This is a genomic window from Rahnella contaminans (genome assembly GCF_011065485.1).
Classification (GTDB): Bacteria; Pseudomonadota; Gammaproteobacteria; order Enterobacterales; family Enterobacteriaceae; genus Rahnella; species Rahnella contaminans.
In genome coordinates this window covers 1,038,088-1,153,430 of record NZ_JAADJS010000001.1, presented here as the reverse complement: position 1 = coordinate 1,153,430, position 115,343 = coordinate 1,038,088, and the positions used below count along the sequence as shown (strand labels likewise).

108 protein-coding genes (1 of these 108 running past the window's edge) are annotated in these 115,343 nt (G+C 53.5%); 69 read left to right on the top strand and 39 right to left on the bottom strand.

The window, feature by feature from the left end; genetic code table 11:
• The 11 genes from nfsA to GW579_RS05080 form a co-directional block, all read left to right on the top strand.
• Nucleotides 1-333, top strand: partial view of an oxygen-insensitive NADPH nitroreductase gene (gene nfsA / locus GW579_RS05130; protein ID WP_165057895.1) — the 3' portion only. It extends 390 nt beyond the left edge of the window; the window shows 333 of its 723 coding nt (coding positions 391-723); its start codon lies beyond the left edge, outside the window; the stop codon is at nt 331-333.
• Nucleotides 334-351: 18 nt separating this feature from the next.
• Nucleotides 352-1,254 (top strand): 30S ribosomal protein S6--L-glutamate ligase, encoded by a 903-nt coding sequence (gene rimK, locus GW579_RS05125; protein WP_165057894.1) that lies wholly within the window; start codon nt 352-354, stop codon nt 1,252-1,254.
• Nucleotides 1,255-1,402: 148 nt separating this feature from the next.
• Nucleotides 1,403-1,885 (top strand): type III secretion system chaperone family protein, encoded by a 483-nt coding sequence (locus tag GW579_RS05120; protein WP_152326957.1) that lies wholly within the window; start codon nt 1,403-1,405, stop codon nt 1,883-1,885.
• Between the two features lie 424 nt (nt 1,886-2,309).
• Complete coding sequence (gene potF, locus GW579_RS05115) at nt 2,310-3,419, top strand: spermidine/putrescine ABC transporter substrate-binding protein PotF (protein ID WP_152326958.1); 1,110 nt, start codon at nt 2,310-2,312, stop codon at nt 3,417-3,419.
• A 167-nt stretch (nt 3,420-3,586) separates the two neighbouring features.
• Nucleotides 3,587-4,720, top strand: a complete 1,134-nt coding sequence (potG, locus tag GW579_RS05110; RefSeq protein ID WP_165057893.1) for a putrescine ABC transporter ATP-binding subunit PotG — start codon at nt 3,587-3,589, stop codon at nt 4,718-4,720.
• 10 nt (nt 4,721-4,730) lie between these two features.
• Nucleotides 4,731-5,684: a putrescine ABC transporter permease PotH gene (gene potH, locus GW579_RS05105; protein WP_152327191.1), complete on the top strand. Its 954-nt coding sequence runs from the start codon at nt 4,731-4,733 to the stop codon at nt 5,682-5,684.
• Nucleotides 5,681-6,526, top strand: coding sequence for a putrescine ABC transporter permease PotI (gene potI, locus GW579_RS05100; RefSeq protein WP_152326960.1), 846 nt, complete (start codon nt 5,681-5,683; stop codon nt 6,524-6,526). Before potH ends, potI begins: the two co-directional genes overlap by 4 nt.
• A 64-nt stretch (nt 6,527-6,590) precedes the next feature.
• The gene (locus tag GW579_RS05095) at nt 6,591-7,037 is read left to right on the top strand and encodes a YbjO family protein (RefSeq protein WP_152326961.1); all 447 of its coding nucleotides are present in this window, start codon (nt 6,591-6,593) and stop codon (nt 7,035-7,037) included.
• 86 nt (nt 7,038-7,123) lie between these two features.
• Nucleotides 7,124-8,257 carry a 23S rRNA (uracil(747)-C(5))-methyltransferase RlmC gene (gene rlmC, locus GW579_RS05090; protein WP_165057892.1) on the top strand — a complete coding sequence of 378 codons (1,134 nt, stop codon included), beginning with the start codon at nt 7,124-7,126 and terminating at the stop codon, nt 8,255-8,257.
• 340 nt (nt 8,258-8,597) lie between these two features.
• Complete coding sequence (locus GW579_RS05085) at nt 8,598-9,893, top strand: OprD family outer membrane porin (protein WP_165057891.1); 1,296 nt, start codon at nt 8,598-8,600, stop codon at nt 9,891-9,893.
• A 21-nt stretch (nt 9,894-9,914) separates the two neighbouring features.
• On the top strand, nt 9,915-10,718 hold the full coding sequence (locus GW579_RS05080) for a histidine phosphatase family protein (RefSeq protein WP_206738757.1): 804 nt from the start codon (nt 9,915-9,917) through the stop codon (nt 10,716-10,718).
• Here the strand turns inward: GW579_RS05080 and fliR are convergent.
• The 13 genes from fliR to fliF form a co-directional block, all read right to left on the bottom strand.
• Nucleotides 10,715-11,500, bottom strand: a complete 786-nt coding sequence (fliR, locus tag GW579_RS05075; RefSeq protein WP_165057890.1) for a flagellar biosynthetic protein FliR — start codon at nt 11,498-11,500, stop codon at nt 10,715-10,717. The two genes, GW579_RS05080 and fliR, sit on opposite strands and share 4 nt — an antisense overlap.
• Before the next feature lie 3 nt (nt 11,501-11,503).
• Nucleotides 11,504-11,773 carry a flagellar biosynthesis protein FliQ gene (gene fliQ / locus GW579_RS05070; protein WP_165057889.1) on the bottom strand — a complete coding sequence of 90 codons (270 nt, stop codon included), beginning with the start codon at nt 11,771-11,773 and terminating at the stop codon, nt 11,504-11,506.
• A gap of 163 nt (nt 11,774-11,936) precedes the next feature.
• Nucleotides 11,937-12,713: a flagellar type III secretion system pore protein FliP gene (gene fliP, locus GW579_RS05065; RefSeq protein WP_165058723.1), complete on the bottom strand. Its 777-nt coding sequence runs from the start codon at nt 12,711-12,713 to the stop codon at nt 11,937-11,939.
• A 23-nt stretch (nt 12,714-12,736) separates the two neighbouring features.
• The gene (fliO, locus tag GW579_RS05060; protein ID WP_165057888.1) at nt 12,737-13,174 is read right to left on the bottom strand and encodes a flagellar biosynthetic protein FliO; all 438 of its coding nucleotides are present in this window, start codon (nt 13,172-13,174) and stop codon (nt 12,737-12,739) included.
• Nucleotides 13,174-13,590: a flagellar motor switch protein FliN gene (fliN, locus tag GW579_RS05055; protein ID WP_104922229.1), complete on the bottom strand. Its 417-nt coding sequence runs from the start codon at nt 13,588-13,590 to the stop codon at nt 13,174-13,176. The genes fliO and fliN overlap by 1 nt, the downstream gene beginning before the upstream one ends.
• Nucleotides 13,583-14,599: a flagellar motor switch protein FliM gene (fliM, locus tag GW579_RS05050; protein ID WP_152326967.1), complete on the bottom strand. Its 1,017-nt coding sequence runs from the start codon at nt 14,597-14,599 to the stop codon at nt 13,583-13,585. The genes fliN and fliM overlap by 8 nt, the downstream gene beginning before the upstream one ends.
• Nucleotides 14,600-14,606: 7 nt before the next feature.
• Nucleotides 14,607-15,107 (bottom strand): flagellar basal body-associated protein FliL, encoded by a 501-nt coding sequence (gene fliL / locus GW579_RS05045; RefSeq protein WP_165057887.1) that lies wholly within the window; start codon nt 15,105-15,107, stop codon nt 14,607-14,609.
• 214 nt (nt 15,108-15,321) lie between these two features.
• Nucleotides 15,322-16,713 (bottom strand): flagellar hook-length control protein FliK, encoded by a 1,392-nt coding sequence (locus GW579_RS05040; RefSeq protein ID WP_165057886.1) that lies wholly within the window; start codon nt 16,711-16,713, stop codon nt 15,322-15,324.
• Entirely contained in the window at nt 16,710-17,156 is a 447-nt protein-coding gene (fliJ, locus tag GW579_RS05035; RefSeq protein WP_152326970.1) for a flagellar export protein FliJ, read from the bottom strand. The genes GW579_RS05040 and fliJ overlap by 4 nt, the downstream gene beginning before the upstream one ends.
• An 18-nt stretch (nt 17,157-17,174) precedes the next feature.
• Nucleotides 17,175-18,539, bottom strand: a complete 1,365-nt coding sequence (fliI, locus tag GW579_RS05030) for a flagellar protein export ATPase FliI (RefSeq protein WP_152326971.1) — start codon at nt 18,537-18,539, stop codon at nt 17,175-17,177.
• Nucleotides 18,539-19,294: a flagellar assembly protein FliH gene (fliH, locus tag GW579_RS05025; protein WP_193333184.1), complete on the bottom strand. Its 756-nt coding sequence runs from the start codon at nt 19,292-19,294 to the stop codon at nt 18,539-18,541. Before fliH ends, fliI begins: the two co-directional genes overlap by 1 nt.
• 7 nt (nt 19,295-19,301) lie before the next feature.
• Entirely contained in the window at nt 19,302-20,297 is a 996-nt protein-coding gene (fliG, locus tag GW579_RS05020) for a flagellar motor switch protein FliG (RefSeq protein WP_193333183.1), read from the bottom strand.
• The gene (gene fliF / locus GW579_RS05015; RefSeq protein WP_165057884.1) at nt 20,291-22,009 is read right to left on the bottom strand and encodes a flagellar basal-body MS-ring/collar protein FliF; all 1,719 of its coding nucleotides are present in this window, start codon (nt 22,007-22,009) and stop codon (nt 20,291-20,293) included. The genes fliG and fliF overlap by 7 nt, the downstream gene beginning before the upstream one ends.
• Nucleotides 22,010-22,291: 282 nt before the next feature.
• Here fliF and fliE point away from each other — a divergent pair, with 282 nt between their 5' ends.
• Nucleotides 22,292-22,606 (top strand): flagellar hook-basal body complex protein FliE, encoded by a 315-nt coding sequence (gene fliE / locus GW579_RS05010; protein WP_152326975.1) that lies wholly within the window; start codon nt 22,292-22,294, stop codon nt 22,604-22,606.
• Nucleotides 22,607-22,732: 126 nt separating this feature from the next.
• A complete protein-coding gene (locus GW579_RS23950) occupies nt 22,733-22,813 on the top strand; it encodes a tail fiber assembly protein (RefSeq protein ID WP_420821537.1) in 81 nt (26 codons plus the stop codon).
• A 25-nt stretch (nt 22,814-22,838) separates the two neighbouring features.
• On the opposite strand, the gene GW579_RS05000 is transcribed toward GW579_RS23950, so the two are convergent.
• On the bottom strand, nt 22,839-24,095 hold the full coding sequence (locus GW579_RS05000) for a glucosyl transferase (RefSeq protein ID WP_165057882.1): 1,257 nt from the start codon (nt 24,093-24,095) through the stop codon (nt 22,839-22,841).
• Nucleotides 24,096-24,325: 230 nt separating this feature from the next.
• On the opposite strand from GW579_RS05000, the gene GW579_RS04995 reads away from it, so the two are divergent.
• Nucleotides 24,326-24,565, top strand: coding sequence for a hypothetical protein (locus GW579_RS04995; protein WP_165057880.1), 240 nt, complete (start codon nt 24,326-24,328; stop codon nt 24,563-24,565).
• Between the two features lie 9 nt (nt 24,566-24,574).
• Entirely contained in the window at nt 24,575-24,955 is a 381-nt protein-coding gene (locus GW579_RS04990; RefSeq protein ID WP_165057878.1) for a S24/S26 family peptidase, read from the top strand.
• A gap of 311 nt (nt 24,956-25,266) precedes the next feature.
• Here the strand turns inward: GW579_RS04990 and GW579_RS04985 are convergent, their stop codons facing one another.
• From GW579_RS04985 to GW579_RS04970, 4 genes are all read right to left on the bottom strand, one after another.
• Complete coding sequence (locus GW579_RS04985; RefSeq protein ID WP_165057876.1) at nt 25,267-25,488, bottom strand: hypothetical protein; 222 nt, start codon at nt 25,486-25,488, stop codon at nt 25,267-25,269.
• Between the two features lie 163 nt (nt 25,489-25,651).
• A complete protein-coding gene (locus GW579_RS04980) occupies nt 25,652-26,908 on the bottom strand; it encodes a glucosyl transferase (RefSeq protein WP_165057875.1) in 1,257 nt (418 codons plus the stop codon).
• A 105-nt stretch (nt 26,909-27,013) separates the two neighbouring features.
• Complete coding sequence (locus GW579_RS04975) at nt 27,014-27,934, bottom strand: glycosyltransferase family 2 protein (RefSeq protein ID WP_165057873.1); 921 nt, start codon at nt 27,932-27,934, stop codon at nt 27,014-27,016.
• A complete protein-coding gene (locus tag GW579_RS04970; protein WP_165057871.1) occupies nt 27,934-28,296 on the bottom strand; it encodes a GtrA family protein in 363 nt (120 codons plus the stop codon). Before GW579_RS04970 ends, GW579_RS04975 begins: the two co-directional genes overlap by 1 nt.
• 660 nt (nt 28,297-28,956) lie before the next feature.
• On the opposite strand from GW579_RS04970, the gene GW579_RS04965 reads away from it, so the two are divergent.
• Nucleotides 28,957-29,862, top strand: a complete 906-nt coding sequence (locus GW579_RS04965) for a bestrophin family protein (protein WP_165057869.1) — start codon at nt 28,957-28,959, stop codon at nt 29,860-29,862.
• A gap of 145 nt (nt 29,863-30,007) precedes the next feature.
• On the top strand, nt 30,008-30,247 hold the full coding sequence (locus GW579_RS04960; protein ID WP_152326977.1) for a hypothetical protein: 240 nt from the start codon (nt 30,008-30,010) through the stop codon (nt 30,245-30,247).
• Between the two features lie 86 nt (nt 30,248-30,333).
• Here the strand turns inward: GW579_RS04960 and GW579_RS04955 are convergent, their stop codons facing one another.
• Entirely contained in the window at nt 30,334-30,813 is a 480-nt protein-coding gene (locus GW579_RS04955) for a GNAT family N-acetyltransferase (RefSeq protein ID WP_165057867.1), read from the bottom strand.
• Between the two features lie 331 nt (nt 30,814-31,144).
• On the opposite strand from GW579_RS04955, the gene GW579_RS04950 reads away from it, so the two are divergent.
• A complete protein-coding gene (locus GW579_RS04950; protein ID WP_165057865.1) occupies nt 31,145-31,318 on the top strand; it encodes a hypothetical protein in 174 nt (57 codons plus the stop codon).
• A gap of 63 nt (nt 31,319-31,381) precedes the next feature.
• Here GW579_RS04950 and GW579_RS04945 read toward each other — a convergent pair whose 3' ends face one another.
• Nucleotides 31,382-31,582, bottom strand: coding sequence for a DUF7736 domain-containing protein (locus GW579_RS04945; RefSeq protein WP_152326979.1), 201 nt, complete (start codon nt 31,580-31,582; stop codon nt 31,382-31,384).
• Nucleotides 31,583-31,766: 184 nt separating this feature from the next.
• Between GW579_RS04945 and GW579_RS04940 the strand changes: the two genes are divergently transcribed.
• A complete protein-coding gene (locus GW579_RS04940; protein ID WP_165057863.1) occupies nt 31,767-32,036 on the top strand; it encodes a hypothetical protein in 270 nt (89 codons plus the stop codon).
• A gap of 106 nt (nt 32,037-32,142) precedes the next feature.
• On the opposite strand, the gene GW579_RS04935 is transcribed toward GW579_RS04940, so the two are convergent.
• Nucleotides 32,143-32,418, bottom strand: a complete 276-nt coding sequence (locus tag GW579_RS04935; protein ID WP_152326981.1) for a hypothetical protein — start codon at nt 32,416-32,418, stop codon at nt 32,143-32,145.
• A 237-nt stretch (nt 32,419-32,655) separates the two neighbouring features.
• The gene (locus tag GW579_RS04930) at nt 32,656-33,081 is read right to left on the bottom strand and encodes a DUF4186 domain-containing protein (RefSeq protein ID WP_165058721.1); all 426 of its coding nucleotides are present in this window, start codon (nt 33,079-33,081) and stop codon (nt 32,656-32,658) included.
• A 140-nt stretch (nt 33,082-33,221) separates the two neighbouring features.
• Here GW579_RS04930 and GW579_RS04925 point away from each other — a divergent pair, with 140 nt between their 5' ends.
• Both GW579_RS04925 and GW579_RS04920 read left to right on the top strand, forming a co-directional pair.
• Nucleotides 33,222-33,476, top strand: coding sequence for a hypothetical protein (locus GW579_RS04925; RefSeq protein WP_152326982.1), 255 nt, complete (start codon nt 33,222-33,224; stop codon nt 33,474-33,476).
• 70 nt (nt 33,477-33,546) lie between these two features.
• Nucleotides 33,547-33,705, top strand: coding sequence for a YqaE/Pmp3 family membrane protein (locus tag GW579_RS04920; protein ID WP_152326983.1), 159 nt, complete (start codon nt 33,547-33,549; stop codon nt 33,703-33,705).
• Nucleotides 33,706-33,787: 82 nt separating this feature from the next.
• Here the strand turns inward: GW579_RS04920 and GW579_RS04915 are convergent, their stop codons facing one another.
• The 5 genes from GW579_RS04915 to fliD all read right to left on the bottom strand — a co-directional run bounded on the left by GW579_RS04915 (nt 33,788) and on the right by fliD (nt 37,358).
• A complete protein-coding gene (locus GW579_RS04915; protein ID WP_095922224.1) occupies nt 33,788-33,964 on the bottom strand; it encodes a GhoT/OrtT family toxin in 177 nt (58 codons plus the stop codon).
• A 111-nt stretch (nt 33,965-34,075) separates the two neighbouring features.
• Complete coding sequence (locus GW579_RS04910) at nt 34,076-34,813, bottom strand: helix-turn-helix transcriptional regulator (RefSeq protein ID WP_307803483.1); 738 nt, start codon at nt 34,811-34,813, stop codon at nt 34,076-34,078.
• 328 nt (nt 34,814-35,141) lie between these two features.
• On the bottom strand, nt 35,142-35,504 hold the full coding sequence (fliT, locus tag GW579_RS04905; RefSeq protein WP_152326985.1) for a flagella biosynthesis regulatory protein FliT: 363 nt from the start codon (nt 35,502-35,504) through the stop codon (nt 35,142-35,144).
• Nucleotides 35,479-35,916, bottom strand: a complete 438-nt coding sequence (gene fliS / locus GW579_RS04900) for a flagellar export chaperone FliS (RefSeq protein WP_152326986.1) — start codon at nt 35,914-35,916, stop codon at nt 35,479-35,481. Before fliS ends, fliT begins: the two co-directional genes overlap by 26 nt.
• A 14-nt stretch (nt 35,917-35,930) precedes the next feature.
• Entirely contained in the window at nt 35,931-37,358 is a 1,428-nt protein-coding gene (gene fliD, locus GW579_RS04895; protein WP_152326987.1) for a flagellar filament capping protein FliD, read from the bottom strand.
• 254 nt (nt 37,359-37,612) lie between these two features.
• Here fliD and GW579_RS04890 point away from each other — a divergent pair, with 254 nt between their 5' ends.
• The 7 genes from GW579_RS04890 to tcyN all read left to right on the top strand — a co-directional run bounded on the left by GW579_RS04890 (nt 37,613) and on the right by tcyN (nt 44,107).
• Nucleotides 37,613-38,893 carry a FliC/FljB family flagellin gene (locus tag GW579_RS04890; RefSeq protein ID WP_152326988.1) on the top strand — a complete coding sequence of 427 codons (1,281 nt, stop codon included), beginning with the start codon at nt 37,613-37,615 and terminating at the stop codon, nt 38,891-38,893.
• Nucleotides 38,894-39,199: 306 nt separating this feature from the next.
• Nucleotides 39,200-39,922 carry an RNA polymerase sigma factor FliA gene (locus tag GW579_RS04885; RefSeq protein ID WP_101076714.1) on the top strand — a complete coding sequence of 241 codons (723 nt, stop codon included), beginning with the start codon at nt 39,200-39,202 and terminating at the stop codon, nt 39,920-39,922.
• A gap of 54 nt (nt 39,923-39,976) precedes the next feature.
• A complete protein-coding gene (fliZ, locus tag GW579_RS04880) occupies nt 39,977-40,483 on the top strand; it encodes a flagella biosynthesis regulatory protein FliZ (protein WP_095922218.1) in 507 nt (168 codons plus the stop codon).
• Nucleotides 40,484-40,672: 189 nt separating this feature from the next.
• Nucleotides 40,673-41,683 (top strand): D-cysteine desulfhydrase, encoded by a 1,011-nt coding sequence (locus GW579_RS04875; protein ID WP_165057862.1) that lies wholly within the window; start codon nt 40,673-40,675, stop codon nt 41,681-41,683.
• Nucleotides 41,684-41,817: 134 nt separating this feature from the next.
• Nucleotides 41,818-42,618, top strand: coding sequence for a cystine ABC transporter substrate-binding protein (gene tcyJ, locus GW579_RS04870; RefSeq protein ID WP_152326990.1), 801 nt, complete (start codon nt 41,818-41,820; stop codon nt 42,616-42,618).
• Nucleotides 42,619-42,689: 71 nt separating this feature from the next.
• Nucleotides 42,690-43,358, top strand: coding sequence for a cystine ABC transporter permease (gene tcyL, locus GW579_RS04865; protein ID WP_101076710.1), 669 nt, complete (start codon nt 42,690-42,692; stop codon nt 43,356-43,358).
• Nucleotides 43,355-44,107 carry an L-cystine ABC transporter ATP-binding protein TcyN gene (tcyN, locus tag GW579_RS04860; RefSeq protein ID WP_152326991.1) on the top strand — a complete coding sequence of 251 codons (753 nt, stop codon included), beginning with the start codon at nt 43,355-43,357 and terminating at the stop codon, nt 44,105-44,107. Before tcyL ends, tcyN begins: the two co-directional genes overlap by 4 nt.
• 243 nt (nt 44,108-44,350) lie before the next feature.
• Here tcyN and phoA read toward each other — a convergent pair whose 3' ends face one another.
• Complete coding sequence (phoA, locus tag GW579_RS04855) at nt 44,351-45,775, bottom strand: alkaline phosphatase (protein ID WP_165057860.1); 1,425 nt, start codon at nt 45,773-45,775, stop codon at nt 44,351-44,353.
• A 128-nt stretch (nt 45,776-45,903) separates the two neighbouring features.
• Here phoA and GW579_RS04850 point away from each other — a divergent pair, with 128 nt between their 5' ends.
• Nucleotides 45,904-46,263 (top strand): hypothetical protein, encoded by a 360-nt coding sequence (locus tag GW579_RS04850; protein ID WP_165057858.1) that lies wholly within the window; start codon nt 45,904-45,906, stop codon nt 46,261-46,263.
• A 368-nt stretch (nt 46,264-46,631) separates the two neighbouring features.
• On the opposite strand, the gene putA is transcribed toward GW579_RS04850, so the two are convergent.
• Nucleotides 46,632-50,606: a trifunctional transcriptional regulator/proline dehydrogenase/L-glutamate gamma-semialdehyde dehydrogenase gene (gene putA / locus GW579_RS04845; protein WP_165057856.1), complete on the bottom strand. Its 3,975-nt coding sequence runs from the start codon at nt 50,604-50,606 to the stop codon at nt 46,632-46,634.
• Between the two features lie 526 nt (nt 50,607-51,132).
• On the opposite strand from putA, the gene putP reads away from it, so the two are divergent.
• From putP to phoH, 8 genes are all read left to right on the top strand, one after another.
• The gene (putP, locus tag GW579_RS04840; protein ID WP_165057854.1) at nt 51,133-52,617 is read left to right on the top strand and encodes a sodium/proline symporter PutP; all 1,485 of its coding nucleotides are present in this window, start codon (nt 51,133-51,135) and stop codon (nt 52,615-52,617) included.
• A gap of 214 nt (nt 52,618-52,831) precedes the next feature.
• The gene (gene efeU / locus GW579_RS04835) at nt 52,832-53,677 is read left to right on the top strand and encodes an iron uptake transporter permease EfeU (protein ID WP_152326996.1); all 846 of its coding nucleotides are present in this window, start codon (nt 52,832-52,834) and stop codon (nt 53,675-53,677) included.
• A gap of 60 nt (nt 53,678-53,737) precedes the next feature.
• Nucleotides 53,738-54,877 carry an iron uptake system protein EfeO gene (gene efeO, locus GW579_RS04830; protein WP_152326997.1) on the top strand — a complete coding sequence of 380 codons (1,140 nt, stop codon included), beginning with the start codon at nt 53,738-53,740 and terminating at the stop codon, nt 54,875-54,877.
• 153 nt (nt 54,878-55,030) lie between these two features.
• Nucleotides 55,031-56,338 carry an iron uptake transporter deferrochelatase/peroxidase subunit gene (gene efeB / locus GW579_RS04825; RefSeq protein ID WP_165057852.1) on the top strand — a complete coding sequence of 436 codons (1,308 nt, stop codon included), beginning with the start codon at nt 55,031-55,033 and terminating at the stop codon, nt 56,336-56,338.
• A gap of 172 nt (nt 56,339-56,510) precedes the next feature.
• A complete protein-coding gene (locus GW579_RS04820) occupies nt 56,511-57,671 on the top strand; it encodes an N-acetylmuramoyl-L-alanine amidase (RefSeq protein WP_152326999.1) in 1,161 nt (386 codons plus the stop codon).
• Between the two features lie 73 nt (nt 57,672-57,744).
• Entirely contained in the window at nt 57,745-59,007 is a 1,263-nt protein-coding gene (locus GW579_RS04815; protein ID WP_235937315.1) for a chloride channel protein, read from the top strand.
• 192 nt (nt 59,008-59,199) lie between these two features.
• Nucleotides 59,200-59,646: a hypothetical protein gene (locus GW579_RS04810; RefSeq protein ID WP_152327000.1), complete on the top strand. Its 447-nt coding sequence runs from the start codon at nt 59,200-59,202 to the stop codon at nt 59,644-59,646.
• Nucleotides 59,647-59,709: 63 nt separating this feature from the next.
• Nucleotides 59,710-60,498: a phosphate starvation-inducible protein PhoH gene (phoH, locus tag GW579_RS04805; protein WP_152327001.1), complete on the top strand. Its 789-nt coding sequence runs from the start codon at nt 59,710-59,712 to the stop codon at nt 60,496-60,498.
• 101 nt (nt 60,499-60,599) lie between these two features.
• Here phoH and chaA read toward each other — a convergent pair whose 3' ends face one another.
• Nucleotides 60,600-61,700, bottom strand: coding sequence for a sodium-potassium/proton antiporter ChaA (gene chaA, locus GW579_RS04800; RefSeq protein WP_152327002.1), 1,101 nt, complete (start codon nt 61,698-61,700; stop codon nt 60,600-60,602).
• A gap of 479 nt (nt 61,701-62,179) precedes the next feature.
• On the opposite strand from chaA, the gene chaB reads away from it, so the two are divergent.
• The 11 genes from chaB to GW579_RS04745 all read left to right on the top strand — a co-directional run bounded on the left by chaB (nt 62,180) and on the right by GW579_RS04745 (nt 75,736).
• Nucleotides 62,180-62,413 (top strand): putative cation transport regulator ChaB, encoded by a 234-nt coding sequence (gene chaB, locus GW579_RS04795; protein WP_165057850.1) that lies wholly within the window; start codon nt 62,180-62,182, stop codon nt 62,411-62,413.
• A gap of 351 nt (nt 62,414-62,764) precedes the next feature.
• Complete coding sequence (locus GW579_RS04790) at nt 62,765-63,454, top strand: gamma-glutamylcyclotransferase (protein WP_152327004.1); 690 nt, start codon at nt 62,765-62,767, stop codon at nt 63,452-63,454.
• A 266-nt stretch (nt 63,455-63,720) separates the two neighbouring features.
• Nucleotides 63,721-65,967: a TonB-dependent receptor gene (locus tag GW579_RS04785; RefSeq protein WP_152327005.1), complete on the top strand. Its 2,247-nt coding sequence runs from the start codon at nt 63,721-63,723 to the stop codon at nt 65,965-65,967.
• A 222-nt stretch (nt 65,968-66,189) separates the two neighbouring features.
• Nucleotides 66,190-67,758 carry an ABC transporter substrate-binding protein gene (locus tag GW579_RS04780; RefSeq protein ID WP_165057848.1) on the top strand — a complete coding sequence of 523 codons (1,569 nt, stop codon included), beginning with the start codon at nt 66,190-66,192 and terminating at the stop codon, nt 67,756-67,758.
• Nucleotides 67,758-68,810: an ABC transporter permease gene (locus tag GW579_RS04775; protein WP_152327007.1), complete on the top strand. Its 1,053-nt coding sequence runs from the start codon at nt 67,758-67,760 to the stop codon at nt 68,808-68,810. The genes GW579_RS04780 and GW579_RS04775 overlap by 1 nt, the downstream gene beginning before the upstream one ends.
• 21 nt (nt 68,811-68,831) lie before the next feature.
• Nucleotides 68,832-69,695, top strand: a complete 864-nt coding sequence (locus GW579_RS04770; protein ID WP_371819775.1) for an ABC transporter permease — start codon at nt 68,832-68,834, stop codon at nt 69,693-69,695.
• Entirely contained in the window at nt 69,685-70,590 is a 906-nt protein-coding gene (locus GW579_RS04765; protein ID WP_235937314.1) for an ABC transporter ATP-binding protein, read from the top strand. The genes GW579_RS04770 and GW579_RS04765 overlap by 11 nt, the downstream gene beginning before the upstream one ends.
• Nucleotides 70,583-71,260: an ABC transporter ATP-binding protein gene (locus tag GW579_RS04760; RefSeq protein ID WP_152327009.1), complete on the top strand. Its 678-nt coding sequence runs from the start codon at nt 70,583-70,585 to the stop codon at nt 71,258-71,260. The genes GW579_RS04765 and GW579_RS04760 overlap by 8 nt, the downstream gene beginning before the upstream one ends.
• Nucleotides 71,261-71,553: 293 nt before the next feature.
• On the top strand, nt 71,554-73,131 hold the full coding sequence (locus GW579_RS04755) for an ABC transporter substrate-binding protein (RefSeq protein ID WP_165057844.1): 1,578 nt from the start codon (nt 71,554-71,556) through the stop codon (nt 73,129-73,131).
• A gap of 181 nt (nt 73,132-73,312) precedes the next feature.
• Nucleotides 73,313-73,960 (top strand): DUF998 domain-containing protein, encoded by a 648-nt coding sequence (locus GW579_RS04750; protein WP_165057843.1) that lies wholly within the window; start codon nt 73,313-73,315, stop codon nt 73,958-73,960.
• A gap of 72 nt (nt 73,961-74,032) precedes the next feature.
• The gene (locus tag GW579_RS04745) at nt 74,033-75,736 is read left to right on the top strand and encodes a chloride channel protein (RefSeq protein ID WP_152327012.1); all 1,704 of its coding nucleotides are present in this window, start codon (nt 74,033-74,035) and stop codon (nt 75,734-75,736) included.
• 12 nt (nt 75,737-75,748) lie between these two features.
• Here GW579_RS04745 and GW579_RS04740 read toward each other — a convergent pair whose 3' ends face one another.
• Nucleotides 75,749-76,768 (bottom strand): transporter, encoded by a 1,020-nt coding sequence (locus GW579_RS04740; RefSeq protein ID WP_152327013.1) that lies wholly within the window; start codon nt 76,766-76,768, stop codon nt 75,749-75,751.
• 384 nt (nt 76,769-77,152) lie between these two features.
• On the opposite strand from GW579_RS04740, the gene GW579_RS04735 reads away from it, so the two are divergent.
• From GW579_RS04735 to GW579_RS04710, 6 genes are all read left to right on the top strand, one after another.
• Nucleotides 77,153-80,917: a nitrate reductase subunit alpha gene (locus GW579_RS04735; RefSeq protein ID WP_165057841.1), complete on the top strand. Its 3,765-nt coding sequence runs from the start codon at nt 77,153-77,155 to the stop codon at nt 80,915-80,917.
• Entirely contained in the window at nt 80,914-82,449 is a 1,536-nt protein-coding gene (gene narH / locus GW579_RS04730; protein ID WP_152327015.1) for a nitrate reductase subunit beta, read from the top strand. The genes GW579_RS04735 and narH overlap by 4 nt, the downstream gene beginning before the upstream one ends.
• Nucleotides 82,449-83,171, top strand: coding sequence for a nitrate reductase molybdenum cofactor assembly chaperone (narJ, locus tag GW579_RS04725; protein WP_165057839.1), 723 nt, complete (start codon nt 82,449-82,451; stop codon nt 83,169-83,171). Before narH ends, narJ begins: the two co-directional genes overlap by 1 nt.
• On the top strand, nt 83,168-83,848 hold the full coding sequence (narI, locus tag GW579_RS04720) for a respiratory nitrate reductase subunit gamma (protein WP_165057837.1): 681 nt from the start codon (nt 83,168-83,170) through the stop codon (nt 83,846-83,848). Before narJ ends, narI begins: the two co-directional genes overlap by 4 nt.
• A gap of 95 nt (nt 83,849-83,943) precedes the next feature.
• Nucleotides 83,944-84,183 (top strand): hypothetical protein, encoded by a 240-nt coding sequence (locus tag GW579_RS04715; RefSeq protein WP_152327018.1) that lies wholly within the window; start codon nt 83,944-83,946, stop codon nt 84,181-84,183.
• A 169-nt stretch (nt 84,184-84,352) separates the two neighbouring features.
• Nucleotides 84,353-85,225 carry a D-amino-acid transaminase gene (locus GW579_RS04710; RefSeq protein ID WP_152327019.1) on the top strand — a complete coding sequence of 291 codons (873 nt, stop codon included), beginning with the start codon at nt 84,353-84,355 and terminating at the stop codon, nt 85,223-85,225.
• Between the two features lie 468 nt (nt 85,226-85,693).
• Here GW579_RS04710 and GW579_RS04705 read toward each other — a convergent pair whose 3' ends face one another.
• Nucleotides 85,694-86,398 (bottom strand): DUF2461 domain-containing protein, encoded by a 705-nt coding sequence (locus GW579_RS04705; protein ID WP_165057835.1) that lies wholly within the window; start codon nt 86,396-86,398, stop codon nt 85,694-85,696.
• A gap of 205 nt (nt 86,399-86,603) precedes the next feature.
• Here GW579_RS04705 and GW579_RS04700 point away from each other — a divergent pair, with 205 nt between their 5' ends.
• The 11 genes from GW579_RS04700 (at nt 86,604) to GW579_RS04650 (ending at nt 100,727) form a co-directional block, all read left to right on the top strand.
• Nucleotides 86,604-88,316, top strand: coding sequence for an ABC transporter ATP-binding protein (locus GW579_RS04700; protein ID WP_165058716.1), 1,713 nt, complete (start codon nt 86,604-86,606; stop codon nt 88,314-88,316).
• Nucleotides 88,317-89,085: 769 nt separating this feature from the next.
• Complete coding sequence (locus GW579_RS04695) at nt 89,086-90,165, top strand: porin (protein ID WP_276529189.1); 1,080 nt, start codon at nt 89,086-89,088, stop codon at nt 90,163-90,165.
• Between the two features lie 296 nt (nt 90,166-90,461).
• Entirely contained in the window at nt 90,462-91,472 is a 1,011-nt protein-coding gene (gene dgcN / locus GW579_RS04690; RefSeq protein ID WP_152327022.1) for an N-acetyltransferase DgcN, read from the top strand.
• Complete coding sequence (gene dgcA / locus GW579_RS04685; protein WP_165057833.1) at nt 91,472-92,437, top strand: N-acetyl-D-Glu racemase DgcA; 966 nt, start codon at nt 91,472-91,474, stop codon at nt 92,435-92,437. The genes dgcN and dgcA overlap by 1 nt, the downstream gene beginning before the upstream one ends.
• A 28-nt stretch (nt 92,438-92,465) precedes the next feature.
• A complete protein-coding gene (locus GW579_RS04680; RefSeq protein ID WP_206738754.1) occupies nt 92,466-94,343 on the top strand; it encodes an ABC transporter ATP-binding protein in 1,878 nt (625 codons plus the stop codon).
• A gap of 39 nt (nt 94,344-94,382) precedes the next feature.
• The gene (locus tag GW579_RS04675; RefSeq protein ID WP_165057831.1) at nt 94,383-95,927 is read left to right on the top strand and encodes a glutathione ABC transporter substrate-binding protein; all 1,545 of its coding nucleotides are present in this window, start codon (nt 94,383-94,385) and stop codon (nt 95,925-95,927) included.
• A gap of 67 nt (nt 95,928-95,994) precedes the next feature.
• The gene (locus GW579_RS04670; RefSeq protein WP_152327025.1) at nt 95,995-96,915 is read left to right on the top strand and encodes an ABC transporter permease subunit; all 921 of its coding nucleotides are present in this window, start codon (nt 95,995-95,997) and stop codon (nt 96,913-96,915) included.
• A 9-nt stretch (nt 96,916-96,924) separates the two neighbouring features.
• Nucleotides 96,925-97,836, top strand: a complete 912-nt coding sequence (locus GW579_RS04665) for an ABC transporter permease subunit (RefSeq protein ID WP_165057829.1) — start codon at nt 96,925-96,927, stop codon at nt 97,834-97,836.
• 36 nt (nt 97,837-97,872) lie between these two features.
• Nucleotides 97,873-98,937 carry a P1 family peptidase gene (locus GW579_RS04660; RefSeq protein ID WP_165057827.1) on the top strand — a complete coding sequence of 355 codons (1,065 nt, stop codon included), beginning with the start codon at nt 97,873-97,875 and terminating at the stop codon, nt 98,935-98,937.
• 71 nt (nt 98,938-99,008) lie between these two features.
• Nucleotides 99,009-99,830 (top strand): M55 family metallopeptidase, encoded by an 822-nt coding sequence (locus GW579_RS04655; RefSeq protein ID WP_152327028.1) that lies wholly within the window; start codon nt 99,009-99,011, stop codon nt 99,828-99,830.
• The gene (locus GW579_RS04650) at nt 99,831-100,727 is read left to right on the top strand and encodes a LysR family transcriptional regulator (RefSeq protein ID WP_165057825.1); all 897 of its coding nucleotides are present in this window, start codon (nt 99,831-99,833) and stop codon (nt 100,725-100,727) included.
• Between the two features lie 338 nt (nt 100,728-101,065).
• On the opposite strand, the gene GW579_RS04645 is transcribed toward GW579_RS04650, so the two are convergent.
• Nucleotides 101,066-101,986 carry a L,D-transpeptidase family protein gene (locus GW579_RS04645; RefSeq protein WP_152327030.1) on the bottom strand — a complete coding sequence of 307 codons (921 nt, stop codon included), beginning with the start codon at nt 101,984-101,986 and terminating at the stop codon, nt 101,066-101,068.
• Between the two features lie 265 nt (nt 101,987-102,251).
• Nucleotides 102,252-103,805 (bottom strand): DHA2 family efflux MFS transporter permease subunit, encoded by a 1,554-nt coding sequence (locus tag GW579_RS04640; RefSeq protein ID WP_152327031.1) that lies wholly within the window; start codon nt 103,803-103,805, stop codon nt 102,252-102,254.
• A gap of 81 nt (nt 103,806-103,886) precedes the next feature.
• Between GW579_RS04640 and GW579_RS04635 the strand changes: the two genes are divergently transcribed.
• Complete coding sequence (locus tag GW579_RS04635) at nt 103,887-105,011, top strand: HlyD family secretion protein (protein WP_165057823.1); 1,125 nt, start codon at nt 103,887-103,889, stop codon at nt 105,009-105,011.
• Between the two features lie 38 nt (nt 105,012-105,049).
• On the top strand, nt 105,050-105,640 hold the full coding sequence (locus GW579_RS04630) for a TetR/AcrR family transcriptional regulator (RefSeq protein WP_152327033.1): 591 nt from the start codon (nt 105,050-105,052) through the stop codon (nt 105,638-105,640).
• Nucleotides 105,641-105,794: 154 nt separating this feature from the next.
• Here the strand turns inward: GW579_RS04630 and GW579_RS04625 are convergent, their stop codons facing one another.
• From GW579_RS04625 to GW579_RS04610, 4 genes are all read right to left on the bottom strand, one after another.
• A complete protein-coding gene (locus GW579_RS04625; protein ID WP_165057821.1) occupies nt 105,795-107,912 on the bottom strand; it encodes a TonB-dependent siderophore receptor in 2,118 nt (705 codons plus the stop codon).
• A gap of 398 nt (nt 107,913-108,310) precedes the next feature.
• Nucleotides 108,311-110,272, bottom strand: a complete 1,962-nt coding sequence (locus GW579_RS04620; RefSeq protein ID WP_165057819.1) for a glycoside hydrolase family 3 protein — start codon at nt 110,270-110,272, stop codon at nt 108,311-108,313.
• Between the two features lie 132 nt (nt 110,273-110,404).
• Nucleotides 110,405-110,923 (bottom strand): chromate transporter, encoded by a 519-nt coding sequence (locus GW579_RS04615; protein ID WP_152327036.1) that lies wholly within the window; start codon nt 110,921-110,923, stop codon nt 110,405-110,407.
• The gene (locus tag GW579_RS04610) at nt 110,923-111,507 is read right to left on the bottom strand and encodes a chromate transporter (protein ID WP_152327198.1); all 585 of its coding nucleotides are present in this window, start codon (nt 111,505-111,507) and stop codon (nt 110,923-110,925) included. Before GW579_RS04610 ends, GW579_RS04615 begins: the two co-directional genes overlap by 1 nt.
• Before the next feature lie 123 nt (nt 111,508-111,630).
• On the opposite strand from GW579_RS04610, the gene GW579_RS04605 reads away from it, so the two are divergent.
• The gene (locus GW579_RS04605; protein WP_206738809.1) at nt 111,631-112,548 is read left to right on the top strand and encodes a LysR family transcriptional regulator; all 918 of its coding nucleotides are present in this window, start codon (nt 111,631-111,633) and stop codon (nt 112,546-112,548) included.
• Here GW579_RS04605 and GW579_RS04600 read toward each other — a convergent pair.
• Complete coding sequence (locus GW579_RS04600) at nt 112,545-112,898, bottom strand: ArsR/SmtB family transcription factor (RefSeq protein WP_152327037.1); 354 nt, start codon at nt 112,896-112,898, stop codon at nt 112,545-112,547. The genes GW579_RS04605 and GW579_RS04600 overlap by 4 nt on opposite strands.
• A gap of 237 nt (nt 112,899-113,135) precedes the next feature.
• Between GW579_RS04600 and fusA the strand changes: the two genes are divergently transcribed.
• Nucleotides 113,136-115,241, top strand: coding sequence for an elongation factor G (gene fusA / locus GW579_RS04595; protein WP_165057817.1), 2,106 nt, complete (start codon nt 113,136-113,138; stop codon nt 115,239-115,241).
• Nucleotides 115,242-115,343 lie beyond the last annotated feature (102 nt).

Genomic DNA, 115,343 nt, shown 5'->3' with positions numbered 1-115,343 from the left:
GGGATCCGTAATCAGGTGGAAGACGTTGTCGCGCTGCTGAAATTACCGAAATTCGTGATGCCGTTGTTCGGTTTTTGTATCGGCACGCCTGCGCAGGATCATCAGGTCAAGCCGCGGATGCCGCAGTCCATGCTGGTTCACGAAAACAGCTATCAGCCGCTGGATAAAGAACTTCTGGCGCAATATGACGAAGAGCTCAGCGCGTATTATCTGCAACGCGACAGTAATGCCCGCCGCGATACCTGGAGCGCACTGATTATCCGTACCCTGAAAAAGGAACAGCGTCCGTTCATGCTGGACGCATTACATAAGCAAGGCTGGGCAACACGCTAATCGGCGATGGAGTGTCGGATGAAGATTGCAATTCTTTCCCGTGACGGGTCTTTATATTCGTGTAAACGGCTGCGGGAAGCCGCAGAGGCCCGGGGGCATGAGATCGACATCATTGATCCGCTCTCCTGCTATATGAACATCAATCCGGCCGCGCCGAGTGTGCATTATCGCGGGCGTCAGCTGGATAAATACCAGGCGGTGATCCCGCGTATTGGATCAGCCATTACGTTCTACGGCACCGCAGTATTGCGCCAGTTTGAAATGCTCGGGAGTTTTCCTCTCAATGAATCTGTGGCGATTACCCGGGCGCGCGATAAGTTGCGTTCGATGCAGATTCTGGCGCGCGAAGGAATAGATTTGCCGATCACCGGTTTTGCTAATGCGCCGGACGATACGTCAGATCTCATCGCGCTGGTCGGCGGTGCGCCGCTGGTGGTCAAGCTGGTCGAAGGCACGCAGGGCATCGGCGTGGTGCTGGCTGAAACCCGTCAGGCGGCGGAAAGCGTGATTGACGCCTTCCGCGGGCTGAATGCGCACATTCTGGTTCAGGAATATATCCGCGAAGCTGAAGGGCGCGACATCCGTTGTCTGGTGGTGGGTAAACGCGTGGTGGCGGCGATTGAACGTCAGGCCAAACCGGGCGATTTCCGTTCCAATCTTCATCGCGGCGGAACCGCGACCAACGTCAAAATCACGCCGGAAGAGAAAGAAATTGCGGTGAAAGCGGCGCTGACGCTGGGGCTCGACGTTGCCGGTGTCGATATTTTGCGTGCGCACCGGGGGCCGCTGGTGATGGAAGTTAACGCATCGCCGGGGCTGGAAGGCATCGAAACCACAACCGGCCTGGATATTGCGGGCATGATGATTGATTACATTGAACAGCGGGCGAAGCCGGGATTCAGGCTTAAATCTGGTGGTTAAATCTTAATTACCGGCGCTAATGTGCATCAAAAGGCCTTTGGTCGTAGCGCTGACCGGTAATATTCCGTAAGCTATGACCCCCTTCGTAACGCTGCGGGTGTTGCGAAGGCGTGGTTATTCTCGTTGTTTTGAACTTGTGAGGCATTCTATGGATTCGCTCATCGTCCCTGATTTGGCGCTGCTGCGGCGCTGGCTGGATCAGCTGGGCATTTCTTTTTTCGAGTGTGATTCCTGTCAGGCTCTCCATTTGCCGCATATGCAGAATTTTGATGGCATTTTTGATGCCAAACTCGATATCGTGGACAACGTAATTTTGTTCTCCGCGCTGGCCGAAGTGAAACCCACGGCGCTGATCCCGCTGGTTGCTGATTTAAGCTCGATTAACGCCAGCTCGCTGACCATCAAGGCCTTTGTCGATATTCAGGATGACAATTTGCCGAAACTGATTGTTTGCCAGTCGCTGACGATCGCCGTGGGCGTGACCGAAGAGCAATTCGCTTTCTTCCTGCAACAGGCGGAAGAGCAGATGTCGATGATTATTCTTGAAGCCCACGCCAACGATTTACTGTTCCTTGGCGACGATGAAGAAGGCACACCGGCCGTTTCCGTGAATCTGCCTTTGTTGCATTAAACCCCGTTAGTTATTTTTCTCCCTCTGAAGATCCTTTCCTGCGAGCCGTGTTTATTGCGGCTCCGCTGCCTTTATTCGCTTTCGCCATAAGTTATGCTGCGTTTGTGCCGGTGTTGCCAGATATTTCACTTTGTTAAAAGCCAAAATGCCAGACGGTATAGACCAAATCTGCATAAATAATCGATAAACGCCGGTTTTGTCTCAGGAGGCTGGTACACGGGGGTTGCAGGCGCTATGCTTCTGACTCTGCACCACGCGTGATTACGTCGTAAAACCAAACGGTTAATTCGCAGGCAGCGTATGCGTCAGCGTTGAATGCCTATGCAAGTTTAATGGGTGAGCGTTGGCATTGTGTGAAAGGTTTTGTATCAGTCTGAGTGATACAAATTCAATTTATATTCCCCTGTCTTGGAGGTAGTAACGGATGTTCACCCTGCGTAAAAAGTGGTTATCGGGTGTTGTCGCCGGTCTGGTTATGGCCGCGTCCGTCACAGCGTCTGCGGAAGAGAAAACGCTGCATATCTACAACTGGTCCGATTATATCGCGCCAAACACCGTGCCTGATTTCCAGAAAGAAACCGGCATCAAAGTGGTTTACGACGTGTTTGACTCCAACGAAGTGCTGGAAGGCAAACTGATGGCAGGGAGCACCGGTTTCGATCTGGTCGTGCCGTCGGCCAGTTTCCTTGAACGCCAGCTGGCGGCGGGCGTTTTCCAGCCGCTGGATAAGAGCAAACTGCCAAACTATAAAAACCTCGACCCTGATTTGCTCAAAATGGTCGCGCAGCATGATCCGGGCAACAAATACGCGATTCCTTATCTGTGGGCGACTACCGGTATCGGCTATAACGTCGATAAAGTGAAAGCCGTGCTGGGTAAAGATGCGCCGGTAAACAGCTGGGATCTGGTGCTCAAACCTGAAAACTTAGAGAAACTGAAAAGCTGCGGCGTTTCGTTCCTCGACGCACCGGCTGAAATTTACGCCACTGTGCTGAACTACCTGCATCTGGATCCGAACAGTACTAAAGCGTCGGATTACACCGGTGCGGCGAATGATCTACTGCTGAAACTGCGTCCGAACATTCGTTATTTCCACTCTTCCCAGTACATCAACGATCTGGCTAACGGCGACATTTGTGTGGCGATCGGCTGGGCGGGCGATGTGATGCAGGCGTCTAACCGCGCGAAAGAAGCGAAAAACGGCGTGAACGTGGCGTACAGCATTCCGAAAGAGGGCGCGCTGGCATTCTTCGACGTCTTCGCTATTCCGGCCGATGCTAAAAACCTCGACGAAGCCTATCAGTTCCTCAACTACCTGATGGAACCGAAAGTGATCGCGCAAATCAGTAACACCGTTTACTACGCGAGCGGCAACAAAGCGGCTACGCCACTGGTGAATGAAGATGTGCGCAACAACCCGGGCATTTATCCACCGGCAGATGTGCAGGCCAAACTCTTCAGCCTGAAAGTACAGGATCCGAAAATTGACCGCGTTATCACCCGTTCGTGGACTAAAGTAAAAACCGGAAAATAGTACCCGTTTTAGAAAAGGTCAGGAAGACTACAGCGGCTCCGCACAACCCTGCGGGGCCGCTGGCATTTTGTTCCAGGCCACTTTTGGGCATAGAAATCAGGCACTTTTCCCCCTGACTGTTATGCTTATTTGATACAGCTTTATTTTGATACCGGAGATTCCTCTGAGTGAACGATGCCATTCCACGCCCTCAGCCTAAGTCCCAGAAAGGTTTCACGCCTTTGCTGGAGATCCGCAATTTAACCAAGTCTTTTGACGGTCAGGCCGCCGTGGATGATGTCAGCCTGACCATCTATAAAGGGGAGATTTTCGCACTGCTCGGCGCGTCCGGTTGTGGTAAATCGACACTGTTGCGCATGCTGGCCGGTTTTGAACAGCCCACGCAGGGACAGATTGTGCTTGATGGCGTGGACCTCTCGCAGGTGCCGCCGTATCAGCGGCCGATCAACATGATGTTCCAGTCCTACGCGCTGTTCCCGCACATGACGGTTGAACAAAACATCGCGTTCGGACTTAAGCAGGACAAATTACCGTCGGCAGAGATCAAAAGCCGCGTGGCAGAAATGCTGACGCTGGTTCACATGCAGGAATTCGCCAAACGTAAGCCACATCAGCTTTCCGGCGGTCAGCGTCAGCGCGTTGCCTTAGCCCGCAGTCTGGCGAAACGGCCAAAATTATTGCTGCTCGACGAACCGATGGGCGCGCTGGATAAAAAACTGCGTGACCGTATGCAACTCGAGGTGGTCGATATTCTCGAGCGCGTTGGCGCGACCTGCGTGATGGTGACGCACGATCAGGAAGAAGCCATGACTATGGCGGGGCGTATCGCCATCATGAACCGCGGCAAGTTTGTGCAAATCGGTGAACCGGAAGAAATCTACGAGCATCCGACCAGCCGTTTCAGTGCCGAATTTATCGGTTCGGTAAACGTGTTTGAAGGCGTGCTGAAAGAACGTCTGGAGGATGCTTTAGTGCTCACGTCGCCGGGGCTTTTGCATCCGCTGAAAGTGGATCCGGATGTCTCGGTGGTGGACGGCGTACCGGTGTTTGTCGCGCTGCGTCCGGAAAAAATCATGCTCTGCGAAGACGTGCCGGAAGACGGCTGCAACTTTGCGGTGGGCGAAGTCGTGAACATCGCGTATCTGGGCGACCTGTCGATTTACCACGTTAAACTGCACAGCGGTCAGATGATTACGGCGCAATTGCAAAACGGACACCGTTTCCGCAAGGGCATGCCGACCTGGGGCGACGAAGTGCGTCTGTGCTGGCAAGCCGACAGCTGCGTCGTGCTGACAGTTTAAGGGGACGATGATGTCTTTGATTTCTGAAGTGACCACCGCGAAACCTCCGGGCGGATTCAAAGCCCTGACCGGACGTCTGCAACAACGTCATGGCCGTAAGCTGGTGATTTTATTGCCGCTGGTGTGGTTCCTGCTGCTCTTTTTACTGCCGTTCCTGATTGTTTTTAAAATCAGTTTCGCCGAGATGGCGCGCGCCATTCCGCCGTATACCGATCTGGTCACATGGTCAGACGGCATGCTGGATATTGCGCTCAACATCGGTAACTACATCGGGCTCACGCAAGATCCGCTTTATATTGATGCCTATCTGCAATCGCTGGAAGTGGCCGCCATTTCCACGATTCTGTGCCTGCTCATTGGTTATCCGCTGGCGTGGGCCGTGGCCCACAGCAGCAAATCCATGCGTAACATTTTGCTGTTACTGGTGATCCTGCCGTCGTGGACGTCATTCCTGATCCGCGTTTACGCTTGGATTGGCATTCTCAAAGACAACGGTGTACTGAACAACGTGCTGCTGTGGCTGCACGTCATAGACCAGCCGCTGGTGATTTTGCACACCAATCTGGCGGTGTATATCGGGATTGTTTATTCGTATCTGCCGTTTATGATCCTGCCGATTTACACCGCGCTGACCCGCATGGATTATTCGCTGGTGGAAGCGGCGTCCGATCTGGGTGCCCGGCCGATGAAAACTTTCTTCAAAGTGATTATGCCGCTGACCAAAGGTGGGATTATTGCCGGCTCCATGCTGGTCTTTATTCCGGCGGTCGGCGAGTACGTGATCCCTGAACTGCTCGGTGGCCCGGACAGCAACATGATCGGGCGCGTGTTGTGGCAGGAATTCTTCAATAACCGCGACTGGCCGGTGGCCTCTGCGGTGGCGGTGGTGATGCTGTTACTGCTGATCATGCCGATCCTGTGGTTCCAGAAATACCAAAATAAAGAGCTGGGAGAAAAAGAATGAATCAGTTACCGGTTGTCCGTTCGCCGTGGCGAATTCTTATTCTCGTGCTCGGCTTTACGTTTTTGTATGCGCCGATGCTGATGCTGGTTATTTATTCGTTTAACAGCTCTAAGCTTGTTACGGTCTGGGCGGGCTGGTCTACCCGCTGGTATACTCAGCTTTTCCACGATTCTGCGATGATTAGCGCGGTGGGAATGAGCCTGACGATTGCCACGGCGGCGGCCACAATGGCTGTGATTGTCGGTACGCTGGCTGCGGTCGTGATGGTGCGATTCCAGCGTTTTCGTGGCTCGACGGGTTTTGCGTTTATGCTGACGGCACCACTGGTTATGCCCGATGTGATCACGGGTCTGGCGCTGCTGTTGCTGTTTGTGGCGATGGGGCACGCTTTTGGCTGGCCGGCTGAGCGTGGCATGTTTACCATCTGGCTGGCGCATGTGACGTTTTGTAGTGCGTATGTGGCGGTGGTGGTGTCGGCGAGATTGCGGGAACTGGATCGTTCCATCGAAGAAGCCGCGATGGATTTAGGCGCGGCGCCCGTGAAAGTCTTCTTCATTATTACACTGCCGATGATCCTGCCAGCGCTAATTTCCGGCTGGCTGCTGGCGTTTACGCTGTCGCTCGACGATCTGGTTATCGCCAGCTTTGTCGCCGGGCCGGGCGCAACGACTTTGCCAATGCTGGTCTTCGCCAGTGTGAGAATGGGCGTTAACCCGGAAATCAACGCACTGGCAACGCTCATCCTGCTGGTGGTGGGCATCATTGGCATGATTGCCTGGTGGTTTATGTCCAGAGCTGAGAAACAGCGGATCAAGGATATCCAGCGCGCACAGCGTAGCTGAATATAAGATAATTTCAGGGCGGATATTTCCGCCCTGAACGTAAATGGAGATCCCAAACGGATTTATGAAACTGGCATTTATCCCTGTTCCCGTCATGATTGCAGCCTCGGCGATTGTTGCCACGCGCTGCCTTGAGTTTATTTTGCTGTTTGACGCCATGGGTTTTTCAGGGCTGATGAGCTTTATCGAAGTCAGCGCAGAGTCGTGGCTGAACTGTTTTATCCTGCTGGCGAGCCTGCTGATTGTGCTGATTGAATGCCGTGCAGCGTACGCGATGATGCGTGCGCGGATTTGGGGGCGCCGGGCGTTTATTGGCTGCCAGGTGATTGTCGTCGGTTACATGCTGCTGGCGTCTTTCGAATGGTTCGGACCGCGTATTTTTCGTTTTGATGTCGACACCCAGGGCGAGTTTCTCACCGCGCTGCTGGTGCAAAAAATCCCCGATATTGTGGTTCTGCTCCTGCTTTTCGTGCCAGCCAGCAGCCGTCGCTACTTTGCGAAACGTAAATAGCACCTGCAGCAGGTGAGCCTTTCAGGCCGTGTGGTGATACACTGCGCGCCAGATTTTTCTCCGTATTCGATGACCGGAATTCTTTCATGCACTGCGCACTTTATACCGCCGGAACCTGCCGCTCATGTCAGTGGCTCGACACGCCTTATTCGCAACAGTTAGCCGACAAACAGCGGGATTTACACTCTCTGCTGGAAGGTTTGCCGGTCGGAGAATGGCGCGAACCGGTGACCGGGCCGGAAAGTGCTTTTCGAAATAAAGCGAAAATGGTGGTCAGCGGCAGCGTGGAGCGCCCGTTGCTTGGTATGGTGCACCGCGACGGCACGCCGGTAGATTTATGCGAATGCCCGCTGTATCCCGCCAGTTTCCCTGCTGTATTTTCAGTGCTTAAAACCTTTATCGCCCGCGCAGGCCTGACGCCGTACAACGTAGCGCGTAAGCGTGGCGAGCTGAAATTCCTGTTGCTGACCGAAAGCCAGAAAGGCGGCGGTATGATGCTGCGTTTCGTTCTGCGTTCAGAGGCCAAACTGGCCCAGCTGCGCGCCGCGCTGCCGTGGTTGCAACAGCAGTTGCCACAGCTGACCGTGATTTCGGCCAACATCCAGCCGGTGCATATGGCGATCCTCGAAGGTGACACCGAAATCCCGCTGACGGACGTGCAACGTCTTGAAGAAGAATTTAACCATGTGCCGCTGTTTATCCGTCCGCAGAGCTTCTTCCAGACCAATCCGCAGGTTGCTGAACGGCTTTACGCCACCGCGCGTGACTGGGTACATGAGCGCGGCAATATTGCCAGCATGTGGGATCTGTTCTGTGGTGTCGGCGGTTTTGGCCTGCATTGCGCCACGCCAGACATGCAACTGACCGGCATTGAAATCAGCGCGGAAGCCATCGCCTGCGCCAGAGAATCAGCCCGCCGTCTGGGGCTGAAAAACGTCGAATTCCAGGCGCTGGATTCCACCGGTTTTGCGACCGGAAAAGGCGACGTCCCGGATCTGGTTCTGGTGAATCCGCCACGGCGTGGCATCGGCAAAACGCTGTGTGATTACCTGAGCCAGATGGCGCCGGACACCATTTTGTATTCCAGCTGTAATGCGCAGACGATGGCAAAGGATCTGGCTTTATTGCCGGGCTACGCCATTGCGCGCGTCCAGATTTTCGATATGTTCCCGCATACCGCGCATTATGAAGTGATGGCGCTGCTGACGCGGGAAATATAAGAGTATTAATAAGCTGATGTTATTACGTTGCCCTGTTATAGATTTCTCCTAAAAGAAACGGCAAAGAGATCAGCTGTTAATTTTCCCGCCCGTTAAGAAAAAGCTTATATTGCGCGAAATAAAGTTGATTCGCTTCACAAAATTTTCTTTTAATCCTTAAATCTATCCTGCGGCACTGTTTTTTATTCTCAAACCGGTTATGTTTATTCCCGGATTGTTACTGCATAGGCAGGCAAAACCTGAACTGAAATTTCCCGTTCCCCGGGAGATATCGGCTCAGGTTTTTTTTTGCCTTTTATAAATGCACCCTGAAAAACATTGGCCTGATGGAACATTCGCTATGGAAAAGCACGCTCTGGCACTGATAACCGGTATTCTTTGTTCACCTTCGCTGGCCTTTGCCGGTATAGATGACCTTGCGGAAACTGGTTTTATAAAAAACAGTTCCCTCGATTTAGGAACACACAATATATGGAAATATCTTGATGAAGGTGAAACAGATAAACGTAATGTCCACTCCGCATGGGGACAGGGGCTGGCACTGGATTATAAGTCAGGCTATTTAGCTGACGCTATTGGTGTCGATGCCTCTTATTATGGCGTGATTAAACTGGCGGCTGCCGATAATTTCGCGTCAAGAGGGATTTTGTATGATGACGATGGTCAGGCCAAAGGCTTTAATAAACTGGGACAGTTTTTCGGTAAAGCGAAATTCTCGCAGTCAGGCGTCGAAGGCAATCTGTATGGCGGCTGGAAACTCATCAAACTGGGTGTGCTGACCACCTCAATGCGCGCCGCGCCCAATACGTATAATGGCTGGAGCGGCGACCTGACTTATGACGCCTACCGCCTGCGGCTGGCGTATCTGACCAAATCGCTGAACCGTGATTCGCCGGATAAAGTGAATTTCATGACCAGCGACGGCCATGCGATTGACACGATTTACACCGGCGATGTTCAGTTCAAAACAGATAACCTGACGGCGCTTTATTTCTACGGTGAGAGTGAAGACTATTTGCGCAGAAACGGGCTGGAGCTGAATCTGAAACAAAACAAATCGTTGTCCTACGGCGTGCAGATTTATATGACGCAGGCGCTGGATAAATGGGACAGCATGGCGAATAACAAAAAGGACTTCGATCATCGCGCCAATCATTATGCCGCGGACATGACGTGGAAATATAACGGCTGGACAACCAAAGGCGGGCTGGCTTATACCGACGCGAATAAAGAAGGCGGGATCGGCATGTATCCCCGACATATGAGTAAAAACTCGCGCGGTACGTTTAATTCGATGACCACGGCCGGGCTGGATTATATGCGCGACGAGGAAAAAGTATTGTCGCTGGATGTGGATTACCACATCACGCCGGAATTAGTCCTGGGCATTAATACGCATTATGGCTTCTTTGATTTCCAGGGACAGCCGGTGAAAGAGGGAGAATTAAACGTCTACACGTTGTGGAAACCGGCGTCAAAAAAACTCAAGGATTTATCTGTTTTCGCTATGATCGGACCCGGCAGAACCTATGAACATAAAGGGACTTCACCGATTGTCGATCATCATGGAAATATCAAAAGCGCCGACAGTTTTGCGGCGGAGTTTCGTCTGGATTACAAATTCAACATATTTTAATCAACACATTAAAAGGACATTATGATGAAAAAAATGCTCTGGAAAACACTGATCTCATTTTTAGTCTTCGGTTTCATCAATGCGCAGGCCGCGCCGGTACCTGCGTCTTCGGCACAGGCGACGGCGGAGAAAAACGTCGTCACATTTTACATCACGCGTCACGGCAAAACCTTATTTAACACCGCGCACCGTGCGCAGGGCTGGTCTGATACGCCGCTCACGGCAGCCGGTGTTTCCGTGGCAGAAGATCTCGGGCGTGGCCTGAAAGGCATTCCGTTTACCGCCGCCTATTCCAGTGACTCCGGCCGCGCACGTCAGACGGCAAAAATCGCGCTGACCTTCGCCGGGCAGACGTTACCGGTGACGGAAGATGAGCGTCTGCGCGAAACGTTTTTCGGCCCTTATGAAGGTGAGCTTGACGCTGTCATGTGGGCACCCGTGGCAAAGAAACTGGGTTTTGCAGACCTCAGTTCTGTAACGCAGGCGCTCTCAAAAGGGCAGATTACTCTCGAAACCATGATGAATACGCTGGCCGCCGTTGACCCTACGCACACCACAGAAAACGCCACGCAGGTAAAAAACCGTATGCAGGCCGCGCTGCATGATATCGCGCAGAAAACCCTTGCCGAAGGCGGCGGTAACGTCCTGATTGTGTCGCACGGCATGGCCATCATGGCAATGCTGCAAGGTATGACGCCCGAAGAAAACCTGCGCGCACCTTTGCAAAACGCCAGCGTTACGGTGGTCACGTACAAAGACAGCAAATTCACCGTCGGCAAAGTCGGGGATATGCAGTTTGTGGAGAAAGGGACGCGTCAAAACTAATCCGCTGCAAACAGATTCATGATCAACACCAGTTTATCCAGGATTTCACTGAACAGATGCTCGCTGAAAGGAGCGAGCATAGGCATCATCAGGCCGATGGCCAGAATGCCAATACTGAGGGTTAACGGGAAACCAATAACAAATACGGAAAGCTGCGGTGTGACGCGGTTTAACAGGCCGAGCGCCATGTTGAGCGTGAGCAGCAGGGTTACAATCGGCAATGCCAGCATCAGGCCACCGCTGAAAATAATGCTGCCTGCTTTCGCCACGGCCATAAAACCTTCGGCGTTGACCGGATTCGGGCTGATGGGAAGTGTGTGAAAACTGTCGGCGAGCAGGGAAATCAGCCAGAGATGAGCGTTGAAGCTCAGGAAAAGCAGGACTGCCAGCAGGTTCAGAAATTGCGCAAGAAGCGGGGTGTTAAGGCGGTTGCTGGGATCGTAAAACGTCGCAAAAGAAATCCCCATTTGCAGCCCCATGATTTCACCGGCCATCCTGATAGCAGCAAACGCCAGCTGCATCGTGATGCCCAGCGCGGTGCCGATCATGATTTGCTGCATCGCCAGCCACAGCGCAGGCGTGGAAAATATCGGCGTATCGACAGGCGGCAGCGACGGCGCAATCAGAAACGTGATCATCATGCCCAGACCGAGCTTTACGCGGTTCGGGACGGATTTCTCGCTGGTAATCGGCGCGGTGCTGATCAGAGCCAGAATCCTCAGCAGCGGCCAGAAATACATGCTGAGCCATCCGGCAAGTTGCGTGCTGTCGAAGGAAACCATGGGTTAACCGATGATGTAAGGCAGGTTGGTAAACAGCGTACGCATGTAATCGAGCAGCAGATTCAGCATCCACGGACCGGCGATTACGATAGTCGCGACAACGGCCAGAATTTTAGGAATGAAGGACAGCGTTTGTTCGTTGATCTGCGTCGCCGCCTGCAACAGGCTGACGATAAGCCCGGTGACCAGCGCCGTGAGCAACAGCGGTGCGGCAACGGCCAAAGCCACTTTCATCGCCTCATTGCCTAATGCCATTACCGATTCAGGAGTCATAAGATTCTCGTAAAATGCGAACCTGCTTGGGCTAGCTCACTTGCCATTTTGTCCTCCGGCAGTGCTCGCACTCCTCACGTACTTATGTACGCTGCGGGTGCTCCGCGCTGGCGGCGAACAAACTGGCTGCGACGCTGACGCCCATTAAGTTTGGCGTTTTGAATTAACTGTAAAAACTCTGTGCCAGTGAACCGAGCAGCAGTTGCCAGCCGTCGACCAGCACAAACAGCATCAGCTTGAAGGGGAGTGAGATGGTGGCCGGTGGCACCATCATCATCCCCAGCGCCATCAGCACGCTGGCGACGACCAGGTCGATAATCATGAACGGAATAAACACGGTGAAGCCAATCTGGAATGCCGTTTTCAGTTCGCTGGTGACATAAGCGGGCAGCAGAATACGCATCGGCACTGCTTCGGGGCCAGCCAGAGGCGGGATGTTTGCCAGACGGGCATACAACGCGAGGTCGCTTTCACGGGTCTGACGCAGCATGAACTGGCGCAGCGGCTGAGCGCCTTTGTCCATGGCATCCTGCATGGTGATTTTGTTTTCGGTAAACGGCTGATAGGCATCGCTGTAGATTTTGTCGAAAACCGGCGCCATCACGAAAAAGGTCAGGAACAGCCCGAGACCCAGCAGAACCTGGTTTGGCGGCGCGGACGGCGTACCCAGCGCATTTCGCAGCAGGCCGAGCACGATAATAATGCGGGTAAAACTGGTACACATCAGCAACATGGCGGGCAGCAGCGTCAGCGTGGTGATGAACACCAGCGTCTGAATTGGCAGCGACCAGTTCTGGGCACCATTGGACATCTGCTGGCTGATAATACCGGGCAACTGTGCGAACGCGGCCGGGCTAATAATAAAGAGCAGCAGCGGCAGGCACAGGCGGACGACCAGGCGAACAGGGCGCTGACGGGCAGCGGTAAAGGCGGATTTCATCAATTGGTTCACGGCGGACTGGGTCATGCCTGCTTTCCCGGACGTTTCAACATTTTCTGCATCAGCTGACGGAAATCCGCAGGCTGACTGTCTGTAGTGCCTGAATCCGGCGTTTGGACTTCCGGCGGCGCGCTCAGCGTGTGCAGCGGGGTGATGTTTTGCGCGGTCACGCCCAGCACCAGCCAGGTATTATCCACTTCCACGATCACCACTTTTTCGCTGCGGCCAACCTGAACACGGGCCGTCACTTTCAGCAGTTTGTTATTTTTTGACTGCGGCGCGAATCCGGTACGTTTGGCCACCCAGCCGATGCACAGGATCAGCAGCAGAATGCCGCCGAGCACCGTACTGACCTGTGTCAGCACAGAACTGGCGGGCAATGCCTGGGCTGAAGTCTGCGTCGTTGCGTGAGTCTGAGCCCCCTGAACGTACGGAGAATCCGTGGCCGCAGTCTGGCTCATCAGCGGCTCAACCGGCGCATACGCTCTGACGGCGTGATGATGTCGGTGATGCGCACGCCGTATTTGTCGGCGACAACCACCACTTCACCCTGAGCAATCAGATAACCGTTGATGAGAATATCCAGCGGCTCACCGGCCAGGCCATCGAGTGCGACAACCGAACCCTGCGACAGGCGCAGCAGTTCTTTGATGGTCATTTTGGTACGGCCTAACTCAACGGTCAGTTTCACCGGAATATCGAGGATCATGTCGATATCCTGCAAACTGCCCGCTCCGTCCTGGGCACCCAGCGCGGCGAAAACACCCTCGGTTGACGCTTTGGCGCTGCCCGCAGATTGTTGTTCGTTAAACGCATCAGCCCATAAATCGTCAACGTTATCCGATCCGGCGTCAGACGGTTTATTGGTGTCACTCATGGGGCTGTTCCTCATCTAGAGAATTTAAAATTGGGTTGATCAAATGTTCAACGCGCAGGGCGTATTGTTCGTTTATGGTGCCGTACTGGCTGGTCAGCACCGGAACGCCGTCGACGTGTGCAATCAGACGATCCGGTTTTTCAATCGGCAGAACATCACCCGGTTGCAGTTTCAGGATCTGAGACAGGCGCAGCGGGATTTCAACGAAATTCGCCACCAGCTCCAGTTCAGATTGCTGTACCTGATGCACCAGGTTTTCACGCCACTGACTTTCTTCATGACGCGAGTTTTCGACCGGCGGATTGGTCAGCAACTCACGTAACGGTTCAATCATGCTGAACGGAATACAGATGTTGAAATCACCGCTTAGCGCACCGATTTCCACGTGGAACGGCGTGGTGACCACGATATCGTTCGGGGAAGAGGTGATGTTGGTGAACTTGATCTGCAATTCAGCACGGACATATTCCACGCTCAGCTTGTAAACGCCACTCCACGCATCTTCGTAGGCGTCGAGCGCCAGCGTCAGCATGCGTTTGATGACGCGCTGTTCGGTATGAGTAAATTCGCGGCCTTCCACTTTCGTCGGGAAACGGCCATCACCGCCAAAAAGGTTATCCACCGCGATGAAGACCAGACTTGGCGCGAACACAAACAGCGCCGTGCCGCGTAAGGGCTTCAGGTGGATCAGGTTCAGGTTGGTCGGCACCGGCAGGTTGCGGGCGAAGTCATGGTAAGGCTGGATTTTGATCGGCCCGACCGTGATATCCGGGCTGCGACGCAAGAGGTTAAACAGCCCCATACGGAAGTGACGGGCAAAACGCTCGTTAATGATTTCCAGCGCCTGCAACCGCTCACGCACAACGCGACGTTGCGTCGTGGGGTCAAAAGGTTTTACACCGTCGTCCGACGCTTTGGCTTGTGCCGCGCTTGCCGACTCGGCTGCGCTGTCACTGTCGCCATTAAGCAGTGCGTCGATCTCGGCCTGTGAAAGAATGCTGTCGCCCATAATTTGTTTATCGCAGTATGAAAGCAGTGAAAAGCACGTCGTTGATCACCTGAGGTGGCTGACCTTTGACCAGTGGCGCGTCCAGAACCTGTTTGATGTCCTGCACCAGTTGTTGTTTACCGGTTTCGCTGACGAGATCCGCCGTCTTCTGGCGGGACAGGAGCAGCAGCAGACGGCTGCGAACTTCAGGCAGGTATTCATTCAGAATAGCCCGATTCTGTTCATCGGGCAGACGCAGGGTCAGGCCGATGTACAGCACGCGGTCAGGATCGTTATCCGGCGTTTGCAGGTTAACGGTAAAGGTATCCAGTGCCAGGAAGATCGGCGCCGCAGGTGGCTCGCTCTTCTTCACTTCAGCCGCGCTACCGTTCGCAGGCTGCTGTTTGTGCATCATCCACCAGGCGTAACCGGCCGCACCACAGGCTCCAAGGGTAATGAGTAACAGCAGAATCATCATTAACGGCCGCTTTTTTTTCTTACGCGACGCCGTGAGAGCAGAGTCAGACATGGATGGGGCGATTTCCTGTAAGTATGAGCAGACTGGCGTGAGGAGCACCGGACTGCTGAGTCAATTCTGAGAATGATTATCCCGCTTATCCTGTTGTTCAATAGTCAGAATAGGCGGGATAAATAAGGTCAGCTCTGCCGTTTGAATTAAGGGAGAACTGACCGGCTGCAATTATCTGAAACAATTTTGCGAGGTTTTACGCATCTGTAAAACGCTATGCAAAGATATCCACGCTGTTATTTCCCCCAATCCGCTGCGCAATAGAAGCCGGAACGGGCAGGGCGTCACTGACCGACGTGCTGCTGCCGGAATTAAAGGCCGCCCAGCTTGACGCGTCACCCTGAGGCGTACCGGACTGCGAACTTTGCTGCTGAGCCTGCTGCCATTGCGAACTGTCACTGCCGACGCTGCTTTGCCCCAGGCTGATGCCGCTGTCGGCCAGCGCGGTTTTCAGCTCTGGCATGGCGGCTTCAAGGGCAGAACGAACGCCACTGTGGCCGGACACAAAGTGCAGCTGCGCCTGATTGTTCTCAATCTTCATGCTGATCTGAATGGAACCCAGATCTTCAGGATGCAGACGCAGTTGCGCCGTCTGTTGTCCCTGACGGTTAAACATCATCACCTGCTGACCGAGCTGTTGTTGCCATTCCGGTGTGCCCAGCTGGGCGTTCAGCACCGGCGTGGACGGCGCGGTGACGACGCTGGTGGTGGTTGGCGTCGTTGGAACTGAAGCAGAAGACACGGCAACGGCGGCGGTATTGAGTTGATTCAATGCCGTTGAATTGCTGTCGAGCGTACGGCTGTCGTTTTGCTGAACGGCTGCGGTGCTGTTTGCCGCCGCGCTCATTGACGCCAGTGCGCTGCTGAAATCAGCGGCATTGGTGGACGCCGTGCTTTTGCTGCTGGCGGCATGCTGTGAAGACGTTGTGGCGACAGAGGCCGCATTACCCGAGGCGGTTGCCGCGGTTTTCGAATCGGTGTCGGTCACCGCGGCAGTTTTACCGTCGCCGGTCAGCAGCGATGACGCCGTGACGTTCAGGCCGGAAAGCAGGGTGCTGGCGTTCTGCGCACGGGTGTCGTCGCTGGCCGTCTGTGTTGCAGCCGCGGTCACGGTCTGAATCTGCTGCGCAGGCTGTTGCTGTACCGCCAGCTGGGCGAACAACGCCTGAATGCTGGCATCCGCAGAATCGGCATCTTTGTCTTTGTCACTCAGCGCGATGTCTTTCACCGACGTTCCCTTCAGGCTGCCGGTCGGCAAAACCTGAATGGCGGCGATCATTTTGCTCAGATCGCTGTCATCGAGCGTCAGACTGCCGTCTTTCTCGCCGGTGGTGACCGCCTGCGTCAGCGTATCTTTATCCACCGTTTCGCCTTTAGCGCTGATTTGCTGCCCGAGTTTCGCCAGCGCGCTGGTGAGTTTCGGATCCAGTTTTGAGCCCAGCTGGGCTTCGAGCTGGCTGGCAAAATCTGCCGGAGACGACGCGGTGCTTTCGCCAATAGCGGTGACATCCGTCGTCGCCGCGCTGGTGGCGGACGAACTGCCGGTCGCTGCACTCGTGGTCGTCTTTGCCGTGGTAACGGCAGCAGGCAAAATATTCAGATTCATGGATTTTTCTTCCTGTGTGCGCTGCGCTGGGCGAACTCATCGTTCTGTTTTTGATCAATCTTGTTTTCCAGAGAACGTTGCTGCTCGCTGGCACGGGATTGCAATGTCTGGTACGCGTTCAGCCGCTGTTGCTTTTCCTGCCACTGGTGAACGGCGGCATTGAGCCGCTGATCCCACTGTTGTAATTGTTTGCGGTGCTGGTCAATCGCCACTTCCAGCGTGCCGATGAACTGCTGGTAGTTCTGCCAGGTGTTCGCCGCTATGCCGCCGGTCATGGTGGAATTGAGTTTTTCGCGATATTCACGCTGGTAGTTGAGCAACATCGTGAGTTGCTGTTCAGCCTGATTATGCGACTGCCTGATCTGGCCTAAATTGTTGGTCGCCTGATCCAGCGCTTTTTGCGCAAGAGAACAAAGAGTAATTAATGGCGATGAACTTTCCATTCGACCCCCTTAAGTTAATTAACCCGGGAACAACATATTGAGTTCCAGACAGGCGTCTTCGTAAGTGCTGCGTTCCATGATGTCCTGCTGGAGAAAATTCTCCATTTGCGGATACAGCTTGATGGCCCGATCCAACATCGGATCGCTGCCTGCGGCGTAGGCGCCGACGCTGACCAAATCACGGTTGCGTTGGTAGCTGGACAACAGTTGTTTGAAATTACGTACGCGCCCGTACTGGGCGTCATCGATCAGCGATGTCATGGCACGGCTGATAGAAGCTTCGATATCGATGGCCGGATAATGGCCGGATTCGGCTAAGCGGCGTGACAGCACCACGTGGCCGTCGAGGATGGCGCGCGCGGAGTCGGCAATAGGATCCTGCTGGTCATCGCCTTCGGTCAGCACGGTATAAAATGCGGTGATCGAGCCACCACCGGTGATACCGTTACCGGCGCGTTCAACCAGCGCGGGCAATTTGGCAAACACGGAAGGCGGATAGCCTTTGGTCGCGGGCGGTTCGCCGATGGCCAGCGCGATTTCACGCTGCGCCATGGCATAACGGGTCAGGGAATCCATGATCAGCAAAACGTGCTGGCCGCGGTCGCGGAAATCTTCAGCGATGCGTGTGGCATATGCGGCACCCTGCATGCGCAGAAGTGGCGAAACATCGGCGGGCGCGGCGATAACCACCGAACGGGCACGACCCTCGTCACCTAAAATATTCTCGATAAAATCTTTAACTTCGCGGCCACGTTCACCAATCAGCCCGACCACGATGACGTCGGCTTTGGTGTAGCGCGCCATCATGCCGAGCAGCACGGATTTACCGACGCCGGAACCGGCGAACAGGCCCATACGCTGCCCGCGCCCGACGGTCAGCAATGCGTTAATCGCGCGTACGCCGACGTCAAGCACATCGGTGATCGGCGTACGTTGCAGCGGGTTAAACGGCGGAGTGATCAGCGCGGCGCGATAACCTGTATCCGGCGGCGGTAAGCCGTCGAGCGGTTTGGCACTGCCGTCGAGTACGCGACCGAGTAACTGCGGGCCGAGCGGAAGTTGTTTACCGGCTGTCTGGCCGTCGGCGGCAATCCGGGCATAAACCCGCGCGCCCGGCAAAATCCCTTCGACTTCTTCGAGCGGCATCAGAAACAGGCTCTGGCCGTTAAAACCGACCACTTCACTTTCAACTTCCTGCACAACCGGGCCGTCGTGACGTTCAATAAGACAGGTCGCGCCCAGCGGTAACTGCAATCCGGTGGCTTCAAGCACCAGGCCGGTCGCCCGCGTCAGACGGCCGTAGCGGCGAACGGAAGGCGTGCGTGCCATGCGCTTTTCCGCATCATCCAGCGTTTTCAGCAGGCGGCTCAGGCGGGCAGTCATCAGAGATCCCCCGGTGCCGCGAGGCGGCACAGCTCATGCCAGCGGGTAGCCAGCGACGCATCCATATCGCCATCCTCCGCGCTGACTTTGCAGCCACCGGTGTGGATCTGGCTGTCGGCCAGCAAGCGCCAGCCGTTCATGCTCAGGGTGGAACCCAGCTGTTGTTCAACACGTTCGAAATCTGCCGGGTTAACGCGCAGCTGCGGTTTGCCCTTGAACATCGGTTCCTGCTGGATCAGCTGCTGGATCTGGTTGAGCAGGGCAGAACCGTCGCAAATCGGCGCCTGTCCGATGATTTGTTTGGCCGCCGTCAGCGCCATCTGCATCAGGCGTGAGGCGATCACGCTGTCCAGCGCGTCCAGCGTTTGCTGGAAATCGGACACCATGTGCTGCCAGTGTTCGGTCAGAACGGCCTGCTGTTGCTGGCCTTCCTGCATTCCCTGCTGTTGTCCGGCTTCCTGACCCTGCTGAAAACCGGCGGCGTAACCCTGTTTCTGCCCGGCTTCCAGACCTTGCTGGAAACCCTGCTGTTCAGCGCGACGTTGCAGGTTCAGCAACTCATTCTGATCCACCTGAAGTTTTGGCAGACCGTCGTCCTGTTCTTCTTCGCCTTCGGCCAGCAAAGGTTCGTCAGGCGTGGTGAACACCGGCACGGCAAGATCACCCGGTTTCCAGGGCTGCCACGGCAGGGCGTTGATGCGCTCGGCATTACGCTCTTCGGCGGTTTTCTTTTCCGGCGCGGGCTGGCCGGACATCGGATTATCAGACATAAGAATCCTCGCCGCCGCCAACCATCATTTCGCCGGACTCTGCTAAGCGGCGAACCGTTTGCAGAATCGCTTTCTGTTCGTTCTCGACCAGAGACATACGCATTGGCCCGCGGTTTGCCAGGTCGTCGCGCAGGATATCCGCCGCACGCTGGGACATGTTGCGCAGGAACTTGTCGCGCAGTGGCTGTTCCGCACCTTTCAATGCCACCAGCAACGATTCGCCTTCGACTTCCTGCAACAGGCGCTGGATGCTGCGGTCGTCCACGTCCACCAGGTTTTCGAACAGGAACATCTCGTCGATAATTTTCTGTGCCAGTTCGCCGTCGTAACCACGAACCGCTTCGATAACGGCTTCTTCCTGCTGCGTTTTCATCAGGTTGATGATTTCTGCCGCAGTACGAACACCCCCCATCTTCGCGCGCTTGAGGTTCTGGCCGTCGAGCAGGTTGTTCAGTACTTCTGTCAGTTCCGCCAGCGCCGCAGGCTGGACACCGCCGAAGGTGGCGATACGCAGCATCACGTCGTTACGCAGACGCTCGTCGAACAGGGCCAGAATATCGGCAGCCTGACCGCGTTTGAGGTGGACCAGAATGGTGGCGATAATCTGCGGATGTTCGTCGCGGATAAGATCGGCCGCCATCTGCGGTTCCATAAAGTTGAGCGTTTCCATACCGCTGGTGGTTTCGCGCGATTCCAGAATATCTTCCAGCAGGCTGGAGGCACGTTCCTCGCCCAGTGCTTTCGTCAGAACCGAACGCAGATATTCGCTGGTGTTGACGCTCAGCGCGGCGTACTGCTCTGACTCGTCCTCGAACTCGTTCAGCACTTCAGCCAGCTGCTTGTTGGAAATCTGATGGATATTCGCCATCGCGCCGCTGATTTGCTGAACTTCGCGAGGAGAGAGGTGCTTGAACACCTCCACCGCACGGTCTTCACCCAGGGTTATCATCAAAATGGCGCTTTTTTCGGTGCCGGTCATAGTCATGATTGTTCGGTACTCATCCATTGGCGGATAACCAGGGCGACGATACGAGGATCCTTATCGGCCAGCTCCTGAACACGTTGGGTCTGAACTTCGACGCTGACTCGCTGCTGAGAACGTTTACGTTTCTCCAGCTCGTCGTTGCTGAGTTTGACCGGCTTGCTGCCTTCAGGCTGTGGCATCGCTGCTGCGATGGCCGCTGCGGCTGCCGCATCTTTCTCTGCCTGCTGTTTGCGCAACATCGGACGAACCATCTTGCGCCACAGCAGCCAGGCAACAATCAGCACCAGCAACCAGCGACCTGCGTTGAGCAGCTGATCGAAGAACGCCTGTTGTTTCCAGAACGGCAGTTCACCGGAATCATCAGCCGCTTCGTTGAACGGTGTATTCACCACGTTCAGCGTATCGCCACGTTCCTGCGAGAAGCCCATGGCTTCACGGACCAGATCATCAATTTTCTTCAGCTGTTCATCAGTCAGCGGCTTCGCTTTGCCATCTGTCCCGACCTGATAGTTGACGACCACCGCCGCGGACAGGCGTTGTACGGCACCCGCGCTGTGTTGCGTATGGGTGATTGTGCGGTCAACTTCGTAGTTGGTGGTTTCATCACGACGGCTGTTCGACGGAACGGTTGAACGGTTTGCCGTGTTGTTTTGCGCATTGTTCTGTGCGTTGTTACCGGCCTGATTCTGTGCCCCGTTGGCGTTGTTCGCCGCAGGAGGATTGGTGACCGGCGCGGTCGCAGCCGGTGCAGGCTGGTTGCTTAATGCACCCGGTACGCCGCCGACGGCAGTGCCACCAATCTGGTCACTGGTGCTCAGCTGGCGTGAACGGACAGCGGCTTTTTCCGGCGTGCCGTTTGGCTGATAATTCTCGTCAGTTTGTTCGCGGCTGGCGTAGTCGATTTGCGCGGTGATTTGCGCGTGAACGTTACCATTGCCGACCACCGGCTGGAGGATAGATTCGATACGACGTTGCAGACGGCCTTCCACTTCGTTGGCGTATTTCAGCTGGGAAGCATTCAGGTCACGTCCATTGTTGTCCGACTGCGTCAGCAGATGTCCGCTCTGGTCGACCACGGTGACGTTGGCAGGTGGTAAACCCGACACGCTGCTCGACACCATATAAACGATGGCGTTGATCTGACCGTCATCCAGCGCACGACCCGGTTGTAAATTCAGGGTCACGGAAGCGGAAGGATTTTTCTGTTCGCGGACAAACAAGGAAGGTTTTGGAATGGCTAAATGGACGCGGGCGCTGCCGACCGGGCCCAAAGTTTCGATAGTGCGGGAGAGTTCACCTTCCAGCGCACGCTGATAGTTGATCTGTTCGCTGAACTGGCTGATGCCGAATTTTTCCTGATCCATCAGCTCAAAGCCGACTGCGCCACCTTTCGGTAAACCGGCGGAAGCCAGTTTCAGACGCGTTTCATACACTTTATCTGCCGGGATTAACAGGGCTGCGCCGTTTTCTGAAAACTGATAAGGGATGTTCATCTGCGTCAGCTGGGTGACGATGGCACCGCCGTCCTGATCGCCCAGATTGCTAAACAGCACCTTATAGGTGGGCTGTTTTGCCCACAGCATCATGACAACAACAATGGCCAGGGCAGCCGCAGCGGCGATGGCGATAGGAATTTTTGGGTTGGCGCGCAGGCGATTAAGCAACGCAGTTAAACCGTTTGGAGAGGTTTCTGCGCCGGCTATTGCGGAACTCATACAAGATCCCTATTTAGCTGTTGAATGGTGATGTTCATGTTGTCTCTTAACAAAACAGACTCCCAAGTGCGCAATCGTTGAAGCGTGACATTTTTCAGTCCTCCGTACAGGCAGGCCTATTTTCTAGGTGAGCCATTATTTGCCGCTAAAGGCAAAGTTAATGGCCCGATAAGCCATGGTTTTTAGGTTCAATTACCGCGTTTAGGAAAAAACTGATGTGATAGGGTGTCATTCCATGAAAGAAGCACTTTGTTCACCGACACAGCAATAAGCGGAGAAAACATGTCAATTCAAGGCATTGAGAGCGTTTTACAGCAGATGCAGGCCACCGCCATCAAGGCAGGCGCTACCCCTCAGACGGATACGACGTCAGAAGCGGGTTTTGCCAGCGAACTGAAAGCGGCATTAGGCAAAATCAGCGAGACGCAAAACAACGCAAAACTGGAATCTGAAAAGCTGGAGATGGGCGTTCCCGGCGTAAGCCTGAACGACGTGATGGTGGATTTGCAGAAATCATCAATTTCACTGCAACTGGGTATTCAGGTGAGAAATAAACTGGTAACGGCGTACCAGGACGTGATGAACATGTCTGTTTAGGATATGTAACTACATAATTACATTGGATAAATACACTATCCAGTTTTCTTGTGGGGCATGGATGGGGCAAACTCAGTTAGCATTGGGAATTATTACTGATGATGATAAAAAAATTTAACTGTTTGGATGAAGTATGCTCAGGCAATTGCTGCTGTAGATGTTACAAAAGCCCCTGATATTGGATGGCCAGAACAACCATACACTTAAATCAAGGGCTTCTCTCTTTGTAATGTTATTTTTTTATTAGTTCAACCCACCAAGGATTAGGGTTAATTCTAATCTTCATTGACTCACCCGTTGGAAGGGTTTCAAATTTCGCCACATCCTCCTGGTACCCTACATCTGGCAAATTATTAATTGAATAGCTTTGATTCAATAATACTATTAAGGCTATAGGAAGCAAAATTGAAAGATTTCTTGTGTGTTCATCTAGCTTGCTGCAAATAAAAATAATAAGTGAGAAGAATGCTATGTTAGTGATGATGAAGTATCTCTCTCCCCCACCCGGTATAAGCAATGCAGGCCACTGAGGTAGTGTTAAGCTCATCATAGGTTTTGCCAAGGCAAATCCTATCATTAGAACAGGGAAAATAACCGCTGATTTGAATCTCCAGTCCTGACGTACAAAGAAAATTAGTGTCACAACAGCTAACAGTGCAAATATACATGTATTGAGCGCTGTCATAGAGGCCATAGGTGAAATGAGTTCATTATCAAATAAGCTGCCACCGACAACTCTATAAGATATCACATTAGCAAGCACTGAGAAGGTTGCCCCCAATGGAGCGTGAGATCTTGAACCATCTGCTGATGTGAGGATTGCAATTATCTGTATAAGGCAGCATGCAGCCATAACTACATCAAAGGGTTTAATGTTTATAATAGCGCTTTTTATCCCTTTGTTTTGGCTGATCCTTTTTAGAATTAAACATGGCGCGATGAAAATAACAAATGGCCCACTGAGTGAACTAATTATTAATAAAGCAAAGTCATGCACCTTCCAAGGTGTAGTTGAAGCGTCATCAGAAATAACAACTAATAACAAATATAATGAGAGATACCAATGAGCGTTTGTTACATTAACATAAGCCTCTGCTATGTTAGGCATCAAAAGGAAGTACAAAACAAATAAAAATCTATATTTCAATGCAACAAACTTCATTCTGTCAGAAAGCACAAACATGACAAAAAAACAACGAATAAGAATTGCAATTATATTTGCAACTAAAGGCGCCTTGCTGAGCCCAAAGAGAAGTCCTATCCCATAAGTCATTCTTGAAATTGTTTGATAGTATCCATTGGCAGGATACAGAATCGAACTCCAAAATCCTCCTTCGTAAATTCCCTTCATCCATATTACACCATCTTCAGCCCAAGGTTGTGCGTGAAGTAATATGTCTTGCCTTCTCGAAAATACTATTAAAAATGTTAGTGCAAATATGCTTACTGTCGCAACAATTCTTTCCAAGCTTATTTTTGTATTGTGCATGATTCTGTTTGCCAATGTTATATTTTACGTTGATAAATTTACGCTTATTTTACATCTGCAGGAAGTAATGTAAAGAATCATGACAGCTACGCCCCCAAAGTGAGTGCTATGCATCAAGTTTAAAACCCTTGCAGATCAGCGAAATAATATTTCCTACTTCGTCACCCCTTCACAGTCGCAACAACCTATGATTGTACTGTATGCATAAACAGTATTGTGTGGGGTTAGTTATGGCTAAATATTCAGACATCAAAGTGGCGTTCATGCGACGTATCACGCACGACCCGAAGAGAGGGAAGGTGGTGACTACAGCCCGCTTCGTGCAGGAATTAGCAAAGGTAAACCACTTCTGGTCACTACAGGAGGCTAACGATTGGATAGCGAAACATCAGTCATTCTTTCGTGATTACACAGACGGTCACGGTGAAGAGAAGCGCTATTTCTTGGTGAACATGGGCTATGTTAGGTAGGAGGAATCTATGGGATTTCCATCACCAGCAACAGACTACGCAGAGGCAGGGATTGACCTCAATAAAATATGCCGGTTCGGAGGAGCATCATCCAGGCTGCATGTTGTTGAGCGCTATCTTGGAGAAGGCATTAATTCAGGGGCAATGCTGATTATTGATACGGCCATTAAACCAGTAGACGGTCGCCGGTTGCTTGCTAGGGTTGATGGCGAGATAGAGATCTGGCGTTTAATAACCATCCTCAGGCGCGGCCTTGAATCGACCATAGACAAGCGATTCATCTCATTTGGGGATGAGGTGGTCAATGACTCAATTGAGGTTCTGGGTGTGGTGACGCATGTGATATTAGATATGCGGAATGATGTGTTCGATGACACAGTGGTGTTCTGAGAATTCCATGGGGCATGTATGGGGCAAAAAATTAACGCGAATTTACATTCTCGATCCTGCTTAGAATGTCTGCTCGCGTTAATCGTCTGTGATGTACCCGCTCTAACATGATCTTCTATGTATTCAGAAAATTAAGCCTCATATGATGAACATGTCGGGATAGGTGGGGATATAAGTCGGTAAGTCATTTTTGCCAGAATTACAGACTCAAAATCCTTAAATGTATGTGGGGCGTCAAAATGGCAATACTTGGGGTATTGATACCAAAACGCCCCAAGCAGGTATGAATATCCTGGGGATTGATGTATCAGTTATTTTTCTTGATTGGCACCTAGCAAGTGGCAATATTCTTTTGCTTCAGTCCATGATTTCTTCATTCCAACTAAAGTTCCAGCTTTAACAACATCATACGATTGATTCCTTTTGTAAATTTCGTAAGCACCCATGTGGCCAACCAAGTTTTCAGCCCGGAAACGTGACGGCCCAAGGTCTTCCCTCATCGGGTTATAGTCTGGGTTTTTATAGCTGTACATTATTTCACTCCATTGAATTTTATTGCTCAGCAGCGGAATGTTAATTTACGCGTCAGTATCCAGAAAACAAGTAAAAATTTAAACTCATACAGATGTATAGTTGGCCTGAATATTATGCATGATATGCATGTGTTAAATAAATGGGGCGGCGCCCCATTTATAGTTATTTCTTGATTAAATCAATACTCCACCCAGGTGGTGTTATTCTAATATTAATCGACTCGCCGATTGCAGCATTATTAAATTTTGCCACATCATCTTTATAACCTACATTTGGCAATGCTGGAATATTAAAGCTGATAAGTAAAAAAGGCGTTAAAGAAGCCAAAAAAAGCATCAGCACTATATTTTTATAAATACTTAGTTTATCTATTAAGAATAATACAAAAAGGAAGAAGCAAAAATTTGTTATAAAGAAATAGCGCTCGCCAACTCCAGGGGTTAATATAGGTGGCCACTGAGCCTCGGTAACACTAACCATGGGTTTGGCCAAAGCAAAGCCGATCATAACGATCGGGAAAATAGAAATAGCGCGGAATCTCCAACCTGAAGTAACGAAATTATAAAGTATTGTAACAGAAAGCAGAATGAAAATTGATGTTCTTAGCAGATGATTTTTGGTGAACTCGAAAGAAAATGTGTTATCAAAAAATGTACCAAAAAATAATTTAGCAGTAATTATGTGAGTAAAAAGGTCGAAGCTTGCACCTAAAGGCGCGGGAGACCGTGGACCACCTCCGGCAGTAAGAATCGAAAAAATTTGAATCAAACTACATGCTGCCATTGCAATATCAAAGGAGTTTATACCTTTTAATGCACCTATAAAACCTCCTCTCTCATAAAAACGCTTTATTATGAGGCAGGGTGCTAAGAAAACTACAAAAGGCCCGCTTAATCCACTTAATAATAAAACTAAAAAATCATGTATTTTTGAAGTTTGCGTTATTGGCGGCATCGCAATAATGACGGCTAACAAATACATTGATAAGTACCAGTGCACATTTGTGATATTGACAAAACCTTCGGCGACATTTGGCATAAGGATAAAGTAAATAACAGCTGCGACTCTGTACTTGATGTCTATGAAGCTAAATCTTCTTGAGAGAATGAATAAGAGGAAAAAAATCCGGATACTGATAGATATTACGTTGGAAACTAGGGGTGCTTTCCCAAGACCAAATGCCATCGCAATGCCATAGGTCAATCTTGGTATGGTTTGGAAATAACCATCTTGAGGTTTAAACAATGAATTTAAGAATCCGGTTTCATAAATACCCTTAATCCAAACTCTTCCATCTTCAGCCCATGGTTGCGCATTAAAAATGACATCCGGTCTTCTGGCGGCCATGAGCATGAAAATAAAGCAAAAAACCATAAACCAAAAAACGGCTTTTTCCGCTTTTCCAACTGAGTTCATCAAGTCTTTCCCACCTTTTTAACAATTTAAGATTGAGCAGTTTTCAAGGAATGAGAAAGATCTTCAATCGATTACTTCCTGCGATTAAAAATTTTTACATACGGATATTTATAGTTTATTTTTTTTAACTAAATATCTTGGACGCTGTTTCGTCTCTATATATATACGGCCAATATACTCTCCCAAAACTCCAATCCCGATAAGCTGGATACCACCAAGGAAAAGAATAGAAACGATGAGTGAGGGATAGCCACGAACAGCATTGCCCCAGATGAGAGTATCAATAATCAGCCAGGCACCGTAAAAGAAAGATATTCCTGCGATCGCTAAACCAAGATATGTCCAGACTCTCAACGGGAACGTAGAGAAACTGGTTATGCCTTCAAGCGCGAGGTTCCACAATTTCCAGCCATTAAATTTAGATGTGCCAGCAACACGCTCTGCGCGGGAATACTCGACCACCTCGGTTATTCCGCCGACCCAGCTTAATACCCCTTTCATAAAAAGATTACGTTCAGGTAATAATTTTATGTTCTCAACCACTTCACGGGACATTAAACGAAAGTCTCCCACGTTTTCTTCAATTTTAGGATTGCTGATTTGATTGTGCAGTTTATAGAACATTTCTGCTGATTTACGCTTAAGATGGCCGTCAGTTGAGCGGTCAGTACGCTTTGCGAGCACCATATCAGCACCGGTTTTCCATTTTTCGATAAGACGCGGGATCACATCAATCGGGTCCTGCAGATCCACATCAATAGGGATAACGGCATCACCTTTGGCATGCTCAAGTCCTGCAAATAAAGCGGGTTCTTTACCAAAGTTGCGTGAGAAATTAATTGCCTGCACTCTATCATCAGATAACGCCAGGGCATTAATTATCGCCTCTGTTGAATCTTTGCTGCCGTCGTTGATGAAGACCATCTCCACGTCATATTCTTTCAGTCCTTCAAACTCGCGCACGGTCTTGTAAAAAATTGGTATTGTGTCTTCTTCATTGAAGACTGGAATGACCAGAGAAATTTTCATTATTGTTTTTCCCGAAATACAACATAATTTGAATAGATGAAACCGACAAAAAGGCTTATTGCGGAAAACGTAACTAACGTAATTACAGGATTCAGGCCAATCTTGTCGGCCATATAACCACAAGCCAGCGCAAGAACTCCCATGAAGCCTACATACATGAAATACCGCATAGCGGTATGGTCACTTTTGAAAGTCCAGCGTGCATTGGCGAAGAAGCTAAATGTAACTGCTACACAGAAGCCAGCGAAGTTACTGATCATTTGATCATGACTGAACGAATAGTAAACTGCCGCAAAAGTCACCCAGTGGAGAAGGGTGTTGAAACCGCCGACAACAGCATATTTGGCTAACGTTTTAAACATGTTGGAGCATTCTCAAAAAGACAGATGCTGGATCCTAACATTTGTTCGCATGAAGGCAAGAACAGTAAAGATTTGTATGCCACTTTTAGGCCACTCAAGTTCTGGCCAAGGCATGCTGGAAAAGGCTTACCGTAAATGAGAAGAAAAAACAACAGAATCAGGCAGGGAAATTTTCAAAGCTAAAAATTATAAAAACAATCAGTAGTCAGTAGTTGTCCTCAGCGTCTTTGGCCGCTGATTTCATTACTCTCCACGCTACCAGCGCGGCCAGCAAAATAAAGATAACCAGAGTAATTAGTAAAATTGTCAAAGCCCTAATCCTTCAATCTATGTGGAAGGTTGTAATGGGACCGTCGCCATTTGCTGAACTGATGATCACACTAAAGCGGCAGATAAAGAGCTACAACGTTAAATGACATCATTCAGGGAACAGAATACTTTCGGCTCAATACTATTATCGGCAGGATTTAACCACAACGTGAGGGAGCTGGAATAATTGTTGCAAATTGTTTAGTTACGTTATTATTACAATGTAATGGAATGTAAGGGTTTTCAAGAAAAAATGTTACCGGTGTCACAAAATTGTCCTTTGCATGTGCAGGTTTATTTGCAAGAATCGCAAAAAAAATCGCTTCACCTGCAAAAGCACCTCCATAAAAAATGATAATCCGTCCTCCGCGTCACTGGTTCTTGCGTTTGTTCGCCTGGCATGGCTCTGTGCTGCCCAGCATTATGTTCCGCCTCAGTCTGAATTTATTGATGTCGCTCGCCGCCATTCTCAGCCTTCCCTGGTATGAGACGCTTGGCGTTAAGCTCACGCTGGCGCCGTTCAGCTTGCTGGGGGTGTCGATTGCGATCTTCCTCGGTTTTCGGAACAGCGTGGCGTATTCGCGCTACACCGAAGCGCGTCAGCTGTGGGGCGGGTTACTGATTGCCTGTCGTACGTTACAAAGTCAGGTAATGGCGGTGTGTCCGGGCGAAGCGCAGCGCGTGACGACGCTGTTGCTGGCGTTCTGTTACAGCCTCAAACATCAGCTGCGCCACAGCGAGCCGCGGCCTGATCTCGAACGTCTGTTAGGGGAAGATGCGGAAGATATTCTGTCACGCCGCGCGCCGACCAATATGGTGCAGCTGCGGATGTCACAGTGGCTTGCTGAACGGCGCCGCAGCGGGGATTTGTCGGATATCGTCTACACCCACATGGACACCACGCTGTTGCAACTTTCGCAGGTCGTCGGCGGGTGTGAGCGTATTGTCAGCATGCCGATCCCGTTTGCTTACGGGCTTTTACTGCACCGAACGGTCTATCTGTTCTGTAGCTTATTGCCGTTCGCGCTGGTGGTGGATTTGCATTACATGACGCTGCTGGTTTCAGGTTTTATTTCGTACAGTTTCCTGTCGCTCGATACGCTGGCGGAAGAGCTGGAAATGCCTTTCGGCTATGCCAATAACCATCTGCCGATGGACGCGATGTGTACCAATATCGAAATTAACCTGCGCGAGATGAACAACCAGACGCAGTTGCCGGATACCCCGATGCCTGATCGCCATTACCGTCTTTCCTGAGTTTTGAACAGGCGCACGAAATGGACATTTTGTGCGCTAAAACGTAGCACTATTCTGAAGGTTCACGATACTGTCATAATGATGAAACAAAAGTGAAATAGGATATTGGGGCAAATACAACTCCCTCCATTCTCACGAGGTATTTATGTCAGTCGTTCAGGCCAAATCATTAATCGAAGCCGAAGAGCTGCTTAATTCCGGTATGGTGAAAAAAGTCGAACTGGCTTTTAGTATTAACAGTGATGAGTTTTTCAAACTTGCGCTGGAATGTGGCGACCGCGGTGCCAAGATCACAAAAGGCAAAAAATTCTTCGTTATCACCCTGAAAAAATGGGTTATTCCTTCCAATGAAATTCCTGCATCGAAAAGCAATGTCCTGATGTAATCTGCTTCTCGCGTCTCCATAACCCTGTCACGAGGCAGCGTTATGGAGATATTTTTCTGCATTTCTCCCGGCATTTTCGCACCGTATCAGGCCACCGATTTCATCATATACACGCTAAGCGGATCCGGTGAGATACGATAATCGCCAAACGCTTCTGTGCGCGCGTATCCCAGCTTTTCATACAGGGTGATGGCTTTTTCCTGAAACACGCCGGTTTCTAAAAACAAATCCCGATAGCCCAATGTTTTCAGTTTGCTTTCCATTGCATCAACCAGCAGTGAAGCAATACCCTGACCGCGGTACAGCGGATTCACGTAGACCCGTTTCATCTCAGCAATCGGTTTTTCATGCCCTTCAGGCCGCGAAATATACAGACATGCGCATCCTGCCCAGTCATCGTCTACCCGCGCCATAAAACAGAAAATTTCACCGTCTTCGAGCGTGGAGACGTTAATTCCCTGAAAGGATTCCGGCGGGTAGAGCGGGTATTGATAAGCATCCAGCTCTGCAATCAGCCGTGTCAGATGCGGATGATTCGCATCGGTTTCAAAAATCTGGGCACTCACAGCTCGGGCTCTCAATGCAACAAAATGGATTCATATTCTTAACCGAAATTACATCGAAAACAAGCGGCTGGGGGAGTGCAGCGAAGCCTGTATCCGGCATTTGCCCCGGAAGAGTGTAAAAATTGATGACGTCTTGTGCATGTCTGTCAGAGTTGTCTGATTTGATCAAATATTGATCTTTTTATCGCGTATCTGTACTTCTTTTATGCAACATTTATCGGGAGTGATTAATGTATGTAATGAAATCACTCGGTGTGATTAATAGTTGATGTATGATTACTTCTGTAGGTAAAGCAGTACATTATAAGAGCATGATTGAAAGGATAAAATTATGGCTGTCTATCCTGTTGGCGTTTTTGTCACGCTTACTTTTACACCAGGTTTGTTTGAAGTTATCGCTGTTCTGGATGAGGTAACGCCGGTGCAGTATCAGGTTATTAATGTGGAAACGGGAAATGTGATCCGGGTGAATGAGAATTTCATCCGCGGAATTGTCAAACCGTAGTCACGCGGGTTAAGTCAGGTATCAGGCCGGCAGAGGATACTCCTTTGGCCGGCCTTCTTGTTATCAGTCTGGCATTAAATTGTTAAAATCGTCCTCATAGAGCGCCCGACATTCCTCAATAAATTCCGGGTATCCTAATTCTGACGTCTGAACTTCCCGCCCCAGTCGTTTTTGCAAGTCTTCGTGAAATCCTTCGAATTCGCCATGCAGGATCCCGGTAAATCCGGTCAGGATAATGCATTGCTCTGGCGTTAATTTTTTCACGGTGGATCCTTATCAATGGTGTAGAACTGCGTTTTTATGCGGCAACGCGGGGACAACAGCGGTGTACGAAACGTCGTTCATAAAAAAATGCGTAAAGAGAGAAGTGCTTCACGCCGGTATCCGGCAGGACGCGGCAACATATTCTATCCTGTAATTAATCCCACTGGAAAACAAGGAGTCACCTATGGATCAGGATCTGTTTGAACAGGCACCACTGCCGCTGCTTACCCGGTTTCAGGTGGGCGATCGTGTAAAATTACTCACTTTCCCGGTGGGCGTTCATCCGGCCAGTTATCAGCTGGATGTGGCGATTACGCAAATTCAGGACGGAGAATTTGAAGGGGAGATTGTCAGTATCGCGCCGCTCGGACGTTTAGGGCACCACGAAGCGCATTTCACGATCGGTGGGCACGTCGCCTTTTACGCCCGAAACATTCAGGGCATGGCCGCCTGAATTCATGGGCTGAATGTCTGACGGCCGAAAACCCTCAGAAAGCAAAAACCCCGCTTAAAAGGGCGGGGTTCGTTTACGATCGTACTTTTCGATATACTTTTGTTTCTTACATCATCGGCTTAACGTGTTTGGTGAGCGCCTGGGTGGTCAGTTCATCGGCCTGAATTTTCGAACAATTTCCGCAATAACCGACCAGATACCAGTTTCCGTCAGCCCCTTTTTCAGGCTTCACTTTATAGCGCTCGTTCTGTTTACCGTAAAATTCACGTTCTGCACTTTGTGATGCATCTTCCCAAAAACACAACGAAAACTGATGTTGTTTATCAACATGACGTTGTCCGTTGCGGCTTCCACCTATCAATAAATAATGATACTCAGACATGCATCCTCCTTTTCCCAATGGGGGGTAATAATCCTCACTACAGTGTAAAACTCATTTCACCTGGAAAACTCACCCGAAAGACTGCACAAGAAGACAACAAAAGGGCGCGCAAAGGCTGCCCGGCAGAAAACTGTCTTATTCCTTAAAATTATAGAGTACAGACGCAGCAGGGTACTTAAATCCTGAAAAACTGTGACTACTGTCACTCTTTATTTTTTTACCACTGTGATGCGCTTCTTACAATAAATCCATTTGTTGTGGGTCAGAATTTTTTGGTTTTGCTTTCCGCGGTTTAGCGGCTGGCGCGGCCCGCTGCATTTCCTGATGTATCCAGTGCAGGATCACTGCAACCGTATAATCCTGCTGCGTTTGTGTCATCTCAGCGTGTGCCGCAATACGATGCCATTTTTCCAGACATCCGCGACAGCAGGTGGCGGTGGCGTGCTGGGCGATAAACACCGGATGGCCGCGCATCGGCGTCTGCCTGCCGTCGGCCTGAGGTTCCGCAGGCGCGAGCCGCCGGCTAATGAAATCGGCGGCGTGCTGCGCTACGGTATCAGGCCCGTGACTCATACAATATTCGTATTCTTTCGGGCCAAGATGAAAGCGCTGGCGAAAGGGGGAAGACGCCAGACGCTGAAAAACGTCGTCGGTTGAAAACATAGTGATGGTGTCCATGCGCAGGTTAGACGCAGAAATAGCGGGTGTTTTAGCATCAGCTGTCGGCTTTGACCGAACTGTTGCCATGCTAGTCTGGTTTTAATGACTTTCCCACCGACTTTTCACGACAGCAGGAACACGCTATGGCAGAAAAACAGGTAGTCGATTTAGTGATGTCGGTTAACAAACATGCCGAAGAAACTGCCATGCAACATCTGATGCTGCGCAATTTTATCATCGTGATGTGCCGCAATATGACGGACGAGCAAAAAACGCAGGTGAGATGGCAGATGCGCCAGATCCATCAGATAACCGATGCCGAGTACCGCGCAGGCGATGTCGAATTGCTCGATAAAGTGCGTCGAGACGTGGAAATTATGCTGGACCTGATCAATTAAGTTTCATCTGATAGGCGGCTTTGTTTCCCTGAACTATCATTAACTCAATGATAACCAAAGGGAGATGAACATGGGATTCTGGAGAGTTTTGATCACCATCCTGGTACCGCCGTTGGGCGTGCTAATTGGTAACGGATTTGGCGGTGCTTTTTTGCTGAATATCATCCTGACACTGTGCGGTTATCTGCCGGGTCTGATCCACGGCTTTTGGGTGCAAACCCGCAATTAGCAGCAACGTAAACAGTAGCAACAACAGTTGTACAGAACCCGGCCTGAAAGCCGGGTTTTTTAATGAGCGCAGTTTTACAGCGTCAGAACAGAGAGAAGAGCAGAACGACGGGAAGGCTCATCGGCCAGGTAAACCCGATAATGCCGGACGTTAACAAGCGTATTTTAATCGTGTCGCGGCTCACGAGAAGCGTCACCAGTGCCGCAATACCCAATCCACCCCAATAAATCGTTTTAATCACTTCCCACCAAACGTGCACTGCCAACCCCTGATCACCCGTAAATTAACGGCGTGTATGATATTCGGTTAACATCTGGTAATCAATTATTGTGTGATGTTACTCATGATTTAGCATTGTAGTGCTTAGGGGTTAGTTGTTATAAGTCATCGTTTGTGCTGAGAGGGGGCGCATATGCCCGCGGATCGCGGTAGGTGCGAAGCCAAAACGCTTCCGGAAACGTTCCGCAAAACGGGAGCCACTTTCGTAACCGACCTGATGGGCAATGTTGGAAATCGCCAGATCGGTGCATTGCAGTAACCGCAGCGCCTGTGTCATACGGACATCTATCATCAGATTGCGCAGGACACAATCCTCGGCCGCCAGCCGGCGGCGAAGCATCACTTCATTCATCATCAGCTGTTCCGCCACTTCCGCGGCGGTAAACGATTTATGCAGATTATCTGTCAGCAATTCGCGCACACGTTGTGTCATGCTCTCGCTGTGTTGCAGCGAATAACGCACACCCAGATGCGACAGCCAGAGCAATTGTTCCAGCATACGATGGCGGGTAATGGGCGCGGGCAGGCCGTGATGCCAGAGAATGGCGCTGTGGGTATCGGTAAAACTCTGTTTAAAAGCCACCGGGATATGCGGAATAACCTGTAGCGTTTCAACGGAAAGCAGTGGGGCTGAAAAGCCCGTGGCATGGAGCCCCGCATCACTGAGCAACTGGTGATCCCAGGCCATAATGGCGCAGCTGAAAGGGCCATTGTCTGAGAGATGGTGGGTGAGACTCAACGTTTGTCCACTGTTGAGCACCAGCATTTCCCCCGCCTGTAGCGAGAATCGCTGTTCCTGGTTAGTAATAGAAAGACTTCCATTCTGCACGAGGATTAATTGCGGCTTATTAATATAGACATCGTGAATAAAAAGCTCACTATGCTGAATAAGTAGCGAAATAGTGCCTATCCCTGGAGTCACTTTTATTTTACGAACCATATCGATGATGCCCGAAATGACGACCGCAACCTGTTGTTTGCTGCCTGATATAAAACTTCCCGCTTATGCCAATACAAACAGGCTGCCGGTTTAGGCGAGTGTTACGGAAGGAGACAGAGAGAATCAGCCCTGGTAGCCGTATGCTCTCTGCCCCTGAAACCTTATTTTTGCACAAGAAATATTGGAAAAAAATAAATCAAAAGAAGTACTTTAATAATTATTGGTGATCGCCAAAAGCAATCGAACGGAGATCAATTTTTCCGTACGTCGTGTTCACTTGTTGTTGTCGGGACGACTGACCAATCAGCTGGGTGAGCGTATTCATCCGAGCCTGTAATAACGTTTTAATCAAATTTTCATTGTCGAGAATGATACGTAAATAACGGCGAATATCATTCTGAACCATTATCGAGGTCTGTTCTGACATCGGTAATTTGGTGGTCGCTTCCACGGCTTTCACATAACTGACTTCGAGCTCGACCAGCTCATCCCATTTTTCATCTTGCGCCAGCCGCAACATCTGCTCGCTTAAAGACAGGATCAGTTGATATTCATTAACCAGATACTGATGTTGATCCATTATATTGGTCCTGCGACGGGTGGTGGTTTGGGCCGATTTGCCGCCAGGCATCGGCGATATTTTCAAGCAAGGCCAACACCTCGGTGATGGCCTCTTGATCGTTGTGTAAATTTGCATGTAATAAACGGCGGACCATATAGGAATAAAGCGCTTCCAGGTTATCCACTAATTCCGGGTCCCCTTTATCACGGCTTAATCCGGCTTTTAATCCGCTGTCGATAATATTAATCGCCATGGACAGGGATTTGCCTTTTTCGGCAATGCTTCCCTGTTGAATGAATATGCGTGCACGGATCAGGGCGCTGCGCGCCCCGTCAAATAACATCGTGACTAACTGGTAAGGCGACGCACTCATGACTGCGCTTTCTACGCCAACCTGGGCGTAGGCCTGTGTTCCTTTAGCGTTATACATAATCTGTTTCCTTACTAGCTTGAACTTGATGAGGACATGGCTTCGAACTGCTGCGTCAGGTATGTCGCCGTGCTGTTGAGCTTTTGAATCGAAACATCAAGTGCAGTGAATTGCGTTTTGTAACGGGCGATGGTGGTGTTGATGCTGTCATTCACCTTGTTGTACTGATCGGTCAGTCCTTTCAGGGTGGTGTTAACCGCCGTTTCTGCGTTAGCAATCGTGCCGTTGGTACTGTTCAGGAACCCGGTATTCAGGTTGCTGATATTGGTCATCACGCCAGTGGTTTTACCGTCGCCGACCATCATGGTCTGCACTGCATTCGGATTACTGGTCAGCGCGGTGCTCAGTTTGGTGCTGTCAATTTCCAGTTTGCCGGTATCCGGGTCGGTCGTAATGCCGATGCTGGATAAAGAGCTGATCGTGCCGGAACCTGATGCTGCAGTGACGGCGGATTTCAGACGCGTCTGAATAGTGCGCAGCGCACTGTCACCCAGTAATGCACCGTTGGTGCTGTCAGCCGTATCAGTATTCGTCGCGGTCGCGGTGAACTTAGTCAGACTGGCGAACGTGTCCTGTAATGAGTTGTAGGCATCAACGAAAGTCTGAATGGCCGTCGTGGCTGTACTGGTATCTTTCGCTACTGTCAGGCTGGCCGCGGTGGAAGTAGTTCCCGTCAGATTTAAGGTGATCCCATCCTGTGCGTCGCTGATGGTGTTGCTCTGACGCTCCAGATCGATGCCGTTGAACGTCAGCTTGGCATTCATTGCCTCAGCATTTTGCGTCATCGCACCCGTGCCGGTAGAAGAGTCATAACCAATAATGTTATTGAGCTGGTCATCACCGGTCACGCTGACGGTCATCTCAGAATTGGTGCCGGTATTGTTGGCGCTCAACACCAGCTTGTAGCTGCTGTCGGTCACTTTAACGATACTCGCCGTGACGCCGCCGCCGGCTTTATTGATTGCATCGCGAACGCCGGTCAGTGAAGTCTGATCGTCCGTCAGTTTAATGCTCAGCGGAGTACTGCCGTCGCCCTGGCTGATGGTCAGCGTGCGCGAGTTACCGGTAGTGGTTGAGCCTAATGCTGCCGTACTGCTGCTTTGCGTGGCAGAGATTAAAGATTGAGATGCCGCCAGCTGTGTCACGTTAACGGAATATTTACCTGCCGCCGCGCCGGTGCTGGTGGTCGCGCTGAATGCCGAGGTGTTGTTAGACGTTGCCGTCGTCGCGCCGTAAGTATTGGTAGACGACAATGCCGTCGCCGCATCGGCAAAGGTTTGTACTGCGCTTTTCAGCGTGCCGTAAGCGGTCAGCTGAGCACTGTAACTGGTCTGTGCCGTGGTGATTGGCGTGAGACGCGCCTTTTCTGCGGTGGTCAGGTTATCCAGCAAAGTGGAGAGATCTAAACCTGAGCCGATACCTAATGAAGAGACAGTGGCCATATGTATCCTTGTACGGGTTGTATAAGAGTCTTTAAGCCCTATCGGCACGACGGAGAAAAAGTTTAATAGATCGCAACAAAAAGTAATGGCGTGAATAGGCGGTATAAGGAAGGGTAATTCTCAAAGTAAGAAATCGACGTTTTTTGAGAAATAATTCTAAAGGTTGCGGGAGTAGCGCCGATACAAGTTTGGACGGTGATGAACGCCGTGGGCAATAAGCCCGAACCCTTAACCAGATTTGAAGGAATACACTCATGGCTCAAGTTATCAATACCAACACGCTGTCTCTGATGACTCAGAACAACCTGAACAAATCCCAGTCCGCTCTGAGCACCGCTATCGAGCGTCTGTCCTCCGGTCTGCGTATCAACAGCGCAAAAGACGATGCTGCTGGTCAGGCGATTGCTAACCGCTTCACGTCTAACATCAACGGTCTGACTCAGGCTTCACGTAACGCCAACGACGGTATCTCCGTTGCGCAGACCACTGAAGGTTCACTGAGCGAAATCAACAACAACTTACAGCGTATCCGTGAGCTGTCAGTTCAGGCTGCCAACGGCACCAACTCATCTTCTGACCTGACCTCAATCCAGGACGAAATCACTTCACGTCTGTCTGAAATCGACCGCGTATCTGGTCAGACTCAGTTCAACGGCGTGAACGTACTGGCTTCTAACCAGACGATGAAAATTCAGGTTGGCGCAAACGACGGCCAGACTATCTCCATCGACCTGCAAAAAATCGACTCTACTACTCTGGGTCTGAACGGTTTCTCTGTATCAAGCAACGCTCTGAAAACCAGCGATGCTATCACTCAGGTTGGCGCAAGCGGCTCCCTGAAAAACGTTGACCTGTCTGCAGCTGCCACTTCTCTGGGCCTGGACGCAAGCAAACTGTCTCTGAAAAACGTTCAGACAGCAGCAGGCGCAGCCACTGCAACTTACGTTGTTTCTGATGGTACTAATAACTACGCAGCCTCTGTAGATGACGCTACTGGTGCTGTAACTCTGAACACCACTGACGTTTCTTACACTGACACTGACAACGGTGTTACTGCAGGTACTCAGACTGGCAAACTGGTTAAAGTTGGCGCAGACGCGACTGGCGCAGCAGTAGGTTACGTGACCGTTCAGGGTAAAGACTACAAAACTGCAGCAGGCGCTATCACTGACGGCGGCGCTACTGGTACTGCTAACGTGGCAAGCACCATCGGTGACATCTCTGATACAGCTAACACCAACGCTTACACCGGTGTGGCAACTTCTGATCCACTGAAAGCAATTGACGCTGCAATCGCTAAAGTTGACACCTTCCGTTCTTCACTGGGTGCGGTTCAGAACCGTTTCGATTCTGCAATCACCAACCTGGACAACACCACCACTAACCTGTCTTCTGCACAGAGCCGTATTCAGGATGCTGACTACGCAACTGAAGTTTCTGCAATGTCTAAAGCACAGATCTTGCAGCAGGCGGGTACTTCAGTATTGTCTAAAGCTAACCAGGTTCCTCAGTCTGTACTGTCCCTGCTGCAATAATTGTCGCTGGCGACAATATAAGCAGTCCGGTTACAAACAGAACAAACCCCGCTCCGGCGGGGTTTTTTTTAACCAAAATTTACCTTTTTCCACGATTAATGAAACGCATTCGCTGGTATAATTTAGGATAATCTTTATGTTGTGATTGTTTTTTAGGCGATTGCAATCCTGGTAATCCTGCGGGTCTGAAACAGAAAGTGCGAGACATAATCAAAATAACCGCGCTTTTCAGTCCTTATTCAGGCGATTGAATGGGGATTACCACTGGCACAATGATACTGACCCTCAATTTGCCAGGTTACGACAGTGAGCGATCTGTATACCGCCGACGGCGTGATAGACAAAAATTCTTTGTGGCAGCGCTATGTTCCGCTCGTGCGCCATGAAGCCCTGCGTTTGCAGGTGCGGCTTCCCGCCAGCGTAGAGCTTGATGATCTACTGCAAGCGGGAGGGATCGGCCTGTTAAATGCGGTTGAGCGTTTTGATGCGATGCAGGGTACGGCGTTTACCACTTATGCCGTCCAGCGTATCCGTGGCGCGATGCTTGATGAGTTGCGAAGCCGCGACTGGGTGCCGCGCAGCGTCAGACGTAACGCGCGTGAAGTGTCTCAGGCGATGCATAACGCAGAACAAAAATTAGGGCGACCACCGAGTGAAGGAGAGGTGGCGCAGGCACTGGATATTCCCATCGAGGAATACCGGCAGATATTAATGGATACGAACAGTAGCCAGTTGTTTTCTTATGACGAATGGCGCGAAGAGCACGGCGATACTGCCGAGGCATTGATGGAAGGGCACGAAGAGGCCAACCCGTTACATCATCTGTTGGAGGGCAATTTACGCCACCGGGTGATGGAAGCTATCGATGCGTTACCAGAACGGGAAAAGATGGTACTTACGCTTTACTACCAGGAAGAGTTGAATTTAAAAGAGATCGGGGCGGTACTGGATGTCGGGGAATCCCGCGTAAGCCAGCTCCACAGTCAGGCGATTAAGCGTTTACGCAGCCGCCTGGCCAACGACCACTGATCCGCTTTTTCCTGGCCGGTTATACATTTTATATCCCTTATCAGGAATAAATTTATGCCAGCGGGAATCAAAACAAGGCCTTTAAGCCGTTATCTTAAAGATTTTAAACACAGTCAGACTCATTGCTCACAGTGTGCAAAAGAACTCGACAGGATGGCACTGGTGTTTCGCGGGCAAATCATCAATAAAGAGGCCATCGCCAAGATGGACCAGCCTATTGATGATGACGTGTGGCACAACCTGTCGCAGGAACTGACCGCTCTGTGTCGTTTTTGCAGTGAGATAAGCTGTAACAGCCATTCGTCATATTTTGACATCATGGCGTTTAAGCAATATCTGTTCGAGCAGACAGAGATGAACCACAGCACGGTGCGCGAGTATGTTGTCCGCCTCCGCCGTCTGGATGAAATCTTGTCAGCAAATAACTATCCTCTCGATAAGCTTTCAGGGGACAGCATCCACCAGCGGATCATCAGTGATTTGCCGGTGGCGGGCCACGATAACTACCGTATTGCTTTGCGCAAATACGACCAGTATCTGGCCTGGCAGAAATCCGCGTAAGCGGCGCTCTATACAGACTGACACACAAAACGCAAACAGGCTCCTTCGGGGGCCTGTTTTTTTGTCTTGAATCTGTCCGCATAAAGTATTAATTCTTTATATACTTATTTCATAACCATTCTGCGCAAATACATCTGCTTCGACTATCACGACTTCGCCGGCCTTGCGGCTGTGCGTCAGGGGAACACTGTGCCTGCTAAAATTGCTTTGCTTAAAACCCGGCTGGAAGCCTTTGATCGTATTGATTTACTGGGCAACTGCACGCCATTAGAAAAACTCCACCGTCTCTCTGAGTTCACGGGTCGTGACATCTATATCAAACGCGATGACATTACGCCGCTGGCGATGGGCGGTAACAAGCTCAGAAAACTGGAATATCTTGCCGCCGCCGCGCTGGCAGAAGGTGCGGATACGCTGGTGACAGCAGGCGCGATTCAGTCCAACCATGTCCGTCAGACGGCGGCAGTGGCGGCGAAACTGGGCCTGAAATGCGTTGCGTTGCTGGAAAACCCCATTGGCACCACCGAAGCCAATTATCTGACCAACGGCAACCGCCTGTTGCTGGATTTATTCAATGCCGAAGTGGTGATGTGCGATGAACTGCACGACCCGACGGCGCAGCTGGCAGAATTGGCTGAGCGCCTGGAAGGGCAAGGTTTTCGTCCGTACGTTGTGCCGGTCGGCGGCTCGAATGCGCTGGGTGCGCTGGGATATGTCCGGTGTGCGCTGGAGATTGCTGAACAGTCTTCCGCGAGTTTCGTCGATTTCAGCGCAATCGTGGTGGCGTCCGGCAGTGCGGGGACACACGCCGGGCTGGCGGTCGCATTGCAGCATTTAATGCCGGATACACAACTGATAGGCGTGACGGTGTCACGTAAAGCCGACGCGCAGCGTCCGAAGGTGGAAACCATTGCCCGTGACGTTGCTGCCAGTTTGCAGTTTGATGAAAAAATACCGCAGATCGTTTTGTGGGATGACTATTTTGCACCGCGCTACGGTGAGCCGAATGAAGCGGGAATGGCGGCGGTGAAATTGCTGGCGGAGCAGGAAGCGATGCTGCTGGATCCGGTATATACCGGCAAGGCAATGGCCGGTCTGCTCGACGGCATCGAACGCGGATTATTCCCGGACGAAGGCCCGATCCTGTTCATCCATACCGGCGGCGCGCCGGCACTGTTTGCGTATCATCCGCAAGTGTGATGCCATACAGTACGCTTATGCAATTTTGCACTAAGATTATGAAATTATATTCCTGATAACTCTCGCGGCGGGTGCTACTGTGCGCAAATCGTCAGATATATAACTTTCTAACATCGATAATAACTGAGGTGTATATGGTTTTTTCCACATTGCGTCGTCGTTTACTTCTGGGTGCTGTGGCCGTCAGCCTGACAGCCGGTATGGTCACCAACAGCTTTGCTGATGAAGGCTTACTGAAAAAAGTGAAAGACCGCGGCACGCTGATCGTCGGTCTGGAAGGGACTTACCCTCCGTTCAGTTTCCAGGGTGAAGACGGCAAACTGACCGGTTTTGAAGTGGAATTCGCCGATGCGCTGGCACAGCATATGGGCGTGAAAGCGAAGCTGCAACCGACCAAATGGGACGGCATGCTGGCTTCTCTGGAATCCAAACGTATTGACGTTGTCATCAACCAGGTGACCATTTCCCCTGAACGTGAGAAGAAATATGACTTCTCCACGCCGTACACCGTTTCCGGTATTCAGGCGCTGACCAAAAAAGGTAACGAAGGCTCAATCACCAAGCCGGAAGATCTCAAAGGTAAGAAAGTAGGCGTGGGTCTGGGCAGCAACTACGAACAATGGTTACGCGCGAATGTTCAGGGCGTGGACGTTCGTACCTATGATGATGACCCGACGAAATATCAGGATCTGCGCGTAGGTCGTACCGATGCGATTCTGGTTGACCGCCTGGCTGCGCTGGATCTGGTGAAGAAAACCAACAACACCTTAGCCGTTGCCGGTGCGCCGTTCTCCCGTCTGGAATCCGGTGTTGCGATCCGCAAAGACAACCCTGAATTACTGGCCGCCATCAACAAAGCGATTGCAGAAATGCAAAAAGATGGTTCTTTAGCCAAAATTTCCGAGAAGTGGTTCGGGGCTGACGTCACCAAATAATTATCCGTTAAACCCGGAGCTGATCTTGCTCCGGGTTGTTTCAGGATACACATCCAAAAGGTCTTTATCGGATGCAAGAAAGTATTCAACTGGTGCTGGATTCAGCACCATTTTTATTGAAAGGAACCCTGTTTACCCTCCAGCTGAGTCTGGGCGGTATGGTCTTCGGGTTAATATTAGGCTTTATGCTGGCGCTGATGCGCCTTTCGCATTTCTGGCCACTGTCGTGGCTGTCACGTTTTTACGTCTCCGTGTTTCGCGGTACGCCGCTGATTGCACAGCTGTTTATGATTTACTACGGTTTGCCACAGTTTGGTATCGAGCTGGATCCTATTCCGGCGGCTATGATTGGCCTCTCACTCAACACCGCGGCTTATACTTCTGAAACCCTGCGAGCGGCGATTTCGTCAATTGAAAAAGGGCAGTGGGAAGCGGCGGCAAGTATCGGCATGAACCCCTGGCAGACGATGCGCCGCGTGATTTTACCGCAGGCGGCACGTACTGCGTTGCCACCGCTGGGCAACAGCTTTATCGGATTAGTGAAAGACACCTCGCTGGCGGCGACCATTCAGGTGCCGGAACTGTTCCGTCAGGCTCAGTTGGTCACCTCCCGCACGCTGGAAGTGTTCACCATGTATCTGGCCGCATCCATTATTTACTGGGTGCTGGCGACCGTTTTATCCTTCCTGCAAAACCGTCTGGAAGACCGCGTTAACCGCCAGGATCAGGAGCCTTCATGAGTACCATTGACGTTAAGCAACTGACGAAGAAATTCCACGGCCAGACGGTTTTGCACGGTATCGATTTACAGGTCAATGCCGGTGAAGTCGTCGCGATTATCGGGCCGAGCGGTTCGGGAAAAACGACGCTTCTGCGCAGCATTAACCTGCTGGAGGAGCCGGACGGCGGCACGATCAAAGTCGGCAATATCGAAATTGACGGCAACAAGCCGATCAGCAAACAAAAAAACAAAGTCCGCGAATTGCGTCAGCAGGTGGGCTTTGTGTTCCAGAACTTCAACCTGTTCCCGCACCGTTCTGTGCTCGAAAACATTATTGAAGGCCCGGTGATTGTGAAGGGCGAACCGAAGGCGAAAGCCATCGCGACGGCGCGTCAGCTGCTGGAAAAAGTCGGATTAAGCGGCAAGGAAAACGCTTACCCGCGTCGCCTTTCCGGCGGTCAGCAACAACGCGTAGCGATTGCCCGCGCGCTGGCGATGAGCCCGGAAGTGATCCTGTTCGACGAACCGACCTCTGCCCTCGACCCGGAACTGGTCGGCGAAGTGCTCAACACCATCCGCGCGCTGGCGCTCGAGCACCGCACCATGGTCATCGTGACCCACGAGATGAGCTTTGCGCGCGATGTTGCGGACAGAGCGATCTTTATGGATCAGGGGAAGATCGTAGAGCAGGGGCCTGCGAAGGCGCTATTCTCGAACCCGCAGCATGCGAGGACGAAGCAGTTCCTTGAGAAGTTTCTGGCGCACTAGATTCAGTTTTGTGCACAAGCCGCTGCACAAGGCGGCTTTCAGTCACTGGATCGGGAAGATTTAGGTTTCTCACTTGCAGTGAGGGCTGACAGCTGACCGAGTAAATTTCGGTTTCGGCGGTAGCCGCTGAGCGATCATTGCAATTGAAAAACCGAAACTTTCGCGATCCAGTTAAAACCAGATGCCACGTTGGATGGCAATCCAAAACAATGGCTTTGAGCCGCCAAAGCAGCGGCCTCCTGCTTATTTAATATTCATTGCTTCCCGCATGGTATAGAACAAATCCGTCTGGTCGGTCAGCCCGACGACGTTCGCGGCGTGTGGCCCGAACGCGGCGATCCGCAACTGAGTCCCGGTGTGACCCTGCGAGTCATCCTCGGAATTCCCGTAACTGATGGTCATCGGCGCGCCATCTTTGGTGGTCAGCGTTTGCGTGAGGCCGGGGGCTTTGGCGTCGGCTTCAATAATCTGGCTGGAATGCGCGTGATCGGCGGTCACAATCACCAGCGTATTGCCATCCTGACGGGCAAATTCGAGGGCTTTCTGCACCGCTTCATCCAGATCTACCGTCTCACCAAACTGACCGCAAGGGTTGGCAGCGTGATCTTGCTTATCAATCGACGCACCTTCGACTTGCAGGAAGAAGCCGTTCTGATTGGTTTTCAGCAGGTCGATCGCTTTTTCGGTCATCGCGGCCAGCGTCGGGATCTCTGAGGTGCGCTGCGGATTGGCTTCGCAGGTGACGGCAGGTTTATCGATATTGCCGTGATACGTGGCTTTCGGACCCTGCCAGCGTACCGGCATGTTGCCGTCGGCGAATAAGCCCAGCAGCGGTTTTTTCTGGTCGGCCTGTGTGATAGCGTTCAACTGGTCGGCGTTTTCTACCCACACATAACCCTGCGCCAGCGCCTGGTCTTTCAGGGATTTACCGCTGAATTCGCCGGCTTTCGCCAACTGACTGAAGGATTTTTTGCCGCCGCCCAGCGTGACGTCGGCGCGTGCCTGCAACAGCTGTTCAGTGATGGAACCGCGTCCGCCATTTTCCAGCGCGTTGCTGGCGCATTTTTCGGCCGTTTCTTCCGGGCCATAGCATTTACGGGACGTGACATGCGCGATTTGGGCGGCTGGCGTGGCGTCCTGCAATTCTGCCGTCGAGACGTTGCCGGTCGCTTTGCCTGCGGCTTTGGCGATCTCGAGAATGGTCTGGTGATCTTTACCGTTTACGTCCACCCCGATCGCGCCGTTATAGCTTTTTACGCCGGTCGTCCAGGCGGTGGCTGAGGCGGCGGAATCCGTCACATAGCTTGGTTTCTGTGTCTTTTTATCCAGAGAATAATGCGTGTACTGACCGGTCAGCGGCAGGGCATCGATGCCTTTGAAATAACCGCCTGCGCCTTCTGCATAATTTCGTGCGGAAGTGATTTCAGAATCGCCCATTCCGTCGCCAATCAGCAGGATTACGTTCTTCACCGTTTTATCCGAAAGCGAAGCTTTCAGCGCTGCCGTCTGGTCACCGCTCAGACGACGAGCGCCACCCGGTTCAGTCAGCACGCCTTTTGCTGCGCGGTCTGTCAGGGCGTCCGGCTCCGCGGCGAAAGCGCTGGCGGATGTGGAAACCAGCAGGGCGGCAGAGAGTGCGCGGGCAAGCAGGGAGAGAGGTTGTTGCATGGTCAAAACTCCTTTTGATAAACCGTCAGAAATAAAAAAACACAGATTGTTGTATTTTGTTACCGGTAGGTTAAGTCAGAGTTATGACGTTTTAATGATAATTCAGTCTGCTGATAGGCAGTTCGAATATGATCGAGGTGTTTCCTTGTGCAGAAGCCGCGCACATGGCGGCTTTCGGTTACAGGACCAGGAAAGTTTTGGTTTTTTTACTTGCAGTGAGGGGCTGGGACTATGACCGGGAAGTTTCGGTTTTTCAAGAACAGCTATCACTCAGAGGCAGGCGCCGAAACCGACCAAAAGGGGAAAGTGCTTTTCCCCTTTTGGATTTCCCCACGCTTTTTCAACACGCGCTACGCTCGCTGGCCATGTTTCAGCAACTCCGGTTAGTGCCGCAAACGCCGCCGCTGCGCGGTACTCTCACTTCAGGTTCGAACCTGCTCGGAAAAAGACTCTCGCTGTTTCTCACCGTTCATTCGACGTCGTTTTGAAAGCGGCCAGTGGCTTATCTAAATTCAAAAGCAGAATGGTTTATCTTTTAAAAAAGCCTCCAGCCGCTTTCGGAAAGCTTGCCGAGCGAAGTGTTTCGAGACCTGTGGCTCGAAACCGAGTGAGGGTACCGCGTAGCGGCAAGTTTTCGCGGCAATAGCGCTGGCCCCTGAAACATAGCCAGCGAGCGATAGCGCTGTTAGAAAGACGCGGAGATTCCAAAGAGGCCCCGTCCTGGGCCTCTTTGGTCGGTTTCGACGCAGCAGGTTAAGTGAACACAGTTATTGAAAAACCGAAACTTCCCCGGTCAGAGTCCTGGTGCCTCACTGCAAGTGAAAAGCCGCCCAATTGCAGCGGCTTCTGCAATCTATCACCCGATTGTCATCAGACTCGCATTCCCGCCCGCTGCCGCGGTATTCACACTCAGTGAACGCTCATGCAACAGACGCTCCAGCAGGATGTTATCTTCGCCGCGCGCAAACCCTTGTACTGAAATAATCGCGCCAGGGCGCTTGGCGATAAGCTGACAAAGTTCGCGGAGCTGATCGGCGTCGCCGTGATAAATCACCGCGTCAAATACCGGTGCCTCGTTCTGCCAGTCTTTGGCGAAATCGACACGTTCCTGTACCGCTTCCGGTAACTGGCTGAACAGTTCGCGCTGTAACGGCGCATCCGGCCAGAGAATACGGCAACCGGTCGCGGTGACGGCGGCGAGCTGGGTCAGCGCATCATCCTGATTGTCTGACAACGCCAGAACGCGCTCACGCGGCAATAATGCGTAAGTGTTACGTTCCCCGGTTGGCCCCGGCAGGGTACGCAAAGTGCCGCCCTGACTGGTTTGTGCGAAGCGCTCGCACACGGCAATCAGGTCTTCGCGATGTTTCTGCTCCGTCGCCCATTGTTGCAACGCGCGGTGCGGTGCCAGTAACGCTTCGCGTACAGACGTGTCCAGCGGCAGTTCGCGATCCTGACGCAATAACGTTTGCTGCACGGCGTCCTGCGGGCGGCTGCTCAGCAGGCGGTACAGGTACAGCGGACCACCGGCTTTCGGGCCGGTTCCGGATAAGCCTTCACCGCCAAACGGCTGCACACCCACGACAGCGCCGACCATGTTGCGGTTCACGTACATGTTGCCGACGTGCGCCTGCTGCGTCACGCGGTGGATGGTTTCGTCGATGCGGGTATGGATCCCCAGCGTCAGGCCGTAACCGGCGGCATTAATCTGACCGATCAGCTTATCCAGATCCTGACGGGCATAACGCACCACATGGAGTACCGGGCCGAAGATTTCTTTCTTCATTTCATCGAAGCTTTCCAGCTCGATAAGCGTCGGTTTGATGAAGGTTCCGCGCGTCCATTCCTGCTGATCGGCGGCAAATTCCTGCGTGGCCTGATACACCGTGCGGCCTTTGGCGCGCATGGCATCGATGTGTTTCTCGATACCGGCTTTGGCTTCGGCGTCGATCACCGGCCCGATATCGGTACACAACCGTTCAGGGTTGCCCATGCGGCACTCGGCCATCGCGCCGCGCAGCATTTGCAGCGTATGGTCGGCGACGTCGTCCTGAATACACAGCACGCGCAGGGCGGAACAGCGCTGACCAGCGCTGTCGAAAGCTGACGCCACGACATCGGTCACCACCTGTTCGGTGAGTGCGGAGGAGTCCACAATCATCGCGTTCAGGCCGCCGGTTTCGGCGATAAGCGGCGTCGGACGCCCCTGCGGATCCAGACGACCGGCGATGTTGCGTTGCAAAATTCCTGCCACGTCGGTGGAACCGGTAAACAGCACGCCGCGGACGCGTTCGTCGTTCACCAGTTGCGAGCCCACTGTTTCCCCCTGGCCCGGCAACAGTTGCAGCACACCCGTCGGAACACCGGCTTCATGCAAAATGCCCACGGCCAGCGCGGCAATCAGCGGCGTTTGCTCAGCCGGTTTTGCCAGCACGCTGTTGCCTGCGGCGAGGGCGGCGGCAATCTGCCCGGTGAAGATCGCCAGCGGGAAGTTCCACGGGCTGATACACACAACCGGCCCGAGCGGACGGTGCGAGTCATTGGCAAAGTCTTCACGGATCTGGCCTGCGTAATAGTGCAGGAAATCCACCGCTTCACGTACTTCGGCGATAGCGTTATTAAAAGTCTTTCCGGCTTCACGCACCAGTACGCCAAGCAAGCTTTGCAACTGCGCTTCCATCAATTCTGCGGCGCGTTGCAAGATTGCGGCGCGCTCTTCGGGAGGCGTCGCAAACCAGATAGCACCGGCGGCGGTGGACGCATCCAGCGCACGGCTGATTTCGTCCTGCGTGGCTTCACGCACGTAGCCGACGATATCGCCGTTTTCAGCCGGGTTAATGACTGGCAGGAATTCGCCCTCATCGGTCTGTGCATCAATCATCGCCTGGGCTTTCACCGGATGGCTGGCGCTTTGCAGCAGGGCGCTGGAAAGCGACGCCAGACGGTGTTCGCTCGACATATCCAGCCCCGCAGAGTTCACGCGTTTGTCGCCGTACAAATTGCGCGGCAACGCGATACGCGGATGCGGTAAACCGACCTGACCTTCGCTGGCGGCCAGCGCTTCGACGGCCAGAACCGGATCGGCAACCAGTTCGTCAATCGGCAAGGTGGCGTCAGCGATACGGTTAACGAAGGAGGTGTTCGCACCGTTCTCCAGCAGACGACGCACCAGATACGCCAGCAGCGTTTCATGCGTGCCGACCGGGGCATAAATGCGGCAAGGGCGGTTCAGTTTGCCCTCGCTGATTTTGCCGACAACCTGCTCGTACAGCGGTTCGCCCATGCCGTGCAGGCACTGGAATTCGTACTGACCGGGATAGTAGTTGTTACCGGCCAGCTGATAAATTGCCGCCACGGTGTGCGCGTTGTGTGTCGCAAACTGCGGATAAATGAGGTTGGGCACCGCCAGCAGTTTGCGGGCACAGGCCAGATAGGAAACGTCGGTGTAAACCTTGCGGGTGTAAACCGGATAATCTTCCAGCCCGTCCATCTGGGCGCGCTTAATCTCGCTGTCCCAGTACGCGCCTTTAACCAAACGGATCATCAGGCGGCGACGGCTGCGCTGCGCCAGATTGGTCAGGTAATCGATGACCATCGGGCAGCGTTTTTGGTAAGCCTGAATAACGAAGCCGATGCCGTTCCAGCCCGCCAGTTCCGGCTCAAAGCAGAGTTTTTCCAGCAAATCGAGGGAGATTTCCAGACGGTCGGCTTCTTCGGCGTCAATATTGATGCCGATGTCATAACTGCGCGCCAGCAGCGTCAGCGAGAGCAGGCGCGGATAAAGCTCTTCCATCACGCGTTCGTACTGCGCACGGCTATAGCGCGGATGCAGGGCGGAAAGTTTGATTGAAATGCCCGGCCCTTCATAAATGCCACGACCGTTTGAGGCTTTACCAATCGCGTTAATCGCCTGCTGATATGACTGCAAATACGCCTGCGCGTCTTTTTCGGTCAGCGCCGCTTCACCCAGCATGTCGTAGGAGTAACGGAAACCTTTTTCTTCATGTTTACGCGCGTTAGCCAGCGCTTCCGCGATGGTTTCGCCGGTCACGAACTGTTCGCCCATCAGGCGCATCGCCATGTCCACGCCTTTGCGGATCAACGGTTCGCCACTTTTGCCGATAATACGGTTCAGGGATTTCGACAGGCTGGCTTCATTGTGTGTCGCCACCAGTTTGCCGGTAAACAGCAAACCCCAGGTCGCGGCATTGACGAACAGCGACGGGCTGCGGCCCAGATGTGAATGCCAGTTGCCGTTGCTGATTTTGTCGCGGATTAACGCATCGCGCGTTGGCTTATCGGGAATACGCAACAATGCTTCGGCCAGACACATCAGTGCCACGCCTTCCTGCGAGGACAGGGAGAATTCCTGCAACAGGCTTTGCACCATACCGGCGCGGCCGTTTGCACTTTTCTGGTTACGCAGTTTGGTGGCGATCTCGGCGGCCAGTTTCAGGGCAGCGTCGTTGAGCGGAGCAGGCAGACGGGCCTGTTCGAGCAGCATGGAAACGGCTTCCGGCTCCGGGCGGCGATAGGCGGCGGTAATGGCTGAACGACTGACCGACTGCGGCAAAATCTGCTCGGCAAAATCAAGGAACGGCTGATGCATTTCCTGCACCGGTTGACCGGCGGGATCTTCCGCGTCGCCAGGCGCTGCGCCATTGAGCGCCGGGATCTCCGGCAGCGAATCGCCATTTTCCAGACGTTCCAGATAGGAAAAAATCGCCTGTTTGATCAGCCAGTGCGGCGTGCGGTCAATCTGCTGAGCCGCAATTTTTAGCCTGTCGCGTGTGCCTTCGTCCAGCTTCACGCCCATCGTCGTCATACCCATACGCAACCACTCCCTATGAAAAGGTTCAGGTGAATTCATTATCTTTATGGCAAGCAATATCTTCTATGTTGCAACCTTGTGCAACCCTGTTAATGCACGAAGTATGCCTGATGTGATTTATTTGGCATTTTTAACATTGAATCAACGTAGGAAAGACAGGTTATTCGCGGTAACCGCCTTAATAACCTCAAAGTTAAAGGTGCAACTGAGGGAAATGTAACGTGCAACCCGCTCTCATCATAAATGTGATGCGTCGTAAATTTTACGTATCCAAAATGTTAAAACATTTGAAATGTAGCGATCACTCAACCAGTATCGCGACCGACAGTTAATTTGAATAAAAACCACATTAAGTACGCTGAAAAAGAAAAAAAATGGAGAGTCATGCTGCATCCTTCGCGGGTTTCAGCCATCATCTCGCCCCGGCATGATTTTGGCCGCCTTTTGAAAAAGGTGTGTCAGGACAGACAGATGCCGGCCTGCATTGCAAACACGTATCGCAAAAAATAAGAAAGTGGAGAAGGACATGACAATGAACACACCGATGCTGGTGACGTTTTGTGTTTATATTTTCGGGATGATTTTGATAGGGCTCATCGCGTATTTACGGACCAAAAACTTTGATGATTATATTCTGGGTGGCCGCAGCTTAGGCAGCGTGGTGACGGCACTTTCCGCCGGTGCTTCTGACATGAGCGGCTGGTTATTAATGGGTTTACCGGGCGCGATTTTTCTTTCCGGTATTTCCGAAAGCTGGATTGCCATCGGCCTCACGATTGGCGCGTATCTGAACTGGAAGCTGGTGGCGGGGCGCTTACGCGTTCACACCGAGGCCAACAATAATGCGCTGACGCTGCCGGATTACTTCACGCACCGCTTCGAAGATTCCAGCAAATTGCTGCGTATTATCTCGGCTGTCGTGATCCTGGTGTTCTTCACCATTTACTGTGCTTCCGGGATTGTTGCCGGTGCGCGTTTGTTTGAAAGTACTTTCGGGATGTCTTATCAGACCGCGCTGTGGGCGGGTGCCGCAGCGACCATTATTTATACCTTTATCGGCGGTTTTCTGGCAGTCAGCTGGACTGACACGGTGCAGGCCAGCCTGATGATTTTCGCGCTGATCCTGACGCCAGTGATCGTCATCCTCGCGGTCGGCGGCATTGACAGTTCGATGCTGGTGATTCAGGCGAAAAATCCGGAATACACCGACATGTTCAAGAATATGAATCTGGTGGCAATTGTGTCCCTGCTCGGCTGGGGACTGGGGTATTTCGGTCAGCCGCATATTCTGGCGCGTTTTATGGCCGCCGATTCGCATCACACTATCCGCAGCGCACGCCGTATCAGCATGACGTGGATGATTTTGTGTCTGGCGGGCACCATCGCCGTGGGCTTCTTCGGGATTGCGTATTTCAGCAATAACCCGGCAGTAGCGGGCAATGTGACGCAAAACGCTGAGCGCGTGTTCATCGAACTGGCGAAAATCCTCTTTAATCCTTGGATTGCCGGTATTTTGCTGTCGGCTATTCTGGCGGCGGTGATGAGTACCCTGAGCTGCCAGTTGCTGGTCTGTTCCAGTGCGATTACCGAAGACCTGTACAAAGCGTTTTTGCGTAAAGGCGCGAGTCAGCGGGAACTGGTGTGGATTGGTCGTCTGATGGTGCTGGTGGTGGCGCTGGTGGCGATTGCGCTGGCGGCAAATCCTGAGAACCGTGTTCTGGGGCTGGTGAGCTATGCGTGGGCGGGCTTTGGTGCAGCGTTTGGTCCGGTTATCCTTATTTCGGTGATGTGGAAACGCATGACGCGCAACGGCGCGCTGGCCGGGATGGTCATTGGCGCCGCGACGGTGATTCTGTGGAAAAGTTACGGCTGGGTTGAACTGTACGAAATCATTCCTGGGTTTATTTTTGCTTCGATCGCCATCTGGGTGGTCAGCCTGATGGGGCGTAAACCTTCCGTGGCAGTCGAAGAGCGCTTCAACGCTGCCGAAGCGGAATACAACACCCTCTGATTTTCCCCGCGTTATCGTGATAAACCGGGATCGTCCTGATCCCGATTTTCTGTTTTTTCGTGCGCATTTCCCCGACAGGTTTCAAAAAAGAGCCCGTCACCTCTTGTATTTCTTTTTCCAGGAATGATAATCAATATCGTTTCTTTTTACCTTTCTTTACAGAGTCCTTACACATCTGTAAGTCTTCAGAATTCAGGGTTCGGGAGTTTCCGCTATGTTCGTTCCGTTTCTCATTATGTTTCGCGAAGGGCTGGAGGCGGCGCTGATTGTCAGCCTGATCGCCAGTTACCTTAAACGGACGCAGCGCGGGCAGTGGCTCGGTGTGGTCTGGATTGGCGTGTTCATTGCTGCGGCACTGTGTCTGGCGCTGGGGCTGTTTATCAATGCCACCACCGGCGAGTTTCCGCAAAAGCAGCAGGAGTTGTTTGAAGGCATTGTGGCCGTCATTGCGGTGTGCATTCTGACCTACATGGTGTTCTGGATGCGCAAGGTGTCGCGTTCCATCAAAGTGCATCTGGAAGGCGCGATAGATAACGCGCTCAATTCCGGTCGCGGTCAGGGCTGGGCGCTGGTAGCGATGGTGTTTTTCGCGGTCGCGCGTGAAGGGCTGGAATCGGTATTTTTCCTGCTGGCGGCGTTCCAGCAGGATGTCGGCATTGAAGCACCCATCGGTGCGTTACTCGGTCTGGGCGCGGCCATCGTGCTGGGTTTCCTGATTTACTACGGCGGCGTGAAGCTGCATCTGGCGAAGTTCTTCAAGTGGACCAGCCTGTTTATTTTGTTCGTCGCGGCAGGTCTGGCGGCCGGCGCTATCCGCGCTTTCCACGAAGCCGGTTTGTGGAACAGCATGCAGGATATCGCGTTTGATTTCAGCGGCACGCTGTCCACGCATTCCCTGTTCGGTACCTTGCTGGAAGGGATGTTTGGTTATCAGGAAGCGCCGACCGTCAGTGAAGTCGCGGTGTATTTCCTGTACCTGATCCCGGCGCTGTTCCTGTTCTTTATGCCTCAGGGAAAATCAGCCGTCACGGCTCCGGCCGGACAAAAAACACAACGCTGATTTTTAACAATATTGTTGTTCATACATTCTCTATTCACACAGTTTGTCACGGAGTGGTACATGTCATATTCATCCCCGCTGTTTCGCCGTAAAGCTTTACAGGTCGCGCTGCTGTCACTGCCCGCTTTTGCGCTGAGCGCTAATGTGCTGGCGGCTGATGTCCGTCAGGTCAAAATTGCTGTAAACGACAAACAATGTGAACCGATGGCGCTAACCGTGCCGGCCGGTAAAACGCAGTTTGTTATCCATAACAACAGCCAGAAAAACCTGGAATGGGAAATTCTGAAAGGCGTGATGGTGGTGGAAGAGCGTGAAAACGTGGCGCCGGGCTTCACGCAGAAAATGACCGCCAATCTGGAGCCGGGCGAATACGACATGACCTGCGGCTTGCTGAGCAATCCGAAAGGCAAACTGACCGTCACGGCGGAAGGCGCGGCGACCTCCGCAAAACCTGACGCCATGGCGCTGGTTGGCCCGATTGCGGAATACAAAGTGTATGTGACGCAACAGGTTGCTGAACTGGTTTCCCACACCAAAGCGTTCACGGATGCGATTAAGAAGGGCGATCTGGCGAAAGCGCAGGCGCTGTACGCCTCTACCCGCGTTTATTACGAACGTATCGAACCGATCGCCGAGCTATTCTCAGACCTCGACGGCAGCATCGATGCCCGTGAAGATGACTTCGAAAAGAAAGCCGAAGACCCGAATTTCACCGGTTTCCACCGTCTTGAGAAAATCCTGTTCGCCGACAAAACCACCAAAGGCGCTGAGCCTTTTGCTGACAAGCTCTATACCGATACCGTTGATTTGCAAAAACGTATCACCGACCTGACTTTCCCGCCGAACAAAGTGGTCGGCGGTGCAGCAGGCCTTATCGAAGAAGTGGCATCGAGCAAAATCAGCGGTGAAGAAGACCGTTACAGCCGCACAGACCTGTGGGATTTCCGTGCAAATCTCGACGGCGCGCAGAAAATCGTGAACCTGCTGCGTCCGCTGCTGGAAAAAGCCGACAAGCCGCTGCTGGATAAAATCGACGCGAACTTTAAAACCGTGGATACCCTGCTGGACAAATACAAAACCAAAGACGGTTACGAGAACTACGAGAAACTCTCCGACGCTGACCGTAATGCGATGAAAGGGCCGATCACGACGCTGGCAGAGGATTTAGCCAAGCTGCGCGGTGTTTTAGGTTTAGATTGATACTCCTCACCCTGCGAAGGGGGAGGCTGGGAGGGGGTTTAGCAGACCATACAATGGCTGATGCACACTTCAACTTTTTGATTTTGCTTTAATACCCCACCCCAACCCTCCCCTTCGCCGGGGAGGGAGCTTTTAAATTCCTGAGGCATAGCAATGAGCAATAAAAACGATAATAAGTCCGTACAACAGGGCGCGACTTCTTCTTCACGCCGCCGTTTACTCAAAGGCGTGGGATTGTTAGGCGGGGCATTTGCCCTCGGCGGCGCGGCCGGTGCGCAGGCAGAAAAAACACCGGGTGCCAAAAAAGAGTACACACCGGGAACCGTTTCTCCCGATGAACGCTGGGGCAAGCAGCCTTATTACGGCGAACATCAGGCAGGGATTTTAACGCCGCAGCAGGCGTCAATGATGCTGGTGGCGTTTGATGTTCTCGCGACCACCAAAGCCGATCTCGAGCGTCTATTCCGTCTGCTCGATACCCGTTTTGTCTTTCTGACTACCGGCGGCACGGCGCCATCGGTAGATCCGAAATTCCCGCCGATGGATTCGGGCGTAATGGGCGCGGAAATCTACCCGGACAATCTGACCATGACGCTTTCCGTGGGCGATTCGCTGTTTGACGAACGCTTCGGGCTGGCCGCTCACAAACCGCTTAAATTGCAGCGCATGGCGCGTTTTCCGAATGATTCCTTTGATGCCAAACTCTGCCACGGCGATTTGCTGTTGCAGATTTGCGCCAATAACAGCGACACCGTGGTTCACGCGCTTCGCGACATCATCAAGTACACGCCGGATTTACTCAGCGTGCGCTGGCGTCGTGACGGGTTTATTTCTTCCCACGCCGCGCGCAGCCAGGGCAAAGAAACGCCGGTTAACCTGCTGGGCTTTAAGGACGGCACGGCGAACCCGGATGCCAAAGATAAACCGCTGATGGACAAAGCCATCTGGGTAACTGCCGATCAGGGCGAACCGGGCTGGACGACCGGCGGCAGTTATCAGGCGGCGCGTCTGATCCCGTTCCACGTTGAGTTTTGGGATCGCACGCCACTTCAGGAACAGCAGACGATTTTTGGTCGCCACAAAGCGACCGGTGCGCCGCTGGGCATGGAAAAAGAGCATGATGTGCCGGATTACAGCAAAGATCCGGAAGGGAAGGTGATCCCGCTGGATGCGCACATTCGTCTGGCCAATCCGCGCACCAAAGAAACCGACGACAACCTGATGCTGCGTCGCGGCTACAGCTATTCGCTGGGCGTCACCAATTCCGGGCAACTGGAAATGGGGCTGCTGTTTGTCTGCTATCAGCACGATCTTGAGAAAGGTTTCCTGACGGTACAAAAACGCCTGAACGGTGAACCGCTTGAGGAATATATCCGGCCGGTCGGCGGCGGTTTCTTCTTTACGCTGCCGGGCATCCCGGATGAAAATCACTATCTGGGGCAAACCCTGATCGAAGCCTGATTTGTTTTCCTCCTCCGTTCCCCGCGGAGGAGGAATATTACCGGTCATCTTTTTTACCGTTCGTTACCGAATTCACGCCCTGTTAATACTCCCGCGCACTCCTGAAAACGTCAGTAATGTCATGATGATAAATCGTTAACGGCTTTATCACGATGCCTGCCCTGAGACTGTTATGACCATCAACCATTCCCGCAGAAAACTGCTAATTTTCGGCATTGGCCTGTCGCTGGCGACACCGCGCCTGTACGCCGCACAGAAGGCCGTACGCGTTTCAATGATGTCCGATGCGCGCCAGATTACCGTATCCCTGCCCGCCGCCGATAAACGCAGCCGCGTATTCAGGCTCGGCGCACCGGAAAGGGTGGTGATCGACATGCCGGTGGCGTCATTTCCGCCTGAACTGGAACATGCGCTGACCGTGGTCCGCCAAAAATTCCCGTGGATTGAGGAAGGGCGCATTGCCCATTTCAGCCCGGACGTGGCGCGTATTGTTCTGACGGTGAAGGGTAAACCGGTGATCACGCGCACCACAGAAAACGGCGTGATGAAGGTTGTCATTACAGAGGAAGGCCTCGCTGCACAAACGGCAGTGCAGGCTTTGCCTTTAGCCACCAAAGCGCCACTGGCGGAAAAACCCCTGCTGGTGATGATTGATCCCGGCCACGGCGGGAAGGACCCCGGCGCGATTGGCAATGAAGGGACGTATGAAAAACACGTGGTTCTGCACATCGCCAAACGGCTGCAAACCTTGCTGGATCAGCAGCACGGTATTCACGCGGTGCTGACGCGGCAGGATGACGTTTTTATTCCGCTTTATCACCGCGTCAGCCTGGCGCATCAGCACGAAGCCGACCTGTTTATTTCTATTCACGCCGACGGATTTACTAACGATCAGGTATCCGGCGCATCGGTTTTTGCGCTGTCAGAACACGGCGCGGGCAGCGCGATGGCGCGGTATCTTTCGCAGAGCGAGAACAGCGTCGACGTGCTGTATGACAATGATTTTAAGACCGACGATGAGTATCTGAAGGAGACGCTTTTCGACCTCGATCAGCACGAAACCATTCACCGCAGCATGGATTTCGGCAGCCATCTGGCGGCGAACATTGTCAAAGTGCATCACATGCACAGCCCGCATCCGGAACAGGCGGGCTTCGCGGTGCTGAAATCCCCGCGCATTCCGTCGGTGCTGGTGGAGACGTCCTTCATCACCAACAAGCAGGAAGAAAAACTGCTCGGCGAACCGGTCTTTCAGGAAAAGATGGCGAGGGCGCTGGCGGAGGGCATTAACAGTTATTTTCTCAACGAAAAGAAAAATAACTTGCTGAGCTGACGTGCGGTTTAACTGATGTTTTGTAAGCTGTTTAGAGAACCCAAACATCAGATATTAATGCGGAGTGCCTGCGTTGAATAATTCCGAAATTTCCAGCCCGTTATGGCGGCTGACGGCCGCGACATTGTGTACCGGCGTGCTGGCCGGTCTCGGTGGCATGATGCTGGCGCTGATCCTGCACTACATCCAGCATCTGGCCTTCGGCTACAGTCCGGATTTTATCATCAGCAGTGAAAGCTTTTTGCAGGGCGTCAGCGAAGCCACGCGTAGCCGGCGGCTGATCGTGCTGATTATCTGTGGTGCGGTTGCCGGCGCAGGCTGGTGGGCGCTGTACCGCTGGGGAAAACCGCTGGTGAGCATTGCCGCGGCGGTGAAATCAGAAAATCCGCGTATGCCGTTTGTCAGCACGACGATTCATGCGTTGCTGCAAATTATCACCGTCGCGCTCGGTTCGCCGCTCGGACGTGAGGTCGCGCCGCGCGAAATCGGTGCGGTCAGCGCAAACTGGCTGTCGCTGCGCTTCAGGCTGACGGCGCGCGAAACGCAAATCATGATTGCCTGCGGCGCAGGTGCGGGGCTGGCGGCGGTGTATAACGTTCCGCTTGGCGGCGCAGTGTTTGTGCTGGAAGTGCTGCTCGGTGCGTTCCGCTGGCCGCTGTTGCTGCCTGCAATAGCAACATCCTCTATTGCCGCGCTGGTGGCGTGGACAGGGCTGGGCAACGAATCGCAATATCACCTGATGCAGCTGAACACCACACCCGCCTTGCTGGTCTGGTCGGCGGTCATGGGGCCGGTATTTGGCGTTGCGGCTTACGGGTTTACGCGGATGACCCACCGGGCGAAAGCGCAGGCCCCGCGCGATGCGCGTCTGATTATTTATAACCTGCTCAATTTTGCGTTTATCGGCATTCTGGCGGGCTGGCTTCCGCAATTATTGGGCAACGGCAAAGGCCCGGCGCAGCTGAGTTTTGATAATCAGATTACCGTAGCGTTAGCGGCAACCGTGCTGGTGGGGAAACTGGTGATTACCTGGAGCACATTACGCGCCGGGGCGCAGGGCGGATTACTGACGCCGGGATTATCCAATGGCGCATTGCTGGCCTGTATTTTGGGCGCGCTGTGGAATATTTTCTGGCCGGGAACATCGCTGGGTGCATTTGCCATTATTGGGGCGGCGGCATTTCTGGCGTCCTCAATGAAAATGCCCGTCACCGCTATTGTGCTGATAATGGAGTTCACGCGGGTGGATCATGACTTCTTAATTCCGATCCTTTTTGCCGTCAGCGGGTCGGTCGCCTGCTTTACTTTATGCAGTAAAATCACGGATAAAAAATAACCAGGGCGAGGATCGTAAAAAAGATCCTCATGATCCTATTGACGACAGTCACAAATTTTTTTACATTTTGGTAACGCAAATGTTTCAGCTGTCATTATACTGAAATTATATCGCGGTAGTTTTCAGGATATACGGGATAAGTTTTCACGAGGTGTCCGGCAACTGCCGTTAATAACACTGCGGGGAGCGCGAATGGTAAAGTCCATGTTTGGGCTGTTGATTGAAAATAACATGCTTCACCCACTGACTCGTTGTTGTCGCGTAAAAGCAAACGAGGGTAAGGCCTCCGACTCTCCAATATTAACCAAAACACTTTCAGTATATTCCTACCGCTTTTTAGAGAAGTTATCATCCACGCACCATCAACCCTGTTCTTTAACTGACTCTTTCATCCCTTTTAAAACAACTGCGAAACGCATTGGCTTTTATTCTGGCAATTTCACTGTGCGGGTCAGCGGTTTGTCATTATCGAGGATTTTACTTTCATTGAGAGTTTTATTTTCGGTGGATATGACAATGCCTCCTTGTGAACAGAAAGCAGCCAAAAGATTATCTCATAATCGCTTTGGTCTATTTTCCTCTTCACGATATTCAATGGCTGTACTTGGTCTAAAAGGAGACCAAAACCTCATTTGTTAGTGAAACATAACCGTGCGGGCATTATGCCTTAGCGTTAAGTGAATCAAACTGTAAGGTGCCACTATGGGAAGACAGAAAGCAGTGATCAAAGCTCGTCGTGAAGCAAAACGTGTAATTCGTAATGATTCACGCAGTCACCGCCAGCGCGAGGAAGAATCTGTGACGTCATTGGTACAGATGGGCGGTTTGGAATCGATTGGCATGGCTCGCGACACTCGCGATACGTCCGTCATCGAAGCGCGTACTGAAGCTCAGGGTCATTACTTATCAGCCATAGAGAATAAGCAGTTAATTTTTGCTACCGGCGAAGCAGGCTGCGGCAAAACATTTATCAGCGCTGCGAAAGCGGCAGAGGCATTAATTCACAAAGAAATCGACAGGATTATTGTTACCCGTCCGGTTCTCCAGGCCGATGAAGATCTCGGTTTCCTGCCCGGCGATATATCAGAGAAATTTGCACCTTATTTCCGTCCGGTCTACGACATTCTGTTACGTCGTCTGGGGTCTTCCTTCCTGCAATATTGTTTGCGGCCGGAAATAGGGAAGGTTGAAATTGCGCCATTCGCTTATATGCGCGGGCGTACTTTCGAAAATGCGGTGGTTATTCTGGATGAAGCCCAGAATGTCACGGCCAGTCAGATGAAAATGTTCCTGACGCGTCTCGGTGAAAACGTGACGGTTATAGTTAACGGTGATATTACCCAGTGTGATTTACCACGTGGAGTTGTATCGGGGCTCAGCGATGCACTGTCCCGCTTCGAAGAAGACGAGATGGTCGGCATCATTAAGTTTGATAAACAGGACTGCGTCCGCTCTGAATTGTGCCAGAGAACGCTGAATGCTTATTCGTAATTAACCTTATTCCCACCACAATGCATCACATAATGAAAAAGGCCGCTCCTGTGAGCGGCCTTTCTTATAATGCTTCACCCCTTCGCAGGGATTCGCCGATGTTAAAGCATAATAATCATCATATAGGCGCAGAATAATGCCAGATGCGCCGTGCCGTTCAGGACATTGGTACGGCCTGTCGAGAAGGAAATCTGGCACAAAATCAGCACCGACAGCATGACCACGATGTTCGCCGGGTCCAGCCCGAAAATTAAGTTCTGGCCGGTCAGGGTGGCGATAACGGTCACCGCCGGAACGGTCAGAGAGATGGTCGCCAGCACCGAACCGAAGAACAGATTCATGGCGCGCTGTACCTGATTTTTCAGCACCGCTTTTAACGCACCCAAACCTTCCGGGGAAAGAATCAGCAGCGCCACCAGGAAACCGGTGAACTGCGCAGGCGCGTTCAGTTCAGTCAGCAGGCTTTCCAGCGGATTGGCGTTGAATTTGGTGACGGCAATGACCAGCACCAGATGCACCAGCAGCCACAGTGTGTGCGTCAGATTGCTTTTTGAAGAAGGCTTTCCGTGGCCGTCTTCTTCGCCTTCATCTTCATGTTCATAGATAAACAGGCTCTGGTGCGTTTTGGTCTGAATCAGCAGGAATACGCCGTACATGGCGGCGGAAATCACCGCAACAAACAGCGCCTGCGGCGTGCTGAAATTACCGCCCGGTAAGGCTGCGGGCAGAACAAGTACGATCACCGCCAGCGGGAAAATCGCCATCAGATACTGTTTAATGCCGCCCAGATTGACGTATTGCGTGGCAAATTTACGGCCACCCAGCAGCAGGGCGACACCCACCAGCCCGGCGGTCACGATCATGATGATGGAAAATAATGTGTCACGCATCAGCGCGGGCGCGGCGTCACCGGTTGCCATCAGGGCCGAAATCAGACTGACTTCGAGGATGACCACTGAAAGGCTGAGGATGAGCGAGCCGTAGGGTTCACCTAAGCGGTGAGCCAGGACGTCGGCGTGACGGACAACGCTGAATGCGCTGGCGAGAATACCGACCAGCGCAATTAAATTGATGCCCACGACGGAGGCGAAGTTACTGCTGTTGCCCCAGAGGACGAGAACAATCAGGGCGGCAATAGGGAAAATCAGGGAGTATTCCTGATGGCGGGTTTTGATTTTTGGATGTTCCTGTGACGACACCATGATGATTATTCTCCTTATAAACACTCACGAAGTAACAACCGCCTGTCCCCGGTTGTCAGTAAAATGCATAGCAGCATAAAGATGTAACTCATTAAGTATAGTAGATAAATTAATCTGTTAACAGAAAAAAGTTGATGTTAGTCATTGAAATATCAGTTAGTCAGTATTTGTTGGTGGATAATTTGCATTAACTGTGCTTTTTTCTTTACTTAAATTTTATTGTTAATAAATTAAAGTTATAAATAACAGTTAGTTAGTTTTTGTTATGTGTTTAATGCTGGTGATGCGTCAATTTATGTAAATGATTACTATACCCATAAGGTTACTGCGCAAAAAACAGCTTTTTTTTCCCGAAAGAACAGAAACGCAGACTAATCTGGCAGGATCCATTGAGGGTAGCAGCTAGACTTATTATTGTGCACAGACTGAGCACACAATGAATGTGATGAAGATGAACGTAATGAAAAAGGAGAATAATCATGCCTTATCAGAATCGCTCAGCGCTACCCGATTCCGTGCGAAATGTCCTTCCTGCTCACGCGCAGGACATCTATAAAGAGGCCTTCAACAGCGCCTGGGACGAATATGCAAAAGCCAAAGACAGGCAGGGTGATGATTCGCGTGAGGAAACTGCGCATAAAGTGGCCTGGGCTGCGGTAAAACATGGCTATGAAAAAGGGGATGACGACAAGTGGCACCCCAGGAAATCCTGATATCCCCCGGCAGGCACCCGGACGCCGGGCCTGCCGGACTCCTCCTCCCAAACACTATTTCTCACGCCCGTTTTTTCTGATCCCCTGCTTAAAAGTCAATATTCTTACAATGTTCACAAAATAATCACTTTATTTTCGTTTTGTGATCCCCCGCAACCTTGATTGCAACGACAGAAACGAATAAGGTTTCAACAAACACGGGAATACTAAACTTCCTAAAATTTAAACGGCGGCCTCAGTTAAATGCCGGGCTTGTCCGATAACAGATATCACTCGCACCCACGACAGCGGAGAACACAGCGTTAACAGCATGGCATGTTCAAAAGTAAGTGGTACAGAAGGGGGGAATGAATGTTAACTCGAGATTTCCTGCGTAACGCAGATTGTAAAACAGCATTCGGCAATATCGACGAATCGATGCTACTGACCCCTGAACAACGCGCCGCCTCATTAGGTTGTGCTCTGGCGCGTCGCCCCGACAACAGCCCGGTGTGGATTTTTGGCTACGGTTCACTGATGTGGAACCCGGTCTTTGATTCCGAAGAGGCGCGTCCTGCCACCCTGCATGGTTATCACCGTGCATTCTGTTTACGTCTGACTTCCGGGCGAGGAACCCATGCCCAGCCGGGCCGTATGCTGGCGCTGCGCGACGGCGGAAAAACCACCGGTCTGGCGTTCCGTCTGCCGGAAGACAAACTGCATGAAGAGCTTGAACTGCTGTGGAAACGCGAAATGGTGACCGGCTGCTACCGTCCGACGTGGTGTGAGCTTGAGCTCGACGACGGGCGCAAAGTCACTGCGCTGGTTTTTATCATGGATCCGTCGCATCCGCAGTATGAAGCTGACACTGACTATCAGGTTATCGCACCGCTGATTGCGCAGGCCAGCGGACCGCTGGGCACCAACGCGCAATATCTGTTTGCGCTGGAAAAAGAGCTGAATAATTACGGCATGCGGGATGACTGCATGAGCGAGCTGGTGAAACAGGTGAGAATGCTTCTGTCTGTTTCACCCGGTTTTGATGTTCCCGGCCTGAGCTGATTTTCCTGAAACACGTTTTTCCGCTGCGCGGGCTCCCTGCGCAGCGTTTCCTTTCTCCGCCGACGTTTTTATCTTTCTGAATTCAAGCGATTAGCCTTAGTTTCCTGCCGTTATGATTTCCGTTTGATACTTAAAACCCCCATTAACATCCTGTTTACTATGATTTTTTAACGAAAAGTCAGTTGCAATTGCAAAACGCCTGAGCATAATCCGAATGGTTTTAATAATTATTCTCATTATCGATTGAACTTTTCAGGGAATCCTCAATGCGCGCTCAACGTGAAATTTTTCACACGCCTGTTTTCGCCCGTAAATTGCTGCCAGTGGTGATCTCTGCCGCACTGGCGGCGGTTACGCTGCCTGCACATGCGGCCACCACCACAACACCCGCGACTGACGCTGTTGATACGGCGTCGTCTAAAACCGGCGACACCATTACTGTCACTGCCGCACAGACCGATTTTAAAGCGGGCGGCGAGACACCGGTGCCGGCATATCTTGACGGCGACGTGGCCAACGGCGGGCGTCTCGGCGTTCTGGGTCAGCAGGACGCCATGAATGTGCCGTTCAACGTCATCAGTTTCACCAACAAACTGATTCAGGATCAGCAAAGCCGCACGCTTGGTGATGTGCTTAATAACGACGCCAGCGTTCAGACCGGTTACGGCTACGGAAATTACGCGGAAACTTTCAACATTCGCGGGTTTGCGTTAGACGGCGAAGACATTTCCTACGGCGGTCTGTACGGCGTATTGCCGCGGCAGCTGGTGCCGATGGAACTGGCAGAGCGCGTGGAGCTGCTTAAAGGCTCCAGCGCCTTTCTTAACGGCGTACCGCCGGGCGGCACGGGCGTGGGCGGTAACGTCAACATTGAACCCAAACGCGCCACGGATACGCCAGTCAACCGCGTGACTGTTGATTACACCTCATCTTCTCAGGTGGGCGGCGCGGTGGATGTCGGTCGTCGTTTTGGTGATAACAACCAGTGGGGCGTACGTGTCAACGCCGTGAACCGTGAAGGCGAAACGGCTGTTAATGACGAACACCGCCGCCTGACCATGGGCTCCGTTGGCCTCGATTATCGCGGCGATCGTTTCCGCTCTTCCTTTGATTTTGGCGTGACCAAACAGACTGTTCACGGTGGTCGTCCGGTTGTCTATCTGGGCAATGCGACCAAAGTGCCGGATGCGCCTTCAGCGACCAAAAACTACGGGCAGGATTTTGCTTCCAGTAATCTGGAAAATGAATTCGGTATGCTGAAAGCCGAATACGACGTGGCAGACGACTGGACCGTTTATGGCGCGGTGGGTATGAACCATGACCGTGAATACGGTAACTACAGCTCTCCGACGCTGAAAGATGACAACGGCAACGCCACCATGGGCCGTCTCACCGTGCCTTACGTCTCTGACAGCGTTGCCACGCAGGCGGGTGTCCGCGGTAAATTCGACACCGGCTTTATCAGCCACAGCGTGAATCTGGGCATGTCGAGCGTGTACCGCAAATACAAAACCGCGTACACCATGTCGGCATCGTCGATCAATACCAATATTTATGATCCGGTTGACGCCAGCTCTCCGGCCACTTTGTATGCGGGCGGTAGTATGGGCGATCCGGCGCTGCGTAACCGTGTCCAGAACGTCGGCGTGTCGGTTTCCGATACCTTATCGATGCTCGACGACCGTCTGCAACTGATTGCCGGTCTGCGCCGCCAGAACGTCATCGTGAAGGATTACAGCTACACCGGAACCGAAACTGACTCCTTTGAGCAGATGAAAGTCACGCCAGCCTTCGGCCTCGTCGTGAAACCGTGGGAACACGTTTCCTTCTACGCGAATCACATCGAAGCCTTGCAGGCCGGTGAAGTGTCAGGCACCACGTACAACGGAAAAGTCGTCACCAACGGTGGTCAGGCTTCCGGCATTGAAACCTCCAAACAGGATGAGGTCGGCGTGAAAACTGACTTTGGCCGTATTGCGGGCACATTGTCTCTTTATCAGATTAAGAAACCGGTCGGTATGTATCGCGCCACCGGCGACACCTATGAATATGGTACATACGGTGAAGTCCGTAACCGTGGCGTAGAGCTGAACGTGTTTGGCGAACCGGTGCTGGGGGTGCGTCTGAACGGCAGTGTGACCTGGATGAACCCGGAAATGACCCAAACGCAGGACGGTGCTTACAATGGCAAAGATGCGGTGGGTATTCCGCGTTACCAGTGGGTGCTTGGTGGCGAATGGGATATTCCCGGCGGCAGCGGTGTGACGGCGCTCGGCAAAGTGATCCGCTCCGGTTCGCAATATGCCGATGAAGAAAACAGCCTGAAAGTGGACGGCTGGACGCGTCTGGATCTTGGTTTGCGTTACGTGATGCCGGTCGGCCAAAACACGCTGACATGGCGTGCCAGTCTGGAAAACGTCACCAACGAAAAATACTGGGCATCAGCGACGGGCGGTTATCTGACGCAAGGTGACCCGCGTGAATTTAAGCTCTCCGCGACCTACGACTTCTGATTTTAATGCACTCCCTTTCCTGTGCCGGGGAAGGGAGTTTTTTCACGTATTTTGTACAGTAACAATCCCCGGCAAACGCCCGTCCTGACTCATTAATAACCAATCAGATAACGTTATGCAAAATATGCATAACGATAGTATTTATCAGACTTTCTGGTAGGTTGAAGAAACTTTACACTAATAAGACGTTAGCAATTTCGCTACATTGGAGAGTGTTTCTTGATGAAAGCTTTATTACCGTCCGTCCTGTTTACGGCTATTGCGGCCAGCTTCTCTGTTCAGGCTGCCACGCCGCCGGACACACTGGTTATCGCCCAATCCATTGATGACACCTCCAGTTTTGACCCGGCTCAGGGTTTTGAGCTGACGACGGTTCAGGCTTTCAACAACATTTACCAGCGCCTGGTGCAGTCAGACCCGAAAAATCCAATCGATTTAAAACCGACGCTGGCGACTTCATGGGAAGCCGCGAAAGACAACCGCAGCCTGACGTTTACACTGTCGCCAAAAGCGGTGTTCGCCAGTGGTAATCTGCTGACCGCCGATGACGTTATTTTCTCGCTGTCGCGCGTGGTGAAACTGAATCTTGAGCCCTCATTCATCCTGACGCAACTGGGCTGGACCGACAAAAACGTCGATACCTTCCTGACTAAACTCGATGACCATCACGTCAAAATCAGCTGGACCGCCGACGTCAGCCCGTCATTCGTGCTGAGCCTTCTGTCTGCGCCGGTGTCTTCCATCGTTGACAGCAAACTGGTGAAAACCAATGTTGCCTCTGACGATCTCGGTCACCAGTGGCTGAGTAACCACTCCGCCGGTTCCGGCCCGTACCAGATCCGTAACTATATTCCGCATGAAGTGGTCATTCTTTCCGCGAACCCGACCTCACCCGAAGGCGCGCCGAAGCTGAAAACCATTCTGATTAAAAACGTGCCGGATCCGGCTGCACGCCGCCTGCTGATTGAACAGGGTGATGCCGATATGGCGCGTAACCTCGGTTCCGACCAGATGGCTGCGCTGGAAGGCAAGAAGGGCGTGAAGCCGCTGGCGATCCCTTATGCTTCCCTGTATTTCCTGCAATTTAATGCCAAAGCTTCTCCGGCGCTGGGCAATCCGGCTTTCTGGGAAGCGGCACGTTACCTGTTTGACTACAACCACATCGCGCATGATCTGATGAAAAATCAGTTCCAGGTGCATCAGGCATTCCTGCCGGAAGGTTACCTCGGCGCGGTAAATGACACGCCGTACACCTATGATCCGGCCAAAGCCAAAGCGATTCTGGCTAAAGCAGGTCTCACGAATGTAAGCTTCACGCTCTCCACGTCTAATCAGCCACCGTATCTGGACATCGCGCAGGCCTTGCAGGCCAGCTTCGCGCAGGGCGGCGTGACCGTGAAACTGGATCCGGGCTTAAGCCAGCAGATCTCCACCAAAGTGAAATCACACGATTACGACGCGTACATGTCTTCGTGGGGCCCGGATTACTTTGACCCGAATACCAATGCCTCTGCGTTTGCGTTCAACCCGGAAGATGGCAGCAAAACGCTGGCATGGCGTGCTAACTGGTCAATTCCTGCCCTGAACAAACTGACGCTGGCCGCTATTGCAGAGCCCGATCAGGCAAAACGCGTGGCGGATTATCGTCAGCTGCAACTCGAAGTGCAGAAAAACTCACCGTTTGTCGTTGGTTTGCAGGCCAAAAGCCTGATTGCCGTGCGTGACAACATTAAAGGATATGTTCAGGGCATCAACCCGGACATGGTCTTCTACAGCAAGGTCACTAAGTAATGACAGACAGTTCAACGCCCGCCGGATTCGTCCGGCAGGGCTGGCGCTGGTCAGGCCGTTTGCTGACCGGCGTGATTTCGCTGGCGCTGACATTGCTCGGCTTGCTGGCGTTCACCTTTACGCTTTCCCATCTTGCCCCGATTGACCCGACGTTGCAGGTCGCGGGCGATCACGCCAGTGAGGCCACCTACGCGCAGGTACGTCGCGATCTGGGGCTGGACCAGTCGGTTCCCGTGCAGTTCGCCAAATATCTGGATCACCTCGCGCATGGCGATATGGGGATTTCCCGCATCACCGCGCAGCCGGTCGCCAGTGATCTGATGCGCACCTTTCCGGCGACGGTAGAACTGGCAACCTGTTCCATTTTGCTGGGCGGAACGCTGGGGATTTTGCTGGCGCTGCTGGCCGTGTGGAAACCCGGAAGCTGGCTGGATAACATCGCCCGGTTTGTTTCGCTGCTCGGTTATTCCGTGCCGATTTTCTGGTTAAGTCTGCTCGGCCTGCTGTTGTTTTACGCCGTACTGCACTGGGCGGGCGGCCCCGGACGGCTCGACGATTTGTACATGTACACCATGACGCCGCGCACCGGTTTTGTGCTGATTGATACCTGGCTTTCCGGCGACCGTGACATGTTCTACAACGCGATCAGCCATTTATGGTTACCGGTGACGGTGCTGGCGATGCTGTCGATGGCAGGGATTACGCGCCTTTTGCGTGCGTCCATGCTGGGCGAAATGAACAAAGAATACGTGATCCTGGCGCGCTCAAAAGGCGCGGGCAGGGTGCGCGTGTTGCTGTGCCACGTCTTCCCGAACGTGCTGGGCACGCTGATTACCGTGCTCACCCTTTCTTATGCCAGCCTGCTGGAAGGGGCGGTACTGACGGAAACCGTGTTTGCCTGGCCTGGCGTCGGACGTTACCTGACCACTGCGCTGTTTGCAGCGGATACCCCGGCTATTCTCGGCGCAACATTGCTGATCGGCACCTGTTTCGTGCTGCTCAATGCGCTGGCTGACGCCCTTACTTATTTGCTCGATCCGCGGACCCGGTAGTTTTCGCTTATGACTCAACAAATGATCCCTGAACAACCGGCGCAGGCTGACGCCGGGGCTAACGTCTGGAAGCCCGCGCGCCGTATCACTGCGCTCTCGGTCGGCCTGGTACTGGTGGCAATTCTGGTGCTGACCGCGCTGCTCGCACCGCTGCTTGCGCCTTTTGACCCCAATATTCAGCACATCGAATTACGCCTGCTGCCGCCGTCCGGCGCGCACTGGCTGGGCACTGACGGCTTTGGCCGAGATCTGCTTTCCCGCGTGATTTACGGCGCACGTCCGACACTGCTGCTGGTGTCGCTTATTCTGATCCTGACCATCCCGGTGGGGCTGTTAATCGGCATCAGCGCCGGGTATATCGGTGGCTGGTTTGAGCGAATTCTGATGCGTCTGACCGACATCGTGATGTCATTGCCGAGTCTGGTCATGGCACTGGCACTTGTCGCTATTATGGGGCCGGGGCTGATGAACGGCGCACTGGCGCTGGCCTTCACCAGCTGGCCGCCGTTTGCGCGTCAGGCGCGGGCGGAAACGCTGGCGCTGCGGCGCAGTGATTATCTGGCGGCGGCGAGAATGCAGGGCATCGGCGGTTTGCGTCTGATGTTCGGCCATATTCTGCCGTTGTGTCTGCCCAGCGCGGTCGTGCGCGCGGCGCTCAGTCTGGGCGGCATTATTCTGGCGTCTGCCGGTCTGGGGTTCCTGGGCATGGGCATTCAGCCACCGACCGCCGAATGGGGCTCGATGGTTGCCGAAGGCAGTAAAGTGATTTTCGACCAGTGGTGGGTAGCGGCTGCGCCGGGTGGCGCAATTCTGTTTGCCAGTCTGGCTTTCAACCTGCTGGGCGACGGCCTGCGTGACAAAATGGATCCACGACATGGCAACTGATGCTCAAACGCTTCATCAGCAACACAATCACCAGAAGACGCAGCACACCGACCGGCTGACGGCGAAAGATCTCACCATTTATCTGCCGGGCGAACGCCCGCTGGAACTGGTGAAATCGCTCTCTTTCAGCGTCGGGCAGGAACGTGTGGCGCTGGTGGGGGAATCGGGTTCCGGTAAATCCCTGACCGCGCGCGCCCTGATGGGATTACTGCCGCACCCGTGCAAGCTGCGCGCTTCCGAGCTGACGCTCGGTGACAATGATCTGACCACGCTGAAAGAACGCGAGTGGAGCCGTCTTCGCGGGAACCGTGTGTCGATGGTGATGCAGGATCCGAAACATGCGCTGAATCCGACGCAGAAAATCGGCAAACAGGTGGAAGAACCGCTGCGCCTGCATACGCGTCTTGGCCGCAAAGAGCGGCAGGAAAAAGTCGCCGATATGCTTAACGCTGTCGGCCTGCCAAATCCGGCCTTCCTGCAACAACAATATCCGCATCAGCTTTCCGGCGGGATGGGCCAGCGCGTGATGCTGGCGATTGCGCTGATCAACGATCCGCAATGGCTGATTGCTGATGAACCTACGTCTGCGCTGGATTTCGACATGCGCGAACAGGTTCTCGGGCTGATTGAACGGCTGGTGGAACAGCGCAACATGGGGCTGATTCTGATCAGCCACGACCTGCAACAGGTTGCGCACCACTGCGAGCGCGTGCTGGTGATGTACAAGGGCGAATTGCTGGATGAACTGCCGGCAGACCAGCTGGCGCAGGCCACGCATCCGTATACGCATACGCTGTGGTCATGCCGTCCGAGCAAATTTACGCACGGAGAACGCCTGCCGGTGCTGGATCGCGCACTGCTGGCGTCACTGAAAAAGGAATCTCGCCATGACTGAAATCGTTGCGGAACTGGATAAGCTGAGCGTTTCGCACCGTCAAGGTTACGAAGTGCGTACCGTGGTGCATAACGTCAGCCTGACGATTAACAAAGGCGAATGTTTCGGTCTGGTCGGGCCGTCCGGCTGCGGTAAATCCTCTTTGCTGTGGGTACTCGCCGGGCTGAACGGCAACTGGGACGGCAGCCTGACGCTGCTGGATCACAAAGTGAAACCGGGCAAACCGTTTACCGGCAGCCTGCGCCGCGATGTGCAGATGGTATTTCAGGATCCGTATGCCTCGCTGCACCCGAAACACAAGCTGCTGCGCACGCTGGCGGAGCCGCTGAAAATCCTCAAAGAGCAGGATATCGAACAGAAAATTGCCGAAGGTTTCCGTCAGGTCGGGCTGGATCCGGCGCTGATGAACCGCTATCCGCACCAGCTTTCCGGCGGCCAGCGTCAGCGCGTGGCGATTGTGCGTGCACTGTTGCTTAAACCCAAACTGCTGCTGCTCGATGAACCGACCTCCGCGCTGGATATGTCGGTACAGGCGGAAATCCTCAATCTTCTGAATGACCTGAAAGCGACCAGCGATCTGACCATGATTCTGGTGAGCCACGATGCGGATGTGATTGATCATATGTGTGATCGGGCGGTGCATATGGCCAAGGGGTATGTGCTGAGCTGAAGCTGTTGAGGGTTTTAAGTTCAAATTCAAGGCCATATTCACGGTCAAATTCAAAACCGCGGGCGTCGGCCCTCAGCGACTTGGGGGCGGCATATCGCCGCCGTTCCTCAGGTCTCCGGTACGCTCCGTTCAGCAAGATTTTGAGCGCGCCATAGTGGCTTTATAAAAACCGAGTCTTTTTCATTCCTTAATCTATTTTATTAAAATACATAGCTTTATTTCATTGTTCTTGCCTTGCCGCTGCACCTCTACACTCGGAAAAACTGTCTTTTCACCTGTGGAGATCGACCTCAATGAAAGTACGTGTTCCTTCCCTGTTATTCCTGCTGATGATGGCCGTGACCCGCGTGGATGCGGCGACGCCAAAAGATACACTGGTCGTCGCAGGTTCGCTCGAAGGCATTATCAGTCTGGATCCGGCGGAAAGTTTTGAAACCGTCAGTTCCGGCAATCTGGTAAACCTTTATCAGCAACTGGTGCAATCCGACCGGCAGCATCCCGATAAGCTCGACCCGGACGCCGCTGCCAGCTGGCAGCCGGGGCCGGACGCGCACAGTCTGATCTTCACCCTCAAGCCTGGCCAGAAATTTTCCAGCGGCAATCCGGTGACGGCCGACGATGTGATTTATTCGTTTACCCGCGTGGTGAAACTCAATAAAAGCCCGTCGTTTATTCTCGGTGAACTGGGCTGGACGCCGGATAACGTGGACGGCAATCTGAAAAAAATTGCTGACGACAAAGTGCAGCTTAGCTGGCCGGCCGATATCGGCAGCGGGCTGGTGCTGAGCATTCTGTCCGCGCCGGTCGCCGGGATTGTGGACAGCAAATTGCTGAAAGAGCATGTCGATCAGAATGATTTCGGTAACAGCTGGCTGCGTTCACGCTCTGCGGGCAGCGGCGCGTTTGAAGTGCGTAACTATGTGCCGCACGAAGCGCTGATTTTCAAACGTAACCCGAACGCTAAACCGCTGGCGAAGATTGAGAATGTGCTGTTTAAAAACGTGGGCGACCCGTCAACGCGCCGTCTGCTGGTGCTGAACGGCGATGCGGACGTGGCTTACGATTTGGGTGCTGACCAGTTCAGCTCGCTGCAAAAAGAGAAGGGCGTTCACGTTGCGCAATTCCCGGCGGCCAAAGTGTTCTATCTGGCGTTTAACGCTGGCGATACCACGCAACCGGCGCTGGCAAACCCTGCGCTGTGGGAAGCAGCGCGCTGGCTGGTCGATTATCAGGGGATTTCTACCGACCTGCTGAAAGGCCAGTACGGTATTCATCAGACCTTCCTGCCGGACGGTCTGGCGGGCGCGATTGACGATCAGCCCTATAAATACGATGTCGCCAAAGCCAAAGCGATTCTGAGCAAAGGCGGGATTGCGCCGGGCACCAAAATCGATTTAATCGTGATCAATCAGCCACCGTATTCTGATATTGCGCAGGCATTGCAGGCCAGTTTCGCTAAAGCGGATATCAATTTAGTGGTGCATCCGCTGGTGGAAAGCGACGTGCTTACCCGCATGCGCGCACACAAATTCCAGTCGATCTTCACTTACTGGGGCGCGGATTACCTCGACCCGAACACTAACGCCAGCACCTTCGCCTATAACGTGCCAAACGGCCCGAAAACGCTGGCGCAACGCATTCAGTGGGTGATCCCGGAAATCAGTAAACAAACGCGCGCAGCCGCGGCGGAATCTGATCCGACCAAACGTAAAGCGCTGTACGCCGATTTACAACGCGAACTGCAAAAAAACTCGCCGTTTGTGGTGGCGCTGCAAAGCAAATTGCTGGTGGCAATACGCGATAACGTGAAAGGTGCAAGCCAGAACGTGGCGGGCAGCCAGTTGTATCTGGATACGGTGACGAAGGAATAAGGGGCTTTATGAACCCGTATTCCTGAGTATTGTGAAAATTTAGGTTTCGCACGAACGGTGATTACTCCGCAACAGTGACCGAAACTGCCCAAAGGAGGAAAGTGCTTTTCCTCCTTTGGATCCCTCCACGCCCGACTTTTTTTGTCCTACTATTACCTCACATCCCATCACTAAGACCTCCATGCAGACTCAATCTACTCGGCAAAAAACCGGTGCGGTGTGCTTCGCCCTCGGCGGTATTCTGTATTTACTGGCGGAAAAAATCAGTTCCACGGGCTGGCGGGATCCTTCCTATTCCTATCTGCATAATTACATCAGCGATTTGGGTATTACCTCGTGTGGCATGACGCCAGACGGCCGCGACATTTGCTCACCGCTGCATAACGTGATGAACGCGGGTTTCGCGGCCGAAGGCATTCTGTTCTTTATAGCCTGCTGGCTGCTACGCCCGTTATTCAGCTGTCCGGGTCGCAACGTATTTCTCTTATCCGGTCTGCTGCATGCTATCGGCGGTGTGCTGATTGCGCTGTTCCACAGCGGTGGCAGTACGGGCGGCGTGACGGTTCATCAGGCGGGCGCGGTGCTGGCGATTGCGGGCGGCAATGTGTGTTTGCTGTCGGCGGGCTGGATGAAACGTCGCCGCACAGGATGGCGGGCATTTTCACTTTTCAGCCTGGCGCTGGGCTGTACCGGGCTGGTCAGTATGGTGACAATCTCGTCCGGCATTCTGCCTACCGGTCTCGTCGAGCGGATGTCCGTTTATCCCATCACGTTTTGGCAGATACTCACCGGGTTCTGGATCCTGACGTCCAGAAAGCAAAGTGCGTGAAAACCAAAAATTTCACCGTTTCGTTGTAAATTGATACTCTTACCCCGCCAATGTTCAGACCACTGAGACCCTATGAGCCTGAAAGCCCTCAATCCTGAATCCCTGCAAAAGAGCGACCTGATTAATTTGCTGATTGCCATACCCGCCGGGATCGTCGCCGCGCTGGTGACTATTGCGTTTCGTGGGGCGATTTCCGGCATCAACGGTCTGATGTTCACCGACGGCAGCGATATCACCAAAGCGTTCAGCGAATACCCGCGAATAGTCTGGCCGGTGATCACCACGGCGGGCGGCGTGATTGCCGGATTCATTTTGCTGTGGGCGCTGCGCCACGAAAGCAGGCACGGCAAGATGCCGGATTATCTGGACGTTATCGATCAGCGTTTACCAGGGATCCCGGTGGTGAGTACCGTGCTGCGCGGGCTGTCGTCGCTGGCCAGTATCGCCAGCGGCGGTTCTATCGGGCGGGAAGGCGCGATGGTGCAGCTTTCTGCGCTGAGCGGCAGTCTGCTCGGGCGGTTCTCGCGTTTTCAGGGCGTTCATCAGTCAGATATTATCGCGATGGCCGCGGCGGGCGGGCTGGCGGCGGTCTATCACGCGCCGTTTGCCGGTGCGCTGTTTGTCGCGGAAATCGCCTTTGGCGTGACCGCCGTTCAGCGGCTGATCCCGCTGTTTATTTCGGCGTCAGTTGCGGTGCTCACGGTCAGATCACTGACGGATTACGCGCCGCTCTATCTCTATTCCTCTGTTTCTTTCAGTCCGTCTTTGGGGGCGATTTTCACCGTGCTGTTTATCGGTGTGGCGACGGGCATTCTCGGGCCATTATTCATCTCGTCTATCGATAAAGTCCGTCAGTGGATGAAACCCATTTCGCATCCGGCGCTGCGGCTCGGGCTGGGTGGCCTGGGCGTCGGGCTGGTGGCGATGATCTCGCCGCTGGTGCTCGGCAACGGTTTTGAAGTGATTGATTTAATACTCAATAACGGCGATTTACAGACGCCGCTGCTGGTGCTGCTGATTCTGAAAATCGTGGCGACGGCGATCACCATCGGTTCCGGTGCGGTCGGCGGTTTGTTTACGCCCTCGCTGCTGATCGGCGCGGCGGGCGGGGCGCTGGTGTGTACTTTTCTGCAATGGCTGGGGTTTGATCCCGGTCCGGTCGGGCTGTATGCCGCCATCGGCATGAGCGCACTGCTGGCGGCGACCAGCCATGCGCCGCTGATGTCGATCATGATGGCGTTTGAAATGACGCTCAACAGTTCGCTGTTATTCCCGCTGATGCTGGCGACGGCGATTTCGTATGTGGTCGCCTCGCGCCTGAAAGTGGGTGGAACCTATCCGGTGCTGGCGCGACACAACGCGCGCTTCGCCGCAAAAAATGCGTTTGAATACAGCACGGTGGCCTCGCTGATTACGCCGTGCTCAAAAATGTACGTTGACGCCACGCTTTCGGAAGTGGTGAGTGAAGGGCTGAAACAGCGCACGCGGTATGTGTACGTGGTGGACAGGGAGGAACGCTTTCTCGGGGTGGTGCCGACCAACGTGGTCGCCAGCGGGATTATTGACGGCAGCCTGAAAGCCGGCAGCGCGATTGACCCGTTTATCGAACAGGAATTTACCACACTCTTTCAGCACGCCAGCTACGAACAGGCCTGGGCAATGTTCAGCAATTCACCGCTCGAACGCCTGCCGGTGCTGGAAAACGCCGAATCACGCCGTTTGCTGGGCGTGATCACCAAAGCGGCTTTGCTCAGTAAAGCCAAAGACTTTCTGTAACCGCGCCATCCACTAGCCGTCGTCGCGGCGTTTAAACGCGTACCAGCCCGCCAGAAGGGTGAATAACCCGACAATCACCACCAAAAGGATAAAACCGTGGTGATTGCCAGCGAGCGGAATTCCTCCCACGTTCATGCCGAAAAAGCCCGCCACAATGTTGATGGGCAACGCCAGCACGGTAATGACGGTCAGCACGTACAGCGTGCGGTTGCTTTGCTCCATCTGGCGCGAAGTGATCTCTTCCTGAAGCAGGCGGATACGTTCGGTCAGCGCAATCAGATCATTGAGCACAACGGAAAACTCTTCGGCAAACTGGCGTAAATCCTGCACCACGACTGGCGCAATCCAGGCCGGAGGGCGATTGAGCAGGCGGAAAAGCGCCGTCGGTTCCGGGGCGAGTAAACGCTGGAAACGCAAAAGCATCCGCCGTAAACGCCCCAGATTGGCGCGGTTCTTTTTGACGTGATGGCTCAGCAGGCGCTCTTCGATGGTGTCCACGTACTGATTGGCGCGACGGACAATCTGCTCAAGCAAATCCTCCTGTTCTTGCAGCAGATGCACCAGCAGCGCCGTCGGCGTGGTGATGTTCAGATGCTCCAGGCGTTTGAATAACTGCTCGATCAGCCGCACCGGTTTGTGGCGCGCGGTAACCACCAGTTGCTGATGACAACTCAGCCACAGCGTCGAGACTTCATCACTGGCTTCATCCGGGCGAAAAATGACGTCGTTGAGCACCGCCAGTAACGTGTCATCGAGCCTTTCGATGCGCGTACTGCGCGAACCTTCACGGATTTCTTCAAAGAAAACCTCGCCGACGCCGAAATGCTTCTTCAGCCATTTTTCGGACATGGCGTGATTAAGATTAACGTGGATCCAGACGAATCCCTGATCGTGGCAGATCTGCTGATAAGCTTCCTGAACCTGCTGCGAGGAAACGCGTTCAGCGGGGCGGTGTGGGCGAAAAACGAAGCCGTAAATCATTCCGGTGACTTCATCGTTGAAATTAAGAACGGCGGGTTTTTCTGTCTGCATTAAGGGTTTCTGGTAGCCAAAACGGGTCGCTCCATTACGCCAGACATCGGCGTAAATACAATATCCTCCTGCGTGATTTCACAATACTGTCACATTCAGACTCCCTTACCCCCAATTTTCCTCCTGAGGGCTTCTTCCTCTCATTTTTGCTCTTCTTATGAAATTATTATTTATTAATCATATGGTTATGTGTAATGAATTTTATACCTCTTTAGGAGTATCTGGCGTTATGTAAATAAATACATGACGCGAAGGCGTTGATCGCAATCAAGTAGGCGCGCGTGTGGGGTGCATACCCTGAGGCCAACGTGAGCAATGAAGTTGTATTCCCCGCCATTCACATAATGACAAAGCGCCACAGGCCTTTGCACAGGAGAGTCCCGGATGAGCAAGTTTCTTGACCGGTTTCGCTATTTCAAACAGCTAGCTGAACCTTTCGCTGACGGCCATGGCCAGACGCTGAATACCAATCGTGACTGGGAAGACGGCTACCGCAGCCGCTGGCAGCACGACAAAGTGGTCCGTTCCACGCACGGTGTTAACTGCACCGGTTCATGCAGCTGGAAGATTTACGTCAAAAACGGTCTGGTTACCTGGGAAACCCAGCAGACCGACTATCCGCGCACCCGTCCGGACTTGCCGAACCACGAGCCGCGCGGTTGCCCGCGTGGTGCCAGTTATTCCTGGTATCTCTACAGCGCAAACCGCCTGAAATATCCGCTGATGCGCAAAAAGCTGATCCAGTTATGGCGTGAAGCCAAACTGAAACACAGCGATCCGGTCGATGCCTGGGCTTCGATTATTAATCAGCCGGAGAAAGCCAAAGAATATAAAGCCGCACGTGGTCGCGGCGGTTTTGTCCGTTCGAGCTGGCAGGAAGTGAATGAACTGATTGCGGCCTCTAACGTTTATACCGCCAAGACTTTCGGGCCAGACCGTATTATCGGTTTCTCGCCCATTCCGGCGATGTCGATGGTGTCTTACGCGTCCGGCGCACGCTATCTGTCGCTGATTGGCGGCGTGTGTCTGAGTTTTTACGACTGGTATTGCGATTTGCCACCGGCTTCTCCGCAAACCTGGGGCGAGCAGACCGACGTGCCGGAATCGGCTGACTGGTACAACTCTTCTTATATTATCGCCTGGGGTTCGAACGTTCCGCAGACCCGAACGCCGGACGCCCATTTCTTTACCGAAGTGCGCTACAAAGGCACTAAAACCGTTGCGATCACGCCGGATTACGCCGAAATCGCCAAGATTTGCGATCAGTGGCTGGCACCGAAACAAGGCACCGACAGCGCGCTGGCGCTGGCAATGGGCCATGTGATCCTCAAATCCTTCCATATCGATAATCCGAGCCAGTACTTCACCGACTACGTGCGTCGTTACACCGATATGCCGATGCTGGTGATGCTTGAACCGCGTGAAGACGGTTCGTATGCCGCAGGCCGAATGCTGCGTGCGTCTGATCTGGTGGACAACCTTGGTCAGGAAAATAACCCGCAGTGGAAAACCATCGCCTTTGACGAAAACACTGGCGAGCTGGTGTCTCCGTTAGGTTCCATCGGTTACCGCTGGGGCGAAAAGGGCCAGTGGAATCTGGAATCACGCGAAGGGAAAGATCATAAAGACGTCAGTCTGCAACTGAGCCTGCTTGATAATCACGATGAAGTTGTGAACGTCGGTTATCCGTACTTCGGCGGCGCGGTCAGCGAGCATTTCAGCAGCGTGGCGCTGGATGAAGTTCTGATGCACAAACTGCCGGTCAAACGCCTGCAACTGGCCGACGGCAGCACCGGTCTGGTCGCCAGTGTTTACGACCTGACGCTGGCGAACTACGGCATTGAACGCGGCCTGAATGATGAAAACTGCGCGCAAAGCTTTGACGAAATTAAAGCCTATACGCCAGCCTGGGCCGAGAAAATCACCGGCGTTTCGCAGCAGAACATCGTGCGTATTGCTAACGAATTTGCTGATAACGCCAACAAAACGCATGGCCGTTCGATGATCATCGTCGGCGCCGGGATGAACCACTGGTATCACCTCGACATGAACTACCGCGGCCTGATCAACATGCTGATCTTCTGCGGCTGTGTGGGGCAGAGCGGTGGTGGCTGGGCTCACTACGTCGGACAGGAAAAACTGCGTCCGCAAACCGGCTGGCAGCCGCTGGCGTTTGGCCTTGACTGGCAGCGTCCGCCACGCCACATGAACAGCACCTCGTTCTTCTATAACCATTCCAGCCAGTGGCGTTATGAAACCGTCGCGCCGCAGGAACTGTTATCCCCGCTGGCGGATAAATCCAAATTCACCGGCAGCATGATTGATTTCAACGTGCGCGCCGAACGTATGGGCTGGTTGCCGTCTGCGCCGCAGCTCAACGTTAACCCGCTGCACATCGCGGAACAGGCGAAAGCCGCCGGTCAGTCTCCGGCAGATTTCACCGTCGCAGCCCTGAAAGACGGCAGCGTGCGTTTCGCCGCGGAACAACCGGACAACCCGCAGAACTTCCCGCGTAACCTGTTCGTCTGGCGCTCCAACCTGCTGGGTTCTTCCGGTAAAGGCCACGAGTACATGCTGAAATATCTGCTGGGCACCGAACACGGTATTCAGGGAGAAGATTTGGGCATTCAGGGCGGCGTGATGCCGGAAGAAGTCGAATGGCAGGCGCAGGGCGGTGAAGGCAAACTGGATCTGGTCGTGACGCTTGATTTCCGTATGTCCAGCACCTGTCTGTATTCCGACATCGTTCTGCCGACCGCGACCTGGTATGAAAAAGACGACATGAATACATCGGACATGCATCCGTTTATTCACCCGCTGTCTGCCGCTGTGGATCCGGCGTGGGATTCGAAAAGCGACTGGGAAATCTACAAAGGCATTGCCAGAGAATTCTCACGGGTTTGCGTCGGGCATCTTGGCGTGGAAACCGATGTGGTGACGTTGCCAATCCAGCACGATTCTGCAGCAGAACTGGCGCAGCCGCTGGGCGTGGAAGACTGGAAAAAGGGCGAATGCGACCTGATCCCGGGACGCACCGCGCCGCATCTGATGACCGTTGAACGTGATTATCCGAATACCTATGAACGTTTCACCTCAGTCGGGCCATTGCTGGAAAAACTCGGTAACGGCGGTAAAGGCATCAGCTGGAACACTGACAGCGAAGTCGATTTACTGAAAAAGCTGAACTACACCAAGCCGGATGGCACCGCCAAAGGCCAGCCGATGATCAACTCCGCGATTGATGCGGCGGAAGTCATCCTGACGCTGGCACCGGAAACCAACGGTCAGGTGGCGGTGAAAGCCTGGGCGGCGCTGAGTGAAAATACCGGCCGCGACCATACGCATCTGGCGCTCAATAAAGAAGACGAGAAAATCCGTTTCCGCGATATTCAGGCTCAGCCGCGCAAAATCATCTCAAGCCCGACGTGGTCAGGTCTGGAAGACGAACACGTTTCTTACAACGCCTGTTACACCAACGTGCATGAGCTGATCCCGTGGCGCACGCTGTCTGGCCGTCAGCAGCTTTATCAGGATCACGCGTGGATGCGTGCTTTCGGTGAAAGCCTGCTGGTGTACCGTCCGCCAATCGACACCCGCGCGGCGCAGCCGTTGCTGAATGCGAAGCCAAACGGCAACCCGGAGATGGCGCTGAACTTCCTGACGCCACACCAGAAATGGGGCATTCACTCCACCTACAGCGACAACCTGCTGATGCTGACCTTAGGTCGCGGCGGCCCGATTGTCTGGCTCAGTGAAGACGATGCCACAAAACTGGGCATTGAAGATAACGACTGGATCGAAGCCTTCAACGCCAACGGTTCTCTGAGCGCCCGCGCGGTGGTCAGCCAGCGCGTACCGGCGGGGATGACCATGATGTATCACGCGCAGGAACGCATCGTGAATATTCCGGGCTCAGAAATCAGCCAGCAGCGCGGCGGTATTCACAACTCGGTGACCCGCGTGTGCCCGAAACCGACCCACATGATCGGCGGTTACGCGCAGCTGTCTTACGGTTTCAACTATTACGGCACCGTCGGTTCTAACCGTGATGAGTTCGTGATTGTCCGCAAAATGAACCGCATCGACTGGTTAGATGATGAAGGTAACGACTACGTGCAGGGCGTGGCGTCACAGGAGAAAGCCAAATGAAAATTCGTTCACAAGTCGGCATGGTGCTGAATCTCGACAAATGCATTGGCTGCCACACCTGTTCCGTGACCTGTAAAAACGTCTGGACCAGCCGCGAAGGGATGGAATACGCGTGGTTCAATAACGTGGAAACCAAACCGGGTCTGGGTTATCCGCACGACTGGGAAAATCAGGAAAAATGGAAGGGCGGCTGGATCCGCAAAATCAACGGCAAACTGCAGCCGCGCATGGGTAACAAAGCCAATCTGCTGCATAAAATCTTCGCTAACCCGCACATGCCGGAAATCGATGATTACTACGAACCGTTTGATTTTGATTATCAGCATCTGCACACCGCGAAAGACGGCAAACATCAGCCGGTAGCCCGTCCGCGCTCGCTGCTGACCGGCAAACGCATGAAGAAAATTACCGGTGGCCCGAACTGGGAAGACGATCTGGGCACGGAGTTCAGCAAACGTTCTGCCGATCAGAACTTCGCCAATATGCAAAAAGAGATGTACGGCGAGTTTGAAAACACTTTCATGGCATACCTGCCGCGTCTGTGCGAACACTGCCTGAATCCGGCGTGTGTGGCGACCTGTCCGAGCGGTGCGATTTATAAACGCGGCGAAGACGGCATCGTACTGATCGACCAGGACAAATGCCGCGGCTGGCGTATGTGCCTGACCGGTTGTCCGTACAAGAAAATCTACTTCAACTGGAAAAGCGGCAAGTCAGAAAAATGTATTTTCTGCTATCCGCGCATCGAAGCCGGCCAGCCAACGGTCTGTTCCGAAACCTGCGTGGGTCGTATCCGCTATCTCGGCGTGGTGTTGTATGACGCCGACCGTATCGCCGAAGCGGCATCAGTCGAAAACGATAAAGACTTGTACGAAAGCCAGATGAGCATCTTCCTCGATCCGAACGACCCGGAAGTGATCGCGCAGGCTGAAAAGGACGGCATTCCGCTTTCTGTGATGGACGCTGCGCGTCAGTCGCCGGTTTACAAAATGGCGATTGAATGGAAGCTGGCGCTGCCGCTGCATCCTGAATACCGCACGCTGCCAATGGTCTGGTACGTGCCGCCGCTGTCTCCGATTCAGTCCGCAGCCGACGCCGGTGCTTTGCCGCACAGCGGCGTGTTGCCGGATGTCGAGAGCCTGCGCATTCCGGTGCAATATCTGGCGAACCTGCTGACCGCGGGCGACACCGCGCCGGTGCTGCGTGCGCTGAAACGTATGCTGGCGATGCGTCACTTCAAACGTGCTGAAACGGTGGAAGGCGTAACGGACACCAGCGCGCTGGAACAGGTCGGGTTGTCTGCAGCGCAGGCCGAAGAAATGTACCGCTATCTGGCGATTGCCAACTACGAAGACCGTTTCGTGGTGCCTTCCAGCCACCGTGAACAGGCCCGGGAAGCGTTTCCGGAAGCCAAAGGCTGTGGTTTCAGCTTCGGAGACGGTTGTCACGGCAGCGATACCAAATTCAACCTGTTCAACAGCAAACGCATTGATGCCATCGACATCGGCGCGAAAACAGAAAGGAAAGGCTAATGAACAGTTTACGCATCATCGGCCTGCTGCTCGATTATCCGTCTGAAGATCTCTGGAACCATAAGATGGAGCTTCTCGAGGCGGTCACACAGTCAGCAGAACTGAACTCAGAGCAGCGCCTGGATCTGGCGCTGTACATCACGGATTTCTGCCAGAAAGATTTACTCGACGCGCAGTCGGCGTACACCGGTTTGTTTGACCGTGGCCGCGCGACATCGCTGCTGCTGTTTGAACACGTTCACGGCGAATCCCGTGACCGCGGGCAGGCCATGGTCGATCTGATGGAGCAATACCGTGAAGCCGGGCTGGAAATCGACAGCCGCGAGCTGCCGGATTACCTGCCGCTGTATCTGGAATACCTCACCACGCGTGATGAAGCTCAGGCGCGCGAAGGGTTGCGGGATATCGCGCCTATTCTGGCCTTGCTCAGTGCCCGTTTGCAGGAACGCGACAGCCATTACGCCGAACTGTTTGATTTGCTGCTGGCGCTGTCCGGCAGTGATATCGCCACCGAAACCGTGCGCGAAGGGATCAAACAGGAAGCCCGTGATGACACACCGGCTGCGCTGGACGCGGTCTGGGAAGAGGAACAAATCAAATTCCTCGGTGAGCAAAGTTGTGCGTCGGGTGAAGAAGCCGCGCATCAGAAACGCTTTGCCGGTGCGGTTGCACCACAGTATCTGAACCTTGATGAAATGCCTGCGGGGGAACCACGCAAATGACCGACTTCCTCAACAACTTCTTTTTCAATATTTACCCGTACCTGTGCGGCACGGTGTTTCTGGTCGGCAGCTGGCTGCGTTACGACTACGGCCAGTACAGCTGGCGCGCTGGTTCCAGTCAGATCCTTGAGAAAAAGATCCTGCGCATCGCTTCGCCGCTGTTCCACGTCGGTATTCTCGGCATTATCGCCGGTCATGCCTTCGGGATGCTGACGCCGCACTGGATGTACGAATCCTTCCTGCCGGTGCCGGTAAAACAGCAAATGGCGATGATTGCCGGGGGTGCCTGCGGGGTGATGACGCTGGTCGGTGGCGGTATGTTGCTGTGGCGTCGTCTGAGCAACGAGCGCGTGCGTGCCACGTCCAGCTTTGGTGACATCATGATTATCGCGCTGCTGGTTATCCAGTGTGCCCTGGGATTGAGTACTATTCCGTTCTCTGCGCAGCATATGGACGGCAGCGAAATGATGAAACTGGTCGGCTGGGCGCAGTCTGTGGTGACTTTCCACGGCGGTGCGGCAGCCCATCTGGATGGCGTGGCGTTAATCTTCCGCGTGCATCTGGTGCTTGGGATGACCTTATTCCTGCTGTTTCCGTTCTGCCGTCTGGTGCATATCTGGAGCGCGCCGGTGGAATATCTTACCCGTCGCTACCAGCTGGTTCGCAACCGCCGCTGAAAACCGGCTGAAGTTGTGAGCAGTCTGTTTTGACATAAAAATCAGGGGCGCTATTATGCGCCCTTATCATTATTTTTTTGCTCAAGGACGCACTGATGGCCACTCCAAGACAACCTATGACTGTCGCCCGTCGTTTATTACGCAACAGCCTGATTTTACTGGTAATCGGCGTTGTCGCCACGCTTCACGGCCTGATTGTGGGCAGCCCTGAAACCCCGCCGGGTGAAATGGCACCGCAGCTGATGCTCGGCATCTGGTTCATCTTTATTGGTGTGGTGATGGCGCTGATCAGCTGGCTTGTGATCCGCAATAAAAAGAAGAAAGGCGAAATGTGACACCTTCGGGTGACTTTCTGAAAAGCGCTCAACGGAGCGCTTTTTTTATGCGCCGGACACCAGAAACCTGCGTTACGTCAACATCGCCTGCTCAGTTTTCACGCAGTTTATTCCTGTGACTCAGGTAAGCTAATAAAAATCCTATTTCAATTTGGCCAGGAAAAATAACATGACCAGAACGGTATACCTCAACGGGGAGTTTGTTGCCGAGCAGGATGCGAAGGTGTCTGTCTTTGATCGCGGTTTCTTATTTGCGGATGCGGTGTATGAAGTGAGCGCCGTCCTGAACGGCCGGTTGCTGGATAACGCCGCGCATCTCGCCCGGCTGGCGCGTTCGTGTCAGGCGCTGGATCTGCGGCTACCTTGCGCACCAGAAGAAATCGAAATCCTGCAAAACCGGCTTATCGCCGAAAATAATTTGCGCGAAGGGGCGGTTTATCTGCAAATAAGCCGTGGCAACAGCGGCGACCGTGACTTTGATTTTCCCGGCGAAACTGTCAGCCCGACTTTCCTGATGTTCACGCAGGCCCGTCCGCTGATTCATCACCCGAAATCCCAAACCGGCATCCGTATGGTTTCCGTGGATGACATCCGCTGGCAGCGTCGTGACATTAAAACCGTCGGTTTGTTAGCTCCGTGCCTCGCCAAAGAGTACGCGCATAAACACGATGCGGACGACGCGCTGCTGGTCGAAAACGGTCTGATCACCGAAGCCAGTTCCAGCAATGCCTGGATCGTCGATGCCGGGGGCACGCTCATCACCCGTCCGCTGAGCACCCATATCCTGCACGGGATCACGCGTCAGGCGCTGCTCGAACTGGCGAAACAAAACGATCTGCGATTCGAAGAACGTCCGTTCACGCTGGAAGAGGCGCAGTCTGCGCGGGAGATTTTCATCAGTTCGGCCACCACCTTTATCTGGCCGGTGGTGAGCCTGAACGGGAAGGCGATCGGAGATGGGAAACCGGGGGATATTACCGCGAAATTGCGGGAGATATATGTTCGGATGGCGGTTGAGGTAACCGGGGGAGTTGGGCGTTAAATTCAACTTCAACTTCAACTTCAACTTCAACTTCAACTTCAAGGTCGTGGGCGTTGGCGTCGGCGTCGGCCCACACCGACCAAAGACCCGTTAACGCGCGGGTCTCTGGACTCTGCGCTTTTTTAACTGTGTGCTATCGCCAGGTCGACGGACGTGTTCTGTTATTCCGGCGTGTGGCGCGAAATCTTGCCGCTGCGCGGTGCCTTCTCTACGGGCTTCGAGCCTTGCGGACTCGAACCCTCGGTCAGCAAAAATTTCTGAGCGCGCCAGATTGCCTTTTCTAAAAGATTAAGGCCAGCCTGATTTTGAATTTAAATAAGCCTCTGGTCGCTTTCGGCGCGAAAAGCCATGTGATCACCGCTCGTGAGAAACCGAAATTTTCTCGATCCCGATTAAGCCTTCACCGCAAGTGAAAAACTGAAACGTTCTCACTCCGTTGGGCCCGTTTGGGCGGCGAGCCCATGAACATCACTCTTCCCCCAAGGGCAGTTGATTCCTCTTCATTCCCTCGATCCCGATCAGCATCTGATACAACGGCGCTATGCGCAGAAAATCACCCCTTAAAATCCCCACCAGTTCACTGCTCAACACCGGCTCCATATCCCTATGGGAACTCATCAGCGCAAAGGATTTTTTGTTGTACCAGGCCGCCAGCGCCGGATCCTGATCTTTAATCAGCGGGCGTTTATAACTGTCGCCTTCGATGGTGAAATTCGGCTCGATGCATTTCGCCATTTCCAGAAACTCTGCGGGCTTTTTCAGAAGCTGCTGGCGGAAAAGGTCCATCGTGGTTTTTGACGCGCTGTAATAACCCAACCCGTAACGCCACCAGTCCTGACCGAATTCAAAGAAGTACACCGGCGCATCGGTCCAGTTTTTGCGGGAACGCTTGAAGGTCAGCCACAAATTGCAGCGGTAGACTGACTTATCGTGAGAGAAACGCGTATCGCGGTGCATTCTGGAAATGGTTTTGCCAATCGCCGGACGCGTTTCAAACAAATCATCAATGATGACCATATCCTGACTCAAATCTTCGACCAGCTTGCGCATCGGTTCGAGAAGATGTTCCTGATAAATATCACGATTTTCGTCAAACCACTCTTTATTGTTGTTCTGGCGAAGCGCCTGCAGGAAGTTCAGGCCAGACTGCGTGAAACCGGTAAATTCTCCCATGACGTGCCCTTATTCTTTCGCAATGATTGTTTACTGTGTATTTAAACAGTATCCCCGATTTTTGTAACCAGATCAAAAGAGAATGCCGGTTTGCCTGGAACGCGTCTCACACGCAGGCACATAAAATTCTCTGATTGATAACAATTTTCATCTAGACTGGTCGCTTCGCCTTTACAGGCTGGTAATCTTAATTAGAGGATGCATGATGCTCCGCCGTTTTTTCTCTTATTACGCGCCTTATAAAAAACTGTTCTTCCTCGACTTCGGATGCGCAATCCTCGCCGGATTGCTGGAACTGGGTTTTCCGATGGCGATCAAAACTTTCATTGATAAGCTTCTGCCTGCTCATGATTGGGTGCTGATCATCGGCGCGACAGTCGGCTTGTTGCTGATCTACCTGTTTAACACCGCGCTGATGGCGATTGTGAACTACTGGGGCCACGCGCTGGGCGTCGGGATTGAAACTGACATGCGCCGCCAGGCTTTCAGCCATTTACAGAAACTCTCTTTCCGTTATTACGACAATACCAAAACTGGCCATATCATTACGCATGTGACCAAAGATCTGGAAGAGGTCGGGGAAGTCGCGCACCACGGGCCGGAAGACGTGTTTATTGCGGTGATGACTTTCATTGGTGCCTTTATTCTGATGGCTACCGTGCATATGCAACTGGCGCTGATGACCATCATTATTGTGCCCGCGATGACCTGGATGGTCAGCCGTTACGGGGCGCAAATGACAGAAACCTGGCGGCGGCTGTTCGGGCAGGTGGGGAATTTCAACGCCCGTATAGAAGAAAGCATCGGCGGTATCCGCGTGGTGAAAGCCTTCGCCAACGAAGAACATGAGCAAAAACTGTTCGCACATGACAACGATAAATACCGGACGACGAAGCTGAAAGCCTATCAGATCATGACTGCCAGCCTGACGCTGAGTTATCTGAGTACGCGTCTGGTCCAGCTGATCGTGATGGTCGCGGGCACCTGGTACGTGATCAATGACCAGCTGACTTACGGCGGTTTCGTGGGTTTCCTGCTGCTGGTGGAAGTGTTCTTCCGCCCGGTGGCGAAAATCAGCTCGGTTCTGGAAAGCTACCCGAAAGGCATTGCCGGTTTTAAACGCTTCACGCAGCTGATCGATACGGCGCCGGATATCGTTGATCGTCCGGACGCGCAGGTCGTCAGCCATCTGCGCGGCGACATTCATTATGACAATGTGGTGTTCGGTTATACGCCTGCCAGCAAAATTCTGAACGGGATCACGCTGTCGATTAATGCCGGTGAAACGCTGGCGTTTGTCGGGCCGTCCGGTGCAGGGAAAACCACGATGTGCTCGCTGCTCCCTCGTTTCTATGAAATTGACAGCGGCAGCATCACGATCGATGGCATCGACATCCGTGATATGACGCAAACCTCGCTGCGCCACAACATCGGCATTGTGCAGCAGGACGTCTTCCTGTTTGGCGGCACAATCCGTGAGAATATTGCTTATGGCAAGCTGGATGCCAGCGAAGAAGAAATCCATCTGGCCGCCAGCCGTGCGCGCCTTGATGATGTGATTGACGCGCTGCCGCTGGGGATGGACACGGTGATCGGTGAGCGGGGTGTTAAACTGTCAGGCGGCCAGAAACAGCGGCTTTCCATTGCCCGCATCTTCCTCAAGAATCCGCCGATCCTGATCCTGGATGAAGCGACCTCTGCGCTGGATACCGCAACTGAACAGGCCATTCAGCAATCGCTGGCCGAGCTTTCCGAAGGGCGAACCACGCTGGTCATCGCGCACCGCCTGGCGACGATCCAGAATGCCGACCGCATTATCGTGGTCGACAAAGAAGGCATCGTCGAGCAGGGCACACACGAATCTCTGCTGTCCCTCCGGGGGCGCTATGCACAACTTCACGCCGCGCAGTTTCGTTAATTAGCGGCCCCCTCCTTTATAGAGAGGAGGGGGCAAAGAGGTATTACTCATCCTCTGTTGTAAAAACCTGCAAATTCCTCCTCCCTTGAGACGACTTCCCTTCGCAGCAAAACAATATTCACAATTTACAAAGCCCGTTTTGAATAAAAAAAGCACAATACGGTCACGAAGGAATACACATTTTTGTTCAATTCAATCACCCGCGAAATTATTTTTAGATTCAATTTGGCTTTATTTCTCTCAGGTCATTTATTAAAAGTTCGAATGCAGATGAAATTGCGTAGTACAAAAATCTTATGGTCGCATTTTCTATTTATTTGCTAATGAACTTATCAATAAAATAATTACCACGCTATGCACTATTTAAATGCACTACTCATTTTCCTATTGTGAATTCATTAACGATTGTTAACAGTAAAAAACCTTTTGAGAAAGGTGATCCCGCTTGCAACTGCTTTACAAAAGTAAACCTTAAGTGCACCAAAATAAGGCGCAGCACCATAATGGTGCAAAATGTTATGCGAAAACCGCATATAATCAGGGGGTTAGAGACTTATAATAGAAATGTTTAGTTACATATCTTTACTCAAAAAAGACTTAGTGTGGCGAACTTTTTCATTTTAACTTTTTGTGCTCAGTGTTAAGGTTCAAATCGTTTTACAGACAGACGCATTTAAAAACATGTACAAATACTCAGAGCCCGATATTCAGATATTTAAATAAAGCGGGCATGAGAAATCCTTTATAAAAAATCAAGGAATCTTAAATAATGATGAAGCGCAGTGTGTTGGCCTTAGCGGTCTCTTTAATTGCAGTGGGAACTACCGCAAACGCAACCGAAATTTATAACAAAGATGGTAATAAACTGGACCTTTACGGTCGCGTAACCGCTAAGCATTATTTCTCTGATGACGCTGGTTCTGATGGCGACATGACTTATGTTCGTCTGGGCTTTAAAGGCGAAACACAAATTAATGACACACTGACCGGTTATGGCCAGTGGGAATATAACGTTCAGGCTAACCATGCTGAAAGCCAGGGCACGACCGGTACTAAAACCCGTCTGGGCTTTGCAGGTCTGAAAGTTAAAGATTTCGGTTCTATCGACTTCGGCCGTAACTACGGTGTGGTTTATGACGCACTGGGCTTCACCGATATGCTGCCAGAGTTTGGTGGTGATACTGCTAACTCCGACAACTTCATGGTTGGCCGTGCTAACAGCCTCGCAACTTACCGTAACCAGGACTTCTTCGGTCTGGTGACTGGCCTGAACGTGGCCCTGCAATATCAGGCGAAGAACGAAAACGATGGCCGTGCTAACAACAAAGGCAACGGCGACGGTTACGGCGCATCTATCGATTATGAAGATATCGCAGGTTCCGGTATCGGTGCTGTTATCGCAGGTTCTTCTTCTGACCGTACCAATGGCCAGACTAACTCTCAAATCGGTGGCGGCGATAAAGCTTCTGCATGGGCGACTGGCCTGAAATACGATGCAAACCAGGTTTACCTGGCAGCAATGTATAACGAAACCCGCAACCAGGCGCCGATCACTGTTAACGGCACTGCCGGCTATGCAAACAAAACTCAGGGTTATGAGTTAGTTGCACAGTACCAGTTCGAAAATGGTCTGCGTCCGTCAATCGGTTACGTTCAGTCTAAAGCGAAAGATGTTGGGGGCGTGGGCGATGCTGACCTGGTCAAATACTTCGAAATCGGTGCGACTTACTACTTCAACAAAAACATGTACACCTATGTTGACTACATGATCAACCAGATCGATGACAACAACAAACTGGGCGTAAGCTCTGACGACATCGTTGCTGTTGCACTGACTTACCGCTTCTAAGTTAGTGAACAAAATTATTACCCCATTCTGTGTCTGAAAAAGGTAATCGCAAAGGCAGAGTTCATTGGCTCTGCCTTTTTTTATTGCTGTTTTTCCGTGAATTCCCCGTACTCAGTTTATTTTTCCTCTCTCCCTGTACGTCATAAATAACCCCATAAATTCAATAAACTGAGCCCTATAGCCTGAGGTTATACCCCAGCGCTAAACAAGTATTCGCCGGGTTGTGTCGCCCGTGGAATAGTGACCTCCGGCCTGACTTAAAACACATTCTAAAATTCATTTCCGGAGAAACTGACATGCAGCAAATACCCAAGCCTTATCTGTTATTCCTGGGCGATGTGATGGATCCGCTGGCGGCGAAAACGGCGCGCGGGATACACGTCTGGCGCCCTGAAGCGTGCGTCGGGCAAATTCGTCTGGCGACTGACTCTGTCTCCCTCGGGCTGCCGGATCTGGATATCGACACAGCGGTGGCGCAGGGCGCAAAAACCATGGTGCTGGGTACGGCGAATTCGGGCGGTAAATTACCGGCGCACTGGATTGATTCCATTAAAACGGCGATCCGCGCCGGGCTGAACGTGGCGAACGGTTTGCATCAGGGGCTGAACGATATTCCTGAGCTGGTGGAACTGGCCGCTGAGCATAACGTGCAGCTGTTCGATGTTCGCCATATGCAGCCTGAGCTGGATACCGGTACCGGTAAGAAGCGCAGCGGTAAACGTATTCTGACCGTCGGCACGGACTGTTCCGTCGGCAAAATGTATACCTCGCTGGCGCTCGAATCTGCCATGCGTGAGCTGGATTTGAAAGCCGATTTCCGCGCAACCGGCCAGACCGGCGTGCTGGTGGCCGGTGCGGGTATTGCGATTGATGCTGTGATTGCTGACTTTATTTCCGGTGCGGTTGAAGCGCTGGCACCCGCCAATGACGACGATCACTGGGACATCATTGAAGGGCAGGGTTCGCTTTATCATCCGTCATTTGCCGGCGTCAGCATGGGCCTGATCCACGGCGCGCAGGCGCATTTGCTGGTGATGTGTCATGAACTTGGCCGCCCGCACATGCGCCATCTGCCGCATCAGTTTATGCCGACGCTGCGCCAGTGCCTGGACACCAATCTGGCGGCGGCCAGCCTCACCAGCCCGGACGTCAGAATTGCCGGTTTCTCGCTGAACACGTCTGCCGTGAGTGAAGAAGAAGCCAAAATCGCGCTGGCCGAAATCAGTGAAGAATTCGGCGTTCCGGCGACCGATCCGGTGCGTTTCGGCATCAAAAACATCGCGCAATGGATCAGGGATAACGGCTGATGACTCAGATGACTTTCCTGTCAGCCGAACTGCCGCTGGCTAAGCCTTTTGCGATTTCACGCGGCACCCGCACCGCGGTGACGGTAGTACGTGTGACCCTGACGGACGGTGAATTTACCGCAACCGGCGAATGCACGCCCACCGCGCATTATCAGGAATCCCCGCAAAGCGTTTGCGAACAGCTGGATTTGATCCGTCCGCGGGTTGAAGAGGGGCTGACCCGTGAAGCGTTGCAGGAAGTGATGCCGATCGGCTCGGCGCGCAATGCCCTCGACTGTGCAATGTGGCGTCTGGATGCGGCAAAACAGGGCAAAACCTTGTGGCAACTGCTTGATATGCCGAAGCCTGTTTCGGTGATTACGGCAGAAACGCTGAGCCTGGATTCTCTGGAAAACATGGCGAAAGCGGCCGGGATTGCCGTGGCCGGTGGCGCGCAGTTGCTGAAAATCAAACTCGATCGTGAGCAGATTATCGAGAAAGTGGCGGCTATCCGCGCCGCAGCACCGCTGGCGACGCTGGTCGTGGATGCCAACGAAGCCTGGCAGGGTTTAGATCTCGGCAGCCTGTTTCAGGCACTGCACGAATTTAACGTGGCGATGATTGAACAACCGCTTCCGGCAGGCAATGACAAAGATCTGGTGCGTTGTTTGCATCCCATTCCTGTCTGCGCCGACGAAAGCTGTCACGAACTTTCGGATATCGCCGGTCTGCGCGACCGTTACGAGATGATCAACATCAAACTCGATAAGTGCGGCGGGCTGACCGAAGCGCTGGCGATGACCGAAGAAGCCCGCCGTCTGGGGTTGCGGATTATGGTCGGGTGCATGCTCGGTTCTTCTATTGCCATGGAAGCCGCGCTGCCGGTGGCGGTTCAGGCCGAACGTGTCGATCTGGATGGCCCGATCTGGCTGGCGCAGGACGCTGAACCGGCATTGCGCTACGAGAACGGCGAAGTCTGGTTGTAATTTTGCCCTTATTTAAAGGAGACGTTTTTTGATTAATGAACAGCCATCGCCAATCTTGCAGATTAACGATTTGTCGGTCACGTTTTCCGGCCGTCAGGGCAAAACTCAGGCGCTGAAGGGCGTTTCCTTTTCTATTAATAAAGGTGAAGTCGTCGCCGTGGTCGGCGAAAGCGGCTCCGGTAAATCTGTCACGTCGCTCAGCGTGATGGGGCTGTTGCCGGATTCCGCCCATATCAACGGCGGCAGCGTGAATTTTTTCGGGCGCGACGGCACACGCCACGCGCTCAATTCCCTTTCGGCAGAATCGCGGCGCAAACTGCGTGGCCGCGAAATGTCGATGATCTTTCAGGAACCGATGACGTCGCTCAACCCGGTATTACGGGTCGGCGATCAGCTCACGGAAGGGCTGATTGACCACGGGATGGCGACCAAAGCCAATGCACTGACCAAAGCCCGCGAACTGCTTAAACAGGTGCGTATCCCCGACGTTGAACGCATTCTCAAATGTTATCCCCACGAACTTTCCGGCGGTATGCGTCAGCGCGTCATGATTGCGCAGGCGCTGGCCTGCGATCCGGCATTGCTGATTGCCGACGAACCCACCACTGCGCTGGATGTCACCGTGCAGGCGCGCATTCTGCAAATTCTGCGTGACCTGCAACAGGGCACCGACATGTCTGTCCTCTTTATTACGCATGATATGGGCGTTGTCGCCGAAATTGCCGACCGCGTGGTAGTGATGTATCAGGGCAACGTGGTGGAACAGGGCAGCGTGACCGAAATTTTTGCCCATGCGCAGCACCCTTATACCCGCGCGCTGCTGGCCGCCGTGCCGAAACTGGGCGACATGCGCGGGCTCAAATGGCCTCGCCGTTTTCCGCTGCTCAGCGCGCCTAAAAATGATGCGAATAAGCAATCGATTGCAGGTGATGGAGCTCACGTTTCAGTCGCCGACGGCGATCAGAAAACCGCGAATTACGACGCGCCGCCGCTGCTGGATGTGTGCGGGCTGCGGGTCTGCTATCCGATCCGTTCCGGCGTGCTGTCGCGTGTGACCAAAGAAGTTCACGCCGTTGAGCAAATTGATTTTTCAATCTGGCCGGGCGAAACGCTGGCTCTGGTCGGCGAAAGTGGCTGTGGAAAATCCACCACCGGGCGAGCGATTTTGCGTCTGGTCGGCAGCGAATCTGAAAGCATTCATCTGGAAGGCAAAGAAATCACGCTGATGCGCGACACGCCGTTTCAGGCCGTCCGCCGTCAGATCCAGATGGTGTTTCAGGATCCCTATGCCTCGCTGAACCCGCGTCTGACCGTCGGTTTTTCTATTGCGGAGCCTTTATTACTGCACGGCCTGAAAAAATCACTGGCAGATGCCACGCCGGTGGTAAATCAGCTGCTGAAAAGCGTCGGGCTGGATCCCTCTTTTGCGCGCCGCTATCCCCATGAATTCTCCGGCGGCCAGCGGCAGCGTATTGCCATCGCGCGCGCGATGGCGTTGCAGCCGCAGGTAATTATTGCTGACGAAGCGGTGTCGGCGCTGGATGTTTCTATTCAGGCGCAGGTGGTGAATCTGATGATGGATTTACAGCGCGACACCGGCGTGGCGTGGCTGTTTATCTCGCACGATATGGCAGTGGTGGAACGCATCGCCAACCGGGTTGCGGTGATGTACAGCGGGCAGATTGTGGAGATTGGTCCGCGAGATGCTGTGTTTGGCAATCCTCAACATTCATACACCCGTCGCCTGCTCAGTTCGGTGCCGGTGGCGGATCCGACGCAGCGTGCATTGCGCAATTTTGATGATGTAGAAGTGAAATCGCCGGTGCATCCGGCCGGTGTACAGATAGAAAAACTCAGGTACAGCCAGGTTTCGCCGCACCACTGGGTGGCTGAACAACAGGCATAACGTTAATTTTTTCTTTTTTGGAATACACAGGAGAAGTTCATGCACTCAACGTTCCTACGTAAAAGCCTGCTGGCCGCAGGGCTGGCGCTGTGTTTTGCCGCCTCTGCACAGGCGAAAGATCTGCGCATTTCCATGTATGCCGACGTGACCGGTTTTGACCCGCACGACACCACGGATACGCTGAGTTATTCCATTCAGAGCGGCATTTTTGAACGTCTGTTCCAGTTCGATAACAAAATGGCCGTCGTGCCGGTGCTGGCGACCGATTACACCAGTAACAGCGACGCCACAGAATTTACTATTAACCTGCGTCACGACGTGACCTTCCAGGATGGCACGCCGTTTAACGCCGATGCGGTGAAAGCAAACCTCGATCGCCTGGCGAATCCGGCCAATCATCTTAAGCGTAACTCTCTGTTCAGCATGATTAAATCGGTAGATGTGGTCAGTCCGTATCAGGTCAAAATCACGCTGAATAAACCGTTCGGCGCGATGATCAACACGCTGGCGCACCCGTCTGCGGTGATGCACAGCCCGGCATCGCTGAAACAGTATCCGAATGAGCAGGATCTGAGCGTGCATCCGGTCGGTACCGGTCCGTTTAAATTTGTCGAATGGCAGCAGGGCAAAGACGTCAAACTGGTGAAATACGATAACTACTGGCAGAAAGGCTGGCCGAAAGTCGATTCCGTGACGCTTTACCCGACGCCGGAAGATTCCACGCAGGTAGCAAAACTGAAATCGGGCGGCGTGGATGCGGTGTATCCGCTGCCGTCTGATCTGGTGGAAACCGTGAAAAGTGATCCTAAACTCGATATCGCGCAGGATCCGGGCATCTACCTGTATTACATCGCCTTCAACACGCAGAAAAAAGAGTTCTCTGACGTGCGCGTCCGTCAGGCGATTAACTACGCCATCGACCGTAATCTCTGGCTGAAAGTAGGCTTCGCCGGTTTAGGTTCGCCGTCCACGTCGCCGCTGCCGAAAAACGTTCAGTTCTACCAGAAGCAAACTACGCCGGATTACAGCTACAACATCGCCAAAGCAAAAGAGCTGATGAAAGAAGCCGGGTATGAAAAGGGCTTCGACGTGGAAATGTGGAGTTCCAACAAGACCGACCGTATCCGCAGTGCGCAGTTCCTGAAACAGCAACTCTCACTGATTGGCGTGCGTGTGAAACTGGTGCCGATGGACGCCGGAACCCTGACACAGCGTCTGTGGAGTACGCCGAAACCGGCAGATGCGAAAGTTGAAATGTATTACGGCGCATGGTCGGCCTCGACGGGTGATGCTGACTGGGCGCTGCGTCCGCTGTTCGCGACCGAATCGTGGATCCCGTCGGCGTACAACGTGTCGTACTACAGCAATAAACAGGTCGATGCGGCGATCACCGCCGGGCTGCAAACCGCCGACGTTGAAAAACGTAAAGCGGCCTATGCCGATGCGCAGAAACTGCTGTGGGCCGATGCGCCGATGGCGTATCTGGGCGTACCGGACAATCTGGTCGGTAAGAGCAAAGCGTTGTCCGGCGTCTACATGCTGGCCGACGGTTCTCTGATTTTCAATCAGGCACAGTTTAAGTAACAGAGGTGCTGTTTTACTCCCTCCTTTTTATCGGGAGGGAGTTTACTGAATTCAGGGAATCACTTTTATGCTGACCTATTTTCTCCGCCGGATATTGGAAATGATCCCCGTTTTACTGGTGGTGTCGTTACTGGTTTTCGGCTTTATCAAGCTGCTGCCGGGGGATCCTGCGCGTATTTACGCCGGTCAGGATGCGCCGATTGAGGCGGTTGAGTCAGCGCGGCAACTGCTTGGTCTGAACGATCCGTTGCCTGCGCAGTACTGGCACTGGCTGAACGGCATGATACATGGCGATCTGGGCACGACATACCGCACGCGTCAGCCGGTGTTAAGCGTGATTGAAAGCGGATTTATGCCCACGCTGCTGCTGGCGCTGGCGGGTTTCGCCTGGTCGGTAGTTTTGGGGCTGGTGATTGGCGTGGTCTCGGCGCTGAAACGCGGCAAATGGCAGGACTGGGCGCTGATGAGTATGGCGGTCGGCGGGATTTCCATGCCGCCGTTCTGGCTCGGATTGCTGCTGATTCAGTTTGTTGCCATGCCGTTTGGGCTGTTTGCCGTCAGTGGGTTTAACCAGCCAACTGACATCATTTTACCGGCGATTACGCTTGGTTCTTCGGTCGCAGCGGTCATGGCGCGTTTCACCCGTTCGGCGTTTCTCGATGTCGCGCAGGAAGATTACGTACGTACTGCCAACGCCAAAGGCTTACGGGCGCGGCGGGTGACCTGGAAACACATCATGCGCAATGCGCTGATCCCGATACTCACCATGCTCGGCTTGCAGTTTGGCTTCCTGCTGGGCGGTTCGATTATTGTCGAAAGCGTCTTCAGCTGGCCAGGGTTGGGCTGGTTACTGATCGAATCCATCAAAACGCAGGATCAGCCGGTTATTCAGGCGCTGGTGATGCTGTTTGTGTTTGAATTTATTCTGATTAATCTGCTGGTGGACCTGCTTTATGCGGTGGTTAACCCGGCGATTCGTCTGCGCTAGGAGCTGTAAATGACCGAACCTGTCTCAGTGCCTGGAGAAAACCAACCGGCAGCGGTTGCCCCGCACAGTGATGATATCCGCTCGCCGTGGTACGACTTTTTTCAGACGTTTATCCGTCATCCGATGGCGCTGGTGTCCGGCGGATTTATTCTGTTGCTGATCCTGGTGGCCATTTTTGCGCCGTGGCTCGCGCCTTATGATCCGATGACGCCTGACTGGATGGCGCTGGGCGTCGGCCCGACGCCGGAACACTGGTTTGGCACCGATGATTTAGGCCGCGATGTGCTCAGCCGCATTATTTATGGCGCACGGATTTCCCTCTACGTCGGCATTTTCTCGGTCACGCTGGGCATGATTGCCGGTGTTTTGCTCGGGTTACTGGCAGGCTATTATGGCCGCTGGGCCGACATGCTGATCATGCGCGGATCCGACGTTCTGTTTGCGTTTCCCGGTATGTTGCTGGCGATAGCCGTTGTCGCCATTCTCGGCCCCGGCCTGAATAACGTGATTATCGCCGTGGCGGTGTTCAGCGTACCGGTTTTCGCCCGCATCGTGCGCGCGGCAACATTATCCATCAAACAAAGTGCATACGTAGAAGCGGTGCGCTGCGTCGGTGCGCCTGACCGCGTGGTGATTTTGCGCCACATTCTGCCGGGCACGCTGTCGAATGTGATTGTCTATTTTACAATGCGTATCGGCACCAGCATTCTCACCGCCGCCAGCCTGAGTTTTATCGGTCTGGGACCTGAGCCGGACGTGCCGGAGTGGGGGAACATTCTTGCGATGAGCCGTAACATGATGATGGCGGGCAAATGGAATGTCAGCGTTTTCCCCGGTCTGGCGATATTCCTCACGGTTCTGGCGTTTAATTTGCTCGGCGACGCGCTGCGTGACACGCTCGATCCTAAACTGAAGAAGTAATTTCTGACTGAACTCATGACATGAAACGGAAGACTGATGCACCCGCAAGATAATGAAGATGAATTCACGCAGCAGGCGCTGGCGGCCTTGCTGCAACGCTGGCGCAAAACGCGTCAGATCTTCCACCCGCGTTTTCCCTGCGGGCCGGCCAATTCCATCACCGACGTCGCGGGCGTGACCGTCGGCCACAGCACGCTGGCGGCAGGGGATATCCAGACCGGCGTCACCGCGATTGTGCCACCGGGCGATAATCTTTATGAATACCCGTTGCCGTGCGGTGCGGCGGTGTTGAATGGTTTTGCCAAACCGATGGGGCTGATCCAGATAATGGAACTGGGCGAACTGCAAACGCCCATTCTGCTCAGCAACACCTTCGCCACCGGCACCCTGTTCAACGCGCTGGTGAAACGCAGTTGCGAACAGTTTCCCCAAATTGGCCGACCGGACGCGACCATTAATCCGGTGATCCTCGAATGTAATGACTTCTATCTTAACGATATTCAGGCGATGGCGGTCAGTGAAGACGACGCGCTGACCGCACTCGACGGCGCGACAAAAGCATTCGCCCGTGGCAGCGTGGGAGCAGGGCGTGGCATGAGCAGTTTTGGTCTGAAGGGCGGGATTGGCTCGGCGTCGCGCTGGTGTGAAGAGCTCAACGCTACGCTCGGCGTGCTGGTGCTGGCGAATTTTGGCAAGTTGTCCGAACTGACCCTCGACGGCGTGCGCGTCGGGGACGCCATCGCGCATATCCATCCACAACTTGCTCCGCAGGTAGACGCCGGTTCCATCATTATCATCATGGCTTGCGACCGTTATCTCGACAGCCGCCAGCTCGGACGGATCGCTAAACGCGCCGGTGCCGGGTTAGGGCGTCTGGGCAGCTACTGGGGCCACGGTTCGGGTGATATCGCGCTGGCACTTTCAACAAAACGTGACGGTGTCACCTTGGCGGATGCGAAATTAGAACCACTGCTGGCGTGCGCGGCAGATGCTACAGAACACGCTATTATTGATGCCTTACTGAATGCAGAAACCGTCTGCGGATTCGACGGACATTACCGGCTGGGGCTGAGTTATCTCCTTGATAATCTGGCAAAGTAGTCGTTTGCAAAACCCCCTCCCGACCTCACCTTTACAGGGAGAGGAGCAAATAAACTGAAAGGGAACCCAATATGAAAATCTTTATCTCTGCTGACATCGAAGGTATTGCGGGTGTGATGCGCCCCGAGCAATGCAGCCCGGGCAATGCGGATTACGAGGCCGCGCGGGCGCTGATGGAAGGCGAAGTGAATGCTGCCATTGACGGCGCATTTGCCGGTGGCGCAACCGAAGTCACGGTCGCTGACAGCCACGCCATGATGCAGAACCTGCGTGCGGACAAAATTGACCCGCGCGCCCGTCTGGTACAGGGCAAACCGCGCGGATTATCGATGGTTGAAGGCCTGCAACAGCAGCAATACGACGGCCTGATGTTTGTCGGCTATCACACCGCCGCCGGAGAAAACGGCGTACTGGCGCATACGATTAATGGCCGCGCCTTCTATCGCGTCAAACTCAACGGCAACGTGGTCGGCGAAAGTGATTTGTATGCCGCCGCCGGTGCCGAACTGAATGTTCCGCTATGGCTGGTGACCGGCGACGATCATCTCGAAACCTGGATCCGCCGCCATTACCCGGAATCCCAGTACGTCTGCGTAAAACGCGCGATTTCCGCCAATGCCGCCGAATCCGACAGCCCGTCAATTGCCTGCGCCAAAATCCGTAAGCAGGCGACGATTGCCGTCAGCAAACCCGCGCCGCTCACCGCCGGAAGATTCAGCGGGCCGTACCATCTGGAGCTGATGGCCGCCAAACCGGTTCTGGCCGACTTGTTCAGTCTGATCCCAGGCGTTGAGCGCATCGACGCCGTCACCGTCGGCTATCACAGCCCGAACGTTGCCAATATTATCAGCCTGTTAAGCGCATTTTCTTACCTTGCGACGACGCAGAAATAAATGCGCTTACGCCACATTGAAGTCTTTCAGGCGGTCTTACAGGCGGGAAGCGTCAGCGGCGCGGCGCGCCTGCTCAACGTTTCGCAGCCCAACGTCAGCCGCGTGTTGAACCACGCCGAGCAGCAGCTGGGTTTCACGCTTTTTGACCGCACGCCTCAGGGACTGATCGTCACGCCCGAAGGCCGCCGTCTGATGCCGGAAGTCGAGGCGTTGTTCAGCCATATTCAGGCGATTGGCGAACTGGCAGAGCAGCTGCGTCAGGGCGAGGGCCAGCATGTGCGCATCGGCTCTGCGCACGCGCTGGGGCACAGCGTGATGGCACCGGTGCTGGTGGATTTTCGCCGCCAGACGCCCGGCGGTAGCGTCGAACTGGTGACCGGGCATTTCAACACGCTGAGTCAGGATCTGCTGCAATACAAAATGGATTTTGCGCTGGCGTTCGGCGAGCAGGCCACGCAGGAACTGGTGGCCGAGTCGATTTATCAGGCCAACATGGTGGCGCTATTACCGAAAGATGCTGAGGTCGAAGGCCCGGTATCGCTGGCGTGGCTGTGTGAAAACGACTTACTGATGCTCCAGCAGCAGGATCCGCTCGGGCAGGTGCTCAACCGCGTCCTGCGCGAGAACGGCCTGATGCCGCATTCCGCGTTGTTCATCAAAACCTATTCCGTGATTGCCGACATGGTGCTGGCAGGCGGAGGTGTTGGCGTCGTCGATACGTTTACCGCCCGGCGATACGTCGATCAGCTGAAGATTGTGCCCGTCGTGGAAGCATTGCCATTTGAGGTGATCCTGCTGAGCAGGAGAGATCAGCCGGCTTCACAGGCCGCGTTAAGGTTGAAACAGCTGATTCGGCGGAAATTGTGGGAGCTTGGGGAGGAAAAAGGGGGCTTTTGAATTCCTGAGTTCAACACTTTGGGTTGCCACCCAAACTGGCCTTAAGAGGCGCCTGTCGCCGCGCCTCTTAAGAATCTCCGGCTCTTTTACTGCGCGCTACCGCTCGCTGGCCATGTTTCAGCAACTCCGGCTAGTGCCGCAAACGCCAGCCGCTGCGTGATCACTGCCACTAAAAAACCGAAATTTTCTCGATCCTTTTAAAGGCCTCACTGCCAGTGAAAAACCAAAACCTTCTCAATTAAGCTTATGAAAACGGCTCCTAGGGTAACCCCTAAAAAAATCCCAAAAAAAAGCCCCGAAACAGTTTCAGGGCTTTCTAAGTCAGCAACCAATCAATGTTAGTTGATTTGCACTGGCATACCTGCACGCATCTCGATTGCGCGCTGAACTACAGTCTGGTTAACAGACGGAGATGATGCAACGGTGTTTGCGCTGCCGGTCAGCGTAATCGGAATCGGCTGCTGGGAATCAAACTCTTCCTGGTTGGAAGACAGCGGGTTGTGGATCTCAATATAACGTTTGCCGTCCGGCTCAACGGTGGCTTTCACCGGCTCGTTGATGAACTGAACGCGGGTATCTTGCGGCACATTGTCGTACAGCCATTTGATATCTGCGTCACGCAGACGCACACAACCGTGGCTTACGCGCAGGCCGATACCGAAGTTGGCATTGGTACCGTGAACCGCATACAGACGGCCAACGTACAGCGCGTACAGCCCCATCGGGTTGTCCGGGCCGGCAGGGAAGACTGCTGGCAGGAACTCACCACGGGCGGCATATTCCTGATGCATTTTTGCAGTCGGGGTCCAGGTCGGGCCCGCTTTTTTACGCTGTACAGTCGTCACCCAGTTCATCGGGGTGTCTTTGCCCAGTTCGCCGATACCGATTGGCAGAACGACAACGGTATTGGTGCCTTTCGGGTAGTAATACAGACGCATTTCAGCACTGTTGATGACGATGCCTTCATGTGGCGTTTCCGGCAGGATCAGTTGCTGAGGAATGGTCAGCACGGTGCCCGGCGTTGGCAGGAACGGGTCAACGCCAGGGTTGGCTTCGAGCATGTTGCTCAAACCCATCTGGTATTGCGCTGCAAAATGTTCCAGCGGCAGGCTGCTGCCCTGCGGAACGGTTACCGTAATGTTTTCACCGACCAGACGACCATTGTTCGCCGGAAGAGGATAGACCACAGCAAAAGACGCCTGGCTATATGCAGCAACTGCCAAAACCAGGGTAAGGATTGCGCGAATGCTCATTTTCATATTTTCGTTGGTCGTTAATGCCACACTGGCAGTTGTTGTCAGGATGTTGATTTCCCCCCGATGCGGAAGTTTCCGCCCGGAGGAATAGTGTACTTGCACATAGCTCTTGAAAGGGACTCAGTAACTGTAACGAATCGCATTTCAGGGCCGCCAATTATAAGGATTTATTTCAAACAGGCCAAAGCTTTCTCACCCTGTTCGAAAAGTTCCCTCCGGCAACCGCATTTTTTGCGGCTGCCTGCACAATTGCTTCACATTTCCACCCTCATTTACGGCAAAACGGCACCATCACCAGCGCAGCAATGAACATCCACGCCATGACCTGGAAGATATCGTTGAAAGCCAGCGTCAGGGATTGCGCCGCCACTTTTGCGCCGAACAGACCTTTAGCCATCAGCAACGCGTGTGCGGTGTCCGGCGTCAGGTGGCCGATTTTTTGCGCCAGCGATCCAATCACGTCCTGCGCGTGGTCGCCGTATTGCCCAAGACTTTCACCGAAACGCGCCGCGTGAACGCGCGTCCAGTCCTGCAACCAGGTATTCACCGTCGCAATACCGACAGCGCCGCCCAGATTTCGCATCAGGTTAAACAAGCCTGAGGCATAGCGCAGTTCCGGCCCCTGAAAGGCAGTCAGCGCCATATTCACGCTCGGCACGATGCACAACATAATGAATAATCCGCGCACGACCTGCGGCCAGAAAAACTGTTCCGCGCCCCAGTAAGGTGTGACGGCGGTCGTCAGCCATAAGCTCAGCGCGAAACCGGATAATCCCACAGTGATTAATATCCGGCGATCGACGCGGTTGATTAATCTCGCGGCGATCAGGGTACTGAAAAACTGCCCGACGCCAACGACAAAGACCGTCGTGCCAATTTCCAGGCTGTTGAAATCACGGATACGGCCGAGGAAAACCGGTGTCAGGTAGGTCGAGGCGTACAAACCAAAACCCACGACCAGATTGAATAAACAGGCGAAGGTAAAGGTCGGATCGCGAAAGGGCGTCAGGCGTACAATCGGGTTTTTGGAATAGAAGGAACGTTCGAGAAACAGAACAAAGGCCACCAGCGAAAACCAGGCTGAAATTTGGATCTGCGGATCGCTGAACCAGTTTTTACGCGGGCCTTCTTCGAGCACGTACTCCAGGCAGCCGAGAGCGACGGCCATCGAAAATAAATGCACCCAGTCGATACGTTTGAGCATCGAAAAATCGGCTTTATCGACGTGGATGAACATCACCGCGCCGGTCGCCACCAGCACGCCGGGTAATATGTTGATGAAGAAGATCCAGCGCCAGTCGAGAACCTGCGTCACCACGCCGCCCACGGTCGGCCCAAGCGTCGGTGCCAGCACGCTGACCATCCCGAGGATCGCCGGAATGATCGCCTGCTGTTTGCCCTGAAACATGGCGAAGCCGGTTGCGAAAACCGTCGGCACCATCGCGCCGCCGGTAAAGCCCTGCAACGCGCGGAAGAAGATCATCGACTCAATATTCCAAGACAATCCGCAGCCGATGCTGCTGAGCGTAAACAGGGCGGCGGACGCGCTGAACAGCCAGCGGGTCGAAAGCGCCTGCGCCAGAAATGCCGAGAACGGGATCATCACCAGTTCGGCGATCAGGTATGAGGTTTGCACCCAGCTGATTTCGTCCGGCCCGGCGGAAAGCCCGGCCTGGACATCATTAAGCGAAGCGGCGACGATCTGAATGTCGATCAACGCCAGAAACATGCCGAACGCCATTATGCTGAAAATCAGAAACTTGCGTGATGTCGGGTAATCCGCTGGCGAGATCGCGGCGGGGTGATTCAGGGTGGCTGACATTTTTGTGAGATCCCGGGACTTGTTTATATGATGATCATCATATTAATATGATATCCATCATGCAATGAGGTGCGAGAAAAAATGAGCGAAGCAACAGTGAGTGGTGAGGTTGTCCCCCCGCAGTCAAAAGTGAATAAGCGATCAAAACGTATCTGGGTGGTCAGTGCGGTTGCGCTGGCTGTGGCGCTCGGCGGGGCGGCCTGGCTGATGGCGGCGCCTTCTTCAGAATCCACCGACGATGCGTATCTGACGGCCGACGCGACCACCGTTGCGCCAAAAGTGAAAGGTTTTGTGTCGCAAGTGCTGGTGCGGCATAACCAGCAGGTTCATGCCGGCGATAAACTGGTGCTTATCGACAGCGAAGAATTTACGGCGCGTCTGGCCGCCGCGCGGGGCGATCTGGATGATGCCCGTGCGCAGGTCGCGCAGCAGCAGGCGGCGCTGCTCAGCCAGCAGGCGCAGGAACAGCTGGCGCTGACGCAAATCGATGCGGCGCGAACCGCCATCCGCTCCTCGAAAGCCGAACAACAGCACGCCGAGGCCGAGCAGCAAAGGTATCAGTCGCTGGCGGTCAGTGGCGCGACGTCCCGTAATGATGCGGATCGCTATAAAACCGTGGCGGTGACGGCGGAACAGACCTCGGCACACGCGGCTGCCATGCTGAATGTCGCGCAAAATCAGGCGGCGGTGACGCACGCGCAGCGCGCTGAAATTGAAGCGGCGCTGGCGCTGGCAAATGCGGCGGTGGTGAAAGCGCAGGCGGCAGAAGATCTGGCGCAGCAGGATCTCAACCATACGACAATTTTTGCGGCGGTGGATGGCGTGGTCGGAAACCGTCAGGTGCAGGTCGGCGATTATGTGACACCCGGCCAGCGGCTGATGGCGCTGGTGCCCGATGAAGGGATTTACGTCACCGCCAATTTTAAAGAGACACAGACCGGCAGAATGCAGCCCGGCCAGAAAGCCGATGTGCAGGTGGATGCGTTGCCCGGCGTGACGTTCCGCGGGGAAGTGGACAGCCTTGCGCCCGGTTCCGGATCAACGTTTGCCCTGCTGCCGTTTGAGCCCGGCACCGGCAATTTCACCAAAATTGTCCAGCGCGTGCCGGTACGTATTCGTCTGGATCCCGGTCAGCCGGAAGCCAGCGCACTGAGGCCGGGTCTGTCTGTCGATGCGCGCGTTTCGTTAACGGAACCGGTCAGGTAAACTGAGGCGGCAATTTATTCGATTATCAGGGTCTTACTATGCGCTACGAAAGTGAACATAAGCCTAAAATCCGCGAGCGGATTGTGAAGGAAGCTGCGAAAGCCATCCGCGCCAAAGGGCCGTTGCAGGTCAGCGTGGCGGGCGTGATGAGCAAAGCCGGGCTGACACATGGCGGGTTTTATGCGCACTTTGCCTCGAAAGACGCCCTGATCGAAGCCGCCATTCAGCAGATGTTTAATCAGGTGATGCTGCGCTGGGAGAAAAATAATCAGGGACTGACCGCGCAGCAACAACTGGCGGGCTATATCGATTTCTACCTTTCCCCGTGGCATCGCGACAACCGCGCGCAGGGTTGTCCGGTTTCCGCGCTTGCGTCAGAAACGCCCCGCATGTCGGCACCTTGTCAGGCTGAATTTGCGCGCGGGATTGAAAGAATCCGCGGCATGATTATCCGGCAGCTGACTGAAATGGGCGTGGAAGATCCGCAGACGACGGCGGTGTCAGTCAGTTCGGAGCTGATGGGCAGTTTATCGCTGGCGCGATGCGAACCCGATCGCGAGGCGTCGGATGCGTTGCTGGAAAGTGCGAAGAAAGCGCTGATGGCGCGGCTAAATTTGCCGGAAGAATAAACTCTCAGAATCGCTCCCTCCCCTGCGAAGGGGAGGGTTGGGGTAGGGTATTAATTTCTAAATCAAAAAGTTAAGGTTTTCTTAAACAAGGTGTTAGCCCTTAAAACCCCCTCCCAGCCTCCCCCTTCGCAGGGGGATGAGCTGAAAAAAGCTATCAGAAATCATAACCGACAGTGGCGACCACGGTACGTTCCTGACCCCAGTAGCAATAGCTGGTGCCGTAACAGGCCGCGACGTATTTCTTGTCGAACAGGTTGTTGGCGTTCAGCTGCACATACGCGCCTTTCAGCTGCGGATTGAACTGCACCAGATTCATACGCAGTGACGCATCAACCAGGGTTGCGGAAGGCATGTGACGGGTGTTTTCGTTATCCGCCCATTGTGTGCCGATGTAACGAACGCCAGCGCCCAGATCCACACCGATTGGCGTGTTGTACTGACCCCAGATGGAAGCCATCTGTTTTGGCGTCACGTACGGCGTGTTGCCGTTGTTTTCCGCCGCGTCGCGGATACGGACTTTATTGTAGGTATAACCCGCCATCACGTTGAAACGCTCGGTGACCTGTTTCTTGGCTTCCAGTTCCAGACCCTGTGAACGGATTTTACCCGCCGGCTCGTAGTAGCTGCCCACAACCACGCGGTTACCCACGTCTTTTTGCGTCAGGTCATACAGCGCGGCGGTGTACATATCGGACGTACCCACCGGCTGGTATTTGATCCCCGCTTCGTATTGCTCACTCTGCATCGGTTTCAGCAGCGTGCCATCTGCGCCCGGCAGGGCAGACGGCGTCATTGCCTGGCTGTAGCTGACGTACGGAGAAATCCCGTTGTCGAACGCATAAAGCAGGGAAGCGCGGCTGCTGAAGTGTTCGTCTTTACGTTCGCTGTTGGAGGTTTGCGCGTAAATACTTTCGTAGCTGCGGCTCGACGTTTTCAGGGTGTCGTAACGGCCTGACAGGGTCAGATACCACTTGTTCCAGCTCATCTCATCTTGCAGATAAGTGCCCATCTGCTCGTAACGGTTTTTGCCGCGCGAATGACTGTAGTAATCCAGCGCATCGCCGCCCACACCGGTGTACGGGTTAAGCGTTTCGGCGTAAGCGCCGTCAGATTTCACGTCGTTTATGAAGTGAGAATAGTCAAAGCCCAGCACCACTTTGTGCGCGACTTCTCCGGTGGCGAAATCAGCTTCCAGCTGGTTATCGATAGCAAACGTATCGAGGGACGATTTCTCACCGGAATAGTAACGGTTCATCAGCGTGCGATCCGCGTTCCAGCCTGCCTGATACACCTGATCCAGTTCGGTATTGGAATGGGTGTAGTTTGTGTTCTGGCGGAATGACCAGACATCGTTAAACGTGTGCTGGAATTCGTAGCTGTAAATTTGTTCCCAGCGTTTGAACTGGTTGTAGGTGCTTTCGCCGTCAAAGAAGCCACGGCTCAGTTTCTGGCCATACAGGCTGCCGTCGGCCGGAACGGCGGCGTGATAACCCCCGGACGGATCTTTTTGCAGATACGCGCGCAGCAACAGGGAAGTGTTTTCATCCGGCGTCCACAGCAGTTGCGGGGAGATCGCATAACGTTCTTCGCGCTGATGATCGTACTGCGTGTCGCTGCTGCGGGTCATACCGGTCAGACGGAATGCCAGCGTATCGCTGAGCGCATTGGTGTAATCGAACGCGCCGCCTTTGGTGTTTTGCGTCCCGCCGGAAAGCTGGAAGTGACCTTCTTCGGCAAATTGCGGACGTTTGGTGGTTTCCATCACCACACCGCCGGGGATGCTCTGGCCGTAAAGCGCAGAAGACGGGCCTTTGACCACATCAATACGCTCAAGGAACCACGGATCAACCTGAATGGAGTTGTAGGTCGCGCCGTCGCTCAGAATACGCAGGCCATCAAGGAAAGTGTTGTTGACGTCACCGCCGTGGAAACCGCGCAGGGAGATGGTGTCATAACGCGTTGCACCACCGGCAAAGTTGGTGAAAACGCCCGGCGTATAGTTCAGGGCCGCATTGACGGTCGTGGCGTTCTGGTCAGTCATTTGCTGACGCGTGACCACAGAAACCGCCTGACCGGTAGTGATTAACGGCTGATCCGTTTTGGTCGCGCTTTTACTGGTTTTCGCACTGTAACCCTGCGTCGGAGCATCTGCGGTATCAGCAGGCGCGGCTTTGACAACGACGGTATCTTCGGCTGCAAGAGAAGCTGCCGGAACGGACAGCGCCATAGCGCACAGAAGCACCGAGCGTTTGAGGGGGAAAGCCAACAACATATTCATAGTCCCTATAAATAACCCGATAAATAATCGAGTAATTAATTGATGCGAGTGTATTGATGCGTGTGTGTAAACCCAAAAGCCAACAACGTTCCGTACTAAAGCGCCTGTACAGAAAATGACAGGGATTAACTAAAACGAGACGAATGTTAAACTTAATGATAATTGTTATCATTGTTATTTTACAAATTCAAGTGAACTTTCTGCAAAAAGTGTGAAGTGGCGACATTTTATCCGCATGAAATGAATGGCCTTTTTGTTTGTTTAACGAGCAGAGGGAAAGTTTTGCGGGCTGATGTCTGTTACAAATGTGCGGGAGAACCGGAGGGAACAGGGCCAGTTTTCAAAAGCACCATCCCGGCAGATGCCGGGACGGCAGGAAGTTGAAAGACAGTTTACCGGGCGAGACCAAAGCCAATCTCAAACAACGGTGATTCGCTGTCGTGCGGCATATCCGACTTCTGTTTCAAAACGGCTTCCATCGATGAAGGCAGCTCGAACGGCAGCTTGCCGGTGTAAGCCTCACCGCTGGTGAGGCGGCTGAACAGCACCGCGTCGCTGACGCCGAAGTTACCGATAACCGCTTTCGCTTTGTCATTCACGTTAGTGAGAATGGCCGGGCGGTCGAGATACACCGTCACCACGGTCGGCACTGCTTTGCTGGCTTTCACGATGGCCTGATAATCGGCGTTGTCATCCGTAAAGGCCAGCGAACCTTCGTGGTGACGTTTGCCGAAGAACCACTGTTTATGCGTTTGCTCATAAGGCGTATGGGCGCGAATCAACGCGATATCCGCTTTTTCGGGCGCATCCACCACGATGAAACCTGCGGCCTGTGCGGCTTTCGGGTCAATGCCATACAGCCAGACTTTCTTACCTTTTTTCAGCGGCAACAGGTCACCGGTATTTTGCAGCAAAACCAGGGAGTGACGTTGCGCCGCATCGGCTTCTTTCTGCCAGCTCTCGCGGCCCACGGTTTGCACCGCTTTCTGTGCGTCCACATACGGATTTTCAAACAGGCCGGTCTGGAATTTCTGTACCAGAATGCGGGTGACGGATTCGTCCAGACGTTGCTCTGTCAGCTGTTTCTCATTAACCGCGTTCACCAGCAGTTGCGAATCGGTCACGCCACCGAACTGATCGACACCGGCTTTCACCGCTTTAACAAAACGTTCTTGCGGCGTCAGGTTTTCCACGCCCCACGACATGCCGCCCGGCACCGGTTCTTTTCCTTCCGGCGCACCGTTGAGGCATTCATCGCTGCAATCATTGGTGATCAGCCAGTCGCTGAGGATCACGCCTTTAAAACCGTATTGCCCGCGCAGAATATCGGTCAGTAACTGATGGCTGAATCCGGCACCGACCTGTTCCAGCGGTTTGCCTTCAAACATGGCATTTTTCAGGATGGAATAGGTGGGCATGACGCTGGCGACGTTGGCTTCAAACGCGCCGGTGAACGGGTAGATATGTTCTTTGAGATTATTGCCGGGGAAGACGGCGTTCTTGCCGTAGACATTGTGGCTGTCGTAGCCGTTTTCCGCTGCGCCGTAACCGACCCAGTGTTTGACCACCGAAATGACGCTGCCGGAATTGAGACCATCGCCGCCGTTTTGCATCCCTTCAATGTAACCGCGCACCATGTTATGCACGCGCGCCGGGTCTTCGCCAAAAGTTCCGCTGATGCGCGCCCAGCGGGGTTCGGTTGCCAGATCCGCCTGCGGCGAAAGCGCTTCGCGAATGCCGACTGCCAGGTATTCCTGACGCACAATATCGGCATAACGGCGGGTGACTTTTTCATTATTAATGGCCGCCAGCCCGAGCGTTTCCGGCCATTGGGTAAATTTGCCGGAAGCCGTGCTCGCGCCGGTCAGATATTCAAACGAGTTACGCGGGTCACTGCTGATAGTCACCGGAATACCGAGCCGCGTTTTTTCAGCAATCTGCTGCAATTTATTATTTTCTTCGGCCATCAGCGCCGGGTCTTCAGCGGAAAGGCGGGTGATCAGGCTGTTGACCTTCGCCCCGGAAATCATTTTTTCCGCCGCTGCGATATCATAATGGGTACCGGCGCCGATCGGGCTGTCAGCCGTTGGCGCGGAACCGTGCATCATCACACCGGCTTTTTCTTCAAGCGTCATGCGTTTTACCAGATCCGCTGCGCGTTCTTCAGGCGTCAGCCGCCAGTCCTCATAGGGTTCAAGTTTGCCGGTGTGACTGAGGTCTTTGAATTTCAGGCCGTCAACGGTCAGTAACGTGGTTTCACGCTGGCTGAGTTCAGGCTGAGTCTCACTGGCGAAAACGGGCGGGGAGGAAAGTAGCAGGGCAGAAACAGCCAGGCTCAGAGGTTTGATCTTCATTATCATCCTTAATGATTGATATATATAGATACTCAATCATCGATCAATAACCTATTTGCGGGCTGGATATTGCGACCGGGTTCGCAAATAAAAATCCTCAGGTGATAGGGGCATTGCGCCCCGTAAAATAATTCAGCCCAGCACCATCCCCAATACCGCGCCCACCGCCAGCACCCACAGCGGGTGAATGCGTTTGTTAAGCGCCATCAGGGTACACAGCGCAATCACACCGGCGAGGGTCATTGTGGTGGCGGAGGCTTTGGCGATTAACAATCCGCTGGAGACCACCAGCCCGACGGTGACCGGCACCAGCCCGCGCTGAATAAGCTGACGCCACGGTTTATCTTTGTAACGCTTCCAGCCGCCCATGACGATAATTGTCACGATGGAAGACGGGCCGAATTTTGCCAGCGAAGAAACCAGCAGCCCGGACCACCCGGCAACCTGCCAGCCAATCAGGGGCACGATCATCATATTCGGGCCCGGCGCAGCCTGCGCCAGGGCAAACAGGGCGCTGAATTCCTGCGCGCTCATCCAGTGATGGATATCCACAACTGCGCGCTGCATCTCGGGGAGAATGGTATTTCCGCCACCAAACGCCAGCAGCGAAAGCTCGGTAAACAGCAGGGCGAGTGAGAGTAAAACGGCCATCAGTATTTACTCCTTGCGCAGATAAAAATACTGACCGGTGCCAGCACCAGCATGACCGGCAGCATCGGGATACGGAACGCGGCGATGGCGATGACGCCCGCGGCGACCAGTGCCAGTTGCAGCCATTTACCCCACAGCGGCGCGAGCATTTTGAGGCCCGTGGATAACAGTAATCCCGCCGCCGCCGCGGCCATACCGGCGAACAGATGTTCTACCAGCGGCTCATTCTGATAACGCGCATAGACCAGACCCAGCAGCACGACGCAAATCGTCGGCGCGAGAATAAGTCCGAGAATGGCGGAAAGCGCACCGCGCAGCCCGCGAAATTCCATCCCCAATGCGACCGACAAATTGATGATATTACCGCCGGGCAAAAACTGGCACAGCCCGAGCAATTCGGTGAATTGTGCAGCGGTCAGCCAGCGGCGTTTATCCACCAGCATGTGCCGTGCCATCGGCAGTACGCCACCAAAGCCCGTCAGACCCAAAATGAAAAAGCCCATGAAAAGTTGTCCGCAATCGGGTGCGGGCGCAGTCTGGTCTTCGGTACTGAGCATGATTTTTTCCTGCGTGTAATCGGCCATCTCGACACTCTCCCTCAAATGTAATTCAAAGCCGCCAGAGGCGTAAATTTCGTTACGGATCATGCGCGCAGTCGTGACATGATGTCTAATGCCTTTAATAACGCGGATACATACCCTGTGAGTATGGCAATGATCGAACTGAAACGGCTTAACGCCTTTGTCACCGTGGTGGAAGCCGGCAGTATTACCCGCGCTGCCGAACTATTGTTTATTCAGCAGCCGCCATTGACGCGCCTGTTGCAGGGGCTGGAGCAGGATTTCGGCGTGCCTTTATTGCAGCGTTTGCCGCGCGGGGTGATCCCGACCGAAGCCGGTGAGGTGTTGTTGCAGGAAGCGCGCGCCGTACTGGCGCGGGCGGAGCAACTGAATGCAGCGATGCGCCGCGCGGCACAGGGCGAACAGGGGCGCATCCGGATTGGGTTCACCAGCTCGGCGGCATTACATACGTTTGTGCCCGCCCTGTTACGCCGGTATCGCGAGATTTATCCGTCTGTCAGCACGCAGCTTGAGGAAAGCGGCAGCGGCGAGTTGCTGGAAGCCGTGGTGGCCGGGCAACTTGACGTGGCGTTTGTGCGCATGCCGGTCAAAGACATGCCGGAGCTGGAGATGGAAAAGGTGCTGGAGGAGCCAATGTGGGTCGCTGTTCCCGCCGGACACCGGCTGGCTGCGCGGGTTTCCGGTCAGTCGCTGAAACTCGAAGAACTGAGCAACGAACCCTTTGTGCTTTACCGTCGCCGCGCCGGGCAGGGGCTGTACGATGCGATACTTGCGGCGTATGTCCGCGCCGGATTCAGCCCGCATATTGTGCAGGAAGCGCCACGGCTGACGTCGTGCCTGAGTCTGGTCGGCGCGGGGCTGGGGATTTCGATTGTTCCGGCGTCCATGACGCGGCTCGGTGGCGACGGCGTGGTGTTTTTGCCGCTGGATGCCAGTACGCGGCTCAGCGCGCCGTTATATCTCGCACGGCGGGAAGACAGCCATGCATCGTCTATAATAAGTACGTTTTGTCAGCTGGTCAGAAAGCAGCTGGCCGGAGATTAAAGGTGTTGCTCGGAGATGTGTTTTTGCGTGGATTCGACGGTAATGCCGTCGGATTCGATGGCGCTGAGCAGACAATCGAGCAGGCCGGGGAAGCGGGCGTCCAGATCCTCACGGCGCAGGGAAAGTAAGTTAGCGCGTCCGTCCGGGCGCTGCCAGATCACGCCGCTGTCACGCAACACGCGCCAGTGGTGAGTCAGCGTCGATTTCGATAAGCCCTGCAAAAGGGTGCCGCACGGGTGTTCACCGCCTTTCGCTAAGGTGCGGATCACCGCCAGACGTAGCGGATTTCCCAGCGCAGTCAGCACATTTTCGAGACGGATCTGCTCGCGTTCAGGGTGGTTGGCTATCATCGGACTTTCCTTACTTAGACGTGTGTTAACGCGGCCGCGCAATATAGCCTATCCCTCTGCTGCTGTACAACGCGACGGCCTCTGACCAATTTCATCGATAGAATAAATTAATTGTACGAATATACACGTACAATTGTAGTATACTCTCCGAACTAAGAAATTTAGTACTCATTACTTTGTGACGGGACGTGAAAACCACTCTCCGCCAACTTAGCCATCAACCAGTAAGGACGTTATATGGCTCGCAAAACGCCAATCGAGCGCTACCGCAATATCGGTATCTCAGCACACATCGACGCAGGTAAAACCACCACCACCGAGCGTATTCTTTTCTATACCGGCATGAACCATAAGCTGGGAGAAGTGCATGACGGCGGTGCGACCACAGACTGGATGGCTCAGGAGCAGGAGCGCGGTATTACCATCACGTCTGCTGCTGTCACCTGTTTCTGGCGCGGGATGGATCACTCGTTCGATGAGCATCGCATAAATATTATCGACACGCCGGGGCACGTGGATTTCACTATTGAAGTGGAACGTTCCATGCGCGTTCTCGACGGTGCGGTCATGGTGTATGACGCCGTGGGCGGCGTGCAACCGCAGTCTGAAACCGTCTGGCGTCAGGCCAACAAATACAAAGTGCCGCGTCTGGCGTTCGTCAACAAAATGGACCGCCAGGGCGCAGATTTCTTTCGTGTCCGCCAGATGATGGTGGATCGCCTGAAAGCCAATCCGGTACCGGTTGTTATTCCGATTGGTAAAGAAGAGCATTTCGCCGGCGTGGTGGATTTGCGCAAAATGCGCGCCATTTTGTGGGACGACGCGACACAAGGTATGACCTTTACCTATGAAGCGATCCCGGCAGAGTTGCAGGCGCTGGCGGAAGAGTGGCGCGAGAAAATGGTCTCGGCTGCTGCGGAAGCCAACGACGCGCTGATGGATAAATATCTTGAAGAAGGCACGCTGACGGAGGATGAAATTACCCAAGGTCTGCGTCTGCGCACCATCGCCGGGGAAATCCAGCCGATGCTGTGTGGCAGCGCGTTCAAGAATAAAGGCGTGCAGCGCATGCTTGATGCTGTGATTGAACTGATGCCGTCGCCGCTGGATATTCCGCCGGTTGCCGGTACGGACGAGGACGGCAACGAAGTGTTCCGTCATTCCGACGATAACGAGAAGTTCTCGGCGCTGGCGTTCAAACTGATGACCGACCCGTATGTCGGGCAACTGACGTTTGTCCGTGTTTATTCCGGCGTGCTGAAAAAAGGCGACAGCGTCTACAACCCGGTGCGCGGCAAGAAAGAACGCATCGGGCGTATCGTGCAGATGCATGCCAACGACCGCATCGAGATAGATGAAATCCGTGCCGGTGATATCGCGGCCTGTGTGGGCCTGAAAGATGTGACGACAGGTGAAACACTGTGTGACCCCAGCGACATTATCACGCTGGTGCGTATGGAATTCCCGGATCCGGTGATTTCGCAAGCCATCGAGCCGAAGACTAAGGCTGACCAGGAAAAAATGGGCATCGCGCTGTCACGACTGGCATCAGAAGACCCGTCGCTCCGCATCCGGACTGATGAGGAATCCGGCCAGACGATCATTTCCGGAATGGGCGAACTGCATCTGGAGATTATCGTTGACCGCATGAAACGTGAGTTCGGCGTGGAAGCCAACATCGGTAAACCGCAGGTCACGTACCGCGAGACGGTGCGCAAAACGGTGAAAGATGTGGAAGGGAAATTTGTGCGTCAGTCTGGCGGTAAAGGTCAGTACGGTCATGTGGTCTTTACGCTCGAACCTTTGCCGGCAGGCACGGGGTTTGAGTTTGTCGATGCGACTAAAGGTGGCGTGGTGCCGCGCGACTATATCCCGGCTGTAGAAAAAGGGGTCACGGAAGCGCTGAACAACGGCATTCTGGCCGGTTATCCGGTGGTCGATGTCAAAGTGACGCTGACGTTCGGTTCATACCACGAGGTCGATTCTTCGGAAATGGCGTTCAAAATGGCGGCCATCTTTGGTTTCAAAGAAGCAGCTAAACGGGCAGATCCGGTTATCCTCGAGCCGATGATGAAAGTCGAAGTGGAAACCCCGGAAGAGTACGCCGGTGGCGTGATGGGCGATTTGTCGTCGCGTCGCGGTACGGTGCAGGGCATGGAGGAGATAGCAGGCGGTGGTGGGAAAATTATCAAAGCCGAAGTTCCTCTGTCGGAAATGTTCGGTTATTCCACCGTTTTGCGGTCGATGTCGCAAGGTCGTGCAACCTACAGCATGGAGTTCAATCACTATGCCGAAGCACCGCGCAATGTTGCAGAAAACATCATTGCATCGCGTGGTAAATAAGTAAAACAGGCGTAATCTCCGCTCAAGACAAAACGGTCCGCAAGGGCCGTTTTTTTTAGTCATGGAAAGAGTGCTGAACCTACTAAAGGAACTTGTGATGAG

Coding starts and splice junctions, on each gene's coding strand:
- rimK (WP_165057894.1), top strand. CDS start 352: ATGAAGATTGCAATTCTTTCCCGTGACGGGTCTTTATATTCGTGTAAA.
- GW579_RS05120 (WP_152326957.1), top strand. CDS start 1,403: ATGGATTCGCTCATCGTCCCTGATTTGGCGCTGCTGCGGCGCTGGCTG.
- potF (WP_152326958.1), top strand. CDS start 2,310: ATGTTCACCCTGCGTAAAAAGTGGTTATCGGGTGTTGTCGCCGGTCTG.
- potH (WP_152327191.1), top strand. CDS start 4,731: ATGTCTTTGATTTCTGAAGTGACCACCGCGAAACCTCCGGGCGGATTC.
- potI (WP_152326960.1), top strand. CDS start 5,681: ATGAATCAGTTACCGGTTGTCCGTTCGCCGTGGCGAATTCTTATTCTC.
- GW579_RS05095 (WP_152326961.1), top strand. CDS start 6,591: ATGAAACTGGCATTTATCCCTGTTCCCGTCATGATTGCAGCCTCGGCG.
- rlmC (WP_165057892.1), top strand. CDS start 7,124: ATGCACTGCGCACTTTATACCGCCGGAACCTGCCGCTCATGTCAGTGG.
- GW579_RS05085 (WP_165057891.1), top strand. CDS start 8,598: ATGGAAAAGCACGCTCTGGCACTGATAACCGGTATTCTTTGTTCACCT.
- GW579_RS05080 (WP_206738757.1), top strand. CDS start 9,915: ATGATGAAAAAAATGCTCTGGAAAACACTGATCTCATTTTTAGTCTTC.
- fliR (WP_165057890.1), bottom strand. CDS start 11,500: ATGGTTTCCTTCGACAGCACGCAACTTGCCGGATGGCTCAGCATGTAT.
- fliQ (WP_165057889.1), bottom strand. CDS start 11,773: ATGACTCCTGAATCGGTAATGGCATTAGGCAATGAGGCGATGAAAGTG.
- fliP (WP_165058723.1), bottom strand. CDS start 12,713: ATGAAATCCGCCTTTACCGCTGCCCGTCAGCGCCCTGTTCGCCTGGTC.
- fliO (WP_165057888.1), bottom strand. CDS start 13,174: ATGAGCCAGACTGCGGCCACGGATTCTCCGTACGTTCAGGGGGCTCAG.
- fliN (WP_104922229.1), bottom strand. CDS start 13,590: ATGAGTGACACCAATAAACCGTCTGACGCCGGATCGGATAACGTTGAC.
- fliM (WP_152326967.1), bottom strand. CDS start 14,599: ATGGGCGACAGCATTCTTTCACAGGCCGAGATCGACGCACTGCTTAAT.
- fliL (WP_165057887.1), bottom strand. CDS start 15,107: ATGTCTGACTCTGCTCTCACGGCGTCGCGTAAGAAAAAAAAGCGGCCG.
- GW579_RS05040 (WP_165057886.1), bottom strand. CDS start 16,713: ATGAATCTGAATATTTTGCCTGCTGCCGTTACCACGGCAAAGACGACC.
- fliJ (WP_152326970.1), bottom strand. CDS start 17,156: ATGGAAAGTTCATCGCCATTAATTACTCTTTGTTCTCTTGCGCAAAAA.
- fliI (WP_152326971.1), bottom strand. CDS start 18,539: ATGACTGCCCGCCTGAGCCGCCTGCTGAAAACGCTGGATGATGCGGAA.
- fliH (WP_193333184.1), bottom strand. CDS start 19,294: ATGTCCGGCCAGCCCGCGCCGGAAAAGAAAACCGCCGAAGAGCGTAAT.
- fliF (WP_165057884.1), bottom strand. CDS start 22,009: ATGAGTTCCGCAATAGCCGGCGCAGAAACCTCTCCAAACGGTTTAACT.
- fliE (WP_152326975.1), top strand. CDS start 22,292: ATGTCAATTCAAGGCATTGAGAGCGTTTTACAGCAGATGCAGGCCACC.
- GW579_RS23950 (WP_420821537.1), top strand. CDS start 22,733: ATGAAGTATGCTCAGGCAATTGCTGCTGTAGATGTTACAAAAGCCCCT.
- GW579_RS05000 (WP_165057882.1), bottom strand. CDS start 24,095: ATGCACAATACAAAAATAAGCTTGGAAAGAATTGTTGCGACAGTAAGC.
- GW579_RS04995 (WP_165057880.1), top strand. CDS start 24,326: ATGGCTAAATATTCAGACATCAAAGTGGCGTTCATGCGACGTATCACG.
- GW579_RS04990 (WP_165057878.1), top strand. CDS start 24,575: ATGGGATTTCCATCACCAGCAACAGACTACGCAGAGGCAGGGATTGAC.
- GW579_RS04985 (WP_165057876.1), bottom strand. CDS start 25,488: ATGTACAGCTATAAAAACCCAGACTATAACCCGATGAGGGAAGACCTT.
- GW579_RS04975 (WP_165057873.1), bottom strand. CDS start 27,934: ATGAAAATTTCTCTGGTCATTCCAGTCTTCAATGAAGAAGACACAATA.
- GW579_RS04970 (WP_165057871.1), bottom strand. CDS start 28,296: ATGTTTAAAACGTTAGCCAAATATGCTGTTGTCGGCGGTTTCAACACC.
- GW579_RS04965 (WP_165057869.1), top strand. CDS start 28,957: ATGATAATCCGTCCTCCGCGTCACTGGTTCTTGCGTTTGTTCGCCTGG.
- GW579_RS04960 (WP_152326977.1), top strand. CDS start 30,008: ATGTCAGTCGTTCAGGCCAAATCATTAATCGAAGCCGAAGAGCTGCTT.
- GW579_RS04950 (WP_165057865.1), top strand. CDS start 31,145: ATGGCTGTCTATCCTGTTGGCGTTTTTGTCACGCTTACTTTTACACCA.
- GW579_RS04940 (WP_165057863.1), top strand. CDS start 31,767: ATGGATCAGGATCTGTTTGAACAGGCACCACTGCCGCTGCTTACCCGG.
- GW579_RS04935 (WP_152326981.1), bottom strand. CDS start 32,418: ATGTCTGAGTATCATTATTTATTGATAGGTGGAAGCCGCAACGGACAA.
- GW579_RS04930 (WP_165058721.1), bottom strand. CDS start 33,081: ATGTTTTCAACCGACGACGTTTTTCAGCGTCTGGCGTCTTCCCCCTTT.
- GW579_RS04925 (WP_152326982.1), top strand. CDS start 33,222: ATGGCAGAAAAACAGGTAGTCGATTTAGTGATGTCGGTTAACAAACAT.
- GW579_RS04920 (WP_152326983.1), top strand. CDS start 33,547: ATGGGATTCTGGAGAGTTTTGATCACCATCCTGGTACCGCCGTTGGGC.
- fliT (WP_152326985.1), bottom strand. CDS start 35,504: ATGGATCAACATCAGTATCTGGTTAATGAATATCAACTGATCCTGTCT.
- fliS (WP_152326986.1), bottom strand. CDS start 35,916: ATGTATAACGCTAAAGGAACACAGGCCTACGCCCAGGTTGGCGTAGAA.
- fliD (WP_152326987.1), bottom strand. CDS start 37,358: ATGGCCACTGTCTCTTCATTAGGTATCGGCTCAGGTTTAGATCTCTCC.
- GW579_RS04890 (WP_152326988.1), top strand. CDS start 37,613: ATGGCTCAAGTTATCAATACCAACACGCTGTCTCTGATGACTCAGAAC.
- fliZ (WP_095922218.1), top strand. CDS start 39,977: ATGCCAGCGGGAATCAAAACAAGGCCTTTAAGCCGTTATCTTAAAGAT.
- tcyJ (WP_152326990.1), top strand. CDS start 41,818: ATGGTTTTTTCCACATTGCGTCGTCGTTTACTTCTGGGTGCTGTGGCC.
- tcyL (WP_101076710.1), top strand. CDS start 42,690: ATGCAAGAAAGTATTCAACTGGTGCTGGATTCAGCACCATTTTTATTG.
- tcyN (WP_152326991.1), top strand. CDS start 43,355: ATGAGTACCATTGACGTTAAGCAACTGACGAAGAAATTCCACGGCCAG.
- phoA (WP_165057860.1), bottom strand. CDS start 45,775: ATGCAACAACCTCTCTCCCTGCTTGCCCGCGCACTCTCTGCCGCCCTG.
- GW579_RS04850 (WP_165057858.1), top strand. CDS start 45,904: ATGATCGAGGTGTTTCCTTGTGCAGAAGCCGCGCACATGGCGGCTTTC.
- putA (WP_165057856.1), bottom strand. CDS start 50,606: ATGGGTATGACGACGATGGGCGTGAAGCTGGACGAAGGCACACGCGAC.
- putP (WP_165057854.1), top strand. CDS start 51,133: ATGACAATGAACACACCGATGCTGGTGACGTTTTGTGTTTATATTTTC.
- efeU (WP_152326996.1), top strand. CDS start 52,832: ATGTTCGTTCCGTTTCTCATTATGTTTCGCGAAGGGCTGGAGGCGGCG.
- efeO (WP_152326997.1), top strand. CDS start 53,738: ATGTCATATTCATCCCCGCTGTTTCGCCGTAAAGCTTTACAGGTCGCG.
- efeB (WP_165057852.1), top strand. CDS start 55,031: ATGAGCAATAAAAACGATAATAAGTCCGTACAACAGGGCGCGACTTCT.
- GW579_RS04820 (WP_152326999.1), top strand. CDS start 56,511: ATGACCATCAACCATTCCCGCAGAAAACTGCTAATTTTCGGCATTGGC.
- GW579_RS04810 (WP_152327000.1), top strand. CDS start 59,200: ATGGTAAAGTCCATGTTTGGGCTGTTGATTGAAAATAACATGCTTCAC.
- phoH (WP_152327001.1), top strand. CDS start 59,710: ATGGGAAGACAGAAAGCAGTGATCAAAGCTCGTCGTGAAGCAAAACGT.
- chaA (WP_152327002.1), bottom strand. CDS start 61,700: ATGGTGTCGTCACAGGAACATCCAAAAATCAAAACCCGCCATCAGGAA.
- chaB (WP_165057850.1), top strand. CDS start 62,180: ATGCCTTATCAGAATCGCTCAGCGCTACCCGATTCCGTGCGAAATGTC.
- GW579_RS04790 (WP_152327004.1), top strand. CDS start 62,765: ATGTTAACTCGAGATTTCCTGCGTAACGCAGATTGTAAAACAGCATTC.
- GW579_RS04785 (WP_152327005.1), top strand. CDS start 63,721: ATGCGCGCTCAACGTGAAATTTTTCACACGCCTGTTTTCGCCCGTAAA.
- GW579_RS04780 (WP_165057848.1), top strand. CDS start 66,190: ATGAAAGCTTTATTACCGTCCGTCCTGTTTACGGCTATTGCGGCCAGC.
- GW579_RS04775 (WP_152327007.1), top strand. CDS start 67,758: ATGACAGACAGTTCAACGCCCGCCGGATTCGTCCGGCAGGGCTGGCGC.
- GW579_RS04770 (WP_371819775.1), top strand. CDS start 68,832: ATGATCCCTGAACAACCGGCGCAGGCTGACGCCGGGGCTAACGTCTGG.
- GW579_RS04765 (WP_235937314.1), top strand. CDS start 69,685: ATGGCAACTGATGCTCAAACGCTTCATCAGCAACACAATCACCAGAAG.
- GW579_RS04760 (WP_152327009.1), top strand. CDS start 70,583: ATGACTGAAATCGTTGCGGAACTGGATAAGCTGAGCGTTTCGCACCGT.
- GW579_RS04755 (WP_165057844.1), top strand. CDS start 71,554: ATGAAAGTACGTGTTCCTTCCCTGTTATTCCTGCTGATGATGGCCGTG.
- GW579_RS04750 (WP_165057843.1), top strand. CDS start 73,313: ATGCAGACTCAATCTACTCGGCAAAAAACCGGTGCGGTGTGCTTCGCC.
- GW579_RS04745 (WP_152327012.1), top strand. CDS start 74,033: ATGAGCCTGAAAGCCCTCAATCCTGAATCCCTGCAAAAGAGCGACCTG.
- GW579_RS04740 (WP_152327013.1), bottom strand. CDS start 76,768: ATGCAGACAGAAAAACCCGCCGTTCTTAATTTCAACGATGAAGTCACC.
- GW579_RS04735 (WP_165057841.1), top strand. CDS start 77,153: ATGAGCAAGTTTCTTGACCGGTTTCGCTATTTCAAACAGCTAGCTGAA.
- narH (WP_152327015.1), top strand. CDS start 80,914: ATGAAAATTCGTTCACAAGTCGGCATGGTGCTGAATCTCGACAAATGC.
- narJ (WP_165057839.1), top strand. CDS start 82,449: ATGAACAGTTTACGCATCATCGGCCTGCTGCTCGATTATCCGTCTGAA.
- narI (WP_165057837.1), top strand. CDS start 83,168: ATGACCGACTTCCTCAACAACTTCTTTTTCAATATTTACCCGTACCTG.
- GW579_RS04715 (WP_152327018.1), top strand. CDS start 83,944: ATGGCCACTCCAAGACAACCTATGACTGTCGCCCGTCGTTTATTACGC.
- GW579_RS04710 (WP_152327019.1), top strand. CDS start 84,353: ATGACCAGAACGGTATACCTCAACGGGGAGTTTGTTGCCGAGCAGGAT.
- GW579_RS04705 (WP_165057835.1), bottom strand. CDS start 86,398: ATGGGAGAATTTACCGGTTTCACGCAGTCTGGCCTGAACTTCCTGCAG.
- GW579_RS04700 (WP_165058716.1), top strand. CDS start 86,604: ATGCTCCGCCGTTTTTTCTCTTATTACGCGCCTTATAAAAAACTGTTC.
- GW579_RS04695 (WP_276529189.1), top strand. CDS start 89,086: ATGATGAAGCGCAGTGTGTTGGCCTTAGCGGTCTCTTTAATTGCAGTG.
- dgcN (WP_152327022.1), top strand. CDS start 90,462: ATGCAGCAAATACCCAAGCCTTATCTGTTATTCCTGGGCGATGTGATG.
- dgcA (WP_165057833.1), top strand. CDS start 91,472: ATGACTCAGATGACTTTCCTGTCAGCCGAACTGCCGCTGGCTAAGCCT.
- GW579_RS04675 (WP_165057831.1), top strand. CDS start 94,383: ATGCACTCAACGTTCCTACGTAAAAGCCTGCTGGCCGCAGGGCTGGCG.
- GW579_RS04670 (WP_152327025.1), top strand. CDS start 95,995: ATGCTGACCTATTTTCTCCGCCGGATATTGGAAATGATCCCCGTTTTA.
- GW579_RS04665 (WP_165057829.1), top strand. CDS start 96,925: ATGACCGAACCTGTCTCAGTGCCTGGAGAAAACCAACCGGCAGCGGTT.
- GW579_RS04660 (WP_165057827.1), top strand. CDS start 97,873: ATGCACCCGCAAGATAATGAAGATGAATTCACGCAGCAGGCGCTGGCG.
- GW579_RS04655 (WP_152327028.1), top strand. CDS start 99,009: ATGAAAATCTTTATCTCTGCTGACATCGAAGGTATTGCGGGTGTGATG.
- GW579_RS04650 (WP_165057825.1), top strand. CDS start 99,831: ATGCGCTTACGCCACATTGAAGTCTTTCAGGCGGTCTTACAGGCGGGA.
- GW579_RS04645 (WP_152327030.1), bottom strand. CDS start 101,986: ATGAAAATGAGCATTCGCGCAATCCTTACCCTGGTTTTGGCAGTTGCT.
- GW579_RS04640 (WP_152327031.1), bottom strand. CDS start 103,805: ATGTCAGCCACCCTGAATCACCCCGCCGCGATCTCGCCAGCGGATTAC.
- GW579_RS04635 (WP_165057823.1), top strand. CDS start 103,887: ATGAGCGAAGCAACAGTGAGTGGTGAGGTTGTCCCCCCGCAGTCAAAA.
- GW579_RS04630 (WP_152327033.1), top strand. CDS start 105,050: ATGCGCTACGAAAGTGAACATAAGCCTAAAATCCGCGAGCGGATTGTG.
- GW579_RS04625 (WP_165057821.1), bottom strand. CDS start 107,912: ATGTTGTTGGCTTTCCCCCTCAAACGCTCGGTGCTTCTGTGCGCTATG.
- GW579_RS04620 (WP_165057819.1), bottom strand. CDS start 110,272: ATGAAGATCAAACCTCTGAGCCTGGCTGTTTCTGCCCTGCTACTTTCC.
- GW579_RS04615 (WP_152327036.1), bottom strand. CDS start 110,923: ATGGCCGTTTTACTCTCACTCGCCCTGCTGTTTACCGAGCTTTCGCTG.
- GW579_RS04610 (WP_152327198.1), bottom strand. CDS start 111,507: ATGGCCGATTACACGCAGGAAAAAATCATGCTCAGTACCGAAGACCAG.
- GW579_RS04605 (WP_206738809.1), top strand. CDS start 111,631: ATGGCAATGATCGAACTGAAACGGCTTAACGCCTTTGTCACCGTGGTG.
- GW579_RS04600 (WP_152327037.1), bottom strand. CDS start 112,898: ATGATAGCCAACCACCCTGAACGCGAGCAGATCCGTCTCGAAAATGTG.
- fusA (WP_165057817.1), top strand. CDS start 113,136: ATGGCTCGCAAAACGCCAATCGAGCGCTACCGCAATATCGGTATCTCA.